A 113,190-nucleotide genomic window follows, 5' to 3' on the forward strand; every position below is an offset into this window, starting at 1 on the left:
CAGCATCCGCGGCTGCCGGTCATCATCATGACCGCTCACTCCGATCTGGACAGCGCTGTCGCGTCCTATCAGGGCGGCGCCTTCGAATACCTGCCCAAGCCGTTCGATGTCGACGAAGCGGTTTCCCTGGTCAAGCGCGCCAACCAGCACGCCCAGGAGCAGCAAGGCCTGGAAGTCGTCCCGACATTGACCCGCACCCCGGAAATCATCGGCGAGGCGCCGGCGATGCAGGAGGTGTTTCGCGCCATTGGTCGACTGAGCCACTCCAACATCACCGTGCTGATCAATGGCGAATCCGGTACCGGTAAAGAGCTGGTGGCCCACGCCCTGCACCGTCACAGCCCGCGCGCCGCTTCGCCGTTCATCGCGCTGAACATGGCGGCGATTCCCAAGGACCTGATGGAATCCGAACTGTTCGGCCACGAGAAAGGCGCGTTCACTGGCGCTGCCAACCTGCGTCGCGGACGTTTTGAACAGGCGGACGGCGGCACGCTGTTCCTCGATGAAATCGGCGACATGCCCGCCGACACCCAGACCCGCTTGCTGCGGGTGCTGGCCGATGGCGAGTTCTACCGCGTCGGCGGTCATGTGCCGGTGAAGGTCGATGTGCGGATCATCGCCGCGACTCACCAGAACCTGGAAACCCTGGTGCATGCCGGGAAATTCCGCGAGGACTTGTTCCACCGCCTCAACGTGATCCGCATTCATATCCCGCGCCTGTCTGATCGTCGCGAAGACATCCCGACCCTGGCCAAGCACTTCCTCAGCCGCGCAGCCCAGGAGCTGGCAGTCGAGCCCAAGCTACTGAAAAGCGAAACCGAGGAATACCTGAAGAACCTGCCGTGGCCCGGCAACGTGCGCCAACTGGAGAACACCTGTCGCTGGATCACGGTGATGGCTTCGGGCCGCGAAGTGCACATCGGCGACCTGCCGCCGGAGCTGCTGAGCCTGCCGCAGGATTCGGCACCGGTCACCAACTGGGAGCAAGCCCTGCGCCAATGGGCCGACCAGGCGCTGGCCCGCGGTCAATCGAGCCTGCTCGACAGCGCCGTGCCGGCCTTCGAGCGGATCATGATCGAGACCGCCCTCAAACACACCGCCGGTCGCCGCCGCGATGCCGCCGTTTTGCTGGGTTGGGGGCGTAACACCCTGACGCGCAAGATCAAGGAATTGGGGATGAAGGTGGATGGCGGGGATGATGATGAGGGCGACGAAGCCTGAGTAATCACTGAACACACGATCCTGTGGGAGCGGGCTTGCTCGCGAAAGCGGTGTAACAGTCAACAATGATGTTGAATGTTATGACCTCTTCGCGAGCAAGCCCGCCCCCACATTCAAAAGCTGCGTGCACCGCCTGAATGCACCGTGAACCGCAATCGCGCACAAAAACAGCTTCGAATCCCCATCTGCTTTCGCAATCGAATCCCTTTCGAAAAAACACGAAAGCCCCGAATCTCGGGGCTTTCAGCGTTTCAAACCAGCTTTTTTGTTTCTCTTTGTGAAAACTGGCACGCCCCCTGCAATAACCCTTTCAAGTGATTCAGATCACCGACCCGGTTTCGGGGACCTTGGTACAGGCAGGCCGGGGATTCCCCTCTTTACACCGGGCTCACACCGCAGCCGCGACGAGCCCAGCCGTTTTGGGGCCCTTGATACAGGCAGGTCAGGGGTTCCTTCTTTACACCAGGCTCACACCGCACTCGCGACGAGCCTCCCGTTTCGGGAACCTTGGTACAGGCAGGCCGGGGATTCCCTCTTTTATTGCTCCCGCAGATGGATCTCCAGCCGCCAGCGGTCATCGACCTCGCTACCGGCCCACTCGCCCTGCAAGGGCCGGGCCGCCACCAGCGTCAGCAGCAACCCTCCATCACTCAAACGTACCCGCCAGTTCACATCCTTGCCGCCAAGCTTGAGCTGGCCTTTCTGCGCCTGGCCCTCGGCGCCAAACAGCAGCGCGACAGTGCCGTCGACGATTTCGCCATGGACCTTGGGTTCGTTGTTGAACCACACCACCAGCCCGTCGCCCGTCACTTCAACCAGCTGCAACTGACTCGGGTCTGGCGTGGTCAGGCGACCGATCATCAGCCCGATCATCATCCCGACGATCGCCAGCGAGCCCATCACCCGCAGGAATAGTTTCGAACGCACGCCTGCTTGCGGCGTAGAATGCGCGTCATCTTTACCTTCGGAGCCGTGCATGTTTCACGTCATCCTTTTCCAACCAGAAATTCCGCCGAATACCGGCAACGTTATCAGGCTGTGCGCCAACAGTGGCTGCCACCTGCATTTGATCGAGCCGCTGGGCTTCGAGATGGACGACAAGCGCCTGCGCCGCGCCGGCCTCGACTACCACGAGTATGCCACCCTGCAACGTCACGCCGACCTCGCCAGCTGCCTGGAAAGCCTCGGTCATCCACGGCTGTTCGCCTTCACCACCAAGGGCTCGCGGCCATTCCACGATGCCAGCTTCGTCCCTGGCGATGCGTTCCTGTTCGGCCCGGAAAGCCGGGGTTTGCCCGCCGAGGTCCTGGACGCCCTGCCCCCTGAGCAACGCCTGCGCCTGCCGATGCGCGAAGGCTGCCGCAGCCTGAACCTGTCGAATACCGTGGCCGTCGCGGTTTACGAAGCCTGGCGCCAGAACGACTTCAAATAACACCGCATAACAAATGTGGGAGCGGGCTTGCTCGCGAAGGGGCCATAACATTCAACATCGTTGTTGACTGTTACACCGCTTTCGCGAGCAAGCCCGCTCCCACATTGGACTTGCTTCGACGCTCAGAAATGCTTACTGAACGGTCGGCGTCTCGCCGGCAGCCTGCATGCGTTGCAGCTCTTGTGCGTACAGCGCATCGAAGTTCACCGGGGCCAGCATCAGTGCCGGGAACGAACCGCGGGTCACCAGGCTGTCCAGGGTTTCGCGAGCGTACGGGAACAGGATGTTCGGGCAGAACGCACCCAGGGTGTGGCTCATCGAAGCATCGTCCAGGTTCTTGATCAGGAAGATACCGGCCTGCTGCACTTCAGCGATGAACGCCACTTCGTCACCGTTTTTCACGGTAACCGACAGGGTCAGCACGACTTCGTGGAAGTCCGACTCCAGTGTCTTTTGACGGGTGTTCAGATCCAGGGCGACGCTCGGCTCCCACTGCTGGCGGAAGATCGCCGGGCTTTTTGGAGCTTCGAAGGACAGGTCACGTACATAAATGCGCTGCAAGGAGAATTGCGGTGCAGTTTCTTCTTCGTTCGCAGCAGTGTTCTGTTGGTCAGTCATCGCAGATCCTTCTTGATCCAGGGTTCTTTTAGGTTTGCTTGTTTGGGGTATTGCCGTCAGGCCCTGAGCAGTGCGTCGAGCTTGCCGGCGCGCTCCAGGGCGAACAAATCATCACAACCGCCCACGTGGGTGCTACCGATCCAGATTTGCGGCACGGACGTACGTCCGGCCTTCTGGGCCATCGCGGCGCGCACCTGCGGCTTGCCATCGACCTTGATCTCTTCGAAGGCCACGCCTTTGTTCTCGAGCAGGTATTTGGCTCGCGAGCAGTAAGGGCAGTAATCGCTGGAATAGACGACGACGTTGCTCATATCACTTCACCAGCGGCAGATTGTCGGCTTTCCAGCTGGAGATACCGCCGGACAGCTTGGCGGCGGTGAAGCCGGATTTCATCAATTCGCGGGCGTGGGTGCCGGCGGTCTGGCCCATGGCATCGACCAGGATGATGGTCTTGGCCTTGTGCTTTTCCAGCTCGCCAACGCGGGCGATCAGTTTGTCCTGGGGAATGTTCAGCGCGCCGACAATGTGACCGGCGGCGAAATCCTTGGTTGGACGAATGTCGATCACCACGCCTGCGTCCTTGTTGACCAGGCCGGTCAGTTCGCCAGTGCTCAGGCTACGGCCGCCGCCCTGCATTTGATAGGCAATCAGCAACGCCAGCAGTACGACGAAGATACCGACGAGAATGTAGTGGTTAGTGGCGAATTCAATCAGGTGAGCAACCATCGAAGGAGGTTCCAGGGCGTTAAAATGTCGGCCAGTATACACAGCCACTATGGTGGGCCAAACCCCGTCCGGCGGTGACGTGGCCGGAACTTCGCTTTAAACTGCGACTCCCTTTTCCATCGCCCCTTTTTACTTGAGCCAGAGCGAATTCCATGACTACCACGCCTAAACCTTTGGTCCTGATGATTCTCGACGGCTTCGGTCACAGCGACAACCCCGAATCCAACGCCATTTTCGCGGCGAAAAAGCCTGTACTGGACCGCCTGTGGGCCACCGTGCCGAACGGCCTGATCTCGGGCAGCGGCATGGACGTGGGTCTGCCGGATGGTCAGATGGGCAACTCCGAAGTCGGTCACATGAACCTCGGCGCCGGTCGCGTGGTGTACCAGGACTTCACTCGCGTCACCAAATCGATCCGCGACGGCGAGTTCTTCGAGAACCCGACCATCTGCGCCGCCGTGGACAAAGCCGTCGCCGCCGGCAAAGCCGTGCATTTCATGGGCCTGCTGTCTGACGGCGGCGTTCACAGCCACCAGGACCACCTGATCGCCATGGCGGAACTGGCGTTCAAGCGCGGCGCCGAAAAAATCTACCTGCACGCTTTCCTCGATGGCCGCGACACTCCGCCGAAAAGCGCTGAGTCCTCCATCGAACTGCTCGACGCGACCTTCCAGGCCCTGGGCAAAGGCCGGATCGCCAGCCTGATCGGCCGTTACTACGCCATGGACCGCGACAACCGTTGGGACCGTGTTTCCCAGGCCTACAACCTGATTGTCGATGGCCAGGGCGAATTCAACGCCGCCACCGCCCAGGAAGGCCTGCAAGCAGCCTACGAGCGCGGCGAGAGCGACGAATTCGTCAAAGCCACCTCCATCGGTGAGCCGGTAAAAGTCGAAGACGGCGATGCCGTGGTGTTCATGAACTTCCGCGCCGACCGCGCCCGCGAGCTGACTCGCGTGTTCGTCGAAGACAACTTCAGTGAGTTCGAGCGTGCCCGCCAGCCGAAACTGGCCGGTTTCGTCATGCTGACCCAATACGCCGCGAGCATCCCTGCGCCGTCGGCCTTCGCTGCCGGCAGCCTGGAAAACGTGCTGGGCGACTACCTGGCGAAAAACGGCAAGACCCAGCTGCGCATCGCCGAAACCGAAAAATACGCCCACGTGACCTTCTTCTTCTCCGGCGGTCGCGAAGAACCGTTCCCGGGCGAAGAACGCATCCTGATTCCGTCGCCGAAAGTCGCCACCTATGACTTGCAGCCGGAAATGAGTGCGCCGGAAGTCACTGACCGCATCGTCGACGCCATCGAAAACCAGCGTTACGACGTGATCGTGGTCAACTACGCCAACGGCGACATGGTCGGCCACAGCGGCGTGTTCGAAGCGGCGGTCAAGGCCGTCGAATGCCTGGACCTGTGCGTGGGCCGCATTGTCGATGCCCTGGAAAAAGTCGGCGGCGAAGCCTTGATCACCGCTGACCATGGCAACGTCGAGCAAATGTCCGATGAAACCACCGGCCAGGCGCACACTGCACACACCACCGAGCCGGTGCCGTTCATCTATGTCGGCAAGCGCGACCTGAAGGTCCGTGAAGGCGGCGTGCTGGCGGACGTGGCGCCGACCATGCTGAAGTTGCTGGGCCTTGAGCAACCGGCGGAAATGACCGGGACTTCGATTCTGGTCTGATCGGATTTCAAAAACGCAACAAAATCTGTGGGAGCGAGCTTGCTCGCGATAGCAATCTGACAGCCAACATCTATGTTGAATGATCGGACACCATCGCGAGCAAGCTCGCTCCCACAGTGGTTTGTGGTGGTTTCGAAGACTAATTGTCCCTGCATCCCGCTCCAGTCATCACACAGTCAGAAATGGGCATTTTTTTTGCCGCCCATGGCGGGCATACTAGGCCGTCCCTTTCCCTGGTGCCGCCCGCCCCTATGCTTCGCGTCCTGATAGCCCTAGCTCTGACTTGCCTGCTCCAACCGGCCTTTGCTGACGAGCGCGCAGACACCCAACAACAGTTGGACGCCACGCGTCAGGACATTGCCGAGCTGAAGAAGCTGTTGGGCAAGCTGCAGGAAGAAAAATCCGGCGTGCAGAAAGAGCTCAAGGGCACCGAAACCGAAATGGGCAAGCTCGAGAAGCAGGTCGAAGCCCTGCAAAAAGAGCTGAAGAAAAGCGAAGCCGAGCTGCAGCGACTCGATGCGGAGAAAAAAAAACTCCAGAGCGCGCGCATTGAACAGCAACGACTGATCGCCATTCAGGCCCGGGCGGCCTACCAGAACGGTCGCCAGGAATACCTCAAGCTGCTGCTCAACCAGCAGAATCCGGAAAGATTCGCCCGCACCCTCACCTATTACGACTACCTGAGCCAGGCTCGCCTGGAGCAGTTGAAGAATTTCAACGAAACCTTGCGCCAACTGTCCAATGTCGAGAAAGACATCGCCATGCAGCAGGCGCAACTGCTGGTGCAGCAAAGCAGCCTCGACACCCAGCGTGACGAGCTCGAGAAAGTCCGCAAGGAGCGCCAGCAAGTCCTGGCCAAGCTCAATGACGACGTAAAGGCTCGCGATCAGAAACTGGCGGCGCGCGAGCAGGATCAGGCAGACCTGTCTAAAGTCCTTAAAACCATTGAAGAAACCCTGGCCCGCCAGGCCCGTGAGGCAGAAGAAGCGCGACAGAAAGCGCTGATTGCCCAGCAGGAAGCCGAAAAAAAGCGTTTACGTGAGGCCCAGGCGCAGGCAGATGCCAGCGATGACGCCCCACGCAAACCGGTCAAGTCGACTCCCGGCGCACTGGTTTCCAGTTCCGGCGAGACCTTTGGTGGCCCGTTTGCGTCAACCCGCGGCAAACTTCCCTGGCCTGTCGATGGTCGACTGCTGGCACGCTACGGTGAAAGCCGTGGCGACGATGCCCGGACCAAGTGGGATGGCGTGATGATCGGCGCGTCTGCCGGCAGCACCGTGCATGCGGTGCATGGTGGTCGCGTAGTGTTTGCCGACTGGCTGCGAGGCGCCGGGTTGCTGGTGATCCTCGACCACGGTAACGGTTTTTTGAGTCTTTATGGTCACAACCAGACGCTGCTCAAGTCTGCGGGTGATGTGGTTAAAGCCGGTGAGTCCATCTCCACTGTCGGCAACAGTGGCGGGCAGGACACGCCAGCGCTGTATTTTGCTATTCGTCAGCAGGGTCACCCGAGTGATCCGGCGCAATGGTGCCGCGCGCAAGGATAAGCGCGTTACCTAATTCAGGAGTTTGTTAGACATGCTGCATTTGTCCCGCCTTACCTCGCTGGCCCTGACGATCGCCCTGGTGATCGGCGCGCCTCTGGCGTTTGCCGCTCAACCGGCCCCGGCGGTTGCGCCTGCGGGCACTGCTGCGACCACCAAGGCGCCACTGCCGCTGGATGAGTTGCGTACCTTTGCCGAGGTGATGGACCGGATCAAGGCCGCTTATGTCGAACCGGTGGACGACAAGACCCTGCTGGAAAACGCCATCAAGGGCATGCTCAGCAACCTCGACCCGCATTCGGCTTACCTCGGCCCTGAAGATTTCGCCGAGTTGCAGGAAAGCACCAGCGGCGAATTCGGCGGCCTGGGCATCGAAGTCGGCGCCGAAGACGGCTTCATCAAGGTGGTGTCGCCGATTGACGACACCCCGGCTTCCAAGGCCGGCATTCAGGCCGGCGACTTCATCGTCAAGATCAATGGCCAGCCCACCCGCGGCCAGAGCATGACCGAAGCCGTCGACAAGATGCGCGGCAAGATCGGCCAGAAAATCACCCTGACCCTGGTGCGCGACGGCGGCACGCCGTTCGACGTGACCCTGTCCCGCGCCGTCATTCAGGTCAAGAGCGTGAAGAGCCAGCTGCTGGAATCGGGCTACGGCTACATCCGCATCACCCAGTTCCAGGTCAAGACCGGTGAAGAGGTTTCCAAGGCGCTGGCCAAGCTGCGCAAGGAGAACGGCAAGAAGCTCAAGGGCATCATCCTCGATCTGCGCAACAACCCGGGTGGCGTGTTGCAGGCGGCGGTGGAAGTGGTCGACCACTTCATCACCAAGGGCCTGATCGTCTACACCAAGGGCCGCATCGCCAACTCCGAGCTGCGCTTCTCTGCCACCGGCAAGGACGAAAGCGAAGCCGTGCCAATGGTCGTGCTGATCAACGGCGGCAGCGCCTCGGCTTCGGAAATTGTCGCCGGCGCCCTGCAGGACCAGAAACGCGCCGTGGTGATGGGCACCACCAGTTTCGGCAAGGGCTCGGTGCAAACCGTGCTGCCGCTGAACAATGACCGCGCATTGAAGATCACCACGGCGCTGTATTACACGCCGAACGGCCGCTCCATCCAGGCCCAGGGCATCGTCCCGGACATCGAAGTGCGCAAGGCCAAGATCACCAGCGAGCAGGACAACGACTACTTCAAGGAAGCCGACTTGCAGGGTCACCTGGGCAACGGCAACGGCGGTGCGGACAAACCCACCGGCTCCAGCAAGGCCAAGCCGATGCCACAGGACGATGATTACCAACTGGCCCAGGCCCTGAGCCTGCTCAAAGGGCTGAGCATCACGTCCGGCCGTTGAGGATGCGCCTGCGGTACATTCTCGGTCTGCTTTGCTGTCTGGCGGGTGTTGTTCACGCAACGCCCGCCTCGACCTCCCCGCAAAAAGCCTACCTGACCCTGATCATCGATGACCTGGGGCAGAACCTGCCCCGGGATCGCCGCGTGTTGGCCCTGCCCGGCCCGGTGACCACGGCGATCATGCCCGACACGCCTCACGCCACCGAGTTCGCCCGCGAAGCCCATCGCGCCGGAAAAATCGTCATTCTGCACATGCCCATGGATCCGGCCACCGGACCGTTCGCCTGGCATCCCGAATTACCTGTCGAAGAGCTGGAAAAGCGCCTGAACGCTGCGTTCAAAAGGGTCCCGTACACCAGCGGCATCAACAATCACATGGGCAGCCGCATGACCGCACAACCCGCGGCCATGGCCTGGTTGATGGCAGACTTGCAACAACGGCACAAATTCTTCGTCGACAGCCGCACCAGCGCCCAGACCGTAGCCGCGGCCGAAGCGCAGAAGATCGGCCTGGCCAGCGTTTCGCGGGATGTGTTTCTCGACGATGAACGCACCGAAGCAGCGATCTTCAACCAGTTGCAGACAGCGATCAGCCTCGCGCGCAAGCAAGGTTCGGCGGTGATGATCGGGCATCCGTATCCACAGACGCTCGCGGTGCTGGAGCGGGAGTTGCCGAAGCTGAAGGCTCAGGGCATTGAGTGGATTGATATCCGGCAGATGATCAGTGTGCGAGGGAATCGGGCCACGGCGGCGCATGGGAAGGATGGGGTGTACCGCTGAAAAGATCGCAGCCTGCGGCAGCTCCTACATGGAGCTGCCGCAGGCTGCGATCTTTTGATTTACCCTACAAATACCGCGCCATGATCTCGTCGACCTTGCCTTCCTTGCGCATCTGGTCCAGCGCCGCCTGGAGCTTGGCCACCGTCTCGTCCGGCACGTCCTTGTTCAGTGCCAGGTACAGCTCGGCACTGTTGAAACGCAGTACGGTTTTCAACCCGTTGACCCCTTCCTGACGCGCCAGATAGCGCCCTGCCGGGTCACCGGTGGCCCACAGGTCGATCTGCCCGTTGACCAGTTTTTTCGCGTTGTCCTGATCGCGCAGTACAACAATCGGATTGAGCCCCTGCTTGGCCAGCGTCTCGGCAATCGCGTCGCCCTTGTAGGCGCCGATCTTGTACTTGCGCGCGTCATTCAAGGTTTCGAGGGTGATCTTGCTGTCTGCCTTGGCCAGCATGATCCAGTCGTCCGGGCCGATTGGGCCGACCCATTTGAACAGCTTCTCGCGATCCGGCAACCGCGCCATGACGAACACGCCATAGCCGGGTTTTTCCAGGGTGAGTTTGTAGATTCGCTCCCAAGGGAAACGCAGCGTCAGGCTGTAGGTAACATTGGCGCGCTTGAATATCTCGCGGACGATATCGGTGGCGATGCCATCGATGTTCTCGTCCTGAGCGAAGTTCTTGCCATTCTTCGCCATGTTGTAGGGCGGGAAGTTTTCAGTCAGCAGCACCATGTCGGTATCGGGGCTGTCTTTTGCGTGGGCTCCGCTGATGAACAACAGAGAGGCGCTGGCAAGGACGAGAAGAAAGCGTTTAAGCATGTCTGGCTACCGAAATCCATGGCGTACCCAAGAGTGCCTCGGGCACGCCATGATGTCCACTGGCCTGCATTGGTTTATTCAGCGCATCACAATTCCGCGATGAGCCATATAAGCCTTGGCTTCCTGCACGGTGTATTCGCCGAAGTGGAAAATACTCGCCGCCAGAACCGCGCTGGCGTGACCTTCGATAATGCCGTCGGCCAGGTGTTGCAGATTGCCGACGCCACCGGAAGCGATCACCGGAATGCCCAGCGCATCGCTGATGGCGCGGGTGACGCCCAGGTCGAAACCGTTTTTCATGCCGTCCTGGTCCATGCTGGTCAGCAGGATCTCGCCGGCACCCAGGCCTTCCATTTTCTTCGCCCACTCAACGGCGTCGAGGCCGGTTGGCTTGCGTCCACCGTGGGTGAAGATTTCCCAGCGCGGGGTTTCGCCAGGTCCCGAAACCTTCTTCGCGTCGATCGCGACCACGATGCATTGCGAACCGAAATGCTGCGCGGCTTCGCCGACGAACTCAGGGTTGAACACCGCTGCGGTGTTGATCGAAACCTTGTCCGCGCCGGCATTGAGCAGGTTGCGGATGTCCTGCACGGTGCGCACGCCACCGCCCACGGTCAGCGGGATGAACACCTGGCTGGCCATGCGCTCGACGGTGTGCAGCGTGGTGTCGCGGCCATCGACGCTGGCAGTGATGTCGAGAAAGGTAATCTCGTCGGCGCCCTGCTCGTCATAGCGACGGGCGATTTCCACCGGGTCGCCGGCGTCGCGGATGTTTTCGAATTTCACACCCTTGACCACCCGGCCGTTGTCCACGTCCAGGCAAGGGATGATGCGTTTGGCCAGCGCCATGATCAGTCCTCAGCCTTTGTACGAATCGCAGAAAGCTTGCGCTTCGGCGACATCGAGGGTGCCTTCGTAGATCGCACGGCCGGTGATTGCGCCGATGATGCCCGGCGCCTTGGCGTCGAGCAGGGTCTTGATGTCGCCCAGGTTGTGGATACCGCCGGAAGCGATCACCGGGATCTTCGTTGCAGCAGCCAGTGCCGCGGTGAACGGTACGTTGCAGCCCTGCATCATGCCGTCTTTGGCGATGTCGGTATAAACGATGGCGGAGACGCCGTCGGCTTCGAACTGCTTGGCCAGGTCGATCACCTGGATGGTGCTGATTTCAGCCCAGCCGTCGGTGGCGACGAAGCCGTCCTTCGCGTCCAGGCCGACGATCACCTTGCCCGGGAACGCGCGGCAGGCTTCGGCAACGAAGGCCGGATCTTTCACGGCCTTGGTGCCGATGATCACGTAGCTGACGCCCGCTTTCACGTAGTGCTCGATGGTTTCCAGCGAGCGGATACCGCCGCCGATCTGGATCGGCAGGTTCGGATAGCGCTTGGCGATGGCGGTGACCACTTCGCCGTTGACCGGCTGGCCTTCGAAGGCGCCGTTCAGGTCGACCAGATGCAGACGGCGGCAACCGCCCTCCACCCACTTGGCAGCCATGCTCACCGGGTCATCGGAGAACACTGTGGAATCTTCCATGCGGCCCTGGCGCAGACGAACACAGGCACCGTCTTTAAGATCGATAGCGGGAATAATCAGCATCTGGCAAACCTTCAAAATTGAATGTTCAGCTTGGCTCGGAAATCAGTTTTTCTCGAGCGCCCACAGGTCGCTTTCGATGCTTTCGAACCTCTCTTTGAGGTGCGCCTGCACATCGAAAATCGCCCTGTTGTAATAGTGCGGAGCAATTTCACGGGTAAACAGCTCAAGAATCTCCGCCGCCTCGAACGTGCCGAGGTCGAGTTCGAAGCGATCTTCCATGAAACGCTTGATCTTGCGATTGGCCTCGCTCTCCTGCTCGGGAGTGAGGGTCAGAATCGGCGGTTTCTTCTTGACGGCCATTTACCAGCGACCGTCCCACGCAGCGAAGTTCTGCAGCAACTGCAGGCCATGGGTATGGCTTTTCTCCGGGTGGAACTGCACGGCGAAACGCGAGCCTTCGGCCAGCGCCGCGGCGAAATCGACACCGTAGTGACCGCCACCCACCACCTGCCGCGCGTTGGCGGCGGCGATGTAGTAGCTGTGCACGAAGTAGAAACGCGCCAGGTCCGGAATGTCATGCCACAGCGGGTGACTGACCTTCTGCTTCACTTCGTTCCAGCCCATGTGCGGGACTTTCAGGTGCTCGCCGTCCTCGACCAGATCCTTGCCGAAGAACTTCACCGCGCCCGGGAACAGGCCGATGCAATCGACGCCGTCGTTCTCTTCGCTGGTGTCGAGCAAGGCTTGCATGCCCACGCAGATGCCAAGGAACGGACGGTCCTGGCTGACTTCACGCACCAGCGAATCGAAGCCGAGGCGACGGATCTCCGCCATGCAATCGCGAATCGCGCCAACGCCGGGGAAAACCACCCGGTCGGCTTCGCGAATCACGTTGGCATCGCTGGTGATCAGCACCTTGCCGGCACCGACGTGCTCGAGGGCCTTGGCCACCGAGTGCAGGTTGCCCATGCCGTAATCGATAACCGCGACTGTCTGCATTACAGGACGCCCTTGGTCGAAGGCATTTGCCCGGCCATGCGGTCATCGAGCTCGACGGCCATGCGCAGGGCGCGACCGAAAGCCTTGAACACGGTTTCGATCTGGTGGTGGGTGTTGTGCCCACGCAGATTGTCGATGTGCAAGGTGACGTTGGCGTGGTTGACGAAGCCCTGGAAGAATTCCTGGAACAGGTCAACGTCGAAGCCACCGACGGTGGCACGGGTGTAGGGAACATGCATCTGCAGGCCTGGACGGCCAGAGAAGTCGATCACCACGCGCGACAGCGCTTCATCGAGCGGCACGTAGGCGTGACCGTAGCGACGGATGCCTTTCTTGTCGCCGATGGCTTTGGTGAAGGCCTGGCCGAGGGTGATACCGACGTCTTCCACAGTGTGGTGGTCATCGATATGCAGGTCGCCCTTGCTGACAATATCCAGGTCGATCAGCCCATGACGGGCGATCTGGTCCAGCATGTGCTCAAGAAAAGGTACACCGATATCGAATCGGGCCTTTCCGGTGCCATCGAGGTTGATCGAGGCTTTGATCTGGGTTTCCAGAGTGTCGCGCTCGACAGACGCCTTACGTTCGGCCATCACCAGCTCCGCAAAATCATTGGGCGAAAAAGGCAGCCATTATAGGCGTGCGGGCGCCAAACAGAAACACGCGAGGTGATATCACTGACGGAGTGAATCCGGGGGTGCCGGCGATAGACATGTCCATACAAGCTATTTGGCACACCACAAAACAACTGTGGGAGCGAGCCTGCTCGCGAAAGCGGTGGCTCAGCCAACACTTATGTCGACTGATACTCCCTCTTCGCGAGCAGGCTCGCTCCCACAGGCTGGGTGTCGGCCTGAGAGTTCTCAGGCCAGTCCCTTAGTGAAAGAGCACTGCCGTCTTCTGCAAGGTCACCCACACACCCCACGCCAACGGAATTCCCACCACCAGCCATGCCGCCACCGCCAGCGGCTTGGTGCCAGGCGCGGCTTTCCACTCCAGCACGGTGCTGCTGTCAGCGCCTTTGTCATGGCCCAGCGCCTGCTCGGCGGCCAGTTCGGCGTCGGTCATGAAGTACTTGTCGGCCACCGGGCGCACCAGCAGGTTGCACAGGAAACCCAGCACCAGCAGGCCGGCGAGGATGTACAGCGTGATGTCGTACGCGGCTGCACGCTCGACACCGATGCTCAACTGATATTCACGCAGGTAGTTCACCAGCACTGGACCGAGCACACCGGCAGCCGCCCACGCCGTCAGCAGACGACCGTGAATCGCGCCGACCATTTGCGTACCGAACAGGTCCGCCAGATACGCAGGAACAGTCGCGAAACCACCGCCGTACATCGACAGGATGACGCAGAACGCCGCCACGAACAGCGCGATGCTGCCCAGATGACCGAGGTTCGGAATCAGTCCGTACAGGGCAAAGCCCAAGGCGAAGAACACGAAGTAGGTGTTTTTGCGACCCAGGTAATCCGAAAACGAAGCCCAGAAGAAGCGCCCGCCGATGTTGAACAGGCTTAGCAAACCGGTGAAACCGGCCGCGATGGCGGCGATCGAAGCCAGTTGCGAAGCGTCGAGTTGGCCGAACGCCAGGTCATTGCCCAACAACTTGCCACCGAACACCTCCTGCAGCAGCGGCGACGCCATGCCGAGGATGCCGATACCGGCCGATACGTTCAGGCACAGCACCAGCCACACCAGACGGAACTGCGGCGTCTTCCAGGCTACATTCACGTGAACATGACGATGAGTAATCATTGCGTTCGAGGCTTTTTTCGCCGGGGCGGTCCAGCCTTCAGGCTTCCAGCCGGTTGGCGGGACGCGATAGGACAATGCGCCACCGATCATGAACACGAAGTAGATCGCCGCCATGACCAGGAAGCTCTGCCACACGCCGACGCTGGTGGGCGAAGCGAAATGCCCCATCAACGCTGCCGCCAGCGGAGCACCGACCATCGCACCGCCGCCGAAGCCCATGATCGCCATGCCGGTGGCCATGCCGCGCTTGTCCGGGAACCACTTGATCAGGGTCGAGACCGGCGAAATGTAGCCCAGGCCCAGGCCGATACCGCCGATGACCCCGGAGCCGATCCACATCAGCCAGATCTGGTGGGTATACACGCCCAGCGCCGAAATCAGCAGACCACCGCACCAGCACAGCGCCGATACAACCCCTGCCTTGCGTGGCCCGGCATGTTCCAGCCAGCCACCCCAGATGGCGGCCGAGCAACCCAGGAAGATGAAGAACAGGGTGTAGATCCAGCCGAGCATCGAGATCGGCCAGTCACACTGGGACGAAAAGACCTGTGCGATAAAACCCATGTCCGCTGCGCAGGCCACTGGAGCCGTGATGCCCAGCGCCTTGGACAGCGGCAACCAGAACACCGAAAAACCGTAGGCCATGCCGATGCACAAGTGGATGGCCAGCGCGGCCGGTGGCACCAGCCAACGGTTGAAGCCGGGCTTGGCGATGATCCGCTCCTTGGACAGGAACGCGGGCTGGTCGGCGCCGAGGCCGTCCGCCGTGATGCTCGTGGTCATTGTATTTCCCCCAATTATTAGTAGGGTTCGCCAGCCACGCTCCCGGCCTTTATGCACGCAGACATGACCGTTTTTTGGTGGAGCGCGTTGTTGTGCGACAACAGGTCGCAGAAGGACGGGCGAACGGGCAAAGGTTACCATCTGCCAGTAACGGAAAAACCAAACTGACATCACCTTTTGTACGTCGTCCGATCTCCATAGCTTCATGACCCCACAGGAATCACCATGCCGATCATTGTCGAGCCGCTCAACCAAGCCACGTCCCAGGATCGGCAGGATCTGCAGAAGATCTACCGCGACGCTCCAGACTGGTTGTTCGCCCCGTTTTCCGGCGAAGCGCAGCTGATCGAGGACTGCTTGCGCGACGGCACACTGATCGCCGGACGCTTCAATGATCGTCTGCTGGGCGCAGCCCGCTTGCAAAGGCACCAAGACGCCTGGCATTTGTCACAAATATGTGTGCGAAAAATTACCCGTCGCCGTGGTGTTGCCGAGCGACTGGTGGCCGAAGCGCAAAAAATGGCCGCTCAATCGGGCATGACGCTACGCCTGCTGGCGCCTGCCGGGCACCTGGAGGCGCAGGCGCTGGCCACCAAACTGAAACTGCCGCTGGATGTGCTGCCGGAGTGATCGCTGACCGGTCGTCCGTTCCGGGGCGCTATACTCCCCGGCTAAATTTTGAATTCGACTAATTACAAGGACTCGCCCATGAAAGCGTTCGGCAAAATCCTGGGTCTGGTACTTCTCGGGCTGTTGCTGATCATTGTGGCGCTGGGCTTTGCCCTGACCCACCTCTTCGATCCCAACGACTACAAAGACGAGATTCGCCAGATTGCCCGCGACAAAGCCCACATCGAGCTGACGCTCAATGGCGATATCGGCTGGAGCCTGTTCCCGTGGCTGGGCCTGGAGCTGCACGACGCCAGTGTCGCGACCATGGTCAAACCGACCGAACCGTACGCCGACTTGCAGATGCTCGGCCTGTCGGTGCGCGTACTGCCGCTGCTGCGCCGTGAAGTGCAGATGAGCGACGTACGTGTCGAAGGCCTGAACCTGCGCCTGACCCGCGACAAGGAGGGGCATGGCAACTGGGAGGACATCGGCAAGCTGCCTGCAACAGCCGGCACCGACGCGACCGGCACCCCGCCAGCCGCTACCGAATCTGCGCCCGAAACCGGCGCCGCGGCGGAAAAACCGCCTCAGCCAATCCGCCTGGACATCGACAGCCTGACCGTGAACAACGCACGGGTCGAATACACCGACGAACGAACCGGCAAGAACTTCAGTGCCGAAAGCATTCAGTTGAGCACCGGCGCGGTCCACGACTCCGTCAACATTCCGCTCAAGCTCACGGCTTTCCTGTCAGCCAACCAGCCTGCACTGCGGGTGCGTACCGAACTCAACGGTGAGTTGCGCATCGCACGTGCACTGCAGCGCTATCAGTTCGAGGATATGAAGCTGTCGGGTGAAGTGACCGGCGACCCCTTGCAAGGCAAGGCCGTGACATTCTCTGCCCAGGGCCAGTTGGTGCTGGACAGGGCCGCCAACGTGGCCGAGTGGACCGGCATCAAGGTCTCTGCCAACCAGTTGCGGGCACTGGGTGAACTGAAGGTCAACGATCTGGACAAGACCCCACAGGTCAGCGGCGGCATCTCGATTGCCCAGTTCGACCTGGCGAAATTCGTCGACAGCATCGGCCAGAAACTCCCGGCCATGGCCGAAGGCAGCCTGAGCAAAGTCGAGCTGGTCAGCCGGTTGGCCGCGACACCGACCAGCCTGGCGCTCGACGACCTCAATTTGAAAGTCGACGACAGCACCTTCAGCGGCCGCATCGCCGTAGAAGACTTCGCCAAGCAATCGCTGCGCGCCGTGCTCAAGGCCGACACCTTCAACGTCGACCGTTACCTGCCGCCGAAATCCGCCGAGGCCAATAGCGCGACACAAGTGCGCCAGGCCGAAGTCGCCAGCACCGAAGCCGATGCCATGGCCGGCGCCGGCAGCACGCCGTTGCCACCCGCGCCGACCAAGGACGCGTGGAGCAACGAACGCCTGTTGCCAGTGGAACGCTTGAGTAAGCTCGATGTGGACGCCGACCTGACCTTCGGCCAGTTGACCCTGCAAAAACTGCCGATCCATAACGCTGCGCTCAAGGCCACTGGCCAGGGCGGCCTGCTGACGCTGGCCAACCTGCGCGGCGACCTGTACGAGGGCAACTTCGAAACCACCGGCACGCTCGATGTGCGCCAGCCAGTGCCGGCGCTCAATCTGCAGACGAAGATCAGCCGGGTACCGGCAGAAAAAATCCTCGAAAGCCAGGGCAAGAATCCACCGGTCAAGGGCCTGGTCACGCTCAACAGCAACCTGACCGGCAATGGCAACAGCCAGAAGGCGCTGATCGAAACCCTCAACGGCAACGCCAGCCTCATCATCAACAATGGCGTGCTGCTCAACGCCAACCTCGAGCAACAGCTGTGCAAAGGCATCGCTACGCTCAACCGCAAAACCCTCAGCGGCGAGCCGCGCGGCAAGGACACTCCGTTCCAGGAGCTCAAGGGCAACCTGACCTTGCGTAACGGTGTCGCCAGCAATCCGGACCTGAAAGTGCGCATCCCGGGCATGACCGTCAACGGTGACGGTGACATCGATCTGCGCGTGTTGGGCATGGACTACCGCGTCGGCATCATCGTCGAAGGCGATACCAGCGCCATGCCGGACCCGGCCTGTCAGGTCGGCGACAAGTTTGTCGGCATCGAGTGGCCACTGCGCTGCCGTGGCCCGCTGGAGTTGGGTGCCAAGGCATGCCGTGTGGATAACGAACGCATGAGTCAGGTCGCGACCAAGTTGGCTGGCGACAGGATCAGCGAAAAAATCGATGAAAAATGGGGCGACAAAGTCGACCCGAAACTGAAAGACGCGCTCAAGGGGCTGTTCAAGCGATGAGAGCCGAGCAGTTTTCAACGGCGGTGCTGGACTGGTTCGACCGCCACGGCCGTCACGATTTACCCTGGCAGCAGGACATCACCCCGTATCGGGTATGGGTCTCGGAAATCATGCTGCAGCAGACCCAGGTCAGCACCGTGCTGAACTACTTCGACCGCTTCATGACCTCATTGCCGACGGTCGAAGCCCTGGCCGCGGCACCGGAAGACGAAGTGCTGCACCTGTGGACCGGCCTGGGTTACTACACCCGCGCGCGCAATTTGCAGAAGACCGCGAAGATCGTCGTCGAGCAGTACGGCGGCGAATTTCCCCGGGACGTGGAAAAACTCACGGACCTGCCGGGGATCGGCCTGTCCACCGCCGGCGCCATTGCCAGCATCAGCATGGGCCTGCGCGCGCCGATCCTCGACGGCAACGTCAAACGCGTCCTGGCGCGCTTTACCGCGCAAGAGGGCTACCCGGGCGAGCCGAAGGTCGCCAAACAGCTCTGGGCCAACGCTGAGCGCTTTACGCCCCACGACCGGGTCAACGCCTACACCCAGGCGATGATGGACCTCGGTGCCACGCTCTGCACCCGCAGCAAACCGAGCTGCCTGCTGTGCCCGCTGGAAAAAGGCTGCGAGGCGCACATGCTCGGCCTGGAAACCCGTTACCCGATCCCCAAGCCGCGCAAGGCCATCCCGCAGAAGCGCACGCTGATGCCGATGCTGGCCAACGCCGAAGGCGCCATCCTGCTTTACCGTCGCCCCTCTACGGGCCTCTGGGGCGGCTTGTGGAGCCTGCCGGAGCTCGACGACCTCGACGACCTGTCACACCTGGCCGCGCAGCACTCGCTGGAACTGGGCACCCAACAGGCATTGCCGAGCCTGGTGCACACCTTCAGCCATTTTCAGTTATCCATCGAACCCTGGCTGGTTCAGGTCCAGGAGACCGGCCATCACGTGGCCGAGGCCGACTGGCTCTGGTATAACCTCGCCACCCCGCCGCGCCTGGGCCTTGCCGCCCCGGTCAAAACCTTGCTCGAGCGCGCGGCCGCCGTATTGAACGCAGGAGAGCCGTCATGACCCGCACCATCATGTGCCGCAAGTACAAAGAAGAATTGCCAGGCCTGGAGCGCGCTCCCTTCCCGGGCGCCAAAGGCCAGGACATTTTTGACCACGTTTCGGCCAAGGCCTGGGCCGACTGGCAAAAACACCAGACCCTGCTGATCAATGAAAAACGCCTGAACATGATGAACGCCGAAGATCGCAAATATCTTCAGGGTGAAATGGACAAGTACTTCTCCGGCGAGGATTACGCCAAGGCCGAAGGCTACGTTCCGCCATCGGAATAACCCCGATTTATCGGGGGTCGGAACGTAAGCGACGGTAATAATTAAAATTTTTTTGAAAACTTGCTTGACGACCCCCTGAAAAACCCGTTTAATGCGCCCCGTTGCCCAGATAGCTCAGTCGGTAGAGCAGGGGATTGAAAATCCCCGTGTCGGCGGTTCGATTCCGTCTCTGGGCACCAAATACCGAAAACCCTGAATCGCAAGATTCAGGGTTTTTTTATGCCTGCGATTTGATCAGGCACTGGCCCGGTCACCTTCAAAGCGACAATTCCCCCCCCTATCACCACACCTGCCAGCATCCGCAACGGTTGCCGGAGCCGAGCCCCGAAAAGCTTCAGGCATTGGAGGCCAGCCCTTCCTGGCAGTCCTTGGTCTGTAAGAACGCTCCGTATGCTTTAACGGAAACGGATGACATACGCCGATCTTCGGTTTGCGCAAAATCGAAAGAGGAACTGCCGCATAACCGGCAGCAGATACACAACAGAGATGCAGACAATGACTGACGCCATCAAACCAGACGTCGAAACCGCTGAGTTTTTTACTGAATAAGAAATCAGAACTTTCAGCTTTGATACTCAGCAGTCAACACTGCTTCACAAATTCGCCAAAGAACTGGCCGCCATCGGCGGGCCGCAAGCACCAGGAGCCAAGTCCAAAGCGTCTCTGGCAGCCACCGAATTAAAGTTCTCGTTTTCGAAAAACCAATGTGAACTGCTGAGTGCCTATTCCGATGGCCTTGTTTCGGTTTTGATTTTTGAAGGGCTGCAAAAAATCACCGATGCCAGCCCTCCAAATGAACTGCCAGATCTGGCATCCCTGGAAACTCGTTACGACATACTTTGTCTGGCCGCCCGTAATCAGATCCTGTTGAAACTGGTGGATAACAGTGCCTTTGCCTATGACATGGACAATGAAGGAAAACTGGTTCGACTGGTGTCCAACTTCAAAGGTGGCGGGCTCATAAAAATCAATGCCGAGCCGGAAATCAAAGAACTGAGCTCCCATTCCGGCCTCGCGCTTGGCCCACATACAGAGGCGCCTTACTGGTGCGCCGTGAACGCAAAAGACGAGCACTCGCCCTCTCCATCGTCGCTCATACTTTCCGCCTTGTGGAACCCAAGCCTGGAACCTACGCGAGTCATTCCACTACCCCCCATACTCGAAAAAATCAGCATCACCAACTGCCTCGCACTGACCACGGGCAACTTCCAGTTCACTCGTAGTGACTCCTTTGTCAGTGGCAAAGGGGAGGATGGCCGCAACGTTTCGATTCTGGAGTTCGACGATAAGGCAGGGTTCGCAGCCCGCTTTAACTCATATCGTTTTTCGGTCAATGACAACGCCTCGACCTTTGTGAAAACGGCTTACACCGCCCTTTGCCAGGGGGTGGATGAAGCAACTCCGGTCGAATGCACGCTGACCCAGGAATCGGCCATGGTCATCAATAACATCCGGGCTCTGCACTGTCGCGATGTCATCAAGGACAACAGACGAGTCTTGGTTCGTATTTTCGGACTTTCAAAATTTTCTACCCCCATCGTCGTTTCAGATGACCCGTTAGTGCTGCAGGGCTGATTCCTTATGTGATCAGGCTGTTGAACGACCCGTCATGTGATGACCGGCCAATAACCATAAAGAGAGAATGCAATGTCCTTGGATGTAATTGGCATGTTGGCGCTCGTCGCTTTTTGCGCTGGCTTTTTTGATGCGATTGCCGGTGGGGGCGGTTTGATCACCCTGCCTGCATTGTTTCTGGCAGGTGTAGATCCGATCAGTGCAATTGCAACGAACAAGTTCCAGGCCGCTTCGGCCACTGTTTCGGCAACGGTGACCTTCGCTCGCAAAGGAATGATCGAGTGGCGCGAAGGCCGTTTCCTGGTTATTTGCGGATTTATTGGTGGCGCCAGTGGTGCCTTGCTGGTCAGCTCTATTGATAAACACTACCTGGAAGTTTGCGTGCCTATCATGCTGATTCTGGTAGCCATCTATTTTGCGTTTTCTCCAAAGCTGGCCAACGAAGATCGACGCAAGAGAATTGGTGTTCTGCTCTTTTCCTTTACCGTGGCGCCGATCCTGGGCTTTTACGACGGTATATTTGGCCCCGGCGTGGGCTCTTTCTTCATTGTCGGATTTGTACTGCTCTGCGGCCTGGGCATGATGCGGGCCATGAGTTTTACCAAGCTTGCCAACGCCTCTTGCAATCTCGGCTCTCTGTCGGTCTTTATCACCAAAGGTGTGATTATCTGGCCGGTAGCCATAGCCATGGCTTTGGCGGCCTTCATCGGCGCGCAATTGGGTGCACGGGCCGCTGTTCGGGTCGGACCACGGCTGATCAAACCCATGTTGATCGTGGTCTGCTGCGCCTTGGCCATCAAGCTGCTGAGTGTAGAAACCAACCCTTTGCGCGTTGCTCTCCTCCAAGCGTACGCGGGCGTTAATAACGAAAAACCCTGAGTCGCAGGACTCAGGGCTTAGAGCCTCTCGCTAACTCGCATCATTCCAGTGAAAAACCAGGTTACGGGCTGCACCACTGCCAACATCGGCAACGTCCTGCCGGGTTTCGCCGTTGCGCGTCGCAATGACCGTGTATTTACCGGCAGGCAGCTTCACGTAAACCAGCGGACCGGCGTTATTGAGCGTCAGCACGGTTTGCCCCGGGGCTTTCTGGATGACCACGCTCACGTCAGGAATGTATTCATTTTCCGTCCCGACAGAGAACGTCATGTGCAGGTTATAGCCGGTGGTCTGCTGGATGGCCCTGGACTCATCCTCGCCGATACCGCCGGACAGGTAGGCGATGCCGTTTTGCTCCTGGCGCTGCACCTGCACGCCAGTGCTGTCGACTGGATCAAGGCTGGCGGCGGGTGATATCGATGGAAACATCAGCACGCCGACGGCGGTGAGTGGTAACAGGAGTGAATGGAGGCACTTCATGATGACGACTCCCGGGTTCTGCCGAACCCAATCGTTACACTCTTTGGATTTCCAGTCGCAGGGAGGTGTTTTAGATTGATTTGGCCTGAGTACGAAACGTACTACACCATTTGCTCCTCAGCCCTCGCCTGCCGTCCGACACTTCCTGCCAGCGAACCCGGTAATTCCTGCCTGTTTTTCAGTCACTCCCGGCAGCTTCGAAGGGGGCTCACTGGTCATGCTCTTTCGCTATCCAATCTGCTGCGGAAGACCTCATATGACGGCCCTCACACCCAACGACACTCACGATCCCTATCTGGCTTCACTGCTTGGAAACCTTGGCAAATCGATCCACCAGGCACGCCAGAAGGTGCTTCGGGCGGTCGATACCGTTCAGGTGCAAACCTGTTGGCAAATCGGGCGACATATCGTCGAGTTCGAGCAGGAAGGCGCTCGGCGGGTGAGGTATGGCAAAGAGTTACTGTCGACCCTGGCAAACAGGCTTACTGCAGAATTCGGGAAAGGCTTTGACGAAACCAATCTGCGAAAAATGCGCCAGTTTTATCAGGCGTTTCCAATTCGCAACGCACTGCGTCACGAATTGAGCTGGACCCACTATCTGCACCTGCTTCGGGTCGACAACGACAGTGCCCGTCTCTGGTACATGAACGAATCAGCCACCCAAAACTGGTCAAGCCGCGCCCTGGAACGCCAGATCAATACGCTGTACTACGAACGCCTGCTGGCGAGCCGCGATCGCGGCAGTGTCAAGCAGGAGGCCGCCACCAACATTCAAAACATGACGGCCAGCCCTCGGGACTTCATCCGTGATCCGGTGGTCCTGGAGTTTCTGGGCTTGTGCAATGCCGGCAAACTTCAGGAGAACGAGATCGAACAGGCGCTGATCGAACAACTGCAAGGCTTCTTGCTGGAGCTGGGCAAGGGCTTCGCGTTCATAGCCCGCCAGCAACGCATCAGTACCGACAGCAAAGACTTCTACATCGACCTGGTGTTCTACAACTACTTGCTCAAGTGCTTCGTCATCTTCGATATCAAGCGCGGTGAACTGCCCCATCAGGATGTGGGGCAGATGGACATGTACGTGCGCATGTACGACGACCTGAAACGCGGTGTGGAAGACGGCCCCACTGTCGGCATCATTCTCTGCGCGCAAAAGGATGAATCCGTGGTGCGTTACTCGGTGCTTGAAGGAAACGAACAGCTGTTCGCCAGCAAGTACAAGCTCGTGCTGCCGAGCGAAGAGGAACTCCGTAACGAACTGGATCGGGAACGGGCGGCTCTTGAAGAACGACTGCTCGATCAATCACTGCGTTGAGGCCAATGGATTGTTCATCAACGCTATCAAGACTATCGTTGGCAGCTACCCGCAAAGGTCCGACGCCGATGAATTTGCAGGAAACGCCTTCACTCGTCCCGACTCAAATCGAGTTGCCATTGCAGTGCGTCGCGTCCGGCGAACCATTCAAGGAAACCGCTGCAGACGGCTTTGTCCTCGGTGGCTTCGCCTGGCGACACCCTTCTCACGATGCCGCTCGTCCGGTCGTGATCATCAACGCCGCCACCTCGGTTCGTTGTCGTCATTACTCGCGCTTCGCCGACTATCTGTCCGATCATGGCTTCGATGTCATCACCTATGACTACCGCGGCATCGGCGAGTCGCGGCCGGCATCGCTCAAAGGCCTGAAGGCTTCATGGACCGATTGGGGAGCGCTGGATTTCGAGGCGATGCTCAAGCGCGCACAGCGTGAGTTCCCCGGGCAGCCTATCGATGTGGTCGGCCACAGCTTTGGCGGCTGTGCAGCGGGCCTGGGGGCGTCCGGGCACCTGATCCGGCGTCTGGTGACGGTCGGTGCGCAATTTGCCTACTGGCGCGACTATGCGCCCGCCCATCGCTGGCGGATGTTTGCCAAGTGGCATGTGCTGATGCCACTGATGACAATGATCTACGGCTACTTTCCGGGTAAACGCCTCGGATGGCTGGAGGACACACCCGCCGGCGTGGTCCGTGACTGGAGCCTGTCCACCGCCCGTTACGAAAAACGCTCCAGCGGCCGCGCGATCGGCACAACAAGCGGACAATTGCCCTTTGCCGATCTCACCGCACAAACCCTGGCCATCAGCATCAGCGATGATCCTTACGGCACGGTCCCGGCCATCGAACGCCTGCTCGGCTACTTCACCGGCAGCACAAACTCCCACCTGCGTATCCATCCCGAAGACATCGGCGAAGAAGAAGTCGGACATTTCGCCTTTTTTCGTAGCCCATACCAAGCCACACTATGGCCCATTGCATTGGCCTGGCTGCAAAACGGCGAACTGGCCCCCGATACCCCCGGGCGGCGAGTGCCGCGCAGCTAAGTCAGTTGCCCTTTCAACGAATACGGAACGACACCCATGGCCTCCGCCAACAAGCAGCACAAACGCGCCTCCCGCGCCAAGGCCAAGGCCAAGCAGAACCGCACCCAGCGGGCCGCCGCGCCGGTCGAACTCGACCCGAACGACGATCGCATCGACTTCGAATCGGTGGACCTGACCGAACTGTTCAAGAAAATGATCGACGCCGAAAAGATCAGCCAGCAAGCCATGTGCACGGCCTTCCTCGAAGACCCGTTGCTGGAACTGGTGTACGAGCAGGAAGGCGAAGAAGGCGCGATGGACTTCATCCTCGCCGCGCTGATCGAATATCGCCAATGGTCGGCCGAAACAGACGAAGCCGGCGCCCTGGCGTGGATCGAATCTCCGGCCTTCCAGGCCGACTACGTGGCGGCGTCCGACGCCATTGCCGCGCAAACCCAACAGAAACCGAACTGAGTTCCCATGGCCTCCCTGAACAAGCAACAGAAACGCGCCAAGCGTGCAAAAGCCAAAGCCAAGCAGATCCGAATCAGCGGCCGACCGCCTTTGGCTGGCATCAACGATCCGACTGAAGTAGACAGACTCTTCGATGCAGATGAACTGCCCGAAGGAGAAGACGGGATTGCTGAAAATATCCTGACCATGTTCAGCAATATGCAAGAGGAAGAAGCAGAAAGAGGTCGCGTCAACATGCTGGTGAGCATGCTGGTATCTCTCAGCACAATAATCAGCGACGAGCCAGATCTGCTCGACTTGGAGAATGCCGAGGACGAGTCCATGGCTGCCACACATTTGGCTGCCGACATGCTCATCGACTACCGCATGTGGGCTGATGGCATTGATCGTGAAACCGCACAACGCTGGCTGGAAGACCCCGAAGTCATCAAAGATTTCGGTACTGCTCTGGACAGTTATCGGCAGGCCATTGAAATCATGTTGGAACCACCGAAATCCGCTGAATGAGTGATGACAAAGAACCGGTCTTGCTGCCTGAGGCGGTCGTCATGCCACGCAGCTTTAAACAGCCCGGTCTGAATGCCGGCAAAGCTCACAACATCGCCGTAACCGGAGACATATGGGACAGTTGGTACGACACTAATCAGGCCGATTCGGATTGCATGAATGGCCGCGAGCAACCCGCCGATCAGGAACGCGAGGCATTCTGACGTTAAAAAATACAAAGAACGGCCGCTGTTACCAGAGGCCGTTCTTTGTTTCTTCAACAACGTTAGCTTTAAGCCAGAAGACTCAGCGGGCGACCGCGGCAACCCCACTCTCGTTGCGACGACGGCGAGCCACCAGCAAGCCGGCTGCTACTACCAGGGCGCTAAGCAAGCCGGTCGCGAGGATTTCCACACGATGGGCATCCTGGAACAGCATGATGGTCAGGGCCGCAACGATGAAGACGATCACCGCGTAGGTCAGGCCAGGGAACAGCCACATGCTGAAGACGATTTTCTCACCACGAGCCATACGCTGCTTGCGCATGCGCAGTTGCGAAATCGCGATCACCAGGTACACCAGCAGCGCGATGGCGCCGGAGCTGGCCAGCAGGAATTCGAACACGGCAGCCGGGGCCACGTAGTTGGCGAATGTGGCCAGGAAGGCAGCACCAGTGGACAACATCACCGCCCAGTAAGGCGTACCACTTTTGTTGGTGCGCGTGGACATGGCCGGTGCATCACCGCGCTTGCCCAGGGAGAACAGCATCCGCGACGAGGTGTAGAGCGCCGAGTTCAGGCAGCTGGTCACAGCAACCAGTACCACGATGTCGACAATCATCTTGGCGTTCGGGATGCCCATGCGCTCAAGCACGGTCTGGTAGGAGCCCAGGCTTGCCAGTACCGGGTCGTTCCAAGGCACCAGGGCCACAACGATGAAGATCGACACGAGGTAGAACAAACCGATCCGCCAGATCACCGAGTTGGTGGCCTTGGAGATTTGCTTGCCAGGGTTCTTCGATTCCGCGGCCGCGATGGTCACGATCTCGGTGCCCATGAAGGAGAACATGGTGGTCAGGATCGCGCCCAGTACCGCGCCCATGCCGTTTGGCAGGAAGCCCTGGGTGTCGAACAGACGCGAAACGCCGCTGACCTGGCTGTTCGGCAGGAAGCCGAAGATCGCCGCTACGCCGAGAATGATGAAACCGATGATGGCCAACACTTTGATCAGAGCGAACCAGAACTCGAATTCACCGTAGTTCTTCACGCTGAACAGGTTGGTCACGGTCAACAGCATCGTGATGACCAGGGCGAAGGCCCAGATGTCCACGCCTGGGAACCATGCGTGCAGGATGGTCGCGGCAGCGTTGGCTTCCAACGGGATCACCAGAACCCAGAACCACCAGTACAACCAGCCGATGGTGAAGCCGGCCCAGTGACCGATAGCGCGGTCGGCGTAAGTCGAGAACGAACCGGTGTCCGGCGAGGCAACGGCCATTTCGCCGAGCATGCGCATCACCAACACCACCAACATGCCAGCGGCGGCGTAAGCCAACAGAACAGCCGGACCTGCAGCGGCGATGGCGTGACCCGAGCCGACGAACAAGCCGGCGCCGATAACCCCGGCAATCGACAGCATGGTCACATGACGCGGTTTGAGCCCCTGTTCGAGGCCGTTAGAGCTTTGGGTACTGCTCATTGAAACTACCTTTGTAAGGAAAAGCGAATGCGTGCATCCCGTTCGGCGATCCTTCTCGTAAAAAGAAGCCAACGGGGCGTTCTGGATTCTGCACGCAATAATTGCGCCAAAATGTTTCAAATCCCTCTAGCCCGGTGATCTCACTTCGACCGGACGGTCATCGCAACCCATTGAATTTAATGGCACTTTGCCAGAACGTTACCCTGCGACCCACTTTGCGGGGCAAATTCGCGCACCGGAAACACACCTGAAAATGGCCCGGCGCACATTAAAAGTGCACAACCGCTGCAATTGGCCGGATAGCGCTTCCAACACCCCGTCAAAGCTGGCAACATCGCGCCTTTTTTTGCGACAGCCACCGCGCTTTTTACCGACAGGCAAGGTTCAAACGGCTGTTCGGTTGTTGATGGGGCGACAGTCTGCTGCGCCGATGCGACAACCTGCCACACGCCAGCCGTTTACCGTCCGTAGCGCTGTTGGCTGCCATTGAAACGCTATGCTAGGTTGGCCGCCTCGCCAGGAAGGCCACCAACAGCAGGAGCGCAACATATATGAGGAACGCACATGGCTGAGGCCACGCCCGCGCTTGAAATCCGCAACTTGCACAAACGCTACGGTTCGCTGGAGGTGCTCAAAGGCATCTCGCTGACCGCCCGCGACGGCGATGTGATCTCGATCCTGGGTTCCTCCGGCTCCGGCAAGTCCACGTTCCTGCGCTGCATCAACTTGCTGGAGAACCCGCACCAGGGCCAGATCCTGGTCGCCGGCGAAGAACTCAAGCTCAAGGCTGCGAAGAACGGCGAACTGGTGGCCGCCGACGGCAAACAGATCAATCGCCTGCGCAGCGAAATCGGTTTTGTGTTTCAAAACTTTAACCTGTGGCCGCACATGAGCGTGCTCGACAACATCATCGAAGCCCCGCGCCGTGTGCTCGGCCAGAGCAAGGCCGAAGCCATCGAAGTCGCCGAAGCCCTGCTGGCCAAGGTCGGCATCGCCGACAAGCGCCACGCCTACCCGGCGCAATTGTCCGGCGGCCAGCAACAACGCGCGGCCATCGCCCGCACCCTGGCCATGCAGCCCAAGGTCATCCTGTTCGACGAGCCCACCTCCGCGCTTGACCCGGAAATGGTCCAGGAAGTACTTAATGTCATCCGCGCGCTGGCCGAAGAAGGCCGCACCATGCTGCTCGTGACCCACGAAATGGGCTTCGCCCGTCAGGTCTCCAGCGAAGTGGTGTTCCTCCACCAGGGCCTGGTAGAAGAGCAAGGATCGCCACAGCAGGTGTTTGAAAACCCGCTTTCGGCGCGCTGCAAACAATTCATGTCCAGCAACCGCTAACGGAGCTACCCACATGCAGAACTACAAAAAGGTCTTCCTGGCTGCCGCCGTCACCCTGGCGTTCAGCGCCGGTGCCATGGCCGAGACCCTGAAGATGGGCATCGAAGCGGCCTACCCGCCGTTCAACAACAAAGATGCCAGTGGCAATGTCGTCGGCTTCGACAAAGAGATCGGCGACGCCCTGTGCGCCAAGATGAAAGTCGAGTGCACCGTCGTGACCTCTGACTGGGACGGCATCATTCCGGCCCTGAACGCCAAGAAGTTCGACTTCCTGATCTCCTCGATGTCGATCACCGACGAGCGCAAGCAAGCGGTGGACTTCACCGACCCGTACTACTCCAACAAGCTGCAGTTCATCGCCAAGAAAGACGTCGACTTCAAGACCGACAAGGCCTCGGTCAAAGGCAAGATCATCGGCGCCCAGCGCGCGACCCTGGCCGGTACCTTCCTGGAAGACAACTATGGTGACGACATCACCATCAAGCTCTACGACACCCAGGAAAACGCCTACCTCGACCTGACTTCCGGCCGCCTGGACGGCATCCTGGCCGACAAGTACGTCAACTACGAGTGGCTGAAAAGCGACGCTGGCCGTGCCTACGAGTTCAAGGGCGACCCGGTGGAAGAAAGCGACAAGATCGGCATTGCCGTGCGTAAAAACGATCCGATCCGCGCGAAGCTGAACACCGCGCTGAAAGAAATCGTCGCTGACGGCACCTACAAGAAGATCAACGACAAGTACTTCCCGTTCAGCATCTATTGATTCTGACCTGCCTGACCGGCGCCTGATGGCGCCGGTTCTCGGCCTTGCCTGCCGCGATTTGAAAAGAAATCCATGATTATCGACCTCTACGGATTCGGCCCGGCGCTCGCCGCTGGCGCGCTGATGACTGTGAAACTGGCACTCTCGGCCCTGTGCCTGGGGCTGGTGCTCGGTCTGCTCGGCGCCTTGGCCAAGACTTCCCCGTACAAGCCGCTGCAATGGCTTGGCGGTACTTATTCGACCCTGGTTCGCGGCATCCCGGAATTGCTCTGGGTGCTGTTGATCTACTTCGGCACGGTCAACCTGATGCGTGCCCTGGGCGAGTTCTTCGGCAACCCCGACCTCGAACTCAACGCCTTCGCCGCTGGTGTGATTGCGCTGGGCCTGTGCTTCGGCGCCTACGCCACGGAAGTGTTTCGCGGCGCGATCCTCGCCATCCCCAAAGGCCATCGTGAAGCCGGCGTGGCCCTGGGCCTGTCGAAGTGGCGCATCTTCACCAAACTGATCATGCCGCAGATGTGGCGCATCGCCCTGCCCGGCCTGGGCAACCTGTTCATGATCCTGATGAAAGACACCGCGCTGGTATCGGTGATCGGCCTGGAAGAAATCATGCGTCACGCGCAAATCGGCGTGACCGTGTCCAAACAGCCGTTCACCTTTTATATGGTTGCGGCGTTCATGTACCTGGGCCTGACGGTGCTGGCGATGACCGGCATGCACTTCCTGGAAAAACGCGCCGCCCGCGGCTTCGCGAGGAGCACCCAATGAACTGGGAAGTCATCATCAAATGGCTGCCGAAACTGGCCCAGGGCGCGACCCTGACCCTGGAACTGGTGGCCATCGCCGTGATCGCCGGTTTGCTGCTGGCCATTCCGCTGGGCATTGCCCGCTCGTCGCGCCTATGGTGGGTGCGGGCCTTTCCCTACGGCTACATCTTCTTTTTCCGGGGCACGCCGCTGCTGGTTCAACTGTTCCTGGTCTATTACGGCCTGGCGCAGTTCGACGTGATCCGTAACAGTTCGATGTGGCCCTATCTGCGCGATCCGTTCTGGTGCGCCACGGCGACCATGACCCTGCACACGGCGGCCTACATTGCGGAAATCCTGCGCGGCGCCATTCAGGCGATACCACCGGGCGAGATCGAAGCGGCACGGGCACTGGGCATGTCCAGGCCAAAAGCGCTGTTCTTCATCATGCTGCCGCGCGCCGCGCGCATCGGCCTGCCGGCCTACAGCAACGAAGTGATCCTGATGCTCAAGGCCAGCGCCCTGGCCAGCACCGTGACCTTGCTGGAACTGACCGGCATGGCCCGCACCATCATTGCCCGGACCTACCTGCCGGTGGAGATCTTCTTCGCCGCGGGCATGTTCTACCTGGTGATGGCTTACGTGCTGGTGCGCGGCTTCAAGCTGCTGGAGCGCTGGTTGCGCGTCGATGCCTGCCAAGGGCGTTGAGGATGGCGTGTTGACGGGCGAGGCCTTGCTCGCCCGCTTCACCGCACTGGATGCGTTTCTGACAGAGCACCAGGAACTGTGGAAACCTCGGCCGTTTACTCATCTGCAGCTTCCTTGGGAAGCGTCCTACCCAGCGCTAGCCGAATGGCTACGCGAGCGGTCGCTGGAAGACGCGGAAAACGCCCACAATCAACCTGCCCTCCTGAATGCGCCGGAGCCCTTTGCTTCCTTGGCATCGATGTCCGTTGCATTGAGTGCAGTGGATGAATTGCCTGCACACGCACTCGAAGCGGCCGGCCATCGACTGAACGTCGATGTTCCGGGGCGAAAATGGCAGCAGATCGAAGCCTTCGCCAGTCGATTGCAGTTCTGCGAAACACCCAAGCATTGGCTGGACTGGTGCTCGGGCAAGGGACACTTGGGGCGCCGCCTGCTGCAACCGGGGCAACAACTGACTTGCCTGGAATACGACCCGGCACTGGTATCCAGTGGTCAGGCACTCAGCCAGCGTCATCACCTGCATGCGCTGCATATTGAACAGGATGTGCTCGCGACAGACGCCGCTACTTTACTGAGTGCGCACCACACGCCCGTCGCGCTTCACGCCTGCGGTGATTTGCATGTGCGGCTGATTCAACTTGCCAGCGCCACAGGCTGCAAACAGCTCGCCATCGCGCCGTGCTGCTACAACCGGATCAGTCTTGCCCACTACTCGCCGATTTCCTCGGCCACCCAAAGCTCCGGCCTACAGCTTTCCCTCGACGACCTCGCGTTGCCCATGAGCGAAACCGTCACCGCTGGCGCCCGCGTGCGCCGTCAACGCGACACCTCCATGGCCCGGCGCCTGGGTTTCGACTTGCTGCAACGGCAACTGCGCGGCATTGACGAGTACCTGCCAACCCCATCGCTGCCCAGCGCCTGGCTGGACAAGCCCTTCGCCGATTACTGCCATCACCTGGCCGCACTCAAAGAGTTATCCACAGTCGGCCCGCAAGATTGGCCAGCGCTTGAAGTTGCCGGTTGGCAGCGTCTGGCCGAGGTGCGCAACCTTGAGCTGCTACGCGGACTTTTCCGGCGTCCGCTGGAGCTTTGGCTGGTTCTCGACCGGGCACTTTTCCTCGCCGAACAGGGCTACAGCGTCCGCGTCGGTACGTTCTGCGAAACACCGCTCACGCCGCGTAATTTCCTGCTCCTGGCCGAAAGCGCTTAAGCACATCCGACCTGTGGATAACTCTGTTGATGAAATAATCATGGATCCAATATCTACGCCTGTTTCAGGGCTAAATCAGCACTGTTCATTTTTTGTACACCCGCATAAAAAATCGAAAAAACAGGCATTTGCGGACAAATGAGAACGGATCCACAAATTCGGCCTAAACCCAGTGCGTCGCCAATGCCATTGTGCATAAGCATTTAACCAAAACGACATAAACGCCTAATCCCGGACCGCAGACAGGGGAAATTGCACCCTTTCCCTTCTCTTGATATACACACACGCAAGGCAGCCCGTAGCGCGGCCACGAACAAGAAAATTCTTTCGACAGGATGCGCCCGTGACGTTCATTTCTTACGCACAGAATTTCGAAGACATACGCCTGTGGCGCGCCCTCAAGACCGTCGAGAACGGCTTCTACATCGACGTCGGGGCAAACGACCCCACCCATGACTCGGTCACCAAGGCGTTCTACGACAACGGCTGGACCGGCATCAACGTCGAACCGATGCCCAACTACTACGAAGCCTTGTGCCAGCAACGCCCCAAGGACACCAACCTGCAATGCGTGGCCGGCGAAAGCGCCGACAGCCTGACCTTCTACGGCATCGCCGACACCGGCCTCTCGACCGCCGACCCGGCCATGGCGCAGATGCACAAAGACGCCGGCATGGACGTGCGCAGCCAAACCGTCCAATCCCGCACCCTGACATCCATTTGCGAAGAACACGCCCAGGGCCGCACTATCCACTTCCTGAAGATCGATGTCGAAGGCCACGAAGAGACCGTCCTTCGCGGCATGGATTTCACCCGGTGGCGGCCGTGGGTCATCCTCATCGAAACCCCGTGGGAACGCGACCAGACCTGGGAAACCCTCGTTACCGGCGCCGGCTACCAGTCCATCCTGTTCGACGGCATCAACACCTACTACCTCGCCGAAGAACACCTGAACCTCAAACCCGCCTTCGACATCCCGCCGTGCAACCTGGACGAGTTCCAGTTCTGCAAAGGCCACAACTTCAGCCACCCCGTCGGCGATGCCGAACAGCAACTCGCCGCCGCCCTGCAACGCGCCGAACAGGCCGAAGCCCAGCTGCGCGCAATGCAAAACAGTCGAACCTGGAAAGCCATTCAGAAACTCAAGAAAACCCTGCTGCGCGCCTGACCCGAAGCCCGCGCAAAAATAGTCAGAATTCAGGGGTTTACAGAACCTATCCAATCGCTATAATCGTCGCCCTGACACGCCGGTATAGCTCAGATGGTAGAGCAACTGACTTGTAATCAGTAGGTCCCGGGTTCGATTCCTGGTGCCGGCACCAAACAAATTAAGGCTTGCAGCGATGCAGGCCTTTTTTTTGCCTCCTTACACGTAATATCGCACGTAACAAGGACTGGATTCCGGACCTCAAGGAAAGCTCATATGTCATGGTTTGAAGACACCCTGAATCTCCTGTCACCAGGTTGGGTAGGCTCACTCATTGGCCTAGCAGGTTTTATCGGGGCCGTCGTCGTCTATTTCCTGACGAGGAAAAGAACCAGTCTGAGCTACGGCTATTTAGCTCAGCACCTGTTGGGAAGCTCATCTGACGCACTTCCGCCACAGATTACCGTGCAGTTCAACGGAAACCCCATTCCCCGCTTGACCAGAACGGTCATTGTTTTGTGGAACAGCGGCGAAAATACCCTTCTAGGAAGCGATATCGTTCAGAGCGACCGCTTACGCTTTCACGGAGGCACGGACGGGGAGGTGCTATCGATCTCCGTCCTAAAAGCGAGCCGAGTTGTCAACGAATTTACCGTTCACAAAGCTTCTTCCCACGCGCCAAACGAAGCGGTTATGGATTTCAATTTCCTTGACGCCAACGATGGCGCTGTAGTCGAGATCCTTCACACCAGCGAGGAACGGAAGCCTGTTATCAATGGCACCATCCGAGGGCTTCCCAAGGGTTTGAAGTCCTTCGGGCGAATCAACAAGACTAGTAGCCTGAAGATCAATATAGACGGCAGTTCCGTTCGAGCAATGCGTTTGATGCTCTCGAGTATTTCAACGTGGGTACCGATTGCTCTTGGTACTTTAATGGCCTTAATCGGCTTCTTGATGACCACGGACTTGATCCAGGTACGAATCCCGATTGAGGAGTCTAAGAACCTCCCCAGTACTCCGCTGATACTGGCGGGTATCGGATACGCCTGCCTCGGATTCTTCTCGCTTTATTCCGGTAGACGGCGCTATCCAAAGTGCCTACATATCGAAGCACTGGAATGAAGCGGAGTTAATGCGCGTTAGCGTGGGTGCGCAACATCTGACGAACCTGTGCCAGCGCCCCCCTAAGCCTTTCGGCTTTTCGTGTTGACCCACCGGAAAACGGTTAGGAAGGTTAGTTTTTCGCTGATCGGTCTGAAAGCCTTGTCATTCGCGGCTTTCCGGTTGCAGCCATGGGTTAGTTTTAGGGTTATGAGAAGTAATTTCCTAACCTTTATAACTGTTAAAAAAGCAATAAATAAAACCCTTAAAAATCAATATCTTACGATTTACTAACCTCAAACCTAACCATAACTAACCCTCCAAAGTTAGCCCTCAACCCCAGTAAGTACGGGGCCTCCAGAACACCTCCCCCCCTTTTCAAAAAACTAACCTTTTTCCCGAGCCACCTCTCGGAATCGCACCAGGCTGCGCTCCAGTTGCCACCTCTAAAATGGCCTACCCTCGCAGGGATTCGCAGGCTTTTTTCCTCCCAGCAACGCCAAAGCAAGCCCAGCCAGCCCCGCGCCGCAGCACCTGCAGGAGTGCAGAAAAAACGACACATTTAGCCCGCAGGCGTGGCGGGGGGACGACGGCGCGCGCCAGGCTAAGACCAGCCTGCCCGGCCCAACTCGCACCAAAACAGTGCAACGCACTACCCCCGTCCGAGGTGTGGCAGACCTCCCACAGGACATCGCCGACCAGTTGCAGAAAGTCTTACCGGCAGTCTAATTACGGCAGCAAGAGAGGCATTCGACTGAGTTGGATATCGACACGGTGGCCCGTCGAGTTCATCTCGACATTACAGTCAGTAGTGGTCTCTGCGCCTACACTGGGTGCTCACCTAACAAGGAGCAGCACCGATGGCGATTGAAGACGTGAAACACCTACGCACCGTGAACGGCGTGACCCAGGCACAAAAGCTGCTCGATGAGGGCTGGAGCATTCTCGCGGTTTGCGTGATGCAGGACGGCAGCAGCCAGTACGCCGAGTACCACTTGGGCCGACCCGAGGTAGCGCCCGAAAAAGAAAGCGTGCCATCGGCTGGAGTGCTACTGCCTAAGCATCTAAGGGAAAAATACGGAATAAAGGAGTAACGCCGTTTTCGTTAAATCCAAAGCACAAAAAAGCCCGCTGATTAGCGGGCTTCTACTCAGCCGTGGCCTATTTCTTCAAGGACGCCAAGCCCGACCCGAACGCCGCTTTTACCGCTTTGGTATAGCGAGTCAGGTCACCGGCTGCCCAGGTATCCAGGTTCGCCAATTTTTTATACAGATCCCACGATTTATAAGAAACCCAGAGACCTAAGGCAACGCCGCCATAGATCCCAAGCGGGTTGATGATGTTGTAGGCGTCCCCGGCACCACCACCATGCCTATTGAAATAGACGCCGACCGGAAGGAATAAAACCACCCAGGTCGCAAAATAGAGCAGGAACCCCACACAAGCCGGACGAACCACCAGGTCATAGAGCTTCATCCCCATTGAAACGGCGAATCGTTCCAGACGTTCACCGGCGGCATTTTCAACCGCAGCGATGAAAGTGATGTCGGTCAGGCCGTATCGATAGAACCAGATCCGATTCGGTGTGCCTTTGCCGACCCCGTTGAAATAGCGATACATCTCCTCGCTCATGCTCAGCTTTTTGAGCTCTCGCCCATCAATCCTGGCCGTCACAATCATTTGAGCCTTGGTCTGGGTCTCGATTTCCAATGTGGAAATTACACAATCGGCATAGAAGAACTTGGCCACGTCGCACGTCCCTGGTGTTCGGAAAAGTTGATTGCCATCGAAATGGAATCAAAATGATAGCAACGAGCCATAGTAAGAGCCAGCCGACTGCGAATAACGCCGTTTATGTTCAATCGGCCCCCACACTTGAGCGAGTACTGGGGGCCTTTATATTTGCCCGCGGATACCAGCACCCCATAGACTGGATGACCAGACCCCCATGGTCTGGTTTTACGCACAGTCCGCCACTCACTCAAAAAGGAAACCCCCATGGCCCGTAGTCGCCTGCCTGTTGATCCCAGCACGCTGCAATCCCTGAAAACCCCTGTCGATCTGCTGGGCCTGCCGCCGGCGATCACCGAGGTCGGCAACCATCTGTATCGGGAGCTGGCCGGTGCCGGCCGCGCCCAGGACCTCGGCGCGCTGGCCTTGGAGGAAGCGCGGGCGGATGGCTTCCTGCTGGGCCTGCAAGCGGCGCGCTTTGGTGAGGTGGTCGATCATTTGCGCACTGAGTTTACGGCCGCTGGCAAGGTCGCCCGAACGATCTTGGGATGACCTTCAGCCGGCCCCGGGGTGCGGCATGATCGGCGACGGCATTCAGGAAGAGGTGTTGCGCGCCCTGGTGCAACAGCACGCGGTGCGCGAAGTGCTGGTGGCCAAGGTCGACGGCGGAACGGCGTGGGGGCTGTCGATCCGCCTCGGCGGCAGCGGCGCGCGCTGGGTGCCGGTGCGCTCACGGCGGGAGAAGGTGCGAACCTGGGCCAGCCTGACGGCGGTCGGTCGCTTTGCCGATGGCATCGGCCTGCGCGGGTTTAGCGTGGAGCTGTGACGGGTAACACACCCAAACGCCAGGCAAAAAAAAAGCCGCCTAGTAAGGGCGGCTTTTTCGTTGAAAGCCCAGTTAGTGGCCGGGCTTCCGTACTCACAGGGAGCATTGACGTACCGACAGGGTACAAGGTGGCACTTGCAGTGGCAATAATTAACGATTGGCGGTTTCGTGACGCGCGCTAAACACAAGATGTAGTGATTAGTGAAGTCCTTTTGGTAAAAAAGGCTTTTTTTGATGGTTTTTTGCACAAAATCTTAAACCGCAGAAAAACGACGAAAAAAAATGTTCACTCAGCAAAGCCCCGTAGCGCCTCGCTTTGGCCGAAAAAACGTATATACACAGCCGATTTATGCGCGGGTGCGCCCCACCACGCAGGAAAAAATTTCGTTACCATGCAGACAGCTTCATGGGGCACGGCGGCATGACCGACCCACCCTGGAGCTGCCTTCTGACACGGGCTAGTAATCCGTGCGGATGACTCAGAAGGCGTCCATTAGCTTAGCCGCCTCATAGGGAGCATTGACGTGATCCCGAAGGTACACAAGTCCGGTAAGTGTGCTGGAGGTTTGGCCCAACCATGGGAGGGCCAAGCATGTTGAAGTTTTTGAAACATGCATGGGATTTCGTGGTGGTTTGTGTGCGTGTGCATCACGTTTATGAACTGCTGCGAGATCGCTTCGACGACCTGCAATAAGGTCGGCAGAATGGACCGCTTCAGCTTCGGCTGAGGCGGTTTTTTTTGCCAATAAGAAAGCCACCCGAAGGCGGCTGTGAAGTCATTCGATTGAGCGCCTATTTGGCGCCTCTCTCACCAGTTGAAGTAGATCAACTCGTTAGCCTGCTTACCACCCTGCCCCCCCTCCATATGCCGGAATGACACTTCCTTTAGCCGAAGCCCCGAGAACACCTCCCGGATTTGCGGGTGGTCGTTGATTGAGATGGGGGCCAGTTGCTGACGCACTTTGGCCGTGGCGCGGCTGAGTTCGCCCAGCTTGGCGTTGCTGGCCTCCAGCGCAGTCGCTGACTCGCGGTTGGCGGTTGGCGGTTGGCGGTTGGCGGCTTGCATCTCGCGCCAGGCGCTGACGTCCTTCTGCTGGGTGTTGAGTTCCTTGAGCGCTCGGGCCGTTTCGAGACTGCCTTTGGTGATTTGCCGCAGCGGGGCAGTGGCCTTGTCGATGGTGTTGAGCAACACCTGTAGTCGTAGATCATTGGCCATCGGCGCCACTCCTAACCCGCGCCCTCTCGCGCCAGTCCATCAGTTCCTGCAGGCCCAGCCGATCCATGTCGGCTGGTGCCCAGTGAAAGACCACGGCCAGATCGGCCATGGCGTCCTCTACGCAACGAGGGATGCATCCGTCTTCGCCTGCTTCTGCAGCAAAAAACCGACGACCTTTCCGCCGATGGCCAGCAGGTCGGGGGGGCCATGCCGGTAGCTTCGTGGGCGGTGACACGACCGGCACCAGGGCGGACAAACAGGAAGCGAGTGGCCACCGCGATCCGAAAATGATGGACGCATACGATCTGAGTGTTTCGGTAGTATCCCCTGCAGCCGAGTAAGTAAACGAGCCTGTTCGTCTTCGAATTAGCGGATCAATGAAAAGCTTATGGAAATCAGCGCTACCAGGAGCCTAATTTATGGAAGGTAATGACGTAGACACTTCAGACCTGTTGGAGGATGAAGTTTATGGAAGTTTCAATGCGTTGGGGCCTCTACTAGACGAGCAAGATGATAGGGGCCTAGTTTTATCCTTAGCAGCCTTCGCAGAAGAAGCGCTTGGTAAGCTGCTCAAAGCGTTCCTGCTCCCGGTTGCCACTTCAAGTCAGCTAGTGGGCGGCTTCGGTGCCCCTCTGGGTAATTTCTCATCACGTATCAAAGCTGCTTACTCGCTCGGTCTTGTCACAAAAAATCAATTCGACGACTTAGAGCAATTACGCAAAATCAGGAATCTGTTTGCCCACACGTGGCAGCGTATTTCATTAGAGGATCAGAGAGTTTCAGGTCACATAAGATCAATGAACTACGCCTCTTACCTCCAAGCCTATCCAGAAACGGCGGAGGAAAAATTACGATCGTCAGGTTATGCGCTACTGCTTGCACTCACCGGCTTATCCGGTACTTTGGCTAATCGCGGGGGCGGCGTGACAGCAATCGGAGGCGAAATTTTCTTTGGGTTTTCAGGGGACTTCAACGACCAGATCAAGGCTGCCAAAGAGGATTTTCTGGACATCTCCAACCGAATGCAGACAGCGAGCGGCGAAGCACTCTCATTTTATCGACAGGTATTAATCAGACTTCATGCGAGAACCCAATATCTGAAAGGCGCCGATTCAGACGCCGACGAGAAAGCCATCCTCATGCTACGAACAGAGATTCTAGAGAGAGCTGCCAGCGCAAAATGAACATCAGAGCCTCCGTTTTCTCTCTTGGAGAAATGCGTAATAAGGTCTGATCAGCTCAAGCTTTTCCGGGGCTCCAACACAGTCATAGCGTAACAAAATAAATCGTAACCTATTGATTTTGCTGTTAAATATATATTACTTGTAATCAGTAGGTCCCGGGTTCGATTCCTGGTGCCGGCACCATACAAAACAAAGCCCCTGCAGAAATGCAGGGGCTTTGTTGTTTCCGTGGTCTGAAAAAGCGCTTTTAGTGGCCCGCGCTCTGACCACCGTCCACGTGCAGGATTTCGCCAGTGACGAACTTGGCGCCGTCCAGATACACGACCGCTTGCGCAATATCGTCGACCTCGCCCATGTGCCCGACCGGGTGCAGATTGCCCAGTGCTTCATGGGTTTCTGCGCCGTGCATCGGGGTCTTGATGATGCCGGGGCTGACCGCGTTCACCCGAATTCCGCGCTTGGCGTATTCGATGGCCAGGGATTTGGTGGCCGCGTTGAGGCCGCCCTTGGTCAGCGAAGCCAAGACCGATGGCACGCCGTCGATGGCGTGGTCCACCAGGCTGGTGGTGATGTTGACGACGTGGCCGCTGCCTTGCTTTTCCATCTCGGCGATGGCGAGTTGGGTGATGTAGAAGAAGCCATTGACGTTCACCGACAACACATTGGCATAGTCTTCTGCGGTGTACGCGGTGAACGGCTTGGCGATGAAGATCCCGGCGTTGTTGACCAGGGTGTCGATGCGACCGAAACGGGACATCGCTTCACGGATGACGCGCCGGGCGGTTTCCGGTTCGCCGATGTCACCGGCCACGGTGAGAATGTCCGGATCGGTGGATGGCTTGATCGAGCGCGAAGTGGCGACGATCCGGTAACCGAGTTCACGAAAGGCTTTGACCATACCGTCGCCGAGACCTTGGGATGCGCCAGTGATGACGATGACTTTTTTCGAAATGCTCATGATGAAGACCTCTGACAATTAAAAGTGGGGTAGAAAATCTGTAATCAGGCTTCAGCCGGTGCCTTGGCCATTTCTCTCAACATCTGTTCGTAGTACTCGACCGATTGCGAGCCGGACACCAGGTGGCGACCGTTCAGCACCATGGCCGGGACCGAATTGATGCCGCGCTGCTGGTAGTACGCTTCAAGCTCCCGCACCTCAGCGGCGAACGCACCGGACGCCAGCACCTCTTGTGCAGTGGCCCCGTCCAGCCCCGCTTCAGTCGCCAGACTCACCAGTGCCTGGTGATCGCTCGGGTTTTGGCCTTCGCTGAAATAGCCCCGAAGCAGAACCTTCTTCAGTTCGACTTGCCGCCCTTCCTGCAACGCCCACAGCAACAAGCGGTGTGCATCGAAGGTGTTGTAGAAATGCGTGCGCTTCTCCAGATCGAACTTGAAGCCGATGGCCTCGCCGCGAGCGATCTGCATCGCCTTGCCGGCGGCGACGTCGTCGGCGGTTCTCCCGTACTTGCGCATCAGGTGCTCGACCGCTGGCTCACCTTCAGCCGGCATGTTCGGGTTCAATTCGAACGGCTTGTAGGTCAGCTCGACCGAGACTTCCCCGGCCACGTTCTCGATCGCCTGCTCCAGCGCCGTCGCCCCCAGTGCGCACCAGGGGCACACCACATCGGAGATGAAATCGATGGTGACGGAGGACGTCATGACTTGCCCTCCGCCTCAGCCAGTTGCTTGCGGTACTGGGTGGTGGTGATACCGGCGTAACCCCAGTTATCGGTGTCGACTTCCTCGATCACGATGTGGGTCAGGTCAGGGCGCTTGTTGAGGACGCGTTCCAGTGTTTCAGTGATTTCGGCGATCACCTGAGCTTTCTGCTCAGTGGTAACGCCATCGCGGGTGATGCGTACGGTTACGAAAGGCATGAGGGCAACTCCAGTAACCTTCCCGTCGGGATGATGGGAGAGGCGTTGGAGATGAATGTATGGGGTTGGTGGGAGGGGATAAAGGTGGGGGCGGGAACTTCATTCGTTACCCAGTGTAATGAATAAGCCCTATTGGCCAGGATCGCAGGTTGCTCGCATCAGACGCAGCCATGGTTCGCGATACCGACCGGCATGCCTGGGCGTCGCATTTTTTGCAGGATATGAGTAAGGCGATCATCGATGATGTAGTGAAGGTGTTGGATGCGCCGATGAACAATCGCTGTCAGTGACGTCGTCACGCAAACCCGGTGCGTGAAAAAGAAAAAGCCCCGAATCGTTCGGGGCTTTCTCGCTTCGGCTCACGTGCTTTAGCCGACGTAGTGTTTGAATTCATTATTGTCGCGAATGAGTAACTGCATCAGCTTCGGATGAATGAAAAGCTTCTCCTTACCCACCTGAATCTCCTCCAGAACACCAATGGCGACCAGCTCTTTGAGGTGACGTGACGCAGCCTGCCGTTGTGCGACTTTCTTATCGACGACGTTACTGATGCGGCAGTAGGGCTGCTCGAAGATGACATCAACCAACTCACGCGAATAGGTTTTGGGTAGTTGATCACGTACGAATTGAGTGGTGTGCTCAGACAATGCGCGGATTGCGGCAATCTTGGCGGTGGTCCACCGAGCGGTTTCTTCTACTGCACTCAACATAAACAGCAACCATGGTTCCCACGCCTGTTGGGTCGTCACCTCCAGCAGGAGCCGGTAGTAATCGGCACGTTGGGCAATGATGTAGCGACTGAGGTAGAGGATCGGCAGGTTCAGCAGGCCTTCCTGGATCAAGAACAACGTATTGAGGACGCGCCCCGTCCGGCCGTTGCCGTCGACAAATGGATGAATGGCCTCAAATTGGTAGTGCCCGACTGCCATACGAACGAGGGGATCGAGATCGATTTCGTTGTGCAGAAAACGCTCCCAGTTGGCGAGGAGGTTGCGCAGATGTTCCTCCCCTTCAGGCGGGGTGTAGATAACTTCACCCGTTCGGTCATTCGCAAGCTGTGTTCCCGGCGTACGGCGGATATCCAGTTGCGCCCCCTTCAGCGTTCGGCAGATTTCTACAGCCGTGTTGGTCGATAAAGGTCTTTCCGTTAGAGACAGGAAGCCTTGATTGAGCGCTGTTCGATAGCGCAAAGCTTCCTTGGTCGCAGGGTCTGCATGGTTTTCCGTGTCTTGGGCATGCTGGAACAGCAAATCCGTGGTGGTAACGATGCTTTCTATTTCCGAGCTGTCTTTGGCCTCCAGCAGGGGAATTGTGTTGATCAAGACCGTCTGGTTTGGGATCAACTCTGCTGCCTGTTTCAACTCAGCCAATGCGGTGCGCGCCTCAATACATTTTTTGAGGACGGCACGTGTTTCCAGCTCGATTCCTGGGGGTAGCAACGGAAGTTGGTTGTATGGCCTGTCAGCCTGCCATGGCAGCGGTTCATTCATGGATGCGACCCTGAGCATTTTGTATGTTTTTTGAGCAGAAGAAGGTTTCTCTCATGTCGCTAGTGTAGACATGAGGCCTTAACGTGTCGCAATTTTTAACTTTTTGCGACACGTCCTCTGAACATGTCGCCGCGGACGACACGTTCGAAAGACGTGTTACCGAAATCGAGTTTTGACGACATGAGCATATCAACAATACAAAAAAGCCCCGAACCAGTCGGGGCCTTTCTTTTCTCAGCCTTGCATCAGGCCTCAATACCGCAACCCATCATCAGAAGATATTGATCGGGTAATCCACAAACACACGCACTTCGTTGCCGCTGACGTTGTACTCGCTCGACTTCTGCGACACGCGCAGGACCGAGCTGCGCAGTTTCACGCTGAGGTCTTTGGCCGGGCCGCTTTGGACGACATATTTGATCTGGTTGAAGATCTCGCGCTCGGTGCCGCCTTCGCTGGTGGAGGTGGTGATGTTGTCACCGCGTACGTAGGCGAAGTTGTAGCTCAGGCCCGGTACACCGAAGGTGCTGAAGTCCAGGCCGTAGCCCAGTTGCCAGCTGCGTTCGTCTTCGGCGTTGAAGTCGGACCAGTAGGAGTTCGCCAGGTAGATGGTGTTGCCACCGTCGCCGATGCGACCTTGATCTTTCTGGTAGCCGCCGTAGGCGTAGCCCAGGTTGCTGTCGCCGGTACTGCGCTGGTGCGCGAGGGTGAACGAGTGCGGGCCGGTGATGAAGGTGGCCGCCAGGCTCCAGATTTTGTTGTCGTCGCCGGTGATAGAGTTTTCGCGGACGTAGGAATCGTCCAGCTTGGTGCGGTAGCCGTTGAAGTCCAGGGTCAGGGACTGATCCTTGTCGATCGGGAACACGTAGTTGGCGTTCACGTATTGCTTCTTCAGCACGTCTTCGACGTCGGAAGCGTACAACGCGGCCTTGAATTGTTCGGTGAACTGGTAACTACCGCCCAATACGTTGATCGACTTCAAGCCACCGCTGTCACGGCCTTCGGCGCTTTTCCGCGATTCGGCGGTGAAGCGACCGGCGTCCAGTTGCAGGCCTTTGATCTCCCTGGAGGTGACCAGGGTGCCGGTGTAGCTTTCCGGTAGCAGGCGCGAGTTGTCGTAGTTCAGCACCGGCAGGGCCGGCATCTGGTCGCCGTAGGTCAGGGTGGTGCTGGACAGGCGGAACTTGATCGCTGCGCCGCCCTTGGACAGGTCGTCAGCCGGCTGGCCGCTGTCGCCCTTTTTGAAGAAGTCGATGCCTTGCGCGCCGCTACGGTCTTCACTGCGCTCCAGGTTCAATGCGTACAGGCCGAAAGCGTCCACACCCACGCCCACGGTGCCTTGGGTGAAGCCCGACGAGAGCGTGCCGATGGCCGCTTGGCCCCACTCGGATTTATCCGGGTTGCCGTCTTTGTAGTCACGGTTGATGTAGGCGTTGCGCAGCAGCACTTTGAGGCTGCTGTCTTCAACGAAACCCTTGGATTCGGCCTGGTCGTTCGCCATGGCCTGTGTAGCGCTCAACATCCCCAGAGCGATCAGGCTGATTCGCTTGTTCAACATTTTGTTTTTTCCTTGATACGGTTGATACGCGCTGTGTCGAACGGCCGAAACGGCGCTATGGCGCTCTTTTTTCGAGGCGAAAACAAAAAAGCCCGCCCACGATTTCTCGCGGCGGGCCTTTTATTGTTTTTGAGTCGTGGCGGTTGGCCACAGGCGTTGGGCCGAATCGTAGCTGCGCCCTTAACGACGTGTCAATTTCATGAATCTTCTAGAAATAGGCGAAAAACGTCTAAGAAACTGCTTTACGCGGCAGGAATATTCAATCGACGCAGCCTTCGAGACCACAAGCTGCTACGGAATGGGATGAGTCCTGCTCCGGCAGCGACTGTCCCAGCCACTGCGCAAATGCCTGGGGTTTGCCCAGCCAAGGCCCGATATCGATCAGGGTGAATTGGCCATTGTGCTCAAGCACCAGGGTCGGAAAACCCTGCCCGCCCACCTTGGCCAGCAAAGCCCGGCTGTCCTTGATATGGCCTTCGGTGTCGGCCGCCCTGAAGGCTCTTTCGAAGGCTTGAGGCTCCAACCCCATACCGTGGGCCAGTTCAAACAGCACCGATTCGTCGGCGATGCGGCGCCCTTCCACGTAGTGAGCACTTTGCAAACGTCCCAGCAACTCCAGCCCACGACCCGCCATTTGCTCGGCAGCCAGCACCGCAGCGATGGGGGGAGCCGAGTCGAACACGGCACTGTGATCACGCAGCAAACCTTCGAAATAAGCTTCACCGAACGGCTGCCCGCTGCATTCGGCAATGCGCCGGTCATGGGGCATGACGTAACTGCGCAGTTGTGGCGAAACCTTTTGCCGATTGGCCCCCGTCATCATGCCCCCGCCGTGGGCAAGCACGGGCAGCACAGCCTGGGCGGCTTGCACCAGGGGTTTGGCGCCGTAGCACCAACCGCACAACGGGTCGTAGATGTAATGCAGGATCATGGGAAAGCTCCGACAGAAATTCAGGAAGATTCGATGTCGGCAGATTAGTGCCGCCGCAGCCCCGGAAAAACGCCGGATCTGTTTTCAGTCTGTTGCTTGAATCGGTCGAATGACGGCGCAAACCCTTTGTATCGACTCAGAAATAATTCGAAACAATCAAATGATACAGATTCTCAATAACAACTAACGACAGCAAATGACAAGCATTACTATTCGCGCCATCCAGATGCTTCAACCTAAAAATCCTACGGATGCGCTCTTCAATGCCTGCCCCTTTTCGCCTTGCGCCCTGCAGTCTTGGGCTCTCTGCCTTGTTGTCTGCCGGTTTTTCCTATGCTGCACCGACCACCTTGCCTGCCACATCGATCAGCGCCGAAGCTGAAGCCGACGACCCGCGCGTGACACAAACCAACACGGCGACCCGGACCGCCACGCCGGTGCGCTACGTGCCACAAGCCATCGACTCGATCAAAACCTCGAACGTGATGGATTACGGCACCAACGATCTGGGCACGGCGCTCAGTGGCATCCCCAACGTCAGCAGCGGCGCCGACACACGCTTCGACAGCCTGCGCATCCGCGGTTTCGACGCCAGCAACGATTTCTATCTCGATGGCATCCGCGACGACAGCCAGTACGTGCGCGACTTGCACAACATCGAACGCATCGACGTCCTGAAAGGCCCGGCCGCCGTGTTGTATGGCCGTGGCAGCCAGGGCGGGATCGTCAACCGGGTGAGCAAACTGCCCGAGTTCGGTCGCCGCTCGACCATCGAAGCCCAGGGTGGTAGCGAGGACTTGCGCAGCCTGTATGCCGACCTCAGCACCGATCCTTCCGAGAACATCAGCCTGCGCCTGAACATGGGCAACATGGACGAGAACAGCTTCCGCGATGGCGTGAGTGGCAATCGCCAGCTGTTCGCACCCTCGATGAGCTGGCAGCTGACACCCGACCTGAACTGGTTGGTGCAGTACGAATACAGCCGCTACAACCGCACGCCGGATCGTGGCATCCCCGGTGTAGATGGTCGCCCGGCCGACGTAGGACGCGATACCACCTACGGCAGTGAAAACGATTTCATCGACGACAAGGCGCAATCCCTGCGTTCGAAACTCACCTATGAACTGAGCGATAACTGGCAACTGCGCCAGACCCTGGGCGTGTTCAAGCTCGACAGCGAATTCGACAATACTTACTTGAGCGGCTATGTCCCGGCCAGCAACAAGGTCACGCGCCAGCACTGGCAGCAGGACCTGAATACCCGCAACGTCTACAACAACGTCGAGCTGGAAGGTGGCTTCGATACTTTCGGCCTGGAGCACCGCTTGCTCACCGGCATCGAGATCGGCAGCCAGCGCCGCGACCCGCTGCTGTACACCGCCGCCACTTCCGGGCCGGGCAGCTCCCCGGTGCCGGCGCTGGACCTGTACGCCCCCGACCGCAATTTGCGTCATACCGGGCGCATGGTGGTGTCGAGCAACACCCATACCGAGGTCGAGAGCCGGGCGGTGTATATGCAGGATCAACTGCGCCTGAACGATCAATGGCAGTTGCTCGCCGGCCTGCGCTACGACACGTTCGATATCGAGTCGACCAACAAGGTGCGCGACATTTCCGAAGACCGTGACAGCCATAGCACCAGCCCTCGCGTTGGCGTGGTCTGGACGCCACTGCAAAATCACTCCTTCTACGCGTCCTGGAGCAAGACGTTCTCGCCGGTCGGTGGTGGCTTGATCGGCATCACCCCGGGTGCGGCCGGTAACAGCAATGACCTGAGCCCCGAGCTGACCAGGCAGAAGGAAATCGGGGTCAAGAGTGACTGGCTCGATGACCGCCTGAGTACCACGCTGGCCATCTACGAGCTGGAGCTGTACAACCGCCGCACCAGCGATCCGAACAACCCGACCATTACCCTGCTCTCCGGGCTGCAACGTTCACGCGGGATCGAGTTGACTGCCGCCGGCAGGATTACCGGCAACTGGTACGTGCGCGGTGGCGTGGGTCTGCAGGACGCAACCATCGAAAAGGACAACAACGGCCTGGAAGGCAAGCGCATCAACAACGTGGCCAAGCACAACGGCAGCCTGTTCCTGACCTGGAAACCGGAAATGGGCTGGTACGCCGAAACCGGCCTGACCCTGGTTGGCGACCGCTATGCCGACAACCTCAACACCGTCGTGTTGCCGGGTTATGGCCGTTGGGACGCCTTGGCGGGCTTCCGTCAGAAAGATTGGGATTTGCGCGCGGCGCTGAACAACATCAGCGACAAGACGTATTACTCGTCGGCGACCAGTGCATTCCAGATCCAGCCGGGGGCACCGCGCAGCCTGGTGGTGACGGGCACCTACAGCTTCTAGACACCACAAAACCTGTGGGAGCGGGCTTGCTCGCGAAGGCGTTGTGTCAGCCAATGGCAACGTTGCTAACACACCGCTTTCACGAGCAAGCCCGCTCCCACAGGGTTCAGTGTGTTGAAAAAAAAAGCGCTGCCATCCCGGCAGCGCTTTTTCTTGATCAATCCGTTGTTGTTCTTCTTATCCTTCCATCACATCCCACAACGCATCCAGTTCCGCCTCGCTGAATAAACCAGCAGGGTAACGCTCGATCATTGTCCGGCGCGGATCAGTTTCGCTGATCTGACGCATTCCATTGGACTTGAACCAGTGCGCCAGAATCTGGAGCGATTCGCTGTTTACGGCCAGGGGATGCAACGCCTTGTCGCTCACTACGTTCACTTCGGCGTTCATTTCAGCGCTCTCTCCCGGTTTGTGAGCGGCTAACTTATCCAAGGTTTATGACAGAACATCGAAGTCCTCCCCCTCCCCGAGTTACAACAGCAGAGATACAAGAGCTGTGCCAAGGTGTCTGAAGTGTCGCCTGGTAGATACAAAAAAGCCCGCAACCCTGAAGGGCTGCGGGCTCTGTGTATGGCGGGAGGCTGATTTACAGCTTGAGAAATTTCGCAATCAACTCAAGATGTTACAACCTCACTCACTCCTTGTGCGGCGCGGGTTGCTGCTGGGTAAGGCAGTGAATATTGCCGCCCCCCAGTAACAGTTCGCGACCAGGCACCATCACCACTTCATGCTGCGGGAACAGGTTCTGCAGGATTTCCTTTGCCGGGCCATCCTGCGGGTCGTCAAAGCTCGGCGCGATGATGCCACCGTTGACGATGAGGAAGTTCACGTAGGAACCGGCCAGACGCACAGTCGGGTTACGCTCCTGAGTACCGTCCACCGGATCGACGCCGGCACATTCTTCCTCGGTCGCAAACAGCGGGCCCGGGATCGGCATTTTGTGCACCGTGAACGGGCGACCCTTGGCATCGGTGCTGTTTTGCAGCACGTTCATCGCCGCCTGGCAGCGCGGGTAGTTCGGGTCCTGCGGATCATCGGTCCAGGCCAGCAGCACTTCACCCGGACGCACGTAGCAGCAGAAGTTATCCACATGGCCGTCGGTTTCGTCGTTGAACAAGCCATCCGGCAGCCAGATGATTTTATCCACAGCCAGGTTCGCACTCAGGACCGCTTCGATTTCTTCACGGTTCATGTGCGGGTTGCGATTGCGGTTGAGCAGGCATTCTTCGGTGGTGATCAGCGTGCCTTCGCCGTCGACGTGAATCGAGCCGCCTTCAAGTACGAAGCCTTCGGTACGGTAACGCGGGTTGCGCTCGATTTCGAGGATCTTGCCGCCGACCTGCGAGTCACGGTTCCACGGCGAATACAGGCCGCCGTCAAAACCGCCCCAGGCATTGAAGTCCCAGTTCACGCCACGGACTTCGCCATTGTTATTGATGACGAAAGTCGGGCCGGAGTCGCGAACCCAGGCGTCGTCACTGGACATTTCCACGACGCGAATATTCGGCACGTCCAGACGGGCACGGGCGTTTTCGTACTGGCCGGCGGAGACCGCCACGGTGACCGGCTCGAAACGGGCGATGGCCTTGGCCACGGCCACGTGGGCGGCTTGTGCCGGTTTGCCACCCAGGCGCCAGTTGTCCGGGCGCTCGGGCCAGATCATCCAGGTCTGGGTTTGGGGTGCCCATTCGGCTGGCATGTAGAAGCCGTCGGCGCGAGGGGTGCTGTTCAACGTGGTCATGACTCAGGACTCCGGAGTGGCGTTGATGCCTGACAGAAAAGAAAGCGCATGGGTACACGCCGTGGACTGGTCACTTTATATCCGATAAATATCGGCCTTTAAAGCACCGTCAATCCATAGTTACAAAAATAACCGACAGAAAGCCGATATCAATCGAATTAACACCACCACCTCTGTGGGAGCGAGCTTGCTCGCGATGAGGCCATTCCCGTCACAGATTTTTCGACTGAAAGACCGCTATCGCGAGCAAGCTCGCTCCCACAGGGGGATTGTGTTTACAAGCCTTCCGCCAGCACCTTCGACAGCATGTCCACGAAGAAATCCACGCTCTGGCGCGAAGTGACCATCGGCGGCTTGATCTTGAGGATGTTCAGGTAATCGCCGGTTGGCTGCATGAAGATCCCCAGCTCGCGCAAGCGATCGCACAGCGCGGTGGTTTCCTCGGTGGCCGGTTCCAGGGTGTCGCGGTTGCGGATCAACTCGACGCCCAGGTAGAAACCGGAACCGTGCACCGCGCCCACTAACGGATGAATATCGATCAACGCTTCGAGGCGCTGCTTGAAGTGACCGCCAACGACTTGGGCGTTCTCCCAGAGTTTTTCCTCTTCCATCACGTCCAGTACGGCCATGCCGACCTGGCAACTGACCGGGCTGCCACCGGCGGACGAGAAGAAATAACCCTCGGCCTCCAGTGCCTCGGCGATTTCCCGGCGGGTGATGACCGCGCCCAGTGGCTGGCCGTTGCCCATGCCTTTGGCCATGGTGATGATGTCCGGCACCACGCCTTGCTCTTCGAAGCCCCAGAAGAAATCGCCCATGCGTCCGTAGCCGACCTGCACTTCGTCGGCAATGCACACGCCGCCCTGGGCCCGGACCATGCCATAGACTTGCTTCAAATAGCCCGGTGGCAGCGAGATACCGCCGGCATTGCCGTACACCGGTTCGCAGATGAAGCCCGCCAGTTGGCGTTTCTGCTCGGCGATTTTCGCCAGGTTGTGCTCGACGCTGCGCACATAATCCGGCGCACTGTCGGGGCCACGGAATTCACCGCGATAGGTGTTTGGCGCGGTCACCGGGTGTACCCAGTCCGGGCGGCTGCTCAAGGCCTTGGGGTTGTCGGCGATCGAGGTCGACACCGAGTCGGCACCCACCGTCCAGCCATGATAAGCCTCCAGCACGCTGAGCATGTCGCGGCCGCCGCTGTAGGCCCACGCCAGGCGAATCGCCAGGTCGTTGGCTTCGCTGCCGCTGTTGACCAGGAACACGCGGTCCATACCGTCAGGGGACAGTTTCAGCAAGCGTTCGGAGAACTCGGCCACGGCCGCGTAGTTGAAACGCGAGTTGGTGTTGAGCAACGACCATTGGCGGCTGGCAACTGCCGCCATGCGCGGATGACCGTGGCCCAATACCGCGACGTTGTTGAGCATGTCGAGGTAGGAGCGCCCCTGCATGTCGATCAAATGGTTGCGCCAGCCACGCTCGATGCGCGGAGGGTCGACGTAATAATGTTTTTGCGTACGGGCGAAACTGGCGTCACGCCGGGCCAGCAAGGTCGCGCCGTCGAGTTCTGCTTCGGCATCACAGGCCAGCCCCAGCAGTGCCGCGGGTGATGGGCACAGTGCCTGCCAGGCAGCGGCGCGCGATGGCGTGCAGAACAACGGCGCATCGATCGACGTGCCACGGCTCAACTGCACGATCAACGGCCCGCTGACCGAACCCAGCACCTGGCCTTTGACCAGTGCAGCGCCGTTGTGCAGCGACGGCGTGACACCCCAAAGCCGCACACTCAATTGCGGGCCGTCCAGTTGCAGCAAGCCCGCCGACGGCTGGTGCACCACACCAGCAAACGGTGCTTCGACCGTCGTGCCCTGAGGTACACGCAGTTCAACGTGCAAGGGGCAAGTGTCCGGCTCAGTGGCACTGTCCGGGCGGGTGTGGGACAGGCGATATTGTCCATAGCGACTGGCCGCCAGGCCATGAGCCGCAGCCGCTTCATCCAGCAGGCGCTGATCGACACCCTCCTGTTCCCAGTTCCCGGCCTCGAAATGCGGGCTGAGCACCCCCAGGTCGATCAAGGCGAACTCACGCCCCACCAGGCTTGGCAACAGCGGTGCAAAACCTTCACTGCCGATGGTGGGCAGGTTCTGGCCGACGGCGGTGAGGATCGCCGCTTCCATCAATGCCAGCGGCACCGACGTGGCCACACGGAAGATTTCCCACTCATGGACCAGGTTATCGCGACTGTAGGCATTGCCCGGATCGATGCTGACCTGCTGTTCGCCACTGAGCACCAGCACCGCCGCACGGGCGACAATCAGCGGCCACAGCGCCAGCAGCTCTTCGTGCTGCAAGGGATTGACCGCGTGGTAAGCCTGGATCGCCGGCAAAATGCAGAACGGATCGCCCTCGCCATGATGCAGCAGCGCGGCACAGGTGACCGACAGATCGGTAATGCGCCAGGTACGCACCAGGTCACCGAAATCGATCACGCCTTGCAGTTGCCAATGGCGTTGCGCATCGCGCTGCCACACCACGTTGTCGTCGGTGATGTCCATATGAATGGCCTGCACCGGCAGTTTGGCTTCCAGCGGCTGCAAATGCCGCTCGGCTTGTGCGGACGCTTCGACGATCAGTTTGCGCTGGGCTTCATCCTTGATCACCGGCAGCAAGTGCGCGATCAGGGCGTGAGCGTGGCGGGCGTCCCATTGCAGGGTTCGCACCAGGCCCGGATGGTCGAAATCCGCCAGGGCCAGGTCCATTTCACCGCACAGACGACCGAAACCGGACACCACCGTCGGGTTGAAATGGCCAAGGCTCGTCAGCGGCTGGCCTTCGATGTAGTCGAGCAGGCGAACATGCACCGCCTGGCCACCCACGTCCAGAGACAGCAGCTCTGCACCGTTTTTCGCCGCGATAACACGCGGCACATGGACATCGGGGTGCGCGCCCAAGTGCTTGAGCCCGGCATGCTGTGCCTGAAGCTCAACGACCGAGTAATCGCCACGGCAGATTTTCAGGACGAAACGTCCCCGCTCGCTGTCGACGCGGTAGTTCAGGTCTTGCTGGCTGCCGAGGGCCTGCAGTCTGCCGCTGAACCCGTAATGTTCTTCCAGCAGTTCTAGCGCTTGCTCCGCAGACACCTGCGGGCTGGGCAAACTGGAGCGATGAATCAACGTGGCGAGCGGCATACAACAACCCCTGAAATTTTATTAGGCGCCTATATCGCCACTGCTTCGGGCGATACGCAACCCCCCGGAACCGGTAATGGTCATTTGCAGGGGCTGGAACAGGTCGGTAGTTTTTTACTTGAGCACTCGCCCCGATCAGCGCTTTGCGCAAGAATGGCGACCATTAAACGCCCACTGCTGGAGAGCCACCATGAATGTAGTGACCACCGACCTGCCCGGTGTTCTGATCCTCGAACCCAAGGTCTTTGGCGACGAACGTGGTTTCTTCTATGAGAGCTTCAACGCCAGGGCTTTCGCAGAGGCCACCGGTCTGGACACACAGTTCGTTCAGGACAACCACTCCCGTTCGCAAAAAGGCGTGTTGCGTGGTTTGCATTACCAACTGACGAACACGCAAGGCAAACTGGTTCGTGTCACAGCCGGTGAAGTACTCGACGTTGCCGTGGACATCCGCCGCAGTTCGCCTCATTTCGGCAAATCGGTTGCGGTGGTCCTGTCCGCCGATAACCATCGCCAGATCTGGATTCCGGAAGGCTTTGCCCACGGTTTCGTGGTGCTGAGCGAGTTCGCCGAGTTCCTCTACAAAACCACCGATTACTACACCCCGTCCGCCGAGCGCAGCATTCGCTGGGACGACCCGGATCTGGCTATCGATTGGCAACTGGAAGGCACTCCGCAGCTGTCGGCAAAGGACCAGGCCGCTGCATTCCTCAAGGACGCCGAAGTCTTCGCCTGATAACCCGGCGCAAGCTTCAGCGCAAAAACGCGACTGACCCACCGCGCGCAGACTGCGCCCGCAAGCCTAGGCATAATGCGCCTGTACCCACAGGCGCATGCTGCTCATGAAACCGACTCTCCCTCCCAGACCCCGTTGGCGCAGCCTGGCCCTGCTGGCACTGTGCCTGGCGCCGTTGCTGTGGCCGCTGGAGCATCTGGCCGAGCGCTATTACCGCAGCGAACTGGCCAGCCAGAATCGTCAAACCCTCGACCTCTATGTCGCCAACCTGCTGGGCACCCTGCACCGCTATGAAGTGTTGCCGCAAATCCTCGGTGACCTGCCGGCCTTGCGCGCTGTTGTCGGCGCGCCGGACGATGGCGTCACCCAGGGCAATGCCAACCGCCTGCTGAAAAATATCGCCACCCAGACCGGGGCCGAAGTCATGTACCTGATGGACGCCACCGGCAAGACGCTGGCCGCCTCCAACTGGGACAAGCACGACAGTTTCGTGGGGCGCAATTTTTCCTTCCGGCCGTATTTCAGCGAAGCCATGGCCGGGCGGCTCGGGCGTTTCTTTGGTTTGGGTACCACCTCCGCCAAGCGCGGCTACTTCTTCGCCGCCGGCGTGCGCGACGGCGAAAAAATCGTCGGCGTGCTGGTGGTCAAGGTCGACCTTGACCACACCGAAAGCCTCTGGGGCAAAACCCCGGAACAACTGCTGCTGACCGACCAAAATGGCGTGGTCATTCTCACCTCGCGGCCAGAGTGGCGATTCCGCTCGACCCGTCCGCTGAGCGAGGCCGAAAGCAAGGCCATCACCGCGATCCAGCCCTATCCAACCCGCGAGCCAAAACCACTGGAGCTCAACCCCAATGCCTGGCTGACCCAGACCCGGCAGATCGCCGAAACCGGCTGGAATGTCAGCATCCTCGCCCCGCGCACCCTGATCGACCGCCCGGTGCGCACGGTGGTGGCTATCGGCGGTGCAACGCTGCTGGTGTTGATGCTGTTGCTAGGCCTGATGATGCAGCGCCGCCGTCATTACCTGGAACGCATTGCTTTCGAAGCCAAGGCCCGCCGCGAACTGGAGGGCCGGGTTGCCGAGCGCACCAGCGATCTCGAAGGCCTGAACCGACGCCTCAAACAGGAAGTGCTGGAGCGCGAGCAGGCTCAGCAGGAGCTGGTCCGCGCCCAGGACGATCTGGTGCAGGCCGGCAAACTGTCGGCACTGGGCACCATGTCCGCGAGCATCAGCCATGAACTCAATCAGCCGCTGGCAGCCATTCGCAGTTATGCGGAAAACGCCGAGATATTGCTCGACCACCAGCGCACCGAAGACGCCCGCGGCAATCTCAAGCTGATCAGCGAACTGACCGGTCGCATGGCCTCGATCATCGCCCACCTGCGCGCCTTTGCCCGGCGCGACCGGCATGCCCCGGAAAGCGTGGCCCTGCAACCGGCGCTGGATGATGCCCTGGCCTTGTTGGCCAAGCGCCGACGCAGCATGGACGTCGAGCTGATCCGTGATCTGCCTGCCGCCACCCTGTGGGTCGAGGCCGGGGAAACCCGCCTGCGCCAGGTACTCGGCAACCTGCTGGCCAACGCCCTGGATGCCCTGACGGAAAAAGGCCCGCCACGTAAACTCTGGCTGAGTGCCCAATCCACGGCCGATGGCGTCAACCTGTACATTCGCGACAACGGCCCGGGCTTTTGCATGGAGGCCCTTGGACGCGCCAGCGAGCCGTTCTACACCACCAAGACCCGCACCCAGGGCCTGGGCTTGGGGCTGGCGATTTGCGAAACGCTGATGCGCGCCTTTGGTGGTGAACTGTCGTTCGCCAACCACAAGGAAGGCGGCGCCCTGATTACCCTAAAGCTGCGCGCAGGCGCACCAGGCGTGAGCCTGCAACCGTCCGAGGACCGAAGTGCATGACCATCGACAACCGCATTCAGGTCGTGTTGATCGACGACGATCCCCACTTGCGCCAGGCCTTGAGCCAGACGCTGGATCTGGCCGGCCTGAAGATCCTGCCGCTGGCCGAAGCCAAGGGCCTGGCCGCGCAACTGGAGCGCGACTGGCCGGGTGTGGTGGTCAGCGACATCCGCATGCCCGGCATGGACGGTCTGGAACTGCTGACCGAACTGCACGCCCAGGACCCTGAATTGCCGGTGCTGCTGATCACCGGCCACGGCGATGTGCCGCTGGCGGTGCAGGCCATGCGCGCCGGGGCCTATGACTTTCTCGAGAAGCCCTTCGCCAGCGACGCCCTGCTCGACAGCGTGCGCCGCGCGTTGGCCCTGCGCCGCTTGGTGCTGGACAACCGCAGCCTGCGGTTGGCCTTGAGCGACCGCAATGAGCTGAGCGCCCGCCTGGTTGGCCACTCACCTTCGATGCTGCGCCTGCGCGAGCAGATCGGCGCCCTGGCGGCGACCAGGGCCGACGTGCTGATCCTCGGCGAAACCGGCGCCGGCAAAGAAGTCGTGGCCCGGGCACTGCACGATCTATCGGGCCGTCGCAACGGTCCTTTCGTGGCGATCAATGCCGGTGCCCTGGCCGAATCAGTGGTCGAAAGCGAGTTGTTCGGCCACGAGCCCGGCGCCTTCACCGGCGCGCAGAAACGCCGCATCGGCAAGTTCGAATTCGCCAATGGCGGCACCTTGTTCCTCGATGAAATCGAAAGCATGAGCCTGGATGTGCAGGTCAAATTGCTGCGTTTGCTGCAGGAGCGTGTGGTCGAACGCCTGGGCGGCAATCAACTGATCCCGCTGGACATCCGCATCATCGCCGCGACCAAGGAAGACCTGCGCCAGGCAGCGGATCAAGGGCGCTTCCGTGCCGACTTGTATTACCGCCTGAACGTCGCGCCGCTGCGGATTCCACCCCTGCGCGAACGGGGCGAAGATGCGTTGATGCTGTTCCAGCATTTCGCCGATGAAGCCAGTGCCCGCCACGGCTTGCCGCCCCATGAACTGCAACCGGGACAACGTGCCTTGCTGCTGCGCCACACCTGGCCCGGCAACGTGCGCGAGCTGCAAAATGCGGCCGAGCGTTTTGCCCTCGGGCTGGAACTGGCCCTCGACAACAGCACGCCGGAAGGCGGCGCTGGCAATAGCGTTGAAGTGGTCAGCGGAGGTTTGAGCGAGCAAGTGGAGAACTTCGAAAAAACCCTCATCGCTGCCGAACTGGCGCGCTCGCACAGCTCCGTGCGCAGCGTCGCCGAGGCCCTCGGCATTCCGCGCAAGACCCTGCACGACAAACTGCGCAAGCACGGTTTGAGCTTCTCGGACAGTGGCGCTTCGGCCCACCCCGACGACCTCGACTGAGCTACCGTCCAATCATCCAATTCAAACAAGAGGCCCCTGAATGAGCCGCGACAGTCGACAACTGGAATCAGTCCTCCATCACGACATTCCCCTCACCCGGGACATGGGCCTCAAAGTGCTCGACTGGCATGACCAGCAACTGCGCCTGCACTTGCCGCTGGACGCCAACGTCAACCACAAGAGCACCATGTTCGGCGGCAGCCTGTATTGCGGCGCAGTCCTGGCCGGTTGGGGCTGGTTGCATCTGCGCCTCAAGGAAGAAGGCATCACGGACGGGCACATCGTGATTCAGGAAGGGCAGATCAGCTATCCACTGCCAGTGACGGGTGATGCCCACGCCATTTGCCAGGCGCCGGATCCGGTGATCTGGAAGAAATTTTTGACCACGTTCCAGCGATACAGCCGAGCGCGTTTGACGCTGCATACGCGGGTCGTCAATGAAGGCCGTGATGAGGATGCGGTGAGGTTTGTCGGGCAGTACGTGCTGCACCGCTGAATGTGAGGGGTGTTGTACAACCTGTGGCGAGGGGGCTTGCCCCCGTTCGACTGCGCAGCAGTCGCAATTCAGGCAATGACGTTTAGCTGAAAATGCGCAGCGGCCGAGTTTGGGGCCGCTGCGCAGCCCAAGGGGGGCAAGCCCCCTCGCCACAAAATAAAGGTGAGTTCAGGAGCGTGCCAATTCCAGCAGCCTCTCCCGCCAAGCCGCCTTCGCCGGCAACGCCAGAAAGAACGCATTCAACAGCGACTCCCGCGCCGGATAGCTGAACGGCTCACCACTCAACTCCAGCACTTCACCGCCCGCACCTTCCAGCACACCTTGCGCCGCCGCCGTGTCCCACTGCGAAGTCGGTGCCAGGCGCGGATAGCAATCCGCGGCCCCTTCAGCCAGCAAACAGAATTTCAGCGAACTGCCGATGTTGGCCAGTTGCAGCTCGCCAAGACTGGCGCTCAACCCGGCCAGCAAACGCTCCTGCTCCGGGCTCGAATGGCGACGGCTGGCCACCACGGTGAACGACTCGCCGGGCGCTAGCGCATCACGCACCTTGATCGCCACTGGCGTACCACCTTTATCGCCACGCCAGGCGCCGAGGCCGGCGCCACCGACATAGAAACGCCCGTTGGTCGGCATCGACACCACACCGAATACCACTCGACCGTCTTCGATCAGGGCGATGTTGACGGTGAACTCTTCGCTGCCGCTGATGAACTCCTTGGTGCCATCCAGCGGATCGACCAGCCACCAGCGTTGCCATCCGGCCCGCACGCTTTGCGCAATGTTGGCGTCCTCTTCGGAGAGCACCGGGATGCCCGGATCCAGCGCCGTCAGTCCGGCCAGAATCAGGTGGTGCGCGGCCAGGTCAGCAGCGGTCACCGGCGAATCATCAGCCTTCGCCGTGACGGCCGTGCCTGTACGCCAGAACGGCAGGATCGCTTCGCCGGCCTGCAAAGCCAGCTCAATGACCGGTGCCATCAACGGATGCGGGAAATTCATGACTGGAACGCTCCGCGCTGAGTCAACAGGTCTCGGGCCAGGTACAGCGCCGCCAAGGCACGGCCTTCGGTAAATTGCGGGTTTTGCGCCAGCGCCGAGAGTTCACGCAGATTGACCTTGTCCACCCGCATCGGCTCGGGTTCGTCGCCTTCCAGGCGCGCTTCGTACAGGTCGGTGGCCAGCACCACCTGAATCTTCTGGCTCATGTAACCGGGGGACAGCGACAGCTCGGTCAGGTGCTCCAGCTGTCGCGCGCCGAACCCGGCCTCTTCCTTGAGTTCACGCTCGGCTGCCGCCAACACGTCTTCACCGGGCTCGATCAAACCCTTGGGCAAAGACATTTCGTATTCATCGGTGCCGCCGCAATACTCCTCGACCAGCACCGCATGCTCGGCATCGAGCATCGCCACGATCATGACCGCGCCGTACCCTGCCCCTTTGCCAACCAGGCGCTCATACGTACGCTCCACGCCATTGGAAAAGCGCAGCTTCAGCTCCTCCACGCAGAATAATCGACTGGTGGCGACAATTTCGCGGGCGAGTATGGTGGGTTTCTGGCGCATGCAAAGCTCCTTGGCGTGAACGCGCTACTATAACGCGGCTTTCCCGTTTGTTTACGCCAGAAATCTTTCTACTGCCCGAGACGTTGCCATGCCTTCATTACCCTGGTCCGACATCGATACCGTTCTGCTGGACATGGACGGCACGTTGCTGGACCTGCATTTCGACAACCACTTCTGGATGGAGCACCTGCCCCAGCGTTACGCCGAATTGCACGGGGTGAGCCGGGCGATGGCCGAGATGGAATTGCAGCCGTTGTTCGAGCGCAATGCCGGCCAGCTGCAGTGGTACTGCCTGGACTTCTGGAGTGCCGAACTGAAGCTGTCGGTGCGCGACCTGAAACTGGAAACCGCGCATCTGATCGCCCTGCGCTCGGATGCCGACACCTTTCTGGCGGCGATCAAGCGGGCCGGCAAGCGCGTGGTGCTGATCACCAACGCCCATCGGGATGCGCTGTCGTTGAAGCTGGAAAAAATCGAACTGGCGCCCTACTTCGAGCGCCTGATCAGTTCCCATGACTACGGTTTCCCCAAGGAAAACCCGCAGTTCTGGGATGCGCTGCAAGCCGATATCGATTTCGATCCGGCGCGCAGCCTGTTCATCGACGACACCTTGCCGATCCTGCGCAGTGCGCGGGATTTTGGTGTGGCGCATTTGCTGGCGGTGCGCGAGCCGGATAGTCGCAAGGGGCCGAAGGACACGGCGGAGTTTGCGGCGGTCGGGGATTATCGGGATTTGATTGCGGGGCTCTAGACCGAGTTGCCTGCAATCGCGAGCAAGCTCGCTCCCACATTGGAGTTTCGGTGAACACAATATTTGCTCACGACGGAATTCAGTGTGGGAGCGAGCTTGCTCGCGATAGGGGTCTTGAAGATTACTCAGGAATCCGCAACGACTGCCCCGGGTAGATTTTATCCGGGTGCGACAGCATCGGTTTGTTGGCTTCGAAAATCTTGTTGTACTTGTTGGCATCGCCGTAGACGCGCTTGGAAATCGCGCTGAGGGTGTCGCCCTTCACGACGGTGACAAACACCGCGGCCTTCACCACCGGCCCGGTCACGGTAATCTGATCATCCACGCTGCCAACCCCGGCAATATTGCCCACGGCCAACAGAATTTTTTCCTTCTCTTCCTGGCTTGCCACCTCGCCGGTCACGGTCACTTTGTCACCATCAACCGTCGCCTGCACATTCGGGTTGCCCAGGCCTACCTTGCTGATGTGCTCCTTCAACTGCTCACTGGCATTGGCGTTGCCTGGCGTCAGCAAATCCAGCAGTTTTTCGCCTGCCTCCTTCACAAAACTCAAAAGACTCATGGTGCACTCTCCTTGGGTTTGGGGTTCCAGACGCAAAAGCCTAGACCACGGCCGTCACTTGCGAATCCAACCCGACCAATGACCCCGCTTGCGATAGAATCCGCCCCTTCCCGCGCCCAGGAGCGAAGATGGACATCAAGCAGCTGAAATTCCTCATCGCGCTCGACGAAACCCGCCATTTCGGCCAGGCCGCCGCACGCTGCCACATCACCCAGCCGACCCTGTCCATGCGCCTGCGCAGCCTCGAAGAAGAACTCGACCTGCCGCTGGTCAATCGCGGCCAGCGCTTCGAAGGCTTCACCGCGCCGGGCGAGCGGGTGCTGGCCTGGGCGCGCACGGTGTTGGCGGCCTATGACGGCTTGTATGCCGAGGCCGCCGCCTGTCGCGGCAATCTGGTCGGCACGTTGCGCCTGGGCATGGTGCCGTTGTCGAGCTTTGATCCGCTGCCGCTGCTGCAACGCCTGCACGCCGAACACCCGAACCTGCGCTTCGAGCTTTCAGCGTTGAGTTCGGAACAGATCCTCGAACAACTGGCGAACAATCGCCTGGATCTCGGTGTTTCCTACCTGGAACGCCTGGACGCCGAACATTTTGACTCCCTGGCCTTCAGCGAAACCCGCATGGGCCTGCTCTACGACCAGCGCTTCTTCACCTTTGGCGAGGCGCCGCTGAGCTGGGAATCGTTGATCGAACTGCCACTGGGCATGCTCACCAGCGGCATGCACTTTCGCCAGTCCATCGACCATAACTTCCATAGCCGCGGCCTCACCCCACAACCCTTGCTGCAGACCGACGCCGTCCATCAACTGCTTCAAGCCGTGCATGGCGGCCTGTGTTGCGCCGTGATGCCCTTGGACGGTGGCCTCGAAGGGCTGACCGACCACTTGCGCCTGCAACCGATCGAGAACGCCCAGACCCTTGGCCGCCTGGGGCTGATCATGCGTCGCAGCGCGCCCCGCTCAGCTCTGGCGGAAGCCTGTTTCGCGATCTATCAGCAATCACTGGCGAGCGCTTGATCGACGGCATCTATCGGTAGATCAGTATTAGCGATTAGACGCGACAGTTTGCCGCGCCTAGTCTTAAAGCTGATCAAACCGTGGGTGATGCCATGAACACCAAGCGCCCTGCCTGCGCGGCGCCTGCCCTCGAAACGCCCGCGCCCGCCGCCAGCCAGACGTACAGCTACAGCAACTTCCGCCCCACCGAAACGGAAAGCGTCGAATCGGACAGCACCGCGCTGGCCGAGGAAGTCGCGTTGGCAATTGCCTATAACGGCATCAGCCAGGCGGTCATGCTGGTAACGCCAACGGATCTGGAGGACTTCATTGTCGGCTTCAGCCTGGGCAGCGGCATCATCCAGGACGCCACGGACATCTACGACCTGCAACTGACCGGCTCGGGCTCGGCGCAATACGCGCAAGTGACCATCGCCAATCGCGCCTTCTGGAACCTCAAGCAGCAGCGTCGGCAACTGGCCGGCACCAGCGGTTGCGGGCTATGCGGCGTGGAAGCGGTCGAGCAGGCCTTGCCAGACCTTCAGGTATTGCCCGGTGCTCCGCTGCCACCCGTTGAATGGCTCGATGGCCTGCGCCAGCGCATCGGCGCCTTCCAGCCGTTGGGCCAGCATTGCGGTGCGGTGCACGCAGCGGTGTTCATGAACGATCAGGGCGAGTTGCTGATGGGCCGCGAAGACATAGGCCGACACAACGCCCTCGACAAGCTGATCGGCGGCCTTGTCCGCCAGAACATCCCGACCGCCGGCGGGCTGGCGATTGTCACCAGCCGCTGCAGTCTCGAATTGATCCAGAAAGTCCTGCGCGCCGGCATCCAGACCCTGGTCAGCCTGTCGTCGCCCACGGGCCTTGCCGTGCAATGGGCTCGGCGCCACAACCTCAACCTCATCCATTTGCCACAGAAGAATGCGCCGCGGGTGTACAGCCCAACGTTGGAGAATCAAGCGTGAGTCAACACCGTCAAGCCGACCAGACCCCCGTCCCTCGCTACAAGCCCTACAAAGGTCCTGCCGGTGGCTGGGGTGCTCTGATCAGTGTGGCCCAGGCCTGGCTGACCAGCGACAACGCACTGAAAAACCTGCGCATCATGCTCAAGACCAACCAGAACGGCGGCTTCGACTGCCCGGGTTGCGCCTGGGGCGATTCTCCGGAAAAGGGCATGGTGATGTTCTGCGAGAACGGCGCCAAGGCGGTGAACTGGGAAGCGACCAAGCGCCGTGTCGATGCCAAATTCTTCGCCAGACACAGCGTCACTTCATTGCTGGAGCAGAGCGACTACTGGCTCGAATACCAGGGTCGCCTGACCGAGCCGATGAGCTACGACGCCGAAACGGACCGCTATAAACCGATCAGTTGGGACGACGCTTTCGCGCTGATCGCCAAACACCTGAACGGCTTGTCGAGCCCGGACCAGGCCGAGTTCTACACCTCGGGCCGTGCCAGCAACGAAGCGGCCTATTTGTACCAGCTGTTCGTGCGCGCCTACGGCACCAACAACTTCCCTGACTGTTCGAACATGTGCCACGAGGCCAGCGGTGTGGCGCTGTCGCAAAGTGTCGGCGTCGGCAAAGGCACCGTGACGTTCGACGACTTCGAACACGCCGATGCGATTTTTGTCTGGGGCCAGAACCCCGGCACCAATCACCCACGCATGCTCGAACCGCTGCGTGAAGCAGTGAAACGCGGTGCACAAGTGGTGTGCATCAACCCGCTCAAGGAACGCGGCCTGGAACGTTTCCAGCACCCGCAGCACCCGATCGAAATGCTCACCAACGGCGACAAGCCGACCAACACCGCGTTCTTCCGCCCAGCCCTGGGCGGTGACATGGCGATCATGCGCGGCATGGCGAAATTTCTCTTGCTATGGGAACGCGACGCACAGAAAACTGGTGCACCCGCGGTGTTCGACCATGCCTTCCTCAATGAGCACAGCGCCAATGTGCTGGAGTACCTGGCGGTCATCGACGACACCCCGTGGGAGCAGATCGTCGAGCAGTCCGGCCTGACCCTGGTCGAGATCGAGCAGGCGGCGCGCATGTACGCCAAGGGCAAAAACGTCATCATGTGCTGGGCCATGGGTATCACCCAGCATCGCCATTCGGTGGCGACCATCCAGGAGATCGCCAACCTGATGCTGCTGCGCGGCAACGTTGGCCGCCCGGGCGCCGGCCTGTGCCCGGTGCGGGGTCACAGCAACGTGCAGGGCGACCGGACCATGGGCATCAACGAACGTCCGCCGGCAGCCTTTCTCGATGCCCTGGAGCGCCGCTTCCAGTTCAAGGTGCCACGCCACAACGGCCACAACGTGGTCGAGGCGATTCATGCCATGGCCGAAGGCCGGGCGAAAGTCTTCATCGGCCTGGGCGGCAACTTCGCCCAGGCCACGCCAGACAGCCCGCGCACGTTCCAGGCGTTGCAAAGCTGTGACCTGACCGTGCAGATCAGCACCAAGCTCAACCGCAGCCATTTGACCCACGGCAAGGACGCGTTGATCCTGCCATGCCTGGGCCGCACCGACATCGATATCCAGAACGAAGGCCCGCAAGCGATAACCGTCGAAGACTCGTTCAGCATGGTCCACGCCTCCAATGGCCAGTTGCAGCCGCTGTCGAACCAGATGCGCTCGGAACCGGCGATCCTGGCCGGCATCGCTGCCGCGACCCTGGGCAGCCACCCGGTGGACTGGAACTGGCTGGTAGCCGACTACAGCCGCATCCGCGACCTGATCGCCGAGACCATTCCCGGCTTCAACGACTTCAACGAGAAGGTCAAGAATCCCGGCGGTTTCTACCTGGGCAACAGTGCCGGTGCACGCCAGTGGAACACCGCCTCGGGCCGGGCCAATTTCCGCCCGAACGCACTGCCCAAAGACCTGGTGCACGAACGCACCCGCGCCACCGGTGTACTGCCGGACCTGATCATGCAATCGATGCGCTCCCACGATCAGTACAACACCACGATCTACGGCCTGAATGACCGCTATCGCGGGGTGAAGGGACAACGCGACGTGTTGTTCGTCAACGAGGCCGACATCATTCGCCTGGGCTTCAAACCGGGGCAGAAGGCTGACATCGTTTCGCTCTGGGACGATGGTGTCGAACGTCGGGTGAAAGGCTTCACACTACTGGCATTCGACATCCCCGCCGGGCAAGCGGCGGCGTACTACCCGGAAGTGAATCCGCTGGTGCCGCTGGAAAGCACCGGCGATGGCAGCCATACCCCGACATCGAAGTTCGTGGCGATCCGGTTGGAGGCAGCGAGCGAGACCGGGTTGATCATGGCCAGGTCTGCTTAACGCTTCGCCTGAGCCGGCCTCTTCGCGAGCAAGCCCGCTCCCACATTGGATCTTCAGCGAACACAAATTTTGTGAACGGCAGAGATTCAATGTGGGAGCGGGCTTGCTCGCGAATACGGTAGATCAAACAACAAACTTTCCGAATTCTGCACTTTCCTTTCACCCACAAAAAAGGCCGTTCCCTCATGAAAACGGCCTTTGCGAAGTAGTAAAAGACCGGCAAAAAAACGATAAGTTCCGCCCAAAAAACAGTAACTTGCAATATTGTATACAAGTCGTGTTATTCGTCGGATTTCGATTGTCACGCCCATTCCAGAGCCTCAGGATCGCGCCGTCATCCCCTTGAGGTTCCTCCATGAAGTTCTCCTCGATTCTCTTGTTGTCCCTTGGCCTGGTCAGCGGTTTCGCGTCTGCTGGCGGCACCACCGAAGCCGGTGTAGGCGGCGCATTGGGCGGGGTTCTAGGCTCGGTCGTCGGTCAGTCGTTAGGCGGCAGTACAGGTTCCACCATCGGCGCGGCCCTGGGCGGCGCGGGTGGTAGTGCCGTCGGCGCAAACAAACACAGCCGTGGCGAAGCGGCCATTGGCGGTGCGTTGGGTGCAGCGGGCGGTAACGTGGTCGGCCGCAGCGTGGGCGGCACCACCGGCAGCCTGATCGGTGCCGCAGCAGGCGGCGGCGCCGGTGGCGCGCTGGGTAACTACATGGGCAAAGAGTACGATAATGATGACGACGATCGTGGTTCGTATCGCGGCCATGGTGATCGTCGTTACTACCGTGACGGCCATCCAGGCCGCGGTCATGCCTATGGCCATCGCAAGCACCACCACAGGTACTACCGCGACTAAGGCCTCGAGCGCCTCGCTGATCAGTACAACAAAAATCGCAGCCCAAGAGCTGCGATTTTTTTTGCCTTACTGAACCACCAGACGCTCCAGCGCCCCGCGTAACCCGGCAGGAATCGCCACGGGTTGATTCGACGCACGATCGACAAACACATGCACGAAGCGCCCTGCCGCACAGGCTTCATCCTCGCCTTGCTTGAACACGGCCAGTTCGTACTGCACCGAACTATTGCCCAACTTGCCCACTCGCAGACCGATCTCGATACGGTCCGGGAACGCGATGGAAGCAAAGTAATCACAGGAGGAGCTCACCACGAACCCCACCACCTCACCGTCATGGATATCCAGGCCACCGACTTCGATCAGGTAAGTGTTCACCGCCGTATCGAAGAAGCTGTAATAGGTGACGTTGTTGACGTGACCGTAGGCGTCGTTGTCGTGCCAGCGGGTGGTGATGGGTTGGAAGTGGGGGTAGTCGGTGCGTTGGGGCATTGGCGTTGATTCCTGGAGTTGGTTCGCCAGTCTAAGGCGAAAACCGCGTTATCGTTCTTCGCGAGCAAGCCCGCTCCCACTGTGGATCTCTGCCGTACACAAAATCTGTGTTCACCGAAGATCAATTGTGGGAGCGGGCTTGCTCGCGAAGGCGCCCTTGCAGGCGCCACATCAATCAGTTGTCAGCAAAGCCCTTGCCCGCCGCCGCCAACTCGCCAATCAACCGCGCCGGGGTCCAGTGATCACCCTGAAGCGTCTCAAGATCCATCAGGCGCCGATGGATGTCCGCCAACCCCTGCTGATCCGCCCAGGCCATCGGCCCGCCCTTGTCCGCCGGGAAACCGTAACCGTTGAGGTAGACCAGATCGATATCCCGAGCCGATCCGGCAATGCCTTCCTGCAGGATCTTCGCGCCTTCGTTGACCAGTGCCAGCAAGCAGCGCTCGAGAATCTCCTCCGGGCCGATCTCGCGACGCTGAAACCCTAGTTCTTCACTGACTTGAAGCACCAGTGCATCGACCTGCGGATCGTGCTCGGCCTGACGGCTGCCAGGTTCATAGTGGTAAAAACCGTTGCCATTCTTTTGGCCGAAACGTTCCATTTCGCACAGTCGGTTATCCACCTGAACTTCAGGCGCGTCCTGCCCGACACCGGACAGTTGCCGCGCTCGCCACTGCAGGTCGACGCCCACCACGTCGAACATGCGGAATGGCCCCATGGCGAAACCGAACCCTTGCAGCGCTGCGTCCACCTGGTAGGGATAGGCACCTTCCAGCAGCATTTTCCGCGCCTCGAGCACATAGGTATTGAGCATGCGGTTGCCGATGAAACCGTCACAATTGCCGGCCACTACACTGACCTTGCCCATGCGCTGGCCGAGCGCCAGCGCCGCGTCGAGGACTGCCGGAGCAGTCTGCGCGCCACGGACGATTTCCAGCAGCTTCATGATGTGCGCCGGGCTGAAGAAATGCAGACCCAGCACTTGCTGTGGCCGGCGTGTGACGGCCGCGATAGCGTCGATGTCCAGCGCCGAAGTATTGCTCGCCAGAATCGCCTCAGGCTTGAGCAGGCCATCGAGTTCACGGAAGATTTTCTGCTTGAGCTCAAGGTTTTCGTACACCGCTTCGATGACCAGGTCGACATCGCGGATGGCCACATAACCATCGGCCGCCGTTACCCGCGCGATACGGGCGTCGGCTTCTGCCTGATCAATGCGGCCCTGACGCACACTGTGGGCATAGGTGTCCGCCACGGTTGCCATGGCCTGTTCCAGCATTTGCGGATTGTTGTCGACCCACTGCACGGCCACCCCGGCGTTGGCCAGGCACATGACAATGCCACGGCCCATGGTGCCCGCGCCGATGACGGCGGCGCGCTGAATATTCGACGGTGTCTGGCTCATGTTTTGTTCTCTTGTTGGCGATCCGAAGACAGCCATCACCATAGTCAGCCACTGCACATTTTTGAAATTTATTCCTGTGATGAGCAACATTCAGCGGATGGATATAGCCCTTTGAGTACACCTTAAATCCCTGTGGGAGCGAGCTTGCTCCGGGCGGCGTTCCGACGATGGCGATTTGTCAGTCACCATCACTGTTGAATGTGCCGGCCTCATCGCGAGCAAACTCGCTCCCACAAGGGTTGTGGTTCAGCCTGCCAGATGCCGCTCGGCCCAACTGCGTACCCCGGCGTACGGATAATCTTCCAGCGCCGCAAACCCGGAAATCGCCCGCACCTTCAGTTTGGTGAACAGCGGTACGCTGATCCCGCACAGAAACCGCGTCACGCGTTCAGCCGAAGGCACGTTGCCCGTGTGCTGCTCGTGCCTGTGGATAAAGTCGCCACACAACGCCTCGAAATTTTTATCCACAAGCGCCGGCAATTCCGGTGGCGCCGGTAGCCGCGCGATCTGCCCATGACACACCGAACAATGGCCACATTGCTGCGGAGCATTGTGGTCGCCGAAATACTCGGCCAGGCGATAGCCCAGGCAACGGTCGGTGGCGAACAGATCCAGCATCGCGTGAATCCGCGCGATCTCGGTGTGTTCATGCCGAGTGAAATAACGGTGCAGCTCTTCGCCCAACGCGGCGCTGTCGAACCCGCTTTGCAGCACGCTGTAGACCTCGGTCATCTGCTTGCTTTCGAGCTCCACCCAACCCTTCTCCTGGAAGTAGTCCAGCGCCTTGACCACCCGACTGCGCTCGGCCTGGTGCTGCTCGTGCAACGCCTCGAAATTCACCGTGGCCCAGGTCCGGGCGCGGCTGGAAGTCTGGATGATCGCAGCGACAAAATCCCTGCGCTCACCTTCAAAACGCGCCAACAACGCCTCGGGCTCCTCCAGATACTTGAAGCGATACTCGGCGTAGTACGCGTAACGCGGGGCGATCAACCCGCGCAATTCAAGTTGCACCAGCAAGGTCTTGAGCGGCAATTGGCGAATATTGCTCTGATCCGCCAACGGCCCCAGCAGAAACTCCCACTGCCCTTCGAGTGCTGCGGCCTGCATCTCGTCCAGCATGCAACGGATGCCATCAAGCTCGGGGGTGTCGCCGTAGACGAAGTTCTCCAGCACGTTGAGGCTGTCGCGGTTGGCCAACACCAGGCAGTCCGACGGCTGCCCGTCACGCCCGGCGCGACCGATTTCCTGGCTGTAGTTTTCGATGGATTTGGGTAGGTCGAAATGCACCACGTTGCGGATGTCGCTTTTGTCGATGCCCATGCCGAAAGCGATGGTGGCGACGATGCAATTGGACTGCCCGCCCATGAAGCGACGCTGAATCGCTTCCCGTTGATCATGGGGCAACCCGGCGTGATAGGCCTCGGCCTGAATGCCGTTGTGGTTCAGGTGTTCGGCGATGTGTTCCGCCGTTTTCTGCAGGGTGACGTAGACGATGCTCGGCTGGTCCGCACGCCGGCTCATCCACTCGACGAGGCGTCGGCGCTTGTCCACTCCACGAACCGGCTCCACCAGCAAATTGAGGTTCGGGCGATAGAAACCGGTGGTCACCACATCGTCGGCCGCGATGGCGAATTTCGCCTGCATGTCGGCGATGACTTTGGGCGTCGCTGTTGCGGTCAGCAACAGCACCTGAGGGATATTGAACTGGCGTTGATAGTCGGGAAGCTTGAGGTAGTCCGGGCGAAAGTTGTGCCCCCATTCGGAGATGCAATGCGCCTCGTCCACCACCAGCAGCGAGATCGGTACTTGCTGCAGAAAATGCCGGAAGCGCTCGTTCTTCAGGCGTTCCACCGAGATCATCAGAATCTTCAGTTCGCCGGATTTTGCCCGAGCCATGACGTCGCTGGCGTCTTCGCGACTCTGGGCCGAATCGATACTGCCCGCCGAGATGCCGTGGCGTTGCAGGAATGCCAGTTGATCCTGCATCAACGCCAGCAACGGCGAGACCACCAGCGTCAGGTGCGGCAGCAACAGCGCCGGCAATTGGTAACAAAGGGACTTGCCGGAACCGGTGGGAAATATCGCCGCCGCCGAACGCCCGGCCAACACGGCACTGACGGCCGCCTCCTGACCGGGTCGAAACTGTGGATAACCGAAAACCTGTTCCAGGGTGTTGTGCATAAGCTGTCACTCCATTGACCGCTGCGGAGTCAAAAGCCTAGCCGGCGATTGCAGCGAGTCGAGAAAAGGTCGGGGGCAAAAACGATACGGGATGATACAGCGTCCCGACCCAGCGATCCCTGGCCATAGGTTGAAACACAGAAGGCACTTTGCCCACTGATCTCGGCCTTTCGTCAGCCGGTATGGTTTACCGCCATCAACTTCCGCCAGGTGTCCATCATGCAGGAAGCGTGAGATACGCGGATCCTTATCAAGGAACGACCATGCCCCAAAAACACTTTTTTCCGCTGGCCTGCACGCTCGCACTCCCCCTTCTTTTGAACGGATGCCTGACCGTCCCGGAACAGCCTTCCCTGGACACGGCAGCCTTTGAAACGCCGGAGTATCAGGCCCAAAAAGGTCTGGCGATTGTCAACGCATCAAGTCTTTATGCCCGCGGCGGCACCGGCCAGGGTGTGGCTGTCGCACTGATCGATTCGGGTCTGAACAGTAGCCTGCCGGCGTTTCGAGGAAGGCTCCGTGATCCGGGTTTTGACCATGTCGAGAATCAGGTCGGCACTTTTGATCGGGTCGGCCACGGCACCCAGATGGCCGGCATCCTCGCAGCCAACAAGGATGACCAGGGCATGCACGGCGTCGCGTTCAACGCACAGCTGATCCCCTATCGCTTCGGCGACGATAACGAACCCTTTTTCTTCGATGGTGAAATCGCTCAGTCCTGGCAAGCAGGTTTCGACAAGGGCGCGCGCATTCTCAACAACTCGTGGGCCAACGCCATTCCTGCGACCGAAATCAACGAGGCGCGTTACAAGCAAGTCATGCCGCAGTCACTGGTGACCGCGCGCAAACTGGTTGAGGACGGCGCCGTCTTTGTTTTCCCTACCGGCAATGAACTGAAACGAGAACCCTTGGCTGAGCCCGGCTTACCACTCGCTATACCCGAATTGGAAAAAGGCTGGATCGCGGTGGTTGCGTTGAAAAACGACGGCAGCGCCATCAATGCCAAATCCAACTATTGTGGCGTGGCGGCAGCCTGGTGCATTGCTGTACCGGGTGGCGACGCCGGTGCAGGGCAAGGCCTGCTGACCACCAACAGGGATGGCACCTACACCCAGACGGCTGGCACCTCGCCTGCTGCCGCGCTGGTCAGCGGAGCATTGGCGGCACTGCAAAGTCGTTACCCCGAGCTCACTGCGCAGCAAGTGCGCGAGCATCTGCTGGCGACGGCGAACCGGACTGGCCTCTATGCCAACAGTGAAGCCTACGGTAGAGGCTTGATGGATCTGGAAGCAGCCTCGCGCCAAGCGCCAAAGGTCATGACCGAGTAAGTCTGTATGGGTCGTTCGGCAGCGTCGAGATACCCTCGCCAGTCTGAACCACCCACACGACTCAAGCCCCTTGTGGGAGCGGGCTTGCTCCGGGCGGCGCCCCGACGAAGAGGCCAGCACAGCCACTGTTAGACTCGAAACACCCGACATCGTCCGAAGCACCCTCTACCGAGATTTACTGCGAAACAACTGAGAACGCTGTAAGCATTTTTACTTTTCGCCATTTCACGTTGAAAACCCACCAACAACCTGTAGTCCCCTTCCTCCAAATATGACAAAACCCTTACAAAGCCTGTCGATCTCAGCCGTCTTGTCCCCCAACGCCATCCCCTCCTATAGTTTCCTGCGCGGCTGAAAACAGTGTCTCGGCCTGCCGGGAACACTTGCCGATTTCGCAAAGGACGCACTCAATGAAAAACCCCGACTCACTGACAGCCCGCTACCACCCGCTAAAGACCCGCTACAGCGAAACCCCGGTGCTGGTCATCGATACCGAGGCCGACCCCTACGAGATCCTCGACGCCGCCCGACAACGTATCCGCGCCGCCAGCGACCTGCTCGAAACCCTTTATTGCACCTGTTTCAAACAGGCCGAAGCGAGCGACATCCCCAATATCGTCAGCGCCCTGTACTTGCTGACCCAGGACGGCAACGACCTGCTCGACATCGCCCGGCAACGCTTGCCGAAACACGTTGCTAGTTCCACCACAACTCCCTGTGGGAGCGGGCTTGCTCGCGAAAAACGATAACGCGGTGAGCCAGATGAAAAACAAAATACCCGATACCCAAGAACCGCTCGTACAAGCAGCCTACGACGCATGGTTCAAAGCCCAAGTACAAGCCGGCCTAGACGATTCCCGTCCCTGCATTCCAAATGAAGAAGCCAAACGCTTGATGGCAATCAAACGCGAAAAATTGCGCAAGAGATAAGCCCGTCAGCAACGCCCTATCAAAGCTTCGGCAAGGTCCTACAAAACAAGACACCTTGTCGGCTATCGATGACCAGTCACTCAATCCTATAGTCCGGGCTGTCGCTGCCAAATCAGCGACTCGGGCTTGGTCACCCGAATGGAACACATAAACGCGTCCGTTGTATGCTGCCGGCACTCAAGTGTCTGCACGCTTTATGGTGGCTGTGTTTGGGACGCCTTCGAGCGTGCCGGTTTTGTGTGTTCTCCCGGTTGACCAACCCGAACACAGTCCGCCTCCCATCGCTTGGTCACGATGGCGGTGGTTTCATCCAAAGCATTTGAGAATACATAAAATGAACAAATGGAACCCGTTCACCAACGAACGCTATCTCCCACTCCACACCAATCTCACCGATTCCCAGCCCCTGATCATCGATACAGAGGCCAACCCCCAAGACATCCTCGAAGCCGCCCTCCAACGCATCCGGGCCTCCAGCGAGCTGCTGCAAACCCTGTACTGCCAATGCTTCAAACACGGCGACCTCGAAGACATCCCCCACATCACCCACGCCCTCTACCTCCTGACCCAGGACGGCTGCGACCTGCTCAAAGTCGCCCAGCAACGAATGCTCAACTGGAAAGCTCCGGTCTGACGTTGCGTGAAGATCAGTTCCCATGTTCTGCATGGGAACGATCAAAACAACAAAATCTGATCCAACGGACAAAAAGCATGGAAAGCCGTCATCGAGCGCAGGAGGAACCATGAGCAAGTTTTTTAATGAGCTAATGGAAAGCGTGCAACAGATGAACGAGATCCTGCGGGATGAACGTCAGCCTTCCCCGCGACCTGAAACATTGCGCCCAGGAACGATCAAGTCAGTCGCTCCTTCCTCTCGCGATCGGCAACCCATAAGATCCGCCCAAGCCCAACCGGACAACCCGCAATGAACCTCGCCCCCAACTTCCCGGACGACCACGTCATGCAACTGCTCATGCAGTTGCTGCACGAAGAACTCGGCCTGCCCGAGCGCAAAACCATCAGCCTCAGCACCTCGATCAACTTCGACCTGGGCTGCAACGGTGCCGATGCACAGCATTTGATCGAAACCCTGGAAAACCACTTCGCCATCGAGTTCGTGGATTTCGACAGCTATCGCTATTTCCAGCCCGACGGCTACGATGTATTTCTCAAGCGCAAAGCCAAGGGTCGCGGCGACAAAGTGCCATTGACCATTGGCATGCTCTACCGGGCCATCAAGGCCCAACACTGGGACACGCAGGCGCTGGAAGGCTTGTAACGTCCACGGCGCATAACGATAAGGAAATCGCGGGGACGTGTTGATGGGGGTTGTTGGCCGCCTTGCTGTGGGGCGGCACGGATTTTCTGGTGGGGCTCAATGCCCGCGCGGTGGGGTTCAAACGCGCCGTTTATTTCGGTCAGGCGCTGGGGCTTGTGCTGGTGTTGGTCGGGGCGTTTGTCCTGAATCTGAAAACCTGAAACGACGCGCACGAAAAAGGCCGCCCCGAGGGGCGGCACGGCGCCACAATAAAAAATGTGTCGCGCCGATGAGATGGAGCGCAACTGCGGGATACCAAACCAACCCGTATCGTCAGTGCAAAGGTCGAACAACTTTGGCGAAAAGCAAAGAATATTGCCCTCACTACTTATCGATACTTAATTCGACGTGTAATGACCAAGAGTTAAACATCATGAATCATCAACTCATGTAACGCAGGACTGCCGCACTAGAATGACCTTGATAATTAACAGCGCCGCTAACGAGAATTAATCCATTCTCTTGGATCCTGGCACACCGCCCATAACCGACATCGGGGAACCAGATTATTCCGTCTAACGACGATTCATGACCAAATTCGACATCCGGCGTGCCATCTTCATGATAGCGACCCACAACCCCCAGCTCCCCGCGCGGGCTATACCAAGTTCCAGCCACAACTATTTTATTATCTTTTTTTTGCACCGCACCTGAATAAAATTCAAGCTCATTTTGTTTTGCAATAACTTTATAGATTTCAGGACTGCCATCTTCTCCAAGCCGTACTATTACTGCATTTGATAGAGTACCACCGCCGAAATGAGGTGGAGGCGTTCTTCCAAAGCCATAAATTTTCCCAGCTGGAAGAATAGTGACCCCCAAAATCTCTAACTCTTTGATGTGCTCAAGTACAAAAAACCCTTTTCCTTTAAAGCTCTCGTCCTTGAAGCCACTCATATCGTAACGCGCAAAAATTCCAGCTGAAATAGTATCTTGGCCATCTTCAGTCAACTTGGTGCAATAACCAGACACAATAAGTTTTTCACCCCCCATCGTTTCCTGGATACCTAACCCCGTAACTCGCATCATTCGCCAAGGTTCAGGCGCAGTAATATCTATGAAACCTTTCCCTTGAAAACTGAGGTCGAGATCTCCATTGGCTGTAAGGCAAATAAGCTGATGCCGATTCCCCCTTCGATTAGTATGGACCAGCAAAATCTTGCCATCCGCCAACAAAACCATGTTCGATTGACCGAAGGCGCCTGATGACCTGACACTGCTTTCAGGTATGAATTCTTCCTTATCAGCTTCATGATCTTTAGAAGGATCAAGAATTTTCACCCCATTTTCCCCAAAGGCTTCATCAAGACTTCCATCCATATTGAACCTTGCTAACGCTGCTGACCGATAGTCAAAATCTCCCGAGATTACAATTTTTCCATTCTTTTGCACTGCTACACTGAATACTTGCGAATCAAAACCAGGTGAGAATTCACCGGTAATTACACCCCCCCAAAAGATGCATCAAGCTTACCACCCTCTGTAAGGCGTGCTAAAAAGTACTTCTTCAACTCCCCAGCCCTTACTCGAGTCGTGCCGGCGACATAAACAAAATGTTGATACCCGTTCCTCCCTTCCGCCATAGCGTTTAAATATCCGTCTATCTGAAGATTGCAAATACCCTTTTCACCATAACTTTGATCAAGCTCACCGGGACGCTTCATTAAATCCGTCATTATGTTATCTCCATTTTTACGCCACCCAGAAAATGGGTGACCATAAAATTAGAGACGTAAACACAGATCAGCGTCTACTGTAAGTTCTAACAGCAAACAAGATCAGATGGCGATTATGGAAGGTTCAAAATGTAATAAGCGCCCTACCAGAGAGCGAATAAGACATTAATAATTCAGACATAAAAAAACGCTCAATGATGCATTGAGCGTTTTTTAATTGTTTGCCCCTTTGCGGAGCAATACTAGACAGCCAAGTTAAATCTTTGGACCCGCAGCCTTGATCGCGTCGCTCACTTCGAACTTCTTGAAGTTCTCGATGAACAGGCCGGCCAATGCTTTGGCGGCTTCGTCGTAGGCGGCTTTGTCGGCCCAGGTGTTGCGTGGGTTCAGCAGGCCAGTCTCAACGCCCGGTACGGCCACTGGCACGTCGAGGTTGATGGTGTCCAGGTGCTCGGTCTCGGTACCGATCAGCGCGCCGCTCTGGATCGCTGCGATCACGGCACGGGTGGTCGGGATGTTGAAGCGTTTGCCGACGCCGTAGCCACCGCCGGTCCAGCCGGTGTTGACCAGGTAGACCTTGGAGCCGAAGCCGCGGATGCGCTTGATCAGCAGCTCAGCGTATTCGCCAGCCGGACGCGGGAAGAACGGTGCGCCGAAGCAGGTGGAGAAGGTCGACTTGATGCCGCTGCCCGAACCCATTTCAGTCGAGCCCACCAGCGCGGTGTAGCCGGACAGGAAGTGGTAGGCCGCTTGTTCTTCGTTGAGGATCGACACTGGCGGCAGCACGCCGGTCAGGTCGCAGGTCAGGAAGATCACAGCATTCGGCTCGCCACCGAGGTTCTTCTCGGAACGCTTGGCAACGTGCTCCAGCGGGTAGGCGGCGCGGCTGTTCTGGGTCAGGCTGACATCGGCGTAGTCGGCGTGCTTGGCGTCGTCGATAACGACGTTTTCCAATACCGCGCCGTGCTTGATGGCTTTCCAGATAACCGGCTCGTTCTTCTCGGACAGGTCGATGCACTTGGCATAGCAACCGCCTTCGATGTTGAACACCACGCCTTCGCCCCAGCCGTGTTCGTCGTCACCGATCAGGTAACGGCTTTCGTCGGCGGACAGGGTGGTCTTGCCAGTGCCGGACAGACCGAAGAACAGGGTCACGTCGCCTTCTTCGCCGATGTTGGCGGCGCAGTGCATTGGCAGTACGTCGGCAGCCGGCAGCAGGAAGTTCTGCACCGAGAACATGGCTTTCTTCATCTCACCGGCGTAACGCATGCCGGCGATCAGCACTTTCTTCTGTGCGAAGTTGATGATCACGCAGCCGTCGGAGTTGGTGCCGTCACGCTCTGGCACGCACTCGAAGTTGGCAACGTTGAGGACCTGCCACTCGTCACGACCCGCCGGGTTGTACTGAGCCGGGTTGATGAACAGGCAACGGCCGAACAGGTTCTGCCAGGCAGTCTGGGTGGTCATCTTCACGGCCAGGTAGTGCTCGGAAGCCGCACCTACATGCACGTGGGAAACGAAATGCTCTTGCGCGTTGTTGAAAGCTTCAACACGGTCCCACAGGGCGTCGAACTTGTCGGCCGGGAACTTGCGGTTGATCGGGCCCCAGGCGATGGCGCCCGTGGTGCTCGGCTCATCAACGATGAAACGATCGACTGGTGAACGGCCGGTACGGTGACCGGTACGAACAACCAGTGCGCCGGTATCGGCAAGCTCGCCTTCACCGCGATTGAGGGCTTCTTTAACCAGATCATCAACACTCAGATCGGTGTACACGGCATTGTTGGCTTGCGTCATGAGGTTCCCCGTCGGCCAGTGGCCGAGTGCTCCAAACGTTTTTGTAGTAGAAAGTCGTGCACTACTACCGCGAAAAAAGTGGGCCGGATTATGCCAGAAAAGCCCAAAAAAAGTAGGCCCCTCCTGTCGTAACGGCGTTAATCCGGCGGTAGCCAGTGAATTTACCTGCGCTGAACCGTTTTAGTGACGGGTATCTGACGGCGTCTCGACACCCGCGCCGGCGAACAATTGGGTGACATCGGCGGCATCGAACAGGTAGCGCTGGTTACAGAACTGGCAATCGATTTCGATGTTGCCACCGTGCTCGACCACCAATTGCTGCGCATCTTCCACACCCAGACTGACCAGCGCATTGGCCGAACGTTCGCGCGAGCAGCTGCAACGGAAGCGCAACTTCTGTACATCGAACAGACGCACCTGCTCGTCGTGGTACAGGCGATGCAACACGGTTTCGTTGTCCAGGCCCAGCAGTTCATCGGCGGTCAGCGTGCCGCCCAGGGTGGTGAGGTGCTGCCAGCTGGCGGCGCGCTCGTCTTCGTCCTTCAAACGGTCGGCAGGCAGCTGTTGCAGCAACAGGCCACGGGCGCGACGGCCGTCGGCGTACAGCCAGAAACGCGTGCCGACTTGCTGGGACATGACGAAATAGTTGGTGAAGCATTCCGACAGGGTGGCACCGTCGAGGTCGACGATGCCCTGGTAACGCTGGCCCTGAGTCGGGTCGATGGTCAATGCAAGTACGCCGTCCGGCATCAGATCGGCCAGGGTCGCGTCAGGTGCGATACGGTCCGCTTCGTAACGGGCCAGGCCACGGATCTCGCGCTCGCTGGAGCACTCGATCATCAGCAGCGGGATCGGGCCTTCGGAACGGGCTTGCAGAATCAGCAAGCCATCGAACTTCATCGCGCCGACCAGCAACGATGCAGCCGCCATCAGCTCGCCGAGCAGTTGCGCGACCGGCTCCGGGTAGGCGTGTTTGGCCAGGACTTCGGCGTAGCTGAGCTCCAGCGAGACCAGCTCGCCACGGGTGTCGCTGTCATCGAAGATGAAGCGTTGGGTGAAGTCGTTATCCGGTAGGTCAGTCATTAGTCTGGGTATCTGAATGGGTAGCAATGGGTTACAACGGTGAAAATCGCGCGTTGGCAGGCACCGTTGGGTGCGCAAGCTCAGTCATGTCCGGCATTTTAGGAGCAATCCGCGGTTTGCTCCAAGCAAGGGGGCGATGCGCAATCCTTGCCCGCTGATGCTACCGGCCTTTTGGTTATGGCCTATGGATCAGAGGCTGTGGTGATTTTCGACGAGTGGCTGTTCAACCGCTCGATGTGCCGCTGGCGAATCCCACGATATGGTTGCTGACCGGGGCAATTGCAAGAGCCCTTGAAAAGATCGCAGCCTTCGGCAGCTCCTACAGGGATCCGCGCAAACCCATGTAGGAGCTGCCGTAGGCTGCGATCTTTTAGCCATCGTTGCTGCTGCCACGAAACTTGAACAGGTCCCGCCGCTGCTTCTTGCTCGGCTTGCCATCGGTGCTCACGCCCAGGGCGCCTGCCTTGCGCTCGGCGGCGGCGTTTTCGCGCTTGGCGATGCTGGCTTCCGTTTCGGCGTAGAGCATCTGTGCCTCCGGTGCACCACGGCGCACGATCGACAACGCCTGGACCACCACCGTGCGCTCCTCGAAACCGGTGCGGATCACAAACTCGTCGCCGACCCGTGGCTCTTTACCCGGCTTGCAGCGTTCGCCTCGGCAATGCACCTTACCGCTTTCAATCGCCGCCTTGGCCAGGGCGCGGGTCTTGTAGAATCGTGCAGCCCACAACCACTTATCGAGGCGGACTTTGTCGTCCTCTTCGTTTTTTTGTGCCATGGAATTTCCTCATTCTGAAATATTGGTGAACTGTACTACCGTTTCTGACGTACCAAGAATTTCACCGGCTCGGATTACAATACCGACATTCCATAACCTCCTTGGGAGGCTGGAAATCCGGGCCGTAGATATCTGTCGCCTTTTAATCATTATTCTGCGTGAATACCGCGAATCCGGCCGCATGCGGCCCGAGCGGTTTCTACCGGTTGAGCACTTTTGAAGACATTTGACCATTTGACCGTTGTCGGTCTGCGCGAGTGGGTGGCGCTCCCGGATTTGGGAGTCGCCGGCCTTCGGGCAAAAATCGACACCGGTGCCAGCACCTCAAGCCTCCACGCCACCGACATCGAGCTGTTCGAGCGCGATGGTGAGCAGTGGGTGCGTTTTACCGCCCACCTGGGCTCCGTCGTACAACTGCGCCACCGACGCTGCGAAGCACCGTTGGTGACGATGAAAACCATTAAAAGCTCAAACGGTCACGCGCAGGTGCGATACGTGATCAGCACCACCCTGGCCCTCGGTGATCGGGTCTGGCGGGTGGAGTTCACGCTCGCCTGCCGCAAATCCATGCGTTATCGCCTGCTGCTCGGCTCCAAAGCCCTGATCCACGGCCAGTTGGTGGTCAACCCGGGCATCAAGTATGTACAAGACAAGCCGGTGTTCCCGGTATCTACCTCCTCCACAGGTGTTGCATGAAGATCGCTGTGCTGTCGCGGAACCCGCGTCTGTATTCCACCCGCCGCCTGGTTGAAGCCGGTACTGAACGCGGCCATGAAATGGTGGTGGTCGACACCCTGCGCGCCTACATGAACATAGCCAGCCACAAGCCGCAGATCCACTACCGCGGCAAGCCGCTGGAAGGTTTCGATGCGGTGATTCCACGGATCGGAGCGTCCGTGACCTTTTATGGCTGCGCCGTGCTGCGCCAGTTCGAAATGATGGGGGTGTTCCCGCTCAACGAATCGGTAGCCATTGCCCGCTCGCGGGACAAGCTGCGTTCGCTGCAATTGCTGTCCCGTCGCGGGATCGGCTTGCCGGTGACCGGGTTTGCCCACTCCCCCGATGACATCCCCGACCTGATCGAAATGGTCAACGGCGCGCCGCTGGTGATCAAGGTGCTGGAAGGCACCCAAGGCATCGGCGTGGTGCTGTGCGAAACCGCGACTGCCGCTGAATCGGTGATCGAGGCGTTCATGGGCCTCAAGCAGAACATCATGGTTCAGGAGTACATCAAGGAAGCCGGTGGTGCAGACATTCGCTGCTTCGTCGTCGGGGACAAGGTGATTGCGGCGATGAAGCGCCAGGCCAAACCCGGCGAGTTTCGCTCCAACCTGCATCGCGGCGGCAGCGCGAGCCTGATCAAGATCACGCCGGAAGAGCGCATGACGGCGTTGCGTGCAGCCAAGGTCATGGGGCTGGCGGTGGCGGGTGTGGACATCCTGCGCTCCAATCACGGGCCGCTGGTGATGGAAGTGAACTCGTCACCAGGGTTGGAAGGGATCGAGACCACCACTGGCAAGAATGTCGCGGGGATCATCATTGAGCATCTGGAGAAGAATGGCGGGCCGAATATGACCCGGACCAAAGGCAAGGGGTAAAAGCAAAAGATCGCAGCCTGCGGCAGCTCCTACAGGGTACGCATTCCCATGTAGGAGCTGCCGCAGGCTGCGATCTTTTCAGCCCTTAAACCGCATCCCGCGGCAACATCAACCCCAACGGCAAGCGCACCCGCGCTTCCAGTCCACCGCCCGAGCGGTTACGCAGTTCAACATTCCCGCCATGCATCGAAGCAATCCGCTTCACGATCGCCAGCCCCAACCCGGTGCCCTTGCCGCCCCGGGCACGATCACCACGGGTGAACGGGTTGAAGATCGCTTCCAGTTCCGACGGATCGATCCCGGCACCACGGTCCATGACGCTCAGCACCACATACGGCGCGCTGGTGTCCCCGGACACGTATGCCGCCACCTCCACGCCGCTGCCGGCATGATGCAGCGCATTGCCGATCAGGTTGTTCAGCAGTCGTTTCATCGACACACGACGCAACGGAAACGGCTGAATCGGCTCCAGGCGCAGCCGCACTTTTTCTTCGGTCTGGTTATACGGCGCAGCGACTTCGCGGACCAGGTCGCTCAGGTCTACCTCCTCCACCGACTCGTCGCGCCCGTCACGAATGAACGCCAGGAACTGATCGAGAATCGCGTCCATGTCTTCGATATCGCGCACCATGTCGTCGGTCAGGTCGGTGCGATCGCCCATCAACTCCAGAGACAGACGCAAGCGGGTCAAGGGCGTGCGCAAATCATGGGAAACCCCGGCCAGCATCAGCTCACGCTCGCGACCTGCCTGCTCGACGTCTTCGGCCATCTGGTTGAAGGCGCGGTAAACCTCGGTCATCTCACTCGGCGTATCGCTGATCGGCAGGCGCACACTGCGTCCCTGGCCCAGTTGCCGCGCGGCATACACCAGACGTTTCAACGGTTGATTGAGCTGGCTGACGAAGATCCACGCAGACGCCGTGGACAGCAGACCGATAGCAAGGAACCAGCCGAGCACATTCCAGATTTTCTGGCCACGCAACGGGTGCGGATACAACGGCACTTTCAGCCAACCTTCACCCAGGCTCGGCGCACGAACCCACAATGCCGGGGGAGAATGCATGCGTAGTCGCACTTCGGTGTCCGGCCCCAGCTCGGTCTGCATCTGTCGCTGGTAAATCTCACTGTAAGGCCAATGTTGCTCGCCTTCCGGGACACCGGCGCCCACTACCCGAATCAGGGGTGCACTATCGGCGATCTTGGCGCGGTTCTCTTCATCAGCCGCCCAGTAGGCGCGCAGTACCAGGGCGACACCGTGGCTGTACTGGCGGTCCACCAGCACATCTTCGTTCATCAGCAGATAAACCAGGGTCAGCGCCTTGGAGAAGAGAACGACGATGAGCACCAGCCAAAGGGTGCGGGAGAAGAAGCTCTGGGGGAACCAAACGGGGGTTTTCATGGATAACCGTTAAACACTTGCAGGAGAGAGCGATGCTCGCATATTGCGGTTTGCGAGTCTGCGGACAGGATCGATTGATCCGGTGTCCGCACGACCCGCTCCTACAAATCGCCAATCACTTGGTGGCGGTACCATCCGGTACAAACACGTAACCCACGCCCCAGACTGTCTGGATATAACGCGGTTTGGAAGGATCGGGCTCGATCATCCGGCGCAGACGGGAGATCTGCACGTCGATGGAACGCTCCAGGGCATCCCACTCGCGGCCACGGGCCAGGTTCATCAGTTTGTCGCGGGTCAGCGGCTGACGCGCGTTCATCACCAGGGCCTTGAGCACAGCGAACTCGCCGGTGGTGAGCATGTGCACTTCTTCGCCACGCTTGAGCTCGCGGGTGGCCAGGGACAACTCGTAGTCACCGAAGGTCACGCTTTCGTCTTCGCTGCCCGGGGCGCCTGGCACCGGGGCCGACTGGCGACGCAGTACCGCCTTGACGCGAGCCATCAGCTCATCCGGGTTGAACGGCTTGGCCAGGTAATCGTCGGCGCCCAGTTCCAGGCCCTTGATGCGGCTCAGCTCGTCGCCCTTGGCGGTGAGCATGATGATTGGAATCTGGTTGTTCGCGTTGCGCAGGCGGCGGCAGGCGGTCAGGCCGTCTTCACCGGGCAACATCAGGTCGAGGACGACCAGGTTGAACACTTCGCGCGCCAGCAGGCGATCCATTTGCTCGGTGTTCGGTACGGCGCGGGCGCGGTAGCCCTTGCTGACGAAAAAACGTTCCAGCAGGCTGCTCAGCCCAGGATCGTCGTCAACGATAAGAATTTTCTCGCCTTCAGCAGTTTGTGCAGTGCTGCTCATTGGATGCTCCTTTGATCTCGGCGCGCATTATGGCGTAGCTGCCGTTATACGCACCGTGTGCATTGTTAGCAGATTTTTCCTTTAGTGCCAGAAAACCGGCCATTGCACCCGCAACCCGTGATGCCCCCGAACGACAGAACGCTGGTTATAATGCGCGGCCTTTTGTGTCAGGCAACATCAGACAGGTACTACAGGCAGACGCCATTTATTTTCATGGCGTCGGCAGTAATTGTTCGATTTCACGGGTCAACGGGATATCTTTTGATCCAGGTAGCGGCGCAGGCCAGGCCGCTCAACCAGACTCGCCGAGCCCTTATCCTTGAGCCTGCGAGCCTGCTTTCACAATTTGTCAGGTGGTTTTATGGACAGCATCAACAGCCGCATCGCCGAGGAACTCGGTGTACGCCCACAACAGGTCGAAGCGGCCGTCGCGCTACTCGATGAAGGCTCTACCGTTCCCTTCATCGCCCGTTACCGGAAAGAAGTGACCGGCAGCCTCGACGATACGCAATTGCGTCATCTGGAAGAGCGCCTGCGCTACCTGCGAGAACTCGACGAACGGCGCATCAGCATCCTTGCCAGCATCGAAGAGCAAGGCAAGCTGACGCCGCAACTTGAACGCGACATCAAGCTCGCCGACACCAAGACCCGTCTCGAAGACTTGTACCTGCCGTACAAGCAGAAGCGCCGCACCAAGGGCCAGATCGCCCTGGAAGCCGGCCTCGGCGAACTGGCCGACGGCTTGTTCAACGACCCGTCCCTGAGCCCGGAAACCGAAGCCGCACGTTTCCTCGACGCCGAAAAAGGCGTGGCCGATGTGAAGGCAGCCCTCGAAGGCGCCAAGTACATCCTCATGGAGCGCTTCGCCGAAGACGCCGGCCTGCTGGACAAGCTGCGCAACTACCTCAAGCAGGAAGCCACCCTCAGTGCCCGTGTGATTGCCGGCAAGGAGGAGGAAGGCGCCAAGTTCCGCGACTACTTCGAACACGACGAACCGCTCAAAAGCATGCCGTCGCACCGCGCGCTGGCGATTTTCCGTGGCCGCAACGAAGGCATCCTCAGCTCCGCGCTGAAAGTCGGCGACGAACTGCCGGGCACCATGCACCCGTGCGAAGGCATGATCGGCCAGCATGTCGGCATCCAGAACCAGAACCGCGCCGCCGACAAATGGCTGGGCGAAGTGGTGCGCTGGACCTGGAAGGTCAAGCTCTACACCCATCTGGAAACCGACCTGCTGGGCGAACTGCGCGATGGCGCGGAAACCGAAGCGATCAACGTGTTCGCCCACAACCTGCACGACCTGCTGCTGTCGGCCCCGGCCGGCCCGCGCGCCACGCTGGGTCTCGACCCTGGCCTGCGCACCGGCTGCAAGGTGGCGGTGGTTGATTCCACTGGCAAGCTGCTGGATCACGCCACGGTTTACCCGCACGTGCCGCACAACAAGTGGGACCAGACCATCGCCGTACTCGCGGCCCTGTGCGCCAAGCACTCGGTGGACCTGATCGCCATCGGCAACGGTACCGCCAGCCGCGAGACCGATAAGCTGGCCGCCGAGCTGATCAAAAAATATCCAGCGATGAAGATGACCAAGGTCATGGTCTCCGAGGCCGGTGCATCGGTTTACTCGGCGTCGGAGCTGGCTTCCAAGGAATTCCCGGACCTCGACGTGTCGATCCGTGGCGCCGTGTCGATTGCCCGCCGCCTGCAAGACCCGTTGGCCGAGCTGGTGAAGATCGATCCGAAATCCATCGGCGTCGGCCAATACCAGCACGACGTGTCGCAGCTGAAACTGGCCCGTGGCCTGGATGCAGTGGTCGAGGACTGCGTGAACGCCGTCGGCGTCGACGTGAACACCGCTTCCGTGGCATTGCTGGCGCGGATTTCCGGTCTCAACGCGACCCTGGCGCAGAACATCGTCAGCCACCGCGACGAGCACGGTGCGTTCAAGACCCGCGCAGCGCTGAAGAAAGTCGCGCGCCTGGGTGAAAAAACCTTCGAACAGGCTGCCGGATTCCTGCGCGTGATGAACGGCGACAACCCGCTGGACGCCTCCGCGGTACACCCGGAAGCCTATCCGCTGGTACAACGCATCGCCGCCGAGACCGACCGCGACATTCGCTCACTGATCGGCGACAGCGGTTTCCTCAAGCGCCTGGACCCGAAAAAATTCACCGACGAAACCTTCGGTCTGCCAACGGTCACCGACATCCTGCAGGAACTGGACAAGCCCGGCCGCGACCCGCGCCCCGAGTTCAAGACCGCCGAGTTCCAGGAAGGCGTCGAAGACCTCAAGGACCTGCAACTGGGCATGATCCTCGAAGGCGTGGTGACCAACGTGACCAACTTCGGTGCTTTCGTCGATATCGGCGTGCATCAAGACGGTTTGGTGCATATCTCTGCGCTTTCGGAGAAGTTCATCAAGGATCCGCGCGAAGCGGTGAAGGCCGGTGACGTGGTGAAAGTGAAGGTCATGGAAGTCGACATCCCGCGCAAACGCGTTGGCCTGTCGATGCGCATGAGCGACACCCCGGGCGAGAAAATCGACGGCGCTCGCGGCGCGCGTCCGGGGTCGGCGCCCCGCCAATCCCAGAACACTGCACCGCGCAAGGAAACCACGGCAGCAGCACCGAGCAACAACGCCATGGCTTCGCTGTTCGCCAATGCCAAGCAGTTGAAGAAACGCTGATGGACATTCCCGCCGGGCTGACCGAAAGCGCGTTTTTCAAGCTGCTGGGCTGCCGCTTGCACAGTCTGGAAACCGGGGTGGCGCAAGTCGCCCTGGCACTGGAGCCCGAACTGCGCAATCGCGGCGGCAAGCTCCACGGCGGGGCCTTGTTCAGCCTGGTGGACATTGCCATGGGGCTGGCCTGCTCCAGCACCCACGGCTTTGACCAGCAGAGCGCGACCATCGAGTGCAAGATCAACTACATCCGCGCCGTCTCTGACGGCGAGGTGATGTGCACGGCGCGGGTGATCCATCCGGGTCGCCGCACCTTGGTTGTCGAAGCCGATGTGATGCAGGGCGACAAACTGGTCGCAAAAGCACAAGGCACGTTCGCTGTCCTGTAGCTAGTCGTCATCAATTTGAGTTAATTTCAGCGCAAAGCAACTTGTGGGAGCGGGCTTGCCCGCGATGGCGGTGTGTCAGACCACATAAATGGTGACTGACACTCCCTCATCGCGGGCAAGCCCGCTCCCACAGGGAACGTGCAGTTCTTGAAAATCGGCATATGGCCTGTCAGGCTCAAAAACCAGGCGAAAACGCCAGTTTTAACTTCACCCTTGTAGACCGTCTTGCCCACCCCCATATTGGGGCGACTGACGCGTGAAGGAATCCAACTTGAGCGAACTTCTCAACCGCCGCCTGGCCCTGCTCGGCGAGCGCGCTAACCTCTCTCTGCTCGAACAGTGCCTTCACGGCATCGAACGTGAATGCCTGCGCGTGACCGGCGAAGGTCGCCTGGCGCAAACGCCGCACCCGGAAGAATTGGGTTCCGCGCTGACCAACGAACAGATCACCACCGACTACTCCGAGTCGCTGCTGGAGTTCATCACGCCAGCCCTGCCAGACCCGGCGGACACCTTGGCGAGCCTGGACAGCATTCACCGTTTTGCCTACAGCAAGCTCGGCAACGAGTACCTGTGGAGCCCATCGATGCCGTGCCCGTTGCCGGCCGAGGAAGACATCCCGATCGCCTATTACGGCACGTCCAACATCGGGCAGCTCAAGTACGTGTACCGCAAGGGCCTGGCCCTGCGTTACGGCAAGACCATGCAATGCATTGCCGGCATCCACTACAACTTTTCCCTGCCGGAAAAACTCTGGCCGCTGCTCAGGCAGGCCGAAGGCTTTGTCGGCAGCGACCGCGATTTCCAGTCGTCGTCCTACATCGCGCTGATCCGCAACTTCCGCCGCTACAGCTGGCTGCTGATGTACCTGTTCGGTGCGTCGCCAGCGCTGGATGCCGGCTTCCTGCGCGGTCGTTCGCACCAGTTGGAACAGCTGGACCCGCACACGTTGTACCTGCCGTACGCCACCAGCCTGCGCATGAGCGACCTGGGTTACCAGAGCAACGCCCAGGCCGGCCTGACGCCGTGCTACAACGATCTGGCCAGCTACACCGACAGCCTGCGCAAAGCGGTGGCCACGCCGTATGCGCCGTACGTCGAAGTCGGCACCCACCAGGATGGTGAGTGGGTGCAGCTCAACACCAACATCCTGCAGATCGAAAACGAGTACTACTCCAACATCCGTCCGAAACGCGTGACCTATACCGGCGAGCGGCCGATCCAGGCGCTGATGGCCCGGGGCATCCAGTACGTCGAAGTGCGCTGCCTGGACATCAACCCCTTCCTGCCGATGGGCATCGACCTTACCGAGTCGCGCTTCCTCGATGCGTTCCTGCTGTACTGCGCGCTCAACGACAGCCCGCTGCTGACCAACACCAGCTGCGGCAACGCGACCTCGAACTTCCTCAGCGTGGTCAAGGAAGGTCGTCGTCCAGGCCTGCAACTGCAACGTGACGGTCAGCCGGTTGATCTGAAGGAATGGGCCGGTGAGCTGCTGGAAAAAATCGCTCCGCTGGCAGCGATGCTCGACCAGAGCCATGGCGGCGATGCCCACAGCAAGGCGCTGGACGCCCAGATGGCCAAAGTCCGGGACCCGTCCCTGACGCCGTCGGCCCAGGTATTGGCGGCCATGGCCGAGCACAAGGAGAGCTTTGCCCAGTTCTCGTTGCGCCAAAGCCAGGCGCATGCCGAGTTCTTCCGCCGCGAGCCGTTGGCGGCTGAGGAACAAGCGCAGTTTGAAGAGCGGGCGCGTTCATCGCTGGCTCAACAGGCTGAGCTGGAACAGAACGAAGTCGGTGATTTCGATGTGTTTGTCGGGGCTTACCAGGCGAGCATTCTGGCAATCAGCAACTGAAGGTCCTTCGGACCTTATCGTCGGAACGCCGCCCGGAGCAAGCTCGCTCCCACAGGGTTCAGTGGTGTTTGCACGATTTGTGCTCACACCGAAGATCCACTGTGGGAGCGAGCTTGCTCGCGATGACCGCGTAGAGGTCGCTTCTCAAGTTTTCCTCTCATAAGCTAATACTAAAAAGTTATTTATTTTCTAATTCTTAGATCATTTAGTCTCTTTCTCACGCCGACATTCGGTCGCCTGACAAGGAGCTTTCTGATGAAACTGACTTTCCCTCTACGCTTGCTGGCGGCCGCAACCCTGGCTACCGCGAGTTTCTTTGCCCAGGCGGCCGACGTCACCGTCGCCTACCAGACCACCGTTGACCCGGCGAAAGTCGCCCAGGCCGACGGCGCTTACGAAAAGGCCACCAAGGCCGATATCAGCTGGCGCAAATTCGACAACGGTGCCGATATCATCGCCGCCATCGCCTCCGGCGACGTGCAGATCGGCTACCTCGGTTCCAGCCCTCTGACCGCTGCCATCACTCGCAAAGTCCCGGTGGAAACTTTCCTCATCGCCACCCAGATCGGCGCCGCCGAAGCCTTGGTCGCCCGCGACGGCTCCGGGATCAAGTCCCCGCAAGACCTGATCGGCAAGAAAATCGCCGTGCCGTTTGTATCCACCGGCCACTACAGCCTGCTCGCTGCACTGAAGCACTGGAACATCGATCCCTCGAAAGTCACCGTTCTCAACCTGGCGCCACCGGCGATCATCGCCGCCTGGAAACGCGGTGACATCGACGCCACCTACGTGTGGGATCCAGCCCTCGGCGTGGCCAAGGAAAACGGCAAGGTACTGATCACTTCCGGTGAACTGGCCAGGTTCGGCGCCCCGACCTTCGATGCCTGGATCGTGCGCAAGGATTTCGCCGAGAAGCATCCGGAAATCGTCACCGCGTTCGCCAAAGTGACCCTCGACGCCTACGCCGACTACCGCAAAGACCCACAGGCCTGGCTCGCCAACCAGGGCAACGTCGACAAGCTGGTAAAACTGTCCGGCGCCAAGGCCAGCGATATTCCGCTGCTGCTGCAAGGCAACGTCTACCCGCTGGCAGCCGATCAGGTGCTCACCCTCGGCGCGCCGACCACCAAAGCCATCACCGACACCGCGGCGTTCCTCAAGGAACAAGGCAAGGTCGAGGCCGTGCTGCCGGACTACGCGCCGTACGTCAGCGCCAAGTTCATCACCAATTGATCGGGAGTTGACTGCGATGGCTTTGCTACAGCTGGAGCGCATCAGCGCACAGTACCCCGGCAACCCGGAACCGGTGTTGGCGGATATATCCCTGAGCCTCGGGCCCCGGCAATTGCTGGTCGCCCTTGGCCCGTCCGGCAGTGGCAAGACTTCGCTCTTGAACCTGATTGCCGGTTTCGTCGAACCCAGCGCCGGGCGCATCACCCTCGACGGCGTGCCCGTCAAAGGCCCGAGCGCCGAGCGCGGCGTGGTGTTCCAGGACGACGCGCTGCTGCCCTGGCAAGACGTACTGGCCAACGTCGGCTTCGGCCTGGAGCTGGCCGGTATTGCCCGGGACAAACGCGAAGCGCGTGCCCGGGAAATGCTCGCCCTGGTCGATCTTTCCGGCTTTGACCAGCGCCGCATCTGGCAGCTCTCGGGTGGCCAGAAGCAGCGTGTCGGCCTGGCCCGCGCGCTCGCCGCCGACCCGCGCGTGTTGTTGATGGACGAACCTTTCGGCGCCCTGGATGCCTTCACCCGCGAGCAGATGCAGGAGCTGTTGCTGCAAGTCTGGCAGCGCACCGCCAAGCCGGTGTTCCTGATTACCCACGACATCGAAGAAGCCGTGTTCCTCGCCACCGACCTGATTCTGTTGGCGCCGAACCCGGGGCAAATCGTCGAGCGCCTGAGCCTCGATTTCGGTCAGCGTTATGCCGCCGGTGAGTCGGCCCGCTCGATCAAATCCGATCCGCGTTTTATCGAAACCCGCGAACACGTACTCGCCAAAGTGTTCTCCCAACGCAGCGCCGCCCAGCGGCAGGAGCGCGCATGAGCAGTTACGAAATTCCCGTCGTCGCGATAAAGCCAGGCACTCCTGTGCCTGCCGCACGACGCCGCTTGAGCACTCGCTGGATCAGCGTGCTGACACTGGCCGCGCTCATTGTCATTTGGTGGGCCGTGACCGCGACCGGTCTGATCGAGCCGCTGTTCCTGCCGCCGCCCTCCGCCGTGCTGCAAAAAGGCTGGCTGCTGGCGACCTCGGGTTACATGGACTCAACCCTGTGGCAGCACCTCGGCGCGAGTCTGAGCCGCATCGGCCTGGGCCTCGGCTTTGCGATTATCACCGCCGTGCCGGTGGGTATCGCCATCGGCGCCAACCGTATCGCCCGCGGCGTGCTCGACCCGCTGATCGAGTTCTACCGGCCCATTCCACCACTGGCCTACCTGCCGCTGATCGTGATCTGGTGCGGCATCGGCGAACTGTCGAAAGTGCTGCTGATTTACCTGGCGATTTTCGCCCCGATTGCCATCGCCACCGCCACCGGCGTGCGCACGGTCGACCCGGCCAAATTGCGTGCCGCGCAGTCGTTGGGTGCCACTCGCGCACAGTTAATTCGCCACGTGATCTTGCCGAGTGCCTTGCCGGACATTCTGACCGGGGTGCGCATTGGTCTTGGTGTCGGCTGGTCGACCCTGGTCGCCGCCGAATTGATCGCCGCCACCAGCGGTCTTGGCTTTATGGTGCAATCGGCCGCGCAGTTCCTGGTCACCGATGTGGTGGTCCTGGGGATTCTGGTGATCGCACTGATCGCCTTTGCGATGGAGTTGGGCCTTCGCGCCCTGCAACGCAAATTGGTGCCGTGGCATGGCCAGGCCCACTGAATAATTGCCCTGTGAGTACCCCTGTGGGAGCGAGCTTGCTCGCGATGGCGGTTGCACGTTCAACACTTGTGTCGCCTGACAGTCCGCTATCGCGAGCAAGCTCGCTCCCACAAAAGCTCGACACCCCGGATCAATGAGAACCACCCATGAGCCAGTTGACCATCGTCCCTTTGAGTTCTGCCCTCGGTGCACAGATCAGCGGCATCGACATCAGCCAGCCACTGAGCGCGGAACAACGCGACGCCATCGAGCGGGCCCTGCTCAAGCATCAGGTGCTGTTCTTTCGCGACCAGCCGATCACGCCACAGCAACAGGCGCGATTCGCCGCGAATTTCGGCGACCTGCACATTCACCCGATCTACCCCAATGTGCCGGAACAGCCGCAAGTGCTGATCCTCGACACCGCCGTCACTGACGTGCGCGATAACGCGATCTGGCACACCGACGTGACCTTCCTGCCGACCCCGGCCATGGGCGCGGTGCTCAGCGCCAAGCTGCTGCCGGAGTTTGGCGGCGACACCTTGTGGGCCAGCGGAATTGCCGCGTACGAGGCGCTGTCGACACCGGTGAAAACCTTGCTCGAAGGCCTGACCGCCACCCACGATTTCACCCGTTCGTTCCCGCTGGAGCGCTATGGCAACACGCCCGAAGCGTTGGCTCAGTGGGAGGAAGCACGGCGCAAGAATCCGCCCCTGTCGCACCCGGTGATCCGCACGCACCCGGTGAGCGGGCGGCGTTCGCTGTTCGTCAACGAAGGCTTCACCTCGAAGATCAACGAATTGTCGGAAACCGAAAGCGAGGCGATTCTGAAGTTTCTGTTTGCCCACGCGACGCGGCCGGAATTCACCATTCGCTGGCGCTGGCAGCAGGACGACATTGCGTTCTGGGACAACCGCGTGACCCAGCATTACGCCGTGGATGATTACCGGCCGGCGCGGCGGGTGATGCAGCGGGCGACGGTGTTGGGGGATGTGCCTTTTTTTCGGTGAATCCCTGACATTTTCATTGCCTGTTCAGGCCTCATCGCGAGCAAGCTCGCTCCCACATTGGATTTGTGTCGACCACCAACCTGTGGGAGCGAGCTTGCTCGCGATGAGGCCAGGACAGGCACCAGAAGACCCGGCGCCTGACTCTTACTCAGCCATCGAAGGCTTCTCCCAAAGATTGATCCCGCCCTCCTGGGCAAACCGATCAATCTCCGCCAGTTCCTCTGCACTGAAGCTCAGGTTCTTCAACGCCCCGACGTTCTCGATGATCTGCTCCGGCCGGCTCGCGCCAATCAATGCCGAAGTGACCCGTGGATCACGCAGGGTCCAGGCCAGCGCCAGTTGCGCCAGGCTCTGGCCACGACGCCTGGCGATTTCGTTGAGTGCGCGCACCTGGGCGATGTTGGCCTCGGACAAGTGCGATGCCTGCAACGAACCACCCCCCGGACGATTGACCCGCGCATCCGTCGGCACGCCGTTGAGGTACTTGTCCGTCAGCAATCCCTGCGCCAGCGGCGTGAATGCAATCACACCCGTGCCGAGTTCCTCGGTGGTGTCCAGCAGGTCTTTTTCCACCCAGCGATTGAGCAGGTTGTAGGCCGGTTGGTGGATCAGCAGCGGGACTTTCCACTCTTTGAGCAAGGCCGCCATTTCGCGGGTTTTCACCCCGGAATAAGACGAAATGCCGATGTACAGCGCCTTGCCCTGCTGCACCGCGGTGGCCAGCGCACTGGCGGTTTCTTCCAGTGGCGTGTCCGGGTCGAAACGGTGGGAATAGAAGATGTCGACATAGTCCACGCCCAGGCGCTGCAGGCTCTGGTCGAGGCTGGCCAGCACGTATTTGCGCGAACCGCCGCCCTGACCGTAAGGCCCCGGCCACATGTCCCAACCGGCCTTGCTGGAGATGATCAACTCGTCACGGTACTGCTTGAAGTCTTCACGCAGCAAACGGCCGAAGTTGATTTCGGCACTGCCATAGGGCGGGCCGTAGTTGTTGGCCAGGTCGAAATGGTTGATCCCCAGATCGAACGCCGTGCGCAGCAACGCGCGCTGGGTATCGATCGGCGTGCTGTCGCCGAAGTTGTGCCACAGGCCCAACGACAGCGCAGGCAGCACCAACCCACTGCGACCCACGCGGCGGTATGGGATGGAGTCGTAGCGGTTTTCGGCAGCGGTGTAAGTCATCGAATCCTCTCTTGTCGGTCTTGAATCTGGTATCGACTGCTTCGCCAGTTGCCCAGCATACGCCCGGATCAACGCCAGAAAACCCGGGATTCGACTAAATGCTGAAACGTTTCACAGAAATTCATTCTGCCCGCACAATCGAACAGAACAGCGACAGGCTTGCGTGATCCGGGTCGACAGGAACACAGTCGCCAAAGCAACGAAGACGCGATAACGATCGCAAGGACGGAAGAAGCCATGCACACCACCATCATCATCACCTTCGGCCTGGTCCTGCTCGCGATGATGCTGTTCATCGGCGAGAAACTCGGCTTCAGCCGCCAGACACTCACCTACAGTTTCGTGATCCTGTGGCTGGCGCTGACAGTGATCAACGGCGCCATCGGCGTGGTGACCGCCGGCCAGTCGTTGAGTACGGAACTGGGGATCGGCACGATGGTGTTCAGTATCCCGGTGGCGGCGCTGGTGTTGTTCATGGTGCTGAGCGCCGAGAGCTGACATGCCCCGGCGCCCCGCCCGCGATCAACGCACCAGATGCAGGAACTGCATGTGCCGCTCGTACTGGTCGAGGATGTCGTTGATGATTTGTTCCTTGGTGTAGCCCACCAGGTCGTAGTCCTGGCTGCCCTCGCTCAGATGCACTTCGGCCCGGTAGTAACGGCGATTGTTGAGTTGCTTGGAACCCATGCCGCCACGGGCAAACGAAGGCGTGAAATAGCCACGCATCTGCACCTGATAAACGAACGGATGCTGATCGCCGTGGCCGATTTCCAGGCTGACGCTGTCATGGGCCAGGTCCGGGTGCATGACCACGTGCAGCCCCTTTTCGCGGAACACCGCCGACACTTCCTCAATGGCCGGTCGTACCGTCGTATCGAGGAAGCGATAAACCTCGTCGCGCGACGGGAAATGCACGGCCTGGCTCAGGCGTTGCCGCCAGCCGCCGCGTCGTGACCCGGACACAGGTGCCAACGAATGCATCTGCGCAATCTGCTTCTGCGACTCCAGATAAAACGCCTTGTGCAGGCCCCACATCATCAACAGCAAGATCAGCGAGAACGGCAACGAAGTCAGGACCACCGCCGACTTCAACGCATCGATGCTGCCGGAAAACAGCAGCGCGCTGGTCACCAGTGCGGTCATTGCGCCCCAGAACACCCGCAGCCATTTCGGCCCGTCTTCATCGGGATTGCCGCCCTTGGCGGACAACGTCGACAGCACCACTGTGCCGGAGTCGGCGGAGGTGACAAAGAACACAAAGCTGATGAACACCGTCACCGCGATGACGGTTTTGCTCCACGGGTAGGTTTCCAGCAGCAGGTAGAGCGTCATCGACGGATTGTCGATAGCCGACATGCCGAGCGCACTCATGCCGTGGTTGAGCACTTGATCGATGGCGCTGTTGCCGAAGATCGACATCCACGCCAGGGTGAAGCCGAGCGGAATCAGCAGCACACCGAAGACAAATTCGCGGATGGTGCGGCCACGGGAAATCCGCGCGATGAACAAGCCCACGAACGGCGACCATGCGATCCACCAGGCCCAATAGAACACCGTCCAGCCGCCCAGCCAGTCGCTGGGTTTATCGTAGGCATAGAGGTCGAAACTCTTCATCGGCAAGGCGCCGAGGTAATCGCCGAGGTTCTGGATCAGGGTGTTGAGCAAGTGCTGCGTGGGCCCGGCGAACAACACGAACAGCAACAGCGCGCAGGCCAGCAGCATGTTGATGTCGGACATGACCCGCACGCCCTTGTCGACGCCCGACACCGCAACGATGATCGCCGCGCCCATCATCAGGGTGATCAGGCCGACCTGAACCCACTGGGTGTGGGCGATGCCGAAAAGGTAGTCCAGGCCCGAATTGAGGTGCAACACACCAAAACCCATGTCGGCGCCAAGGCCGAACACCGTGGCGATGATGCCGAAGCCATCCACCGCGTAGCCGATGGGGCCATTGATGCGCTTGCCGATCAGCGGATACAGCGCCGAGCGCAGGGCCAGCGGCAGGTTGTGGCGATAGGCGAAATAGGCCAGCGCCATACCGACAAAGGCGAACACGCCCCAGCCATGCAAACCCCAGTGCAAAAACAGAATCTGCATCGCCTGACGCGCCGCGTCCGCCGTGCCGGCCTCGCCTTGCGGCGGCTGCAACATGTGGGTCAACGGTTCGGACACACAGAAGAAAAACAGGGTGATGCTGATCCCCGCGGCGAACAGCATGCCGGCCCATGACAAATAGCTGAATTCGGGCTCGTCGTGGTCGGCACCGAGCTTGATCTTGCCGTAGCCGGACAAGGCGGTGACCACCACGAAGACCAGATACAGGGTCATCGCCAGCAAGTAATACCAGCCGACCGTGTTGGCCGCCCAGTTTTGCGCCGCCAGCAACCAGGCACCGGCCTGCTCGGGCATGGCGATGACAACGACACCAAACAACAGAATGAAACTCGCCGAGAACCAGAACACCGGCGGATTCATGCGGACCAGGCCGCTTGGAGGGATGGACGATGCACTCATGTACGGTGCACCTCGAAGGGGTAAAACGTGGCTGTAGAAATCGGACTCAGCAAAGGCAAGCCTCCTGTTGTGAGCGGGCGGCGAACCACCGGTTTAACTTGAATGAACGTTCAAGTTAAACATGGATAGGGGGCTAAGGACTAATCGCAGGGCTCGGCGGTAGTGGTTGTACGCTAGCTCAAGGGAGGATCTGGTGCGGGATTGGCGACTCGATTCGGCTTGAAATCCAATCGCGAGCAAGCTCGCTCCCACAGTTGATTTGAGCCGGACGCAAGCGTTGTGAACGACGAAAAACATTGTGGGAGCGAGCTTGCTCGCGATGAGGCCAGACCAGACAACGGAGATTCAAAGGCCTACTTCTGCGCCCCATCTTCATGCTGCAGATTCGCCTGGGTCAGGTTGCTGCCCGCCGGCACGCTGCGGGTCAGCCAGACGTTGCCGCCAATGGTCGAACCCTGGCCTATGGTGATCCGCCCCAGAATCGTCGCCCCGGCATAAATCACCACGTCATCCTCGACAATCGGATGCCGCGGCTGGCCTTTCTGCAACTGGCCGTCTTCGTCCGCCGGGAAGCGCTTGGCGCCCAGGGTCACGGCCTGATAAATCCGCACGCGCTCGCCGATGATCGCGGTTTCGCCGATCACCACGCCGGTGCCGTGGTCGATGAAGAAACTGCGGCCGATCTGCGCGCCAGGGTGAATGTCGATGCCCGTGGCCGAGTGGGCGATTTCCGCGCTGATACGCGCCAGCAACGGCAGTCCGGCACGATACAAATGGTGGGCCAGCCGATGGTGAATCACCGCCAGGATCCCCGGATAGCACAACAGCACTTCATCGACACTGCGTGCCGCCGGGTCGCCGTGATAGGCCGCCAGTACGTCGGTGTCCAACAGGCTGCGCAACCCCGGCAGGGCGAGGGCGAAGTCCTGGATGATCTGGATGGTCTTGGCTTCGACTTCGGTATCGGCCTGGGCACTGTGGCGCGCGGCATAGCGCAATTCGAGTCGCGCCTGGGCCAACAGCGCATTCAACGCCACATCCAGCGTGTGGCCGACGTAGAAGTCTTCACTCTCTTCGCGCAGGTCAACCGGCCCCAGGCGCATCGGGAACAGCGCACCGCACAAGGCTTCGAGAATCTCTGCCATGGCCGCCCGGGAGGGCAGCTCGCGACCGCCCTGCTCGGTACTGGCCCGGCCATTTTGCGCTCGCCACTGCTCACGCGCGGTGCGCAGTTGGCTGACGATGGTCTGCAATTGCCAATGGCTGGAACGCTCACTCACGGTAAAAACTCCTCACGGGCGACCGGACTGTCTGGCCGCACTGACGGCGATTACTTTACGGCAAGGGCAGCGGGGCAAATTAAGAACCAATAATGCTGTGCTCATTACGATTGGCTATAAGCAATTGACGGTTGCCCAGCTTTTTTCGCGTGCCTATAGTCCGGAGATCTTCCACGGCCAGTACGGACCCATGATCAAACAACAGCTCGCCCGCTTTAACCGCCTCGACCTGCTCGGTCAACCCACCACCCTGGAAAAACTCGAACGCCTGTCGACCTGGCTGGGTCGTGACGTATACGTCAAACGCGATGACCTGACGCCGCTGGCAATGGGCGGCAACAAGCTACGCAAACTCGAATACTTGGCCGCCGATGCGCTGGCCCAGGGTGCCGACACCTTGATCACCGCCGGCGCGCTGCAATCGAACCACGTGCGCCAGACGGCTGCCATTGCGGCGAAACTGGGTCTGGGCTGCGTAGCCCTTCTGGAAAACCCCCTCGGCACCGATGACAACAATTACACCGGCAACGGCAACCGCCTGCTGCTCGACCTGTTCGATGCCAAGGTCGAACTGGTGGAAAACCTCGACAACGCCGACGAACAACTGCAAGCCCTGGCTGGCCGACTGCGCAGCAACGGCAAGAAGCCGTACCTGGTGCCGATCGGAGGCTCCAACGCGCTGGGCGCACTCGGTTATGTACGTGCCGGGCTGGAACTGGCCGAACAGATCAAGGACACCGGCCTGACGTTCGCTGCCGTGGTCCTGGCCTCGGGCAGTGCCGGTACCCACAGTGGCCTGGCACTGGCCTTGAGTGAAGCACTGCCGGACCTGCCAGTGATCGGCGTGACGGTCTCGCGCAGCGATGAAGACCAGCGGCCAAAGGTTCAAGGCCTGGCCGAACGCACTGCCGAGCTGCTGGGTGTGAGCTTGCCGGATGCTTTCAAGGTCGAGTTGTGGGACGAATACTTTGCCCCGCGTTATGGCGAGCCGAATGCCGGAACACTGGCGGCGGTGAAGCTGCTGGCGAGTCAGGAAGGCTTGCTGCTGGACCCGGTCTACACTGGCAAGGCCATGGCAGGCTTGCTGGACGGGATCGGGCGTCAGCGTTTCGACGAGGGTCCGATTATCTTCCTGCACACTGGCGGGGCGCCGGCGTTGTTTGCCTATAAGGATTTTCTGTAGGAGCGAGCCTGCTCGCGATGGACGACAGGGCACCGCGGGGTGTCAGGTTGCCCGCGTTATCGTTGACGACCATCGCGAGCAGGCTCGCTCCTACAGTAAAAACGCAAGCTATTCAAAAATGGAATAACCAGAAGAATAATTATTATTTTCCATTCTAAAAACGCCATCATATAGTCATGCTACAGGTGAATTTGCAGCGAGACGCATAAGCTGCATTAGGGCAGGATATCGCAGTCGTCCGATTCCCGAATTTGCCAACTTTCCTAAAGCGTCTTCCATAAGAAAACACAGGGGCTTGTCATGAATTTTTCCGCACTACGTCGCAATCTGCTGGTGGGCTCGCTGGGCCTGGCACTGAGCGCCGGCCTGATTGGCCAAGCCGTTGCCGGTGAGCAACTGCAAAAAATCAAGGACGCCGGCGTGATCAACGTTGGCCTGGAAGGCACTTACCCACCGTTCAGTTTCGTCGATGCCGACGGCAAACTGACCGGCTTCGAAGTCGAGTTCTCCGAAGCCCTGGCCAAAGAGCTGGGCGTCAAGGTCAAACTGCAACCGACCAAATGGGACGGCATCCTCGCAGCCCTGGAATCCAAGCGCCTGGACGCAGTGATCAACCAGGTGACCATCTCTGAAGAGCGCAAGAAGAAGTATGACTTCTCCGAGCCGTACACCGTTTCCGGTATCCAGGCACTGGTGCTGACCAAGAAGGCCCCCGAGCTGAACATCAAGACCGCTGCCGACCTGGGTGGCAAGAAAGTCGGTGTAGGCCTGGGCACCAACTACGAAGAGTGGGTGAAAACCAACGTGCCGACCGCTGACATCCGCACTTACGAAGATGATCCGACCAAGTTCCAGGACCTGCGTGTCGGCCGTATCGACGCCATTCTGATCGACCGTCTGGCTGCACTGGAATACGCCAAGAAGGCCAAGGACACCACCGCCGCCGGTGACGCATTCTCCCGTCAGGAAGCCGGCATTGCCCTGCGCAAAGGCGAGCCTGAACTGCTGGCCGCGGTGAACAAGGCGATCGACAAGCTGCGCGCCGATGGCACCCTGAAAAAACTCTCGGAAAAATACTTCAACGCTGACGTCACTCAATAATGGAAGAAGCTTTCCAACTCGCACTGGACTCCGTGCCCTTTCTGCTCAAGGGCGCGTACTACACGGTCATCCTCAGCCTGGGCGGGATGTTCTTCGGCCTGGTGATGGGGTTCGGCCTGGCGCTGATGCGCCTGTCGCGCTTCAAGCTGGTGAGCTGGATCGCCCGCATCTACGTGTCGTTCTTTCGCGGCACGCCGTTGCTGGTGCAACTGTTCGTGATCTATTACGGCTTGCCGCAATTGGGTCTGGAACTTGATCCGCTGCCGGCGGCCCTGATCGGCTTCTCGCTGAACATGGCCGCCTACGCCTGCGAAATCCTGCGTGCCGCGATCAGCTCCATCGAGCGCGGCCAGTGGGAAGCCGCTGCCAGTATCGGCATGACCCGCGCGCAAACCCTGCGCCGGGCCATCCTGCCGCAGGCCATGCGCACCGCATTGCCGCCGCTGGGCAACAGCTTCATCTCGCTGGTCAAGGACACGGCGCTGGCCGCTACCATCCAGGTGCCGGAGCTGTTCCGTCAGGCACAGCTGATCACCGCCCGTACCTTCGAAATCTTCACCATGTATCTTGCCGCCGCATTGATCTACTGGGTCCTGGCCACGGTGCTGTCGCACCTGCAGAACCAGTTGGAAGCGCGGGTCAATCGGCACGACCAGGAGTCCTGACCCAATGATTGTCGTGGAAAAACTGACAAAGCAGTTCAAGGGTCAAGTCGTGCTCAACGGCATCGATCTTGAGGTCAAGGAAGGCGAGGTGGTCGCGATCATCGGCCCCAGCGGTTCGGGCAAGACCACCTTCCTGCGCTGCCTGAATTTCCTGGAAGAACCCACCAGCGGCCGGATCAAGGTCGGCGATATCGAGATCGATACCAGCCGTCCCCTGAACCAGCAGCAGAGCCTGGTGCGACGTTTGCGCCAGCACGTGGGCTTCGTGTTCCAGAACTTCAACCTGTTCCCCCATCGCACCGCCCTGGAAAACGTCATCGAAGGCCCGATCGTGGTCAAGAAGACCCCGCACGCCGACGCTGTAGCCCTGGGTAAAAAACTCTTGGCCAAGGTCGGTCTGGCGGGCAAGGAGGACGCTTACCCGCGACGCCTCTCCGGTGGCCAGCAACAGCGCGTGGCGATTGCCCGGGCGCTGGCGATGGAGCCCGAAGTGATCCTGTTCGATGAGCCGACCTCGGCCCTCGACCCGGAACTGGTGGGCGAGGTATTGGCGACCATCCGCGGCCTGGCTGAAGAAAAACGCACCATGGTGATCGTCACCCACGAAATGGGTTTTGCCCGGGACGTGGCCAACCGTGTGGTGTTTTTCGACAAGGGCGTAATCGTCGAACAAGGCGAAGCGAAGGCGTTGTTTGCCAACCCGAAAGAAGAACGAACCCGGCAGTTCCTGAGCAAGTTCCTGAATAACGCTCATAACTAACAGCCCTGCGCAACAACGGTAAACTTCCATGGATGGAAGTGACACCCCTCGAAAGCCCCCTCATTAATACCAAACAAAACTCACCTATTAAACATGCATATCCTGTACGCGCGCACGGTACAAATATATGCTTCACGATAATTAAGCAATGCCAATTCAACCAGATCCTCCGTCGTAGGACGGTGCCCAGGACTTGCACCAATCCGCCCGTATTCATCCGCTTTCAGCAGAAAACTTCGACGCACAAGCACGGTTTAATTACTTGAAACCGTAGGAACTTTCTGAATAGCGCCACACAACCACCATAACTAACAAATCTTATTGACAGCGGATCTCCCGGACTCTTATCTAGTCTCCAGCCAGCGACACCCACCACATTAAACTCATTATTCCCGCTCAAAGTAATGAATGGTTTATCTGTTCAATTATTGGTTTTTGATATTCCAGAAACGGACTTCGTTGCAAGACTTCAAGGAGACTTCATGAATAGCACCTCGAACAAATCCGGGTTTGCAGCCCCGACCCTGGCGCAATCGAACAAGGCCGGCATCAACGTCACCTGCGCAGCGCACCTGCTGATCGATGTGGCACCCTACCCCGCCATGGACGCAGGAGACCTGGTCGAACTGTTCTGGGACAACTGCTACGTGGCTTCCCGCGTGCTGACGGCCAGTGATGTCGGCCGACCGGTGCAGTTGCGAGTGCCTGAGAGTTTTGTCGCCAACGGTACCTCGCGCATTCACTACCGGGTCATGCAGATTGGCCGGGGGCCGGCGGTATCGGCCAGTCAAAACGTGCAGATCAAACTCGACTGTCCAGGCGGCCAACCCTCAGCGCTGTGCGGCGATGAAAACCAGTGCCTGGCACCGGTGAGCATTCCCGAGGCAATTCGCCGTCAGGGGGTCAATCCGAGCCAGGTCAAACGCGGTGTTCCCTTGACCATCGAGCCGTACCTGAACATGGCCGTCGACGACGAGATCACCCTGCGCTGGGGCGATGTGCGCATGGATCTGCCACCGCTCAAGTCAGCCGATATAGGCCAGCCGATCCAGGTCTGGATACCACCGGCCATCATCCTCGAAGCCGGTGAAGATCTGCGGCTGGAAGTGACTTACTGCATTCTCGATAGGGTGGGCAACAACTCCCGCTGGGCACCGGCCCGCACGCTGAAGATCGGTTGCGCCAATCCTTATCTGAAAGTCCCGAAGAAACAGCACCTCAAGGCCGCCGAAACTCACAGACGATGATGTCGTTACGGTAAAAACTCAAAAGATCGCAGCCTTCGGCAGCTCCTACAGGGTTAAGGCATAAACCCCTGTAGGAGCTGCCGAAGGCTGCGATCTTGGCGACAGCGCCATTGCCACCCTTCTATCTATATTCCTAGAAGTTAGTTCATAAAATATTTATACACGTTTAGGGTATATACACCGGACCACCGGACATTCTTGTTTTCATGCGCGGCCACAAGCGGCGCTTCCATGAGATGTGAGGTAGGTATGGTCCGGAACACAATCACCCCAGTGCAGATCGCCAGGGCATTGCGAGCAGCCAAGGAGTGGCACTGATGTCCAGTCTGGCAGATGCAATCGTCCAGAGTGACCTGGACATCGCCCCGTTGTTGTTGCCCGCACAAATCTTGCGCAACGACGCCCAAGCCATCAAGGCAGCCCACGAACTGGCGCACGTCGCACGCCTGCAAGCGGCCAAACGCGACCAGTTGCGCAAGCTTCCATGGTCTGAAATCGAACTGTTCACCCGCAGCGGCCTGGGCAGCATTTCCATCCCCCGCGAGTACGGTGGCCCGCAAGTTTCGTTCGTCACCCTGGCCGAGGTCTTCGCGATCATTTCCGCCGCCGACCCGGCGCTTGGGCAGATCCCGCAAAACCAGTTCGGCATTCTTAACCTGATCCTCGGCAGCGCCACCGAAACGCAGAAAAGGCAACTGTTCAAAAGCGTCCTGGATGGCTGGCGCATCGGCAATGCCGGGCCGGAGCGCGGCACCAAAAACACCCTGGAACTGAAGGCACGCCTCACCGCTGACGGCGTCCTCAACGGCCAGAAGTTCTATTCCACCGGTGCACTGTTCGCCCATTGGGTTGCGGTCAAGGCATTGAACGTCGACGGCAAACAAGTGCTGGCGTTCATCCGTCGCGGCACGCCGGGATTGCGCATCGTCGATGACTGGTCCGGCTTTGGTCAGCGCACCACCGCCAGCGGCACGATTTTGCTCAACAACGTGCAGGTCGATCCCGAACTGGTGGTGGATAACTGGCGGATCAACGACACGCCGAACATCCAGGGCGCCGTCTCCCAACTGATCCAGGCAGCCATCGACGCCGGTATCGCCCGGGGCGCCATTGACGACGCCATCGACTTCGTGAAAACCCGCGCCCGGCCGTGGATCGACGCCAAGGTCGAGCGGGCCAGCGATGACCTGTATGTGATCGCCGATATCGGCAAGCTGAAAATCGAACTGCACGCCGCCGAAGCGCTGCTGCGCAAGGCCGGGCAGGTACTCGATGAAGTCAGCGCCACACCGCTCACCGCCGAGTCCGCCGCCCGCGCCTCGATTGCCGTGGCCGAAGCCAAAGTGCTGACCACCGAGATTTCATTACTGGCCAGCGAAAAGCTTTTCGAACTGGCCGGCAGCCGCGCCACCCTCGCCGAATTCAACCTCGACCGCCACTGGCGCAATGCCCGGGTGCACACGCTGCACGATCCGGTGCGCTGGAAATACCACGCCATCGGCGCCTATCGCCTCAACGGCACGCTGCCTAATCGTCATTCCTGGATTTAACGACCAGACATCTGGAGAAGCACATGAGCATTTCTCAACACGTCGCGGTCATCACCAGCGATGAGCAAGCCCTGATTGTCGCCAGCGATCTGGCCGAAGATTTCAAACGCGACAGCGCCCTGCGCGACCGCGAGCGCCGCTTGCCACACCCGGAACTGGAAGTGTTTTCCCGCTCGGGCCTGTGGGGCATCAGCGTACCAAAGGAATATGGCGGCGCCGGTGTTTCCAACGTCACCCTGGCCAAGGTCATCGCCCTGATCGCCCAGTCCGACGGCTCGCTGGGGCAAATACCGCAGAACCATTTTTATGCCCTCGAAGTGCTGCGGGTGAACGGCAGCCACGAGCAGAACAAACGCCTTTATGCCGAAGTCCTGGCCGGCCAGCGCTTCGGCAATGCCCTCGCCGAACTCGGCACCAAAACCGCCCACGATCGCATCACCAGCCTGACCCGCGACGGCAGCGGCTATCGCATCAATGGCCGCAAGTTCTACGCCACCGGTGCGATTTACGCCCAGCGCATTCCCACCTCGGTGGTGGATGAAAACGGCGTGCAGCAACTGGCGTTCGTCCCGCGCAACAGCAAGGGCCTCACCGTAATTGACGACTGGAGCGGCTTCGGCCAGCGCACCACCGGCAGCGGTTCGGTGGTGTTCGAGGATGTCTACGTCGCGGCCGAAGATGTCATCCCCTTTCAAAGCGCCTTCGAGCGCCCGACCCCGGTCGGCCCGCTGGCGCAGATTCTCCATGCCGCCATCGACACCGGCATCGCCCGCGCTGCGTATGAGGACGCGCTGCACTTCGTGCGCAGCAAAACCCGGCCATGGATCGACGCTACCCACGAAAAAGCCACGGACGATCCACTGACCCTCAAGAGCTTCGGTCACCTGAGCACTCGCCTGCACGCCGCCGAGGCACTGCTGGAGCGTGCGGGTGAATACCTCGACAAAGCCCAAGCCGACACAAATGCAGAGACCGTCGCAGCCGCGTCGATTGCCGTCGCCGAAGCCCGCGCCTTGAGCACCGAAATCTCCCTGGCCGCCGGCAGCACGCTGTTCGAACTGGCCGGCAGTCAGGCGACCTTGATCGAACACGGCCTCGACCGCCACTGGCGCAACGCCCGGGTGCACACCCTGCACGACCCGGTGCGCTGGAAGTACCACGCCGTGGGCAACTACTACCTCAACGATGAAAACCCGCCACTGCGGGGGACCATCTGAATGGCTAAAAAGAAGATCCTGCTCAATGCCTTCAACATGAACTGCATCGGGCACATCAACCATGGTTTGTGGACGCACCCGCGCGACACGTCTACCCGCTACAACACGATCGAATACTGGACCGAACTGGCGCAATTGCTCGAGCGCGGGCTGTTCGACGGCCTGTTCATCGCCGACATCGTCGGGGTCTACGACGTTTACCAGAACTCGGTGGATGTGCCGCTGAAAGAGTCGATCCAGCTGCCGGTCAACGACCCGCTGTTGCTGGTGTCGGCCATGGCCGCGGTGACGAAAAACCTCGGTTTCGGCCTGACCGCCAACCTCACCTACGAAGCGCCGTACCTGTTCGCCCGACGCCTGTCGACGCTGGATCACCTGAGCCGTGGCCGGGTCGGCTGGAACATCGTCACCGGCTACCTCGACAGCGCCGCCAAGGCCATGGGCCTGCGCGAACAGGTCGAGCATGACCGTCGCTACGACCAGGCCGACGAGTACCTGGAGGTGCTCTACAAACTCCTGGAAGGCAGCTGGGAAAACGACGCGGTGCTGAACGATCCGCAGCAGCGGATCTATGCGCAGCCTGAGAAGGTGCACAAGGTCGAGCACAAGGGCGAGTTCTATCAGGTCGAGGGTTATCACCTCTGCGAACCTTCGCCCCAGCGCACGCCGGTGCTGTTCCAGGCTGGCAGTTCGGATCGCGGCTTGCTGTTCGCCGGGCGGCATGCCGAGTGCGTGTTCATCAGCGGCCAGAACAAGCCATCGACCAAGGCTCAGGTGGACAAGGTGCGCGCCAGTGCCGTCGAAGCCGGGCGCAATCCCGAGGACATCAAGGTGTTCATGGGCCTGAATGTGATCGTCGGCGCCACCGAAGAGCTGGCCTGGGCCAAGCACGCCGAATACCTGAGCTACGCCAGTGCAGAGGCCGGCGTGGCGCATTTCTCGGCGTCCACCGGGATCGATTTTTCCCAATATGAAATCGACGAGCCGATCCAGTACGTGAAAAGCAACGCGATCCAGTCCGCCACCAAACACCTGCAAAACAACGACTGGACCCGACGCAAATTGCTCGAACAACACGCCCTCGGTGGCCGCTACATCACCGTGGTCGGCTCACCGCAGCAAGTGGCGGATGAGCTGGAATCGTGGATCGCCGAAACCGGGCTGGATGGCTTCAACCTGACCCGCATCGTCACCCCGGAAAGCTATGAGGATTTCATCGAGCTGGTGATTCCCGAGTTGCAACGGCGGGGGTCGTACAAGACCGCTTATGACGATGGGACCTTGCGCGAAAAGCTGTTTCGCGCAGGGGCGTTTTTGCCTGAGCAACACATCGGTTCGACTTTCCGACGCTAAAAGCATCGCGAGCAAGCTCGCTCCCACATTTGGAATGCATTCCCCTGTGGGAGCGAGCTTGCTCGCGATGAGGCCCGAACAGACACCACAAACTTAATGTACTGACTGGATAGCTCATCATGAAAAAGCACTACCTCTCTCACCCAGTCAAAGCACTGGCCCTGGCCCTCGGCCTGTTCAGCTCTGCGGTTTTCGCCGCCGACACGCCGCTGAAAATCGGCACCACCGCCGCGTTCGCCATTCCCCTTGAAGCCGCCGTCGAAGAGGCTTCCAAGCAAGGCCTGAAAGTCGAGCTGGTGGAGTTCACCGACTGGATCGCGCCGAACGTCAGCCTCGCCGCCGGCGACATCGACGTGAACTACTTCCAGCACATCCCGTTCCTGGAAAACGCCAAGGCCGCCTCGGGTTTCGACCTGGTGCCGTTCGCGCCGGGGATCATCAACAACGTCGGCCTCTACTCGAAGAAATACAAAAGCTTCGACGAACTGCCGCAAGGCGCCAGCGTGGCCATCGCCAACGACCCGATCAACAGCGGTCGTGGCTTGCAACTGCTGGCCAAGGCCGGCCTGATCACCCTCAAGCCCGGTGTCGGCTACAAGGCCACCGAAGAAGACATCATCGCCAACCCGAAGAACATCAAGATCCTCCAGGTCGAAGCGGTGCAACTGGTACGTGCCTATGACGATGCCGATCTGGTGCAGGGCTACCCGGCCTACATTCGCCTGTCGAAAACCTTCGATGCGGGCTCCGCGTTGCTGTTCGACGGCCTCGATCACAAGGAGTACGTGATTCAATTCGTGATCCAGCCGAAGAGCAAAACCGACCCGCGCCTGATCAAGTTCGTCGACATCTACCAGCACTCACCCGCGGTGCGCGCCGCACTGGATAAGGCTCATGGCAAGCTCTATCAAGCCGGTTGGGAAAGCTGAGCATGACCGCCGCCATCCAACGGCGACTGGAGAATCCAGAGCCACAAAACGCCGAGCGCACCGAACTGCATCCCGAACTCAACCATGCCCACGTGCGCTTCATCGGCCTGGGCAAAACCTACAACGGCCAGCAAGGACCGGTGGCCGCGTTGCACGGCATCGACCTGGCGATCCAGCGCGGCGAAGTATTCGGCATCATCGGCCGCAGCGGCGCCGGCAAGTCGTCGCTGATTCGCACCATCAATCGCCTGGAGCAACCGAGCAGCGGTCGGGTACTGATCGATCAGGTCGACATCGGCGAATTCGACGAAAACCGCCTGGTGGCACTGCGTCGGCGCATCGGCATGATCTTCCAGCACTTCAACCTGATGTCGGCCAAGACCGTTTGGCAGAACGTCGAGTTGCCGCTGAAAGTCGCCGGCGTGCCCAAGGAACAACGCGAGCAAAAAGTCCGTGAATTGCTGGAACTGGTGGGTCTACAAGCCAAACACAAGGCTTACCCGGCGCAGTTGTCCGGCGGGCAGAAACAGCGCGTGGGCATTGCCCGGGCGCTGGTACATGACCCGCAAATCCTGCTGTGCGACGAAGCCACCTCTGCACTGGACCCGGAGACCACGCAATCGATCCTCGGCCTGCTGCGCGAGATCAATCAACGCCTGGGCCTGACCATTGTGCTGATCACCCACGAGATGGCGGTGATCCGCGAGATCTGTGATCGCGTAGTCGTCCTCGAACACGGGCGCATCGTCGAGCAAGGGCCGGTGTGGGAAGTCTTCGGCAATCCACAGCATGAGGTAAGCAAGACACTGCTGGCGCCGTTGCAACACGCCTTGCCGGAAGAACTGCAAAGCCGTTTGCAGCCACAGTCGAACGCCCCGGATGCAGCCGTGGTCCTGCGCTTGCAGTTCACCGGCAACCAACGCGACGAGCCGGACCTGGCGGCACTGTTCAGCGCCCTCGGTGGCCGCGTGCGATTGCTGCAAGGCGGCGTGGAACGGATACAGGGTCACGCCCTTGGGCAACTGCTGTTGGCGGTGACGGGCTCAACCCTCGGTGCCGAAGAATTGCGTCAACGCGCCAGCCATTGGGCGCAACAGGTGGAGGTGCTGGGTTATGTGGTTTGATCGCTTGCTGCAGGGTTTTATCGACACGTTCCTGATGGTCGGCGTGTCGTCGCTCATCGCGCTGTTGGCAGGCATTCCGCTGGCGGTGATCCTGGTCACCAGTTCCAAGGGCGGTATCTACGAAGCCCCGGCGCTGAACCGCGCTTTGGGTGCGTTCGTGAACCTGTTTCGCTCGGTTCCTTTCCTGATTTTGATGGTGGCGTTGATCCCATTCACCCGGCTCATCGTCGGCACCACGTATGGCGTATGGGCGGCCGTGGTGCCGTTGACCATCGCAGCCACGCCGTTCTTTGCGCGCATTGCCGAAGTCAGTTTGCGCGAGGTCGATCATGGGTTGATCGAAGCGGCGCAAGCCATGGGCTGCCGGCGCTGGCACATCGTCTGGCATGTGTTGCTGCCTGAGGCGCTGCCGGGGATTGTCGGCGGGTTCACAATTACCCTGGTGACGATGATCAACTCCTCGGCCATGGCCGGGGCGATTGGCGCGGGCGGGTTGGGGGATATTGCCTATCGGTATGGGTATCAGCGGTTTGATAGCCAAATCATGCTGACGGTGATTGTGTTACTGGTGGCGTTGGTGGCGGTGATTCAGTTGGGTGGGGATCGGTTGGCTCGGGGGTTGAACAAGCGATAGGCAAAGATCAAAAAATCGAAACGGACCTATCTATCGATATTCTGGGTATGGCACGCCGACGACCATGAGTGGGTGGCGGGTTTGCCAGCGCCCCCCACTTACGAGCCGATGGGCGTGTTTGCTTTACGTTTAGCCATGGCCTGTCTGAAAACATCGTTCAACACGTAGGCCGAACGTGCAACCACATCGGCGGTATTCGAAAGCATCTCAGAGCGTACCTTTGGCTGGCTATTGAATACCGCGACCGCCTCGACCAACTCATGCTTTCCTCCCGTCAACTCAATTACCTTCCTCACAAAATTAAGTTCTGTCTCTTTTGGCCATGACTTAAAGCTATCCGCACTTAATTTCCCCAGTGCGATATCACTTGCAGAACTGGCTTGCTGCTTATGGTCCTTCGTTAAATATAGATAATCTGTAGTTAAAGGGCCCTCAACAGAAAATCCAGACACAGCACCAATATGACTAATTTCATGAGCCAAGAAAAAACCAAACACAGCATCTTTTTTGAGTTTGTTCCCCTGAACAAAAATGCGTCCATGAGTGTCGCCACTCACAACCAAGCCAAAAACATTTGAATTGAATGGATTATCGACCCTAACGAGCTTATCCAGCCCTGCCGAAGTCTGATAAGACTTAGCCAATTCAGCAATTTTTCCCCATGCGCTAACGACACGGTCGAAATGAGTGCCATCGTCACCTGTCATTTTTGTAACGACCTGCTTGGCAATAGCTGGTGTTTTTTGCGCCATCCCAAAAGCATTACCAAATATCTTTTCGGTTATCGAAAGCGCGTCAACAACAGTTGTTCGCTCCTCTTCCGAAAATCCGGAAATTCCGCGGTCGCTCATGTTGTAGCCTAACGACTTAACTCGGTGTTCGACTTCATCATCCTTCCCTTCATAGAATCGCCCATCAATATCTTTTCTTGATATTGCACCATTGGAGACAAACCCATATAAATTCAGACCATTTACTGGCCCTGCGGGATCCGCACTTATCCAGCGCTGTAACCACGGCGCATAATAGCGATACCCGTAGTAAAAAAGTCCGGTCGCATCCCGTTCTTTGCCCGAGTAGCTGATGGTTTTGTACTGCGCCACCAACGCACTTTTCCCCGCCCAGCACGCTGTGCCGCCAAAGGGGTAATAGTGTTCCCGGGTCAGCACGCCTGCCCCATGGTCCAGTTCCAGGGTGCTTGAACCGAGGTGATCGCTGAGGCTGTAGCGCAGTTGATCGTCGTGAGCACCAGCGGGCCAATGCAATGCCCGTACGTTGCTGCGTCCGGCTTCGACGCTGATGACGTGATGTTCTTCACCATCGGCCTGGCGATGGATTTCCAGATTGGGGAGGTAACGGACCTCGGTGCGCAGGGTGCGACCGCTGCTTTGGGTGAATCCGACTTTGCGCAAGCGATGGCCGGGGCGGTCGTAGCGGTAGCTTTCGTAGTCGTCGGGCTCGGTTTCGCGCTGGACCAGCGTGACCCGGCTCAACTGGTTGCGCAGGTCCCAGTCCATGGCTTGGCCACGCTGCAGTTCCCGTTGATTGCCGCAGGCGTCGAAGCCCATGGCAATGTCGGGTTCTCCCGGCAATGAGCCGTCGCCCCGTTGCGCCAGGCTGCGATTGCTTCGGGTCGAGGTGAACATCGAGAAACCGGGTGCACCGCTGTGGTGGCGGGTGATCAGGTTGCCACCCTGGTCGTATTCAAATTGCTGGGTGTAATTGCGCCGCTGGTTGGGGTCCAGCGGTGTGGGCAGCAGTGTTGGCAGGGCCGGGCCGTGGCTCGGCTGGCTGACCTCCCAGCCCTGGGCTTCGACCAGTTGATACAGGCTGTCGTAGCGGTAGCGGTTGATCGGGTCGATGCGCTGGTTGTTGAAATGGGTCACTGGTTGGGACAGGTCTTGCAGTTCAACGATGTTGCCCACCGCGTCGTAGACGTAGTTCAGGTCCTGCAAGGGGGGCTGGTTGCCGATGATCGCCGTCAACCGGATCAGACGCCCGTCATCGGCTGCGTACTCGGCGTGGGTCAGTACACCATTGCCGGCGGTTTCACGTTCGACCTGATCCTGGGCGTTGTAACGGATGGCGCTGACCAGTCGTTGCAGTGGTTTCCCCTCCCCGGCCACTTGCAGCCAGGCCTCTTCCGGTTTGCCCGCGAGGTCGTAACCGAAAGTGCGGAGATTGCCCATGGCGTCGGTCTGCTGCCGTAGCTCGCCCGTGGGATTGAAGGTGTGGCGGGTGATGAACGACTGGGGTTCCAGAAGCTCGTCCCGGGCCTCGGGTTCGAGCGGCCAGTCAGGCGTTTCAAGCTCGGCGAGAAAGCGCCGCTCTTCCCGCAACACCCCTGCGGCTATTCCATACTCGGGATAGATCTGACTGCCGGCCGGGTCGTCATGACGGATCAACTGCCCGCATTGGTTGTGCTCGGCGAAAGCAGGACCGCAATCTCCATAGGTCAAGCGCTCCACCACGCGTGGCAGTTCTCCCGCAGCCTGTTCGGTGACGGTGATCGGCCGCTGTTGTTCGTCGAACCGGGTGTGACGCTGACTGCCGCGAGCATCCCAGAACGAACAGGGCGAACCCGCCTGATCCGGCAAGCTTAACTGCCATCCGCCATCGACGCTGTCTGTCAGCAACGGTTGACCGCTCAGGCCGTAGAGCGTGGTCAGGTTCGGTTTCGGCGCCGTGCCCCACAATCGCGGGTCCCAGGACTCGATCAAGTGACCCGCCGCGTCGAAGCCTTGCCGGGTAATGCGTGGATCAATCACCGGGCTGTCCGGGTGGCGGCAATAACCGACGCTGCGCACTGCCAGGGTGCGCGGGTCAATGACCGACAGCGTCGGTGTCGCGGCATGGTGATGAGCGTTCACGGAATTGACGGTCCTTCGCTTTGACTGAGGACAGACTGGGCCTTTTTGGGCCGGACCGAAACTGTAAGAAGTTACAGGTGACGCACCTCATTGAATGATTTTAGGGCCGCTTCGCGACCCAACGGGGCGGTGCGGCGGTCCGACAAGCCCCCTCGCCACAAAAGCGCCCTCGCCACAGGTCATCACTGGCCTTCGGAGGGAAGTTTTCGTACAGGGAAATCAGCGATTTTGCAGGCTCGTTCCCTTTCCTTTGCAGGACATTTCCTAGATCATTTCGCTCGCTTGCGCCTGCCAAATCCGCTGGCTAGTCTCGGCCCGTCACTGCTCATCAGTGATCGGGTTTAGTAGCCCGGATCAATAGGCGCATAGCGATTCCATGCTCATGTCCGGCAAATTTTGCCGCATGCAGAATATGGTGGCTGTGCGTGGGGCACCTTCGGGTGCACCGGTTTTCCTATTGACCGGCCTACTAACCTGCGTACAGCCGCCACCCAATCGTTTAGTAGGCGATAAGTGATGGCTCCCATGCAGCAATAGGAGTAACACTCATGGAAAAATCCGTCCCCGATCCGCCGCCCGAAACCTCCACCGAAGACCCGCTCAGGGATCGCTCAGCGCTCTACCGCGCCATCGATTTCCACCTCACCGGCAAGCAACCCGCACCACCCGATGAAATGCGCTTCTATAACGTCAGCAAGGACGTGAGCTTCGAAGACACCCAGCTCTATGTCGCCGATCTGCTGCGTTGTGCTTCGGTCACGGCGTATCAGTGTGGCGACCAGCTCAAGGGTGCCGATCGGGCGATGGTGTACTCGATCTGGCATTTGCTGGAGATTGCCAAGGCGATGGTGGATCACTCCATCGAGTGTTTGGGGATGAAAAAAAGCTGAGCCAGGCTTTAGTAATTCGTTGTCAGTGATGCAGCTTTCGCGAGCAAGCCCGCTCCCACACTTGATCTCTGGCGAACACAAACCGTTTGTTCGACGCGGTTAAATGTGGGAGCGGGCTTGCTCGCGAATGGCTGCGAAGCAGCCCCCAACTTGATGGCGTATATTGGCCAAATCTCAATTGCCCGCGCAGCCCGACGATGAAACAGACGCCCAACGACCTCGAACAGATCACCACCACGACCCTGGGCCATTACAACGCAGTGGCCGAAGACTTCCGTGAAGGCACGCGCGATCACGACGTCAGCCAGAACATCGATGCCCTGTTGCGGCACATCCAGGGTGAGGCGCCTTTCGACATTCTCGACTTCGGCTGCGGACCCGGTCGTGACCTGCAAACCTTCACCCGCATAGGCCACACAGCCGTCGGCCTCGACGGTTCGGAAAAATTCGCGCAGATGGCCCGGGACGACAGCGGTTGCGAGGTGTGGCAGCAGGACTTCCTGAAGCTCGATCTGCCCGCCGAGCGTTTCGACGGGATCTTTGCCAATGCGGTGCTGTTTCATGTTCCGCGCCAGGAATTACCACGGGTGCTGAAGCAGTTGTGGGGAACGTTGAAACCGGGTGGGGTGTTGTTCAGTTCCAATCCCCGTGGCGAGAATCAGGAAGGCTGGAACGGGCCGCGTTATGGGTCGTATCACGACCTGGCGGCCTGGCAGCAATTGTTGACCGAGGCGGGGTTTGAGGAGCTTGAGCATTACTACCGGCCGGCAGGGCTGCCGCGGGAGCAGCAGCCTTGGTTGGCGAGTGTGTGGCGTAAAGCTGTGTAGTCAGTCCCGACGCCATCGCGAGCAAGCTCGCTCCCACAGTTGACCGCGTACACCTGTGGGAGCGAGCTTGCTCGCGATGAGCGCGAAGCGCTCGCTTTTTAAACAGCCTCTTTCTTCGGCTCGCGAATCTTGTACCAGGCCACATACAGCGCCGGCAAAAACAGCAGCGTCAGCAAGGTGGCGATGACGATCCCGCCGATCATCGCGTAGGCCATCGGCCCCCAGAACACTTCCCGGGCAATCGGGATCATCCCCAGGCTCGCTGCCGCCGCGGTCAGCAGGATCGGCCGGCGCCGATGCTCGGTGGCCTGCACCACCGCATCCCACGGCGCATAACCCTTCTGCTCGTACTCCTCGATCTGGGTCACCAGGATCACCGAGTTACGGATGATGATACCGATCAACGCCAGAATCCCGAGGATCGCCACAAAGCCCATGGGCGTCCCCGTAGGCACCAGCGCGATCACCACGCCGATCAGCCCCAGCGGCGCGACGCTGGCCACCAGGAACAGCTTCTGCACGCTGTGCAGCTGGATCATCAGGAAGGTCGCCATCAGGAACAGCATCAGCGGCACAACCTTGGCAATCGGGCCCTGGGCCTTACCGCTTTCCTCCACCGTACCACCGGTGGCGACCTTGTAGCCCGCCGGCAATTTGGCTGCGAACGCGTCGATGGACGGCTTGAGGATTTTCACCAGGTCCGTTGGCTGGATCTCGTCGCGGATCGCCGCCTTGATGGTGATGGTCGGCAGGCGATCGCGACGCCACACCAGCGGTTGCTCCAGTTCGTAGCGCACCGTGGCGAACGCCAGCAGCGGAATCGACGTGCCGTTCGGCGTGACGATTTGCAGGTTCTGCAGGGTTTCCGGCGTTCCGCGCTCGGAATCCACCGCACGACCGACCACGTTGATCAGATAGATGTCGTCATCGACCTGGGTCACCGACTGGCCGCTGACGATGCCGTTCATCAGGTTGGCCACATCCTCGGAAGACAGCCCCAACTGCCGCGCCTTGTCCTGGGCGATGTCGATGCGCAGCACTTTCCCCGGTTCGTTCCAGTCATAGATGATCTCGCCGATGTGCGGGTTCTTGTCCAGCTCCGTGGCCAGGTCGA

General features: G+C 59.5%; 109 protein-coding genes, 2 tRNA genes and 4 pseudogenes (1 of these 115 only partly in view). 72 read left to right on the forward strand and 43 right to left on the reverse strand.

Translation table 11 applies throughout. The features are described from left to right. On the forward strand, positions 1–1,221 hold a 1,221-nt coding region (ntrC, locus tag PMI26_RS20665), incomplete at its 5' end, for a nitrogen regulation protein NR(I) (RefSeq protein ID WP_007972737.1). Between the two features lie 537 nt (positions 1,222–1,758). On the opposite strand, the gene PMI26_RS20660 is transcribed toward ntrC, so the two are convergent. Continuing rightward, positions 1,759–2,199 (reverse strand): hypothetical protein, encoded by a 441-nt coding sequence (locus tag PMI26_RS20660; RefSeq protein ID WP_033047652.1) that lies wholly within the window; start codon positions 2,197–2,199, stop codon positions 1,759–1,761. Between PMI26_RS20660 and PMI26_RS20655 the strand changes: the two genes are divergently transcribed. Next, complete coding sequence (locus tag PMI26_RS20655; RefSeq protein ID WP_007972739.1) at positions 2,198–2,653, forward strand: tRNA (cytidine(34)-2'-O)-methyltransferase; 456 nt, start codon at positions 2,198–2,200, stop codon at positions 2,651–2,653. The genes PMI26_RS20660 and PMI26_RS20655 overlap by 2 nt on opposite strands. A gap of 132 nt (positions 2,654–2,785) precedes the next feature. On the opposite strand, the gene secB is transcribed toward PMI26_RS20655, so the two are convergent. Genes secB through PMI26_RS20640 form a run of 3 tightly spaced genes read right to left on the reverse strand, consistent with a single transcriptional unit; the run spans position 2,786 to position 3,997 of the window. After that, a complete protein-coding gene (gene secB, locus PMI26_RS20650) occupies positions 2,786–3,271 on the reverse strand; it encodes a protein-export chaperone SecB (protein WP_007972740.1) in 486 nt (161 codons plus the stop codon). A 56-nt stretch (positions 3,272–3,327) separates the two neighbouring features. Continuing rightward, the gene (gene grxC, locus PMI26_RS20645) at positions 3,328–3,582 is read right to left on the reverse strand and encodes a glutaredoxin 3 (protein ID WP_007972741.1); all 255 of its coding nucleotides are present in this window, start codon (positions 3,580–3,582) and stop codon (positions 3,328–3,330) included. A 1-nt stretch (position 3,583) separates the two neighbouring features. After that, positions 3,584–3,997 (reverse strand): rhodanese-like domain-containing protein, encoded by a 414-nt coding sequence (locus tag PMI26_RS20640; protein WP_007972742.1) that lies wholly within the window; start codon positions 3,995–3,997, stop codon positions 3,584–3,586. 152 nt (positions 3,998–4,149) lie between these two features. Here PMI26_RS20640 and gpmI point away from each other — a divergent pair, with 152 nt between their 5' ends. The 4 genes from gpmI to PMI26_RS20620 all read left to right on the forward strand — a co-directional run bounded on the left by gpmI (position 4,150) and on the right by PMI26_RS20620 (position 9,353). Beyond that, positions 4,150–5,679, forward strand: coding sequence for a 2,3-bisphosphoglycerate-independent phosphoglycerate mutase (gene gpmI / locus PMI26_RS20635; RefSeq protein ID WP_007972744.1), 1,530 nt, complete (start codon positions 4,150–4,152; stop codon positions 5,677–5,679). Positions 5,680–5,930: 251 nt separating this feature from the next. Next, on the forward strand, positions 5,931–7,226 hold the full coding sequence (locus PMI26_RS20630) for a murein hydrolase activator EnvC family protein (protein ID WP_033047655.1): 1,296 nt from the start codon (positions 5,931–5,933) through the stop codon (positions 7,224–7,226). Positions 7,227–7,257: 31 nt separating this feature from the next. Further along, a complete protein-coding gene (locus PMI26_RS20625) occupies positions 7,258–8,574 on the forward strand; it encodes a S41 family peptidase (protein WP_007972748.1) in 1,317 nt (438 codons plus the stop codon). A 2-nt stretch (positions 8,575–8,576) separates the two neighbouring features. Beyond that, on the forward strand, positions 8,577–9,353 hold the full coding sequence (locus tag PMI26_RS20620) for a divergent polysaccharide deacetylase family protein (protein ID WP_007972749.1): 777 nt from the start codon (positions 8,577–8,579) through the stop codon (positions 9,351–9,353). 64 nt (positions 9,354–9,417) lie between these two features. On the opposite strand, the gene PMI26_RS20615 is transcribed toward PMI26_RS20620, so the two are convergent. The 7 genes from PMI26_RS20615 to PMI26_RS20585 all read right to left on the reverse strand — a co-directional run bounded on the left by PMI26_RS20615 (position 9,418) and on the right by PMI26_RS20585 (position 15,249). After that, a complete protein-coding gene (locus PMI26_RS20615) occupies positions 9,418–10,173 on the reverse strand; it encodes a substrate-binding periplasmic protein (RefSeq protein WP_007972750.1) in 756 nt (251 codons plus the stop codon). Positions 10,174–10,251: 78 nt separating this feature from the next. After that, entirely contained in the window at positions 10,252–11,022 is a 771-nt protein-coding gene (gene hisF / locus PMI26_RS20610; protein WP_007972752.1) for an imidazole glycerol phosphate synthase subunit HisF, read from the reverse strand. A gap of 9 nt (positions 11,023–11,031) precedes the next feature. Further along, positions 11,032–11,769, reverse strand: a complete 738-nt coding sequence (hisA, locus tag PMI26_RS20605) for a 1-(5-phosphoribosyl)-5-[(5-phosphoribosylamino)methylideneamino]imidazole-4-carboxamide isomerase (protein ID WP_007972753.1) — start codon at positions 11,767–11,769, stop codon at positions 11,032–11,034. 42 nt (positions 11,770–11,811) lie between these two features. Then, positions 11,812–12,069, reverse strand: coding sequence for a DUF2164 domain-containing protein (locus tag PMI26_RS20600; protein ID WP_007972756.1), 258 nt, complete (start codon positions 12,067–12,069; stop codon positions 11,812–11,814). Then, positions 12,070–12,708, reverse strand: coding sequence for an imidazole glycerol phosphate synthase subunit HisH (gene hisH / locus PMI26_RS20595; RefSeq protein WP_007972757.1), 639 nt, complete (start codon positions 12,706–12,708; stop codon positions 12,070–12,072). Then, positions 12,708–13,301, reverse strand: a complete 594-nt coding sequence (gene hisB / locus PMI26_RS20590; RefSeq protein ID WP_003186751.1) for an imidazoleglycerol-phosphate dehydratase HisB — start codon at positions 13,299–13,301, stop codon at positions 12,708–12,710. Before hisB ends, hisH begins: the two co-directional genes overlap by 1 nt. A gap of 283 nt (positions 13,302–13,584) precedes the next feature. Continuing rightward, positions 13,585–15,249: an OFA family MFS transporter gene (locus PMI26_RS20585; protein WP_007972758.1), complete on the reverse strand. Its 1,665-nt coding sequence runs from the start codon at positions 15,247–15,249 to the stop codon at positions 13,585–13,587. A gap of 225 nt (positions 15,250–15,474) precedes the next feature. On the opposite strand from PMI26_RS20585, the gene PMI26_RS20580 reads away from it, so the two are divergent. The 7 genes from PMI26_RS20580 to PMI26_RS20555 all read left to right on the forward strand — a co-directional run bounded on the left by PMI26_RS20580 (position 15,475) and on the right by PMI26_RS20555 (position 21,976). Continuing rightward, positions 15,475–15,879 (forward strand): acetyl-CoA sensor PanZ family protein, encoded by a 405-nt coding sequence (locus PMI26_RS20580; RefSeq protein ID WP_007972764.1) that lies wholly within the window; start codon positions 15,475–15,477, stop codon positions 15,877–15,879. A 78-nt stretch (positions 15,880–15,957) separates the two neighbouring features. Continuing rightward, the gene (locus PMI26_RS20575) at positions 15,958–18,189 is read left to right on the forward strand and encodes an AsmA family protein (protein ID WP_007972766.1); all 2,232 of its coding nucleotides are present in this window, start codon (positions 15,958–15,960) and stop codon (positions 18,187–18,189) included. After that, a complete protein-coding gene (gene mutY / locus PMI26_RS20570; RefSeq protein WP_007972769.1) occupies positions 18,186–19,253 on the forward strand; it encodes an A/G-specific adenine glycosylase in 1,068 nt (355 codons plus the stop codon). The genes PMI26_RS20575 and mutY overlap by 4 nt, the downstream gene beginning before the upstream one ends. Next, positions 19,250–19,522, forward strand: coding sequence for an oxidative damage protection protein (locus PMI26_RS20565; protein ID WP_007972770.1), 273 nt, complete (start codon positions 19,250–19,252; stop codon positions 19,520–19,522). The genes mutY and PMI26_RS20565 overlap by 4 nt, the downstream gene beginning before the upstream one ends. A gap of 103 nt (positions 19,523–19,625) precedes the next feature. Next, positions 19,626–19,701, forward strand: a tRNA-Phe gene (locus PMI26_RS20560). A gap of 373 nt (positions 19,702–20,074) precedes the next feature. Beyond that, positions 20,075–21,097: a hypothetical protein gene (locus tag PMI26_RS0129470; RefSeq protein ID WP_086776967.1), complete on the forward strand. Its 1,023-nt coding sequence runs from the start codon at positions 20,075–20,077 to the stop codon at positions 21,095–21,097. A 72-nt stretch (positions 21,098–21,169) separates the two neighbouring features. Then, the gene (locus tag PMI26_RS20555; RefSeq protein WP_007972773.1) at positions 21,170–21,976 is read left to right on the forward strand and encodes a TSUP family transporter; all 807 of its coding nucleotides are present in this window, start codon (positions 21,170–21,172) and stop codon (positions 21,974–21,976) included. Positions 21,977–22,006: 30 nt separating this feature from the next. Here the strand turns inward: PMI26_RS20555 and PMI26_RS20550 are convergent, their stop codons facing one another. After that, positions 22,007–22,456, reverse strand: coding sequence for a hypothetical protein (locus PMI26_RS20550; protein WP_007972776.1), 450 nt, complete (start codon positions 22,454–22,456; stop codon positions 22,007–22,009). Positions 22,457–22,712: 256 nt separating this feature from the next. Here PMI26_RS20550 and PMI26_RS20545 point away from each other — a divergent pair, with 256 nt between their 5' ends. The 5 genes from PMI26_RS20545 (at position 22,713) to PMI26_RS20525 (ending at position 25,977) form a co-directional block, all read left to right on the forward strand. Continuing rightward, on the forward strand, positions 22,713–23,771 hold the full coding sequence (locus tag PMI26_RS20545; protein WP_007972778.1) for a PDDEXK nuclease domain-containing protein: 1,059 nt from the start codon (positions 22,713–22,715) through the stop codon (positions 23,769–23,771). A gap of 68 nt (positions 23,772–23,839) precedes the next feature. After that, complete coding sequence (locus tag PMI26_RS20540; RefSeq protein WP_007972779.1) at positions 23,840–24,814, forward strand: alpha/beta hydrolase family protein; 975 nt, start codon at positions 23,840–23,842, stop codon at positions 24,812–24,814. 36 nt (positions 24,815–24,850) lie between these two features. Next, positions 24,851–25,267 (forward strand): hypothetical protein, encoded by a 417-nt coding sequence (locus PMI26_RS20535; protein WP_007972780.1) that lies wholly within the window; start codon positions 24,851–24,853, stop codon positions 25,265–25,267. Positions 25,268–25,273: 6 nt separating this feature from the next. Next, on the forward strand, positions 25,274–25,774 hold the full coding sequence (locus PMI26_RS20530) for a hypothetical protein (protein WP_007972781.1): 501 nt from the start codon (positions 25,274–25,276) through the stop codon (positions 25,772–25,774). After that, positions 25,771–25,977, forward strand: a complete 207-nt coding sequence (locus PMI26_RS20525; protein ID WP_007972782.1) for a hypothetical protein — start codon at positions 25,771–25,773, stop codon at positions 25,975–25,977. Before PMI26_RS20530 ends, PMI26_RS20525 begins: the two co-directional genes overlap by 4 nt. A gap of 82 nt (positions 25,978–26,059) precedes the next feature. Here the strand turns inward: PMI26_RS20525 and gabP are convergent, their stop codons facing one another. Beyond that, positions 26,060–27,451, reverse strand: a complete 1,392-nt coding sequence (gene gabP / locus PMI26_RS20520) for a GABA permease (RefSeq protein ID WP_007972783.1) — start codon at positions 27,449–27,451, stop codon at positions 26,060–26,062. 564 nt (positions 27,452–28,015) lie between these two features. Between gabP and PMI26_RS20515 the strand changes: the two genes are divergently transcribed. The 9 genes from PMI26_RS20515 to PMI26_RS20475 all read left to right on the forward strand — a co-directional run bounded on the left by PMI26_RS20515 (position 28,016) and on the right by PMI26_RS20475 (position 35,558). After that, positions 28,016–28,789 carry an ABC transporter ATP-binding protein gene (locus PMI26_RS20515; RefSeq protein WP_007972784.1) on the forward strand — a complete coding sequence of 258 codons (774 nt, stop codon included), beginning with the start codon at positions 28,016–28,018 and terminating at the stop codon, positions 28,787–28,789. A gap of 13 nt (positions 28,790–28,802) precedes the next feature. Next, positions 28,803–29,552, forward strand: coding sequence for an ABC transporter substrate-binding protein (locus PMI26_RS20510; RefSeq protein WP_007972785.1), 750 nt, complete (start codon positions 28,803–28,805; stop codon positions 29,550–29,552). Positions 29,553–29,624: 72 nt separating this feature from the next. Beyond that, on the forward strand, positions 29,625–30,320 hold the full coding sequence (locus PMI26_RS20505) for an ABC transporter permease (protein ID WP_007972786.1): 696 nt from the start codon (positions 29,625–29,627) through the stop codon (positions 30,318–30,320). Then, positions 30,317–31,006: an ABC transporter permease gene (locus tag PMI26_RS20500; RefSeq protein WP_007972788.1), complete on the forward strand. Its 690-nt coding sequence runs from the start codon at positions 30,317–30,319 to the stop codon at positions 31,004–31,006. Before PMI26_RS20505 ends, PMI26_RS20500 begins: the two co-directional genes overlap by 4 nt. After that, positions 30,987–32,216 (forward strand): methyltransferase, encoded by a 1,230-nt coding sequence (locus PMI26_RS20495; RefSeq protein ID WP_033047658.1) that lies wholly within the window; start codon positions 30,987–30,989, stop codon positions 32,214–32,216. The genes PMI26_RS20500 and PMI26_RS20495 overlap by 20 nt, the downstream gene beginning before the upstream one ends. Before the next feature lie 343 nt (positions 32,217–32,559). Next, on the forward strand, positions 32,560–33,384 hold the full coding sequence (locus tag PMI26_RS20490) for an FkbM family methyltransferase (RefSeq protein ID WP_007972792.1): 825 nt from the start codon (positions 32,560–32,562) through the stop codon (positions 33,382–33,384). A gap of 78 nt (positions 33,385–33,462) precedes the next feature. Continuing rightward, a tRNA-Thr gene (locus tag PMI26_RS20485) sits at positions 33,463–33,538 on the forward strand. Between the two features lie 101 nt (positions 33,539–33,639). Continuing rightward, positions 33,640–34,485, forward strand: a complete 846-nt coding sequence (locus PMI26_RS20480; RefSeq protein WP_007972794.1) for a hypothetical protein — start codon at positions 33,640–33,642, stop codon at positions 34,483–34,485. Positions 34,486–35,324: 839 nt separating this feature from the next. Then, positions 35,325–35,558, forward strand: coding sequence for a hypothetical protein (locus tag PMI26_RS20475; protein ID WP_007972796.1), 234 nt, complete (start codon positions 35,325–35,327; stop codon positions 35,556–35,558). A 67-nt stretch (positions 35,559–35,625) separates the two neighbouring features. On the opposite strand, the gene PMI26_RS20470 is transcribed toward PMI26_RS20475, so the two are convergent. Further along, positions 35,626–36,213, reverse strand: a complete 588-nt coding sequence (locus PMI26_RS20470; protein WP_007972798.1) for a hypothetical protein — start codon at positions 36,211–36,213, stop codon at positions 35,626–35,628. Positions 36,214–36,462: 249 nt separating this feature from the next. Here PMI26_RS20470 and PMI26_RS20465 point away from each other — a divergent pair, with 249 nt between their 5' ends. Further along, on the forward strand, positions 36,463–36,747 hold the full coding sequence (locus PMI26_RS20465; protein WP_007972799.1) for a hypothetical protein: 285 nt from the start codon (positions 36,463–36,465) through the stop codon (positions 36,745–36,747). Between the two features lie 25 nt (positions 36,748–36,772). After that, positions 36,773–37,021, forward strand: coding sequence for a hypothetical protein (locus PMI26_RS20460; RefSeq protein WP_007972801.1), 249 nt, complete (start codon positions 36,773–36,775; stop codon positions 37,019–37,021). Positions 37,022–37,829: 808 nt separating this feature from the next. Here the strand turns inward: PMI26_RS20460 and PMI26_RS20455 are convergent. After that, on the reverse strand, positions 37,830–38,237 hold the full coding sequence (locus tag PMI26_RS20455; protein ID WP_007972804.1) for a hypothetical protein: 408 nt from the start codon (positions 38,235–38,237) through the stop codon (positions 37,830–37,832). Next, positions 38,227–38,346: a GpE family phage tail protein gene (locus PMI26_RS30480; protein WP_007972807.1), complete on the reverse strand. Its 120-nt coding sequence runs from the start codon at positions 38,344–38,346 to the stop codon at positions 38,227–38,229. The genes PMI26_RS20455 and PMI26_RS30480 overlap by 11 nt, the downstream gene beginning before the upstream one ends. Before the next feature lie 121 nt (positions 38,347–38,467). On the opposite strand from PMI26_RS30480, the pseudogene PMI26_RS31835 reads away from it, so the two are divergent. Further along, a pseudogene (locus tag PMI26_RS31835) lies at positions 38,468–38,578 on the forward strand (integrase); the annotation flags it as partial. 78 nt (positions 38,579–38,656) lie between these two features. Further along, positions 38,657–39,421 (forward strand): MltR family transcriptional regulator, encoded by a 765-nt coding sequence (locus PMI26_RS20445; protein ID WP_007972809.1) that lies wholly within the window; start codon positions 38,657–38,659, stop codon positions 39,419–39,421. Positions 39,422–39,668: 247 nt separating this feature from the next. Here PMI26_RS20445 and PMI26_RS20440 read toward each other — a convergent pair whose 3' ends face one another. Genes PMI26_RS20440 through PMI26_RS20430 form a run of 3 tightly spaced genes read right to left on the reverse strand, consistent with a single transcriptional unit; the run spans position 39,669 to position 41,298 of the window. Beyond that, on the reverse strand, positions 39,669–40,379 hold the full coding sequence (locus PMI26_RS20440) for an SDR family NAD(P)-dependent oxidoreductase (protein ID WP_007972810.1): 711 nt from the start codon (positions 40,377–40,379) through the stop codon (positions 39,669–39,671). A 44-nt stretch (positions 40,380–40,423) separates the two neighbouring features. Further along, on the reverse strand, positions 40,424–41,080 hold the full coding sequence (locus PMI26_RS20435) for a DsbA family oxidoreductase (protein ID WP_007972812.1): 657 nt from the start codon (positions 41,078–41,080) through the stop codon (positions 40,424–40,426). Further along, complete coding sequence (locus PMI26_RS20430; protein ID WP_007972813.1) at positions 41,077–41,298, reverse strand: tautomerase family protein; 222 nt, start codon at positions 41,296–41,298, stop codon at positions 41,077–41,079. The genes PMI26_RS20435 and PMI26_RS20430 overlap by 4 nt, the downstream gene beginning before the upstream one ends. 146 nt (positions 41,299–41,444) lie before the next feature. Here PMI26_RS20430 and PMI26_RS30490 point away from each other — a divergent pair. Continuing rightward, positions 41,445–41,588, forward strand: a pseudogene (locus tag PMI26_RS30490) (DUF3077 domain-containing protein); the annotation flags it as partial. A gap of 78 nt (positions 41,589–41,666) precedes the next feature. Here PMI26_RS30490 and fic read toward each other — a convergent pair. The 3 genes from fic to PMI26_RS20415 form a co-directional block, all read right to left on the reverse strand. Then, the gene (gene fic / locus PMI26_RS20425) at positions 41,667–42,788 is read right to left on the reverse strand and encodes a protein adenylyltransferase Fic (RefSeq protein ID WP_007972816.1); all 1,122 of its coding nucleotides are present in this window, start codon (positions 42,786–42,788) and stop codon (positions 41,667–41,669) included. A 271-nt stretch (positions 42,789–43,059) separates the two neighbouring features. Then, positions 43,060–44,346: an OprD family porin gene (locus PMI26_RS20420; protein ID WP_007972817.1), complete on the reverse strand. Its 1,287-nt coding sequence runs from the start codon at positions 44,344–44,346 to the stop codon at positions 43,060–43,062. A 259-nt stretch (positions 44,347–44,605) separates the two neighbouring features. Beyond that, positions 44,606–45,277 (reverse strand): DsbA family protein, encoded by a 672-nt coding sequence (locus PMI26_RS20415; RefSeq protein WP_007972818.1) that lies wholly within the window; start codon positions 45,275–45,277, stop codon positions 44,606–44,608. Positions 45,278–45,540: 263 nt separating this feature from the next. Here PMI26_RS20415 and PMI26_RS20410 point away from each other — a divergent pair, with 263 nt between their 5' ends. Continuing rightward, complete coding sequence (locus PMI26_RS20410; RefSeq protein WP_007972819.1) at positions 45,541–47,634, forward strand: TonB-dependent receptor; 2,094 nt, start codon at positions 45,541–45,543, stop codon at positions 47,632–47,634. Positions 47,635–47,811: 177 nt separating this feature from the next. Here the strand turns inward: PMI26_RS20410 and PMI26_RS20405 are convergent, their stop codons facing one another. The 3 genes from PMI26_RS20405 to PMI26_RS20395 form a co-directional block, all read right to left on the reverse strand. Beyond that, positions 47,812–48,024, reverse strand: coding sequence for a hypothetical protein (locus PMI26_RS20405; RefSeq protein ID WP_007972820.1), 213 nt, complete (start codon positions 48,022–48,024; stop codon positions 47,812–47,814). Positions 48,025–48,268: 244 nt separating this feature from the next. Further along, on the reverse strand, positions 48,269–49,375 hold the full coding sequence (gene aguA, locus PMI26_RS20400; protein WP_007972821.1) for an agmatine deiminase: 1,107 nt from the start codon (positions 49,373–49,375) through the stop codon (positions 48,269–48,271). Positions 49,376–49,650: 275 nt separating this feature from the next. Beyond that, entirely contained in the window at positions 49,651–52,563 is a 2,913-nt protein-coding gene (locus tag PMI26_RS20395; protein WP_007972822.1) for an aminotransferase, read from the reverse strand. A gap of 190 nt (positions 52,564–52,753) precedes the next feature. Here PMI26_RS20395 and rfbC point away from each other — a divergent pair, with 190 nt between their 5' ends. The 4 genes from rfbC to PMI26_RS20375 all read left to right on the forward strand — a co-directional run bounded on the left by rfbC (position 52,754) and on the right by PMI26_RS20375 (position 57,101). After that, on the forward strand, positions 52,754–53,299 hold the full coding sequence (gene rfbC, locus PMI26_RS20390) for a dTDP-4-dehydrorhamnose 3,5-epimerase (protein WP_007972823.1): 546 nt from the start codon (positions 52,754–52,756) through the stop codon (positions 53,297–53,299). 106 nt (positions 53,300–53,405) lie between these two features. Continuing rightward, the gene (locus PMI26_RS20385) at positions 53,406–55,214 is read left to right on the forward strand and encodes a sensor histidine kinase (protein WP_007972825.1); all 1,809 of its coding nucleotides are present in this window, start codon (positions 53,406–53,408) and stop codon (positions 55,212–55,214) included. Beyond that, entirely contained in the window at positions 55,211–56,605 is a 1,395-nt protein-coding gene (locus PMI26_RS20380; RefSeq protein WP_007972827.1) for a sigma-54-dependent transcriptional regulator, read from the forward strand. Before PMI26_RS20385 ends, PMI26_RS20380 begins: the two co-directional genes overlap by 4 nt. 40 nt (positions 56,606–56,645) lie before the next feature. Further along, positions 56,646–57,101, forward strand: coding sequence for a thioesterase domain-containing protein (locus tag PMI26_RS20375; protein ID WP_007972829.1), 456 nt, complete (start codon positions 56,646–56,648; stop codon positions 57,099–57,101). A gap of 168 nt (positions 57,102–57,269) precedes the next feature. On the opposite strand, the gene cysQ is transcribed toward PMI26_RS20375, so the two are convergent. Then, positions 57,270–58,097, reverse strand: a complete 828-nt coding sequence (gene cysQ / locus PMI26_RS20370; protein WP_007972832.1) for a 3'(2'),5'-bisphosphate nucleotidase CysQ — start codon at positions 58,095–58,097, stop codon at positions 57,270–57,272. Beyond that, positions 58,094–58,660, reverse strand: coding sequence for an ADP compounds hydrolase NudE (gene nudE / locus PMI26_RS20365; RefSeq protein ID WP_007972833.1), 567 nt, complete (start codon positions 58,658–58,660; stop codon positions 58,094–58,096). The genes cysQ and nudE overlap by 4 nt, the downstream gene beginning before the upstream one ends. 88 nt (positions 58,661–58,748) lie before the next feature. On the opposite strand from nudE, the gene yrfG reads away from it, so the two are divergent. Continuing rightward, positions 58,749–59,411: a GMP/IMP nucleotidase gene (gene yrfG, locus PMI26_RS20360; protein ID WP_007972835.1), complete on the forward strand. Its 663-nt coding sequence runs from the start codon at positions 58,749–58,751 to the stop codon at positions 59,409–59,411. 121 nt (positions 59,412–59,532) lie between these two features. Here the strand turns inward: yrfG and lysM are convergent, their stop codons facing one another. Continuing rightward, the gene (gene lysM / locus PMI26_RS20355; protein ID WP_007972838.1) at positions 59,533–59,973 is read right to left on the reverse strand and encodes a peptidoglycan-binding protein LysM; all 441 of its coding nucleotides are present in this window, start codon (positions 59,971–59,973) and stop codon (positions 59,533–59,535) included. A 128-nt stretch (positions 59,974–60,101) separates the two neighbouring features. On the opposite strand from lysM, the gene PMI26_RS20350 reads away from it, so the two are divergent. The 4 genes from PMI26_RS20350 to PMI26_RS20335 all read left to right on the forward strand — a co-directional run bounded on the left by PMI26_RS20350 (position 60,102) and on the right by PMI26_RS20335 (position 65,125). Beyond that, entirely contained in the window at positions 60,102–60,989 is an 888-nt protein-coding gene (locus PMI26_RS20350; RefSeq protein ID WP_007972840.1) for a LysR family transcriptional regulator, read from the forward strand. A gap of 92 nt (positions 60,990–61,081) precedes the next feature. Continuing rightward, positions 61,082–61,936 (forward strand): formate dehydrogenase accessory sulfurtransferase FdhD, encoded by an 855-nt coding sequence (fdhD, locus tag PMI26_RS20345; protein ID WP_007972842.1) that lies wholly within the window; start codon positions 61,082–61,084, stop codon positions 61,934–61,936. Beyond that, positions 61,933–64,281: an FdhF/YdeP family oxidoreductase gene (locus tag PMI26_RS20340; protein WP_007972845.1), complete on the forward strand. Its 2,349-nt coding sequence runs from the start codon at positions 61,933–61,935 to the stop codon at positions 64,279–64,281. Before fdhD ends, PMI26_RS20340 begins: the two co-directional genes overlap by 4 nt. A gap of 355 nt (positions 64,282–64,636) precedes the next feature. Next, the gene (locus PMI26_RS20335) at positions 64,637–65,125 is read left to right on the forward strand and encodes a glycine zipper domain-containing protein (protein ID WP_007972847.1); all 489 of its coding nucleotides are present in this window, start codon (positions 64,637–64,639) and stop codon (positions 65,123–65,125) included. Between the two features lie 66 nt (positions 65,126–65,191). Here the strand turns inward: PMI26_RS20335 and PMI26_RS20330 are convergent, their stop codons facing one another. The 3 genes from PMI26_RS20330 to PMI26_RS20320 form a co-directional block, all read right to left on the reverse strand. Next, positions 65,192–65,614 carry an acyl-CoA thioesterase gene (locus PMI26_RS20330; protein ID WP_007972849.1) on the reverse strand — a complete coding sequence of 141 codons (423 nt, stop codon included), beginning with the start codon at positions 65,612–65,614 and terminating at the stop codon, positions 65,192–65,194. A gap of 175 nt (positions 65,615–65,789) precedes the next feature. Further along, positions 65,790–67,016 (reverse strand): 3-hydroxyacyl-CoA dehydrogenase, encoded by a 1,227-nt coding sequence (locus PMI26_RS20325; RefSeq protein WP_007972851.1) that lies wholly within the window; start codon positions 67,014–67,016, stop codon positions 65,790–65,792. Between the two features lie 246 nt (positions 67,017–67,262). Next, a complete protein-coding gene (locus PMI26_RS20320) occupies positions 67,263–69,197 on the reverse strand; it encodes a RecQ family ATP-dependent DNA helicase (protein WP_007972852.1) in 1,935 nt (644 codons plus the stop codon). A gap of 263 nt (positions 69,198–69,460) precedes the next feature. Between PMI26_RS20320 and PMI26_RS20315 the strand changes: the two genes are divergently transcribed. The 7 genes and pseudogenes from PMI26_RS20315 to PMI26_RS31340 form a co-directional block, all read left to right on the forward strand. Further along, positions 69,461–70,525 (forward strand): S8 family peptidase, encoded by a 1,065-nt coding sequence (locus PMI26_RS20315; RefSeq protein WP_007972854.1) that lies wholly within the window; start codon positions 69,461–69,463, stop codon positions 70,523–70,525. Positions 70,526–70,935: 410 nt separating this feature from the next. Next, entirely contained in the window at positions 70,936–71,274 is a 339-nt protein-coding gene (locus PMI26_RS20310) for a hypothetical protein (protein ID WP_007972856.1), read from the forward strand. A gap of 13 nt (positions 71,275–71,287) precedes the next feature. Then, positions 71,288–71,455, forward strand: a complete 168-nt coding sequence (locus PMI26_RS20305; protein ID WP_338009683.1) for an antitoxin PaaA2 family protein — start codon at positions 71,288–71,290, stop codon at positions 71,453–71,455. 334 nt (positions 71,456–71,789) lie between these two features. Then, a complete protein-coding gene (locus PMI26_RS20300) occupies positions 71,790–72,089 on the forward strand; it encodes a hypothetical protein (protein ID WP_007972861.1) in 300 nt (99 codons plus the stop codon). A 109-nt stretch (positions 72,090–72,198) separates the two neighbouring features. Further along, a pseudogene (locus PMI26_RS32285) lies at positions 72,199–72,276 on the forward strand (DUF1493 family protein); the annotation flags it as partial. Positions 72,277–72,380: 104 nt separating this feature from the next. Beyond that, positions 72,381–72,734 carry a DUF1493 family protein gene (locus PMI26_RS20295; RefSeq protein ID WP_007972863.1) on the forward strand — a complete coding sequence of 118 codons (354 nt, stop codon included), beginning with the start codon at positions 72,381–72,383 and terminating at the stop codon, positions 72,732–72,734. A gap of 50 nt (positions 72,735–72,784) precedes the next feature. Then, a pseudogene (locus tag PMI26_RS31340) lies at positions 72,785–72,919 on the forward strand (EamA family transporter); the annotation flags it as partial. 235 nt (positions 72,920–73,154) lie between these two features. Here PMI26_RS31340 and PMI26_RS20290 read toward each other — a convergent pair. From PMI26_RS20290 to PMI26_RS20270, 5 genes are all read right to left on the reverse strand, one after another. Next, positions 73,155–74,165 (reverse strand): hypothetical protein, encoded by a 1,011-nt coding sequence (locus PMI26_RS20290; protein ID WP_081500951.1) that lies wholly within the window; start codon positions 74,163–74,165, stop codon positions 73,155–73,157. 50 nt (positions 74,166–74,215) lie between these two features. Continuing rightward, positions 74,216–74,449: a hypothetical protein gene (locus PMI26_RS20285; RefSeq protein WP_007972865.1), complete on the reverse strand. Its 234-nt coding sequence runs from the start codon at positions 74,447–74,449 to the stop codon at positions 74,216–74,218. A 255-nt stretch (positions 74,450–74,704) separates the two neighbouring features. Further along, positions 74,705–76,246, reverse strand: a complete 1,542-nt coding sequence (locus PMI26_RS20280; protein WP_007972866.1) for a phosphoenolpyruvate carboxykinase — start codon at positions 76,244–76,246, stop codon at positions 74,705–74,707. Positions 76,247–76,426: 180 nt separating this feature from the next. After that, positions 76,427–77,329, reverse strand: coding sequence for an Hsp33 family molecular chaperone HslO (gene hslO / locus PMI26_RS20275; protein ID WP_007972868.1), 903 nt, complete (start codon positions 77,327–77,329; stop codon positions 76,427–76,429). Positions 77,330–77,699: 370 nt separating this feature from the next. Then, complete coding sequence (locus tag PMI26_RS20270; protein WP_007972869.1) at positions 77,700–78,107, reverse strand: RNA-binding S4 domain-containing protein; 408 nt, start codon at positions 78,105–78,107, stop codon at positions 77,700–77,702. 216 nt (positions 78,108–78,323) lie between these two features. Between PMI26_RS20270 and rimB the strand changes: the two genes are divergently transcribed. Both rimB and rimK read left to right on the forward strand, forming a co-directional pair. After that, positions 78,324–78,803, forward strand: a complete 480-nt coding sequence (gene rimB, locus PMI26_RS20265; RefSeq protein WP_007972870.1) for a retropepsin-like aspartic endopeptidase RimB — start codon at positions 78,324–78,326, stop codon at positions 78,801–78,803. Next, a complete protein-coding gene (rimK, locus tag PMI26_RS20260) occupies positions 78,800–79,705 on the forward strand; it encodes a 30S ribosomal protein S6--L-glutamate ligase (RefSeq protein WP_007972871.1) in 906 nt (301 codons plus the stop codon). The genes rimB and rimK overlap by 4 nt, the downstream gene beginning before the upstream one ends. Before the next feature lie 85 nt (positions 79,706–79,790). Here the strand turns inward: rimK and PMI26_RS20255 are convergent, their stop codons facing one another. Further along, positions 79,791–81,104, reverse strand: a complete 1,314-nt coding sequence (locus tag PMI26_RS20255) for an ATP-binding protein (RefSeq protein WP_007972872.1) — start codon at positions 81,102–81,104, stop codon at positions 79,791–79,793. Between the two features lie 115 nt (positions 81,105–81,219). Next, positions 81,220–81,960 (reverse strand): osmolarity response regulator transcription factor OmpR, encoded by a 741-nt coding sequence (gene ompR, locus PMI26_RS20250; RefSeq protein ID WP_007972873.1) that lies wholly within the window; start codon positions 81,958–81,960, stop codon positions 81,220–81,222. 361 nt (positions 81,961–82,321) lie between these two features. Here ompR and PMI26_RS20245 point away from each other — a divergent pair, with 361 nt between their 5' ends. The 7 genes from PMI26_RS20245 to tauD all read left to right on the forward strand — a co-directional run bounded on the left by PMI26_RS20245 (position 82,322) and on the right by tauD (position 90,747). Next, entirely contained in the window at positions 82,322–84,646 is a 2,325-nt protein-coding gene (locus PMI26_RS20245) for a Tex family protein (protein WP_007972874.1), read from the forward strand. Beyond that, positions 84,646–85,029 (forward strand): PaaI family thioesterase, encoded by a 384-nt coding sequence (locus PMI26_RS0129475; RefSeq protein ID WP_007972875.1) that lies wholly within the window; start codon positions 84,646–84,648, stop codon positions 85,027–85,029. The genes PMI26_RS20245 and PMI26_RS0129475 overlap by 1 nt, the downstream gene beginning before the upstream one ends. Before the next feature lie 271 nt (positions 85,030–85,300). Next, positions 85,301–86,884, forward strand: coding sequence for a glutamate--cysteine ligase (gene gshA / locus PMI26_RS20240; RefSeq protein WP_007972877.1), 1,584 nt, complete (start codon positions 85,301–85,303; stop codon positions 86,882–86,884). A gap of 255 nt (positions 86,885–87,139) precedes the next feature. Next, positions 87,140–88,117: a taurine ABC transporter substrate-binding protein gene (gene tauA, locus PMI26_RS20235; RefSeq protein ID WP_007972879.1), complete on the forward strand. Its 978-nt coding sequence runs from the start codon at positions 87,140–87,142 to the stop codon at positions 88,115–88,117. Positions 88,118–88,133: 16 nt separating this feature from the next. Further along, positions 88,134–88,928, forward strand: coding sequence for a taurine ABC transporter ATP-binding subunit (gene tauB / locus PMI26_RS20230; RefSeq protein WP_007972881.1), 795 nt, complete (start codon positions 88,134–88,136; stop codon positions 88,926–88,928). Beyond that, complete coding sequence (gene tauC / locus PMI26_RS20225) at positions 88,925–89,758, forward strand: taurine ABC transporter permease TauC (protein ID WP_007972883.1); 834 nt, start codon at positions 88,925–88,927, stop codon at positions 89,756–89,758. The genes tauB and tauC overlap by 4 nt, the downstream gene beginning before the upstream one ends. A 146-nt stretch (positions 89,759–89,904) precedes the next feature. After that, a complete protein-coding gene (tauD, locus tag PMI26_RS20220) occupies positions 89,905–90,747 on the forward strand; it encodes a taurine dioxygenase (protein ID WP_007972884.1) in 843 nt (280 codons plus the stop codon). A gap of 144 nt (positions 90,748–90,891) precedes the next feature. Here tauD and mgrA read toward each other — a convergent pair whose 3' ends face one another. Then, positions 90,892–91,929, reverse strand: a complete 1,038-nt coding sequence (mgrA, locus tag PMI26_RS20215; protein ID WP_007972886.1) for an L-glyceraldehyde 3-phosphate reductase — start codon at positions 91,927–91,929, stop codon at positions 90,892–90,894. Positions 91,930–92,166: 237 nt separating this feature from the next. Between mgrA and PMI26_RS20210 the strand changes: the two genes are divergently transcribed. Beyond that, positions 92,167–92,427: a hypothetical protein gene (locus PMI26_RS20210; protein WP_007972888.1), complete on the forward strand. Its 261-nt coding sequence runs from the start codon at positions 92,167–92,169 to the stop codon at positions 92,425–92,427. Between the two features lie 24 nt (positions 92,428–92,451). Here PMI26_RS20210 and betT read toward each other — a convergent pair whose 3' ends face one another. Both betT and epsC read right to left on the reverse strand, forming a co-directional pair. Next, positions 92,452–94,407 (reverse strand): choline transporter BetT, encoded by a 1,956-nt coding sequence (gene betT / locus PMI26_RS20205; protein ID WP_162130271.1) that lies wholly within the window; start codon positions 94,405–94,407, stop codon positions 92,452–92,454. 392 nt (positions 94,408–94,799) lie between these two features. Further along, on the reverse strand, positions 94,800–95,726 hold the full coding sequence (epsC, locus tag PMI26_RS20200) for a serine O-acetyltransferase EpsC (RefSeq protein ID WP_007972891.1): 927 nt from the start codon (positions 95,724–95,726) through the stop codon (positions 94,800–94,802). A 190-nt stretch (positions 95,727–95,916) separates the two neighbouring features. Here epsC and PMI26_RS20195 point away from each other — a divergent pair, with 190 nt between their 5' ends. From PMI26_RS20195 to PMI26_RS20145, 11 genes are all read left to right on the forward strand, one after another. Next, the gene (locus PMI26_RS20195; protein ID WP_033047660.1) at positions 95,917–96,909 is read left to right on the forward strand and encodes a D-cysteine desulfhydrase; all 993 of its coding nucleotides are present in this window, start codon (positions 95,917–95,919) and stop codon (positions 96,907–96,909) included. A 300-nt stretch (positions 96,910–97,209) separates the two neighbouring features. Then, positions 97,210–98,010, forward strand: a complete 801-nt coding sequence (tcyJ, locus tag PMI26_RS20190) for a cystine ABC transporter substrate-binding protein (protein WP_007972895.1) — start codon at positions 97,210–97,212, stop codon at positions 98,008–98,010. Beyond that, positions 98,010–98,675 (forward strand): cystine ABC transporter permease, encoded by a 666-nt coding sequence (gene tcyL, locus PMI26_RS20185; protein ID WP_007972897.1) that lies wholly within the window; start codon positions 98,010–98,012, stop codon positions 98,673–98,675. Before tcyJ ends, tcyL begins: the two co-directional genes overlap by 1 nt. 4 nt (positions 98,676–98,679) lie before the next feature. After that, the gene (gene tcyN, locus PMI26_RS20180; protein WP_007972898.1) at positions 98,680–99,435 is read left to right on the forward strand and encodes an L-cystine ABC transporter ATP-binding protein TcyN; all 756 of its coding nucleotides are present in this window, start codon (positions 98,680–98,682) and stop codon (positions 99,433–99,435) included. A 482-nt stretch (positions 99,436–99,917) separates the two neighbouring features. Next, on the forward strand, positions 99,918–100,682 hold the full coding sequence (locus PMI26_RS20175) for a hypothetical protein (RefSeq protein WP_007972899.1): 765 nt from the start codon (positions 99,918–99,920) through the stop codon (positions 100,680–100,682). Positions 100,683–100,999: 317 nt separating this feature from the next. Beyond that, positions 101,000–102,232 carry an SfnB family sulfur acquisition oxidoreductase gene (locus PMI26_RS20170; RefSeq protein WP_007972900.1) on the forward strand — a complete coding sequence of 411 codons (1,233 nt, stop codon included), beginning with the start codon at positions 101,000–101,002 and terminating at the stop codon, positions 102,230–102,232. A 23-nt stretch (positions 102,233–102,255) separates the two neighbouring features. Further along, the gene (locus tag PMI26_RS20165; protein ID WP_007972902.1) at positions 102,256–103,449 is read left to right on the forward strand and encodes an SfnB family sulfur acquisition oxidoreductase; all 1,194 of its coding nucleotides are present in this window, start codon (positions 102,256–102,258) and stop codon (positions 103,447–103,449) included. Then, the gene (locus PMI26_RS20160) at positions 103,450–104,802 is read left to right on the forward strand and encodes an LLM class flavin-dependent oxidoreductase (protein WP_007972903.1); all 1,353 of its coding nucleotides are present in this window, start codon (positions 103,450–103,452) and stop codon (positions 104,800–104,802) included. 119 nt (positions 104,803–104,921) lie between these two features. Then, complete coding sequence (locus PMI26_RS20155) at positions 104,922–105,731, forward strand: MetQ/NlpA family ABC transporter substrate-binding protein (RefSeq protein ID WP_007972906.1); 810 nt, start codon at positions 104,922–104,924, stop codon at positions 105,729–105,731. Between the two features lie 2 nt (positions 105,732–105,733). Then, positions 105,734–106,855 (forward strand): methionine ABC transporter ATP-binding protein, encoded by a 1,122-nt coding sequence (locus PMI26_RS20150; RefSeq protein WP_007972907.1) that lies wholly within the window; start codon positions 105,734–105,736, stop codon positions 106,853–106,855. Beyond that, positions 106,845–107,489, forward strand: coding sequence for a methionine ABC transporter permease (locus tag PMI26_RS20145; protein ID WP_007972909.1), 645 nt, complete (start codon positions 106,845–106,847; stop codon positions 107,487–107,489). Before PMI26_RS20150 ends, PMI26_RS20145 begins: the two co-directional genes overlap by 11 nt. Before the next feature lie 98 nt (positions 107,490–107,587). Here PMI26_RS20145 and PMI26_RS20140 read toward each other — a convergent pair whose 3' ends face one another. Continuing rightward, positions 107,588–110,359 carry an RHS repeat domain-containing protein gene (locus PMI26_RS20140; protein ID WP_007972911.1) on the reverse strand — a complete coding sequence of 924 codons (2,772 nt, stop codon included), beginning with the start codon at positions 110,357–110,359 and terminating at the stop codon, positions 107,588–107,590. Positions 110,360–110,907: 548 nt separating this feature from the next. Between PMI26_RS20140 and PMI26_RS20135 the strand changes: the two genes are divergently transcribed. Together PMI26_RS20135 and PMI26_RS20130 are read left to right on the forward strand one after the other, a co-directional pair. Continuing rightward, a complete protein-coding gene (locus PMI26_RS20135; RefSeq protein WP_007972913.1) occupies positions 110,908–111,249 on the forward strand; it encodes a DUF6124 family protein in 342 nt (113 codons plus the stop codon). Between the two features lie 197 nt (positions 111,250–111,446). Beyond that, positions 111,447–112,076: a class I SAM-dependent methyltransferase gene (locus tag PMI26_RS20130; RefSeq protein WP_007972914.1), complete on the forward strand. Its 630-nt coding sequence runs from the start codon at positions 111,447–111,449 to the stop codon at positions 112,074–112,076. A gap of 98 nt (positions 112,077–112,174) precedes the next feature. On the opposite strand, the gene PMI26_RS20125 is transcribed toward PMI26_RS20130, so the two are convergent. Further along, a protein-coding gene (locus PMI26_RS20125) for an efflux RND transporter permease subunit (RefSeq protein WP_007972916.1) crosses the window boundary here: on the reverse strand, positions 112,175–113,190 show its 3' portion. It continues 2,035 nt past the right edge of the window; the window shows 1,016 of its 3,051 coding nt (coding positions 2,036–3,051); its start codon lies off the right edge, out of view — the gene reads right to left on this strand; it ends in the stop codon at positions 112,175–112,177.

The organism is Pseudomonas sp. GM33 (assembly GCF_000282295.1).
Lineage (GTDB): Bacteria > Pseudomonadota > Gammaproteobacteria > Pseudomonadales > Pseudomonadaceae > Aquipseudomonas > Aquipseudomonas laurylsulfatiphila.

What these genes read in the sequence shown, in the direction of transcription:
- PMI26_RS20495 (WP_033047658.1), top strand. Translation starts at nt 30,987, where the DNA reads ATGCCTGCCAAGGGCGTTGAGGATGGCGTGTTGACGGGCGAGGCCTTG.
- PMI26_RS20385 (WP_007972825.1), top strand. Translation starts at nt 53,406, where the DNA reads ATGAAACCGACTCTCCCTCCCAGACCCCGTTGGCGCAGCCTGGCCCTG.
- PMI26_RS20630 (WP_033047655.1), top strand. Translation starts at nt 5,931, where the DNA reads ATGCTTCGCGTCCTGATAGCCCTAGCTCTGACTTGCCTGCTCCAACCG.
- PMI26_RS20430 (WP_007972813.1), bottom strand. Translation starts at nt 41,298, where the DNA reads ATGCCTTTCGTAACCGTACGCATCACCCGCGATGGCGTTACCACTGAG.
- PMI26_RS20555 (WP_007972773.1), top strand. Translation starts at nt 21,170, where the DNA reads ATGTCCTTGGATGTAATTGGCATGTTGGCGCTCGTCGCTTTTTGCGCT.
- PMI26_RS20620 (WP_007972749.1), top strand. Translation starts at nt 8,577, where the DNA reads ATGCGCCTGCGGTACATTCTCGGTCTGCTTTGCTGTCTGGCGGGTGTT.
- PMI26_RS20575 (WP_007972766.1), top strand. Translation starts at nt 15,958, where the DNA reads ATGAAAGCGTTCGGCAAAATCCTGGGTCTGGTACTTCTCGGGCTGTTG.
- nudE (WP_007972833.1), bottom strand. Translation starts at nt 58,660, where the DNA reads ATGCGCCAGAAACCCACCATACTCGCCCGCGAAATTGTCGCCACCAGT.
- hisA (WP_007972753.1), bottom strand. Translation starts at nt 11,769, where the DNA reads ATGCTGATTATTCCCGCTATCGATCTTAAAGACGGTGCCTGTGTTCGT.
- PMI26_RS20655 (WP_007972739.1), top strand. Translation starts at nt 2,198, where the DNA reads ATGTTTCACGTCATCCTTTTCCAACCAGAAATTCCGCCGAATACCGGC.
- PMI26_RS20515 (WP_007972784.1), top strand. Translation starts at nt 28,016, where the DNA reads ATGGCTGAGGCCACGCCCGCGCTTGAAATCCGCAACTTGCACAAACGC.
- hisF (WP_007972752.1), bottom strand. Translation starts at nt 11,022, where the DNA reads ATGGCGCTGGCCAAACGCATCATCCCTTGCCTGGACGTGGACAACGGC.
- rfbC (WP_007972823.1), top strand. Translation starts at nt 52,754, where the DNA reads ATGAATGTAGTGACCACCGACCTGCCCGGTGTTCTGATCCTCGAACCC.
- PMI26_RS20535 (WP_007972780.1), top strand. Translation starts at nt 24,851, where the DNA reads ATGGCCTCCGCCAACAAGCAGCACAAACGCGCCTCCCGCGCCAAGGCC.
- PMI26_RS20310 (WP_007972856.1), top strand. Translation starts at nt 70,936, where the DNA reads ATGAAAAACCCCGACTCACTGACAGCCCGCTACCACCCGCTAAAGACC.
- PMI26_RS20325 (WP_007972851.1), bottom strand. Translation starts at nt 67,016, where the DNA reads ATGAGCCAGACACCGTCGAATATTCAGCGCGCCGCCGTCATCGGCGCG.
- PMI26_RS20350 (WP_007972840.1), top strand. Translation starts at nt 60,102, where the DNA reads ATGGACATCAAGCAGCTGAAATTCCTCATCGCGCTCGACGAAACCCGC.
- tcyJ (WP_007972895.1), top strand. Translation starts at nt 97,210, where the DNA reads ATGAATTTTTCCGCACTACGTCGCAATCTGCTGGTGGGCTCGCTGGGC.
- PMI26_RS20445 (WP_007972809.1), top strand. Translation starts at nt 38,657, where the DNA reads ATGGAAGGTAATGACGTAGACACTTCAGACCTGTTGGAGGATGAAGTT.
- hslO (WP_007972868.1), bottom strand. Translation starts at nt 77,329, where the DNA reads ATGACTGACCTACCGGATAACGACTTCACCCAACGCTTCATCTTCGAT.
- PMI26_RS20270 (WP_007972869.1), bottom strand. Translation starts at nt 78,107, where the DNA reads ATGGCACAAAAAAACGAAGAGGACGACAAAGTCCGCCTCGATAAGTGG.
- PMI26_RS20525 (WP_007972782.1), top strand. Translation starts at nt 25,771, where the DNA reads ATGAGTGATGACAAAGAACCGGTCTTGCTGCCTGAGGCGGTCGTCATG.
- mgrA (WP_007972886.1), bottom strand. Translation starts at nt 91,929, where the DNA reads ATGACTTACACCGCTGCCGAAAACCGCTACGACTCCATCCCATACCGC.
- PMI26_RS20150 (WP_007972907.1), top strand. Translation starts at nt 105,734, where the DNA reads ATGACCGCCGCCATCCAACGGCGACTGGAGAATCCAGAGCCACAAAAC.
- PMI26_RS20135 (WP_007972913.1), top strand. Translation starts at nt 110,908, where the DNA reads ATGGAAAAATCCGTCCCCGATCCGCCGCCCGAAACCTCCACCGAAGAC.
- PMI26_RS20415 (WP_007972818.1), bottom strand. Translation starts at nt 45,277, where the DNA reads ATGATCCTGCATTACATCTACGACCCGTTGTGCGGTTGGTGCTACGGC.
- ompR (WP_007972873.1), bottom strand. Translation starts at nt 81,960, where the DNA reads ATGAGCAGCACTGCACAAACTGCTGAAGGCGAGAAAATTCTTATCGTT.
- tcyL (WP_007972897.1), top strand. Translation starts at nt 98,010, where the DNA reads ATGGAAGAAGCTTTCCAACTCGCACTGGACTCCGTGCCCTTTCTGCTC.
- PMI26_RS20130 (WP_007972914.1), top strand. Translation starts at nt 111,447, where the DNA reads ATGAAACAGACGCCCAACGACCTCGAACAGATCACCACCACGACCCTG.
- PMI26_RS20585 (WP_007972758.1), bottom strand. Translation starts at nt 15,249, where the DNA reads ATGACCACGAGCATCACGGCGGACGGCCTCGGCGCCGACCAGCCCGCG.
- PMI26_RS20500 (WP_007972788.1), top strand. Translation starts at nt 30,317, where the DNA reads ATGAACTGGGAAGTCATCATCAAATGGCTGCCGAAACTGGCCCAGGGC.
- PMI26_RS20615 (WP_007972750.1), bottom strand. Translation starts at nt 10,173, where the DNA reads ATGCTTAAACGCTTTCTTCTCGTCCTTGCCAGCGCCTCTCTGTTGTTC.
- PMI26_RS0129475 (WP_007972875.1), top strand. Translation starts at nt 84,646, where the DNA reads ATGGACATTCCCGCCGGGCTGACCGAAAGCGCGTTTTTCAAGCTGCTG.
- PMI26_RS20475 (WP_007972796.1), top strand. Translation starts at nt 35,325, where the DNA reads ATGGCGATTGAAGACGTGAAACACCTACGCACCGTGAACGGCGTGACC.
- PMI26_RS20170 (WP_007972900.1), top strand. Translation starts at nt 101,000, where the DNA reads ATGTCCAGTCTGGCAGATGCAATCGTCCAGAGTGACCTGGACATCGCC.
- tauA (WP_007972879.1), top strand. Translation starts at nt 87,140, where the DNA reads ATGAAACTGACTTTCCCTCTACGCTTGCTGGCGGCCGCAACCCTGGCT.
- PMI26_RS20165 (WP_007972902.1), top strand. Translation starts at nt 102,256, where the DNA reads ATGAGCATTTCTCAACACGTCGCGGTCATCACCAGCGATGAGCAAGCC.
- PMI26_RS20405 (WP_007972820.1), bottom strand. Translation starts at nt 48,024, where the DNA reads ATGAACGCCGAAGTGAACGTAGTGAGCGACAAGGCGTTGCATCCCCTG.
- PMI26_RS20410 (WP_007972819.1), top strand. Translation starts at nt 45,541, where the DNA reads ATGCCTGCCCCTTTTCGCCTTGCGCCCTGCAGTCTTGGGCTCTCTGCC.
- tauD (WP_007972884.1), top strand. Translation starts at nt 89,905, where the DNA reads ATGAGCCAGTTGACCATCGTCCCTTTGAGTTCTGCCCTCGGTGCACAG.
- PMI26_RS20330 (WP_007972849.1), bottom strand. Translation starts at nt 65,614, where the DNA reads ATGCCCCAACGCACCGACTACCCCCACTTCCAACCCATCACCACCCGC.
- aguA (WP_007972821.1), bottom strand. Translation starts at nt 49,375, where the DNA reads ATGACCACGTTGAACAGCACCCCTCGCGCCGACGGCTTCTACATGCCA.
- fic (WP_007972816.1), bottom strand. Translation starts at nt 42,788, where the DNA reads ATGAATGAACCGCTGCCATGGCAGGCTGACAGGCCATACAACCAACTT.
- PMI26_RS20435 (WP_007972812.1), bottom strand. Translation starts at nt 41,080, where the DNA reads ATGACGTCCTCCGTCACCATCGATTTCATCTCCGATGTGGTGTGCCCC.
- PMI26_RS20455 (WP_007972804.1), bottom strand. Translation starts at nt 38,237, where the DNA reads ATGGCCAATGATCTACGACTACAGGTGTTGCTCAACACCATCGACAAG.
- PMI26_RS20640 (WP_007972742.1), bottom strand. Translation starts at nt 3,997, where the DNA reads ATGGTTGCTCACCTGATTGAATTCGCCACTAACCACTACATTCTCGTC.
- PMI26_RS20320 (WP_007972852.1), bottom strand. Translation starts at nt 69,197, where the DNA reads ATGCACAACACCCTGGAACAGGTTTTCGGTTATCCACAGTTTCGACCC.
- PMI26_RS20540 (WP_007972779.1), top strand. Translation starts at nt 23,840, where the DNA reads ATGAATTTGCAGGAAACGCCTTCACTCGTCCCGACTCAAATCGAGTTG.
- rimK (WP_007972871.1), top strand. Translation starts at nt 78,800, where the DNA reads ATGAAGATCGCTGTGCTGTCGCGGAACCCGCGTCTGTATTCCACCCGC.
- PMI26_RS20305 (WP_338009683.1), top strand. Translation starts at nt 71,288, where the DNA reads ATGAAAAACAAAATACCCGATACCCAAGAACCGCTCGTACAAGCAGCC.
- PMI26_RS20195 (WP_033047660.1), top strand. Translation starts at nt 95,917, where the DNA reads ATGATCAAACAACAGCTCGCCCGCTTTAACCGCCTCGACCTGCTCGGT.
- PMI26_RS20420 (WP_007972817.1), bottom strand. Translation starts at nt 44,346, where the DNA reads ATGTTGAACAAGCGAATCAGCCTGATCGCTCTGGGGATGTTGAGCGCT.
- PMI26_RS20510 (WP_007972785.1), top strand. Translation starts at nt 28,803, where the DNA reads ATGCAGAACTACAAAAAGGTCTTCCTGGCTGCCGCCGTCACCCTGGCG.
- PMI26_RS20175 (WP_007972899.1), top strand. Translation starts at nt 99,918, where the DNA reads ATGAATAGCACCTCGAACAAATCCGGGTTTGCAGCCCCGACCCTGGCG.
- PMI26_RS20300 (WP_007972861.1), top strand. Translation starts at nt 71,790, where the DNA reads ATGAACAAATGGAACCCGTTCACCAACGAACGCTATCTCCCACTCCAC.
- PMI26_RS20285 (WP_007972865.1), bottom strand. Translation starts at nt 74,449, where the DNA reads ATGACGGATTTAATGAAGCGTCCCGGTGAGCTTGATCAAAGTTATGGT.
- PMI26_RS20375 (WP_007972829.1), top strand. Translation starts at nt 56,646, where the DNA reads ATGAGCCGCGACAGTCGACAACTGGAATCAGTCCTCCATCACGACATT.
- PMI26_RS20335 (WP_007972847.1), top strand. Translation starts at nt 64,637, where the DNA reads ATGAAGTTCTCCTCGATTCTCTTGTTGTCCCTTGGCCTGGTCAGCGGT.
- PMI26_RS20565 (WP_007972770.1), top strand. Translation starts at nt 19,250, where the DNA reads ATGACCCGCACCATCATGTGCCGCAAGTACAAAGAAGAATTGCCAGGC.
- PMI26_RS20395 (WP_007972822.1), bottom strand. Translation starts at nt 52,563, where the DNA reads ATGCCGCTCGCCACGTTGATTCATCGCTCCAGTTTGCCCAGCCCGCAG.
- PMI26_RS20160 (WP_007972903.1), top strand. Translation starts at nt 103,450, where the DNA reads ATGGCTAAAAAGAAGATCCTGCTCAATGCCTTCAACATGAACTGCATC.
- PMI26_RS20145 (WP_007972909.1), top strand. Translation starts at nt 106,845, where the DNA reads ATGTGGTTTGATCGCTTGCTGCAGGGTTTTATCGACACGTTCCTGATG.
- tcyN (WP_007972898.1), top strand. Translation starts at nt 98,680, where the DNA reads ATGATTGTCGTGGAAAAACTGACAAAGCAGTTCAAGGGTCAAGTCGTG.
- betT (WP_162130271.1), bottom strand. Translation starts at nt 94,407, where the DNA reads ATGAATCCGCCGGTGTTCTGGTTCTCGGCGAGTTTCATTCTGTTGTTT.
- PMI26_RS20505 (WP_007972786.1), top strand. Translation starts at nt 29,625, where the DNA reads ATGATTATCGACCTCTACGGATTCGGCCCGGCGCTCGCCGCTGGCGCG.
- PMI26_RS20440 (WP_007972810.1), bottom strand. Translation starts at nt 40,379, where the DNA reads ATGAGCATTTCGAAAAAAGTCATCGTCATCACTGGCGCATCCCAAGGT.
- gpmI (WP_007972744.1), top strand. Translation starts at nt 4,150, where the DNA reads ATGACTACCACGCCTAAACCTTTGGTCCTGATGATTCTCGACGGCTTC.
- PMI26_RS20245 (WP_007972874.1), top strand. Translation starts at nt 82,322, where the DNA reads ATGGACAGCATCAACAGCCGCATCGCCGAGGAACTCGGTGTACGCCCA.
- grxC (WP_007972741.1), bottom strand. Translation starts at nt 3,582, where the DNA reads ATGAGCAACGTCGTCGTCTATTCCAGCGATTACTGCCCTTACTGCTCG.
- PMI26_RS20155 (WP_007972906.1), top strand. Translation starts at nt 104,922, where the DNA reads ATGAAAAAGCACTACCTCTCTCACCCAGTCAAAGCACTGGCCCTGGCC.
- PMI26_RS20280 (WP_007972866.1), bottom strand. Translation starts at nt 76,246, where the DNA reads ATGACGCAAGCCAACAATGCCGTGTACACCGATCTGAGTGTTGATGAT.
- PMI26_RS20625 (WP_007972748.1), top strand. Translation starts at nt 7,258, where the DNA reads ATGCTGCATTTGTCCCGCCTTACCTCGCTGGCCCTGACGATCGCCCTG.
- fdhD (WP_007972842.1), top strand. Translation starts at nt 61,082, where the DNA reads ATGAACACCAAGCGCCCTGCCTGCGCGGCGCCTGCCCTCGAAACGCCC.
- PMI26_RS20660 (WP_033047652.1), bottom strand. Translation starts at nt 2,199, where the DNA reads ATGCACGGCTCCGAAGGTAAAGATGACGCGCATTCTACGCCGCAAGCA.
- PMI26_RS20545 (WP_007972778.1), top strand. Translation starts at nt 22,713, where the DNA reads ATGACGGCCCTCACACCCAACGACACTCACGATCCCTATCTGGCTTCA.
- PMI26_RS20460 (WP_007972801.1), top strand. Translation starts at nt 36,773, where the DNA reads ATGATCGGCGACGGCATTCAGGAAGAGGTGTTGCGCGCCCTGGTGCAA.
- PMI26_RS20550 (WP_007972776.1), bottom strand. Translation starts at nt 22,456, where the DNA reads ATGAAGTGCCTCCATTCACTCCTGTTACCACTCACCGCCGTCGGCGTG.
- cysQ (WP_007972832.1), bottom strand. Translation starts at nt 58,097, where the DNA reads ATGAATTTCCCGCATCCGTTGATGGCACCGGTCATTGAGCTGGCTTTG.
- hisB (WP_003186751.1), bottom strand. Translation starts at nt 13,301, where the DNA reads ATGGCCGAACGTAAGGCGTCTGTCGAGCGCGACACTCTGGAAACCCAG.
- PMI26_RS20480 (WP_007972794.1), top strand. Translation starts at nt 33,640, where the DNA reads ATGTCATGGTTTGAAGACACCCTGAATCTCCTGTCACCAGGTTGGGTA.
- tauC (WP_007972883.1), top strand. Translation starts at nt 88,925, where the DNA reads ATGAGCAGTTACGAAATTCCCGTCGTCGCGATAAAGCCAGGCACTCCT.
- PMI26_RS20530 (WP_007972781.1), top strand. Translation starts at nt 25,274, where the DNA reads ATGGCCTCCCTGAACAAGCAACAGAAACGCGCCAAGCGTGCAAAAGCC.
- PMI26_RS20295 (WP_007972863.1), top strand. Translation starts at nt 72,381, where the DNA reads ATGAACCTCGCCCCCAACTTCCCGGACGACCACGTCATGCAACTGCTC.
- PMI26_RS20380 (WP_007972827.1), top strand. Translation starts at nt 55,211, where the DNA reads ATGACCATCGACAACCGCATTCAGGTCGTGTTGATCGACGACGATCCC.
- yrfG (WP_007972835.1), top strand. Translation starts at nt 58,749, where the DNA reads ATGCCTTCATTACCCTGGTCCGACATCGATACCGTTCTGCTGGACATG.
- hisH (WP_007972757.1), bottom strand. Translation starts at nt 12,708, where the DNA reads ATGCAGACAGTCGCGGTTATCGATTACGGCATGGGCAACCTGCACTCG.
- mutY (WP_007972769.1), top strand. Translation starts at nt 18,186, where the DNA reads ATGAGAGCCGAGCAGTTTTCAACGGCGGTGCTGGACTGGTTCGACCGC.
- PMI26_RS20600 (WP_007972756.1), bottom strand. Translation starts at nt 12,069, where the DNA reads ATGGCCGTCAAGAAGAAACCGCCGATTCTGACCCTCACTCCCGAGCAG.
- PMI26_RS20465 (WP_007972799.1), top strand. Translation starts at nt 36,463, where the DNA reads ATGGCCCGTAGTCGCCTGCCTGTTGATCCCAGCACGCTGCAATCCCTG.
- secB (WP_007972740.1), bottom strand. Translation starts at nt 3,271, where the DNA reads ATGACTGACCAACAGAACACTGCTGCGAACGAAGAAGAAACTGCACCG.
- gabP (WP_007972783.1), bottom strand. Translation starts at nt 27,451, where the DNA reads ATGAGCAGTACCCAAAGCTCTAACGGCCTCGAACAGGGGCTCAAACCG.
- PMI26_RS20315 (WP_007972854.1), top strand. Translation starts at nt 69,461, where the DNA reads ATGCCCCAAAAACACTTTTTTCCGCTGGCCTGCACGCTCGCACTCCCC.
- PMI26_RS30480 (WP_007972807.1), bottom strand. Translation starts at nt 38,346, where the DNA reads ATGGCCGATCTGGCCGTGGTCTTTCACTGGGCACCAGCCGACATGGAT.
- PMI26_RS20255 (WP_007972872.1), bottom strand. Translation starts at nt 81,104, where the DNA reads ATGAAAACCCCCGTTTGGTTCCCCCAGAGCTTCTTCTCCCGCACCCTT.
- tauB (WP_007972881.1), top strand. Translation starts at nt 88,134, where the DNA reads ATGGCTTTGCTACAGCTGGAGCGCATCAGCGCACAGTACCCCGGCAAC.
- PMI26_RS20580 (WP_007972764.1), top strand. Translation starts at nt 15,475, where the DNA reads ATGCCGATCATTGTCGAGCCGCTCAACCAAGCCACGTCCCAGGATCGG.
- PMI26_RS20210 (WP_007972888.1), top strand. Translation starts at nt 92,167, where the DNA reads ATGCACACCACCATCATCATCACCTTCGGCCTGGTCCTGCTCGCGATG.
- lysM (WP_007972838.1), bottom strand. Translation starts at nt 59,973, where the DNA reads ATGAGTCTTTTGAGTTTTGTGAAGGAGGCAGGCGAAAAACTGCTGGAT.